The sequence below is a fragment of the Alteromonas sp. W364 genome, assembly GCF_031846205.1.
Lineage (GTDB): Bacteria > Pseudomonadota > Gammaproteobacteria > Enterobacterales > Alteromonadaceae > Glaciecola > Glaciecola blandensis.
Map to the genome: position 1 here is coordinate 230,686 of NZ_JAVRID010000002.1, position 115,343 is coordinate 346,028.

The following is a 115,343-nucleotide window of genomic DNA, read 5'->3' on the forward strand; positions in this document are numbered from 1 at the left end:
AGCGCCCTCTTTGGTGTAACAATATTGATTACCTGTTTTTATTCGCTCTATCCTATCCTTTTTGTACTCGTTCGCAGAAAGAACTATAGTCCAGTAAAAATAATTGCTATAGCCTTACTTTGCATTGCGGCCCCTATTATCGGAAGTGTTTTACTCTATTGTGTTTTTTCAAAATAATTGAGGTCTTAAGAGAGCGCTGCAGCGAACCATTGATTGTTTTAAGTACCTTATGCAAAGGTCATTTTTACGTTGTATGCTATTGGTAATAATTCTAGCATCAAAACATTATGATTGATTATTCTCTGCGAAAGTAAAGTGCTAATGACTTCAGACTAAAAAGGATGATTTAAACGGAGGAGTTTTCGTATGAGTGGTAAATTTGAGTGTTACAATTGCAAATTCTTATTTGACGGGGAAAATTATAGTTGGTATTTCTACTACGAAAAGGGAAAATATCATGTGTGCCCGAACTGCCAAGCGAAAGTAGTTCCAGATTATGATTTTGAGTATATGGGCTTAGTTGATAAAATCCAGTCAATATCGTTTATGATTGGAATTGGACTACTAGTGATAGTTAATTTGCTTGAGTTAGAGTCATATTGGTGGCACGTGATGTACGTTATTCCTATCTTTGTCTCTGGTATTTGTACTTTAATTTATAATAATTTAGCCTCAGAACTAAGTCAGAATACATATCGTACTCGTTCCTACAAGGACCGACAGTAAATAAAGAGGGCAAAGTAAATTTACCGCGGTGTTTGTTGCTTCAATAGGAAAGCAAAAAGCTAGCTGATGGACGGTCATTCTTCAAACATAAAAAAGCGCCCATAGTCAGGCGCTTTTCAAAAGTTTCGCTTCGAAAAAAACTTAAAGAACAAATAAACCCTTACTTATCCTCAGCAATCTGCTCATGCAACCAAGCAGCATGACGCGGTGCTTTTTTCGTCTTGCTCCACTCTTCTAGCATATCTGGCGCAACGCGATGAAGCTCGTCCATTTGTGCTTGAGTATGTGTGTTCGCGGCTAACTCTAAACGGTGGCCATTAGGGTCGAAAAAGTAAATCGACTTAAAGATACCGTGGTTGGTCGGCCCAATCACCTCAATATCATGGCTTTCAACTTTTGCTTTCGCGGCAAGCAATGCGTCCATGCTATCCACTTTCATAGCAATGTGTTGAACCCACTTAGGTGTGTTCTGGTCGCGATCCATATCTGGCTGTTCTGGCAATTCAAAGAATGCCAATACATTACCGTTACCCGCATCCATAAATATGTGCATGTAAGGGTCATAGGCGCCAGTAGATGGCACATGGTCTTCTGCTATTGCTAACTGGAAGTCCATGCCCAATACTTCTTGGTAGAAGGTCACTGTTTCTTTGGCATCCTTGCAGCGGTAAGCTACATGATGAAAACCATTTAATTGGATTGGGTGGCTCATGCGCCCTCCTTTTCCTCAGTTTTGTTAGTATTTAACACACCACGATTGATTTGGTCACGTTCGATAGATTCGAATAGGGCCTTGAAGTTACCTTCACCAAAACCGTCATCACCTTTACGCTGAATAAATTCAAAGAACACAGGACCAAGTTGAGTTTCAGAGAATATTTGTAGTAGTAGACGAGGACCACCTTCGGTTGTTCCATCCATCAAAATTCCACGAGTTTGTAACTCTTCTACTGGCTCTCCGTGATTCGGTAAACGACCTTCTAGCAATTCATAGTAGGTTGCTGGTGGTGCTGTCATGAATGGCATGCCCATGTCTTTCAGGCGATCCCAACACGCCACTAAATCATCACAGCTAAAGGCGATGTGTTGAATGCCTTCGCCGTTGAACGCACGTAAAAACTCTTCGATTTGGCCTTTGCCGCCTTCACCTTCCTCGTTTAGAGGAATTCTAATTTTACCATCTGGTGCAGTGAGGGCTTTTGACGTTAAGCCAGTATATTCACCTTTGATATCAAAGAAGCGAATTTCTTGGAAGTTAAACAGTTTTTCGTAGAAGTCAGCCCAATATGCCATGCGACCGCCATAAACGTTGTGAGTCAAATGGTCGATAACTTTAAAGCCCGCGCCTACTGGATTACGGTCTACGCCGTCGATATATTCAAAGTCGATATCGTAGATAGATAGCTCATCGCCGTAACGATCGATTAAATAAATAATCGCGTTGCCGATCCCACGAATTGCTGGTAAGCGAAGCTCCATTGGGCCAGTTTCGACGTGTACAGGTTCAGCGCCTTGAGCCAACAAGTGCTCGTATGCTTTTACCGCATTTCTTACTCTAAAGCCCATACCGCATGCTGACGGGCCATGTTCGCGCGCAAAATACCACGCTGCTGATTTTGGCTCGTAATTGGCAATAAGATTGATGCCACCTTGACGCCATAATTGTGCGTCTTTGGTACGATGGTTGGCGATATGAGTGAAGCCCATCGCAGTGAATACCGTTTCCAATTGTCCTTTTTCAGGTGCTGAAAATTCTATGAATTCAAAGCCATCTAATCCCGCTGGGTTATCAAATAAATCTGCCATGTTTTACTCTCTTTTAGTTTCATCGACACGACGCATTGTCGCATCTATTCGCTGATGCTGAATAACGTACAATCAGGGTACGTTTTTAATTGGCGCTAGTTTAGGGCAAAGCGCGATAAAATGCCCGATTAGGACAGGTTCGCTAGGTGAGTGGATAGATGAAAAGTGAGGTTTTGTAAAAATATATTTACGGAAATTCGCTGTGAGCCAATTAAATGCTGATTTATGAATGAATTCTCATTAGTTTGTTGAGGCAGGAAGGTCTGAGATCACTTGGTTTCGTCCGGCGTCTTTAGCTCTATATAAGTTCTCATCAGCGTAGCCCAACATACTTTCTACTTTCTTCTTAAATTTGCTCGTTACACCAATACTCACAGTGCAGTTTACAGAGACACCCTTACGAGTGAATTTCTTCTCACTGACCGCTAATCGAAAATCCTCAAATAGGGGCAGAGCCTGCGCTTCGTCCATATCTACGATAAACACGCAAAACTCTTCACCACCGAAGCGAGAAATGCAAAATTTGCCAAAGTGTTTTTCAAGTAACTTTGAAAACTCTTTTAACACCACATCACCATGGTCATGGCCATAGGTGTCATTAATTGTTTTAAATAGATCCAAGTCCATCAATGCAAGTGTGTGATTGGTATGGCTTCGTCGCAGTTGTTCATGCACCTGATTGAAAAAGTGGCGGCGATTCGGCAACCCTGTAAGGTAGTCAGCATTTGCTGTTTTACGGATCAATGCGATTTGTTCGAGGTACTCTACATTCTGCATAACGCGAACAAAAAACTCTTCATGACAATAAGGTTTCGCCAGATAATCATCGGCACCACTTTTTAAAAAGTTAGCCAGCACAGTAGGAGATTGTTGTTCAGAAGACCCTATAATACTGAGCGTATCTTTGTGAAAATGCTTTCTCACATCGGCGACCACATCAATGCCTACAATGTCGCCTAATTGATTGTCGATGATCATCAATCGAATATTGGAATAGGTGCTTAAGTAATCCAATATTTGTTCAGGCTTTGCTAACTCATGTGTATCGAAATTGTGTCGTTGTAGCAAGGAAATCATTGCTGCTCTGCGTCTCCTGGACGTATCGACTACTAACACACCTACGCCTTTATTCTTCTGCAAGCGCTGAAGTAAACGACTTAAATAATCATAAATTTGGGCATTTTGCTTAGGAATGTAATCGATAACTGCTTTACTGAGAATATGCTCTCGAACATCCTCTTGAGTGCTGCTGGTGATCACGATAACGGGTACAAAAGAGTCTAGCGCAAAGTCAATCGCTTCACCATTTGGCGCGTCAGGCAAACTATAGTCTACTACGGCGCAAAGGTATGCTTCAGGCGGTGTTGTACTAAATATCGCTTTGGCTTGTGTGAGTGTAGTCGCACTGACAACATCAAGATTTGATTTACCAATAACGCGCTTCAACACGCGAAGGCTTGAAGCATCGTGCTCTATTAACAGTACTTTATATTTCATTGGTGTATCTTGCTCACGTCAACCACCCTTAAGCCATACTAGAGCAAAGTAAGCATTTCGACAAATGGTAAACCCTGTAAGGCTTGCGCCTAAGAAATTAACACATTCCAAAATAAAATGTTGACCACTTATATAAGTGCTTATATATTATTCGGAGGAATTCATAAAAACAGCAAGATACTGTTCACCGTAAACAAGAAGATAAACCATGCAAAACGACTTTCTCAATGAATTAGCAGAGCTTGCTTTGGGCAGCAGATTAAAGCGCATTAGTGAAAAAGTGATGGCGAGTGCTGCTGAGGTCTATGCAACTTTTGACATGGCAATCCAGCCAAAATGGTTCACTTTATTGGCATTACTCGATGCGAAAGGACAAGTGACTATTGTGGAGGCATCACAAGCGCTTGGTCTCTCCCAGCCGGCACTTAGCCAATTTTGTAAACAACTGCTGGCTGAAGAACTGATTGAAGTGACAGTAGGAAGCAAAGACTCCAGACAGCGTCAGCTTCAATTAAGTAAGAAAGGTGTGCATTCGATAGAAAAGATGAAACCCATTTGGCTAGCCGTTGAAAAAGCGGCAAAGGATCTTTGTGAAGAATCCAATAACGATTTTTATCGTGCACTACTGACCTTTGAAAAATCTTTCGAAAAACAAAATTTACTACAACGCACAAAACACTATATGGATAAGGCCGCTATGAATAACAATATCGAGTTCTTAAGTTTTACAGATGAACTTGCTCCTTATTTTGAAGAAATCAACGCTCAGTGGATCAATGCGATGTTCGTCCTAGAAACGATTGATAAAGAAGTATTACAACAGCCGCGCATGCATATTATCGATAAAGGCGGGAAAATTTGGTTCGCAAAACATCCTGAACTAGGCATTGTTGGTGCTTGTGCATTACTGAATAAAGGGAACGGTAATTTTGAGCTAACCAAAATGGGTGTACTGGATTCTGCACGTGGTTTAAAAGTGGGCGAAGTGCTCCTTCAATATGTGATAGAACAAGCGCTTGCTATGCCGGTGTCTACTCTGTTTCTGCTAACGAATGCAAAATGTGAGGCTGCTATTCACTTGTACGAAAAAAATGGCTTTGTGCACGACAAAGATATTATGGAAAAGTATGGTGCAAGTTATGAACGTTGCAACGTGGCCATGCGCTATGTGAAAAAAACGCCGCAAGCAAATTGAGAAAGAAACCAAACAAACTCTGCTGCGGCAATAGGGAATAAATTCATAATAGACTACTTGTAGGCACGTTTTGATTGTTATAATCTGTATTTTCGTTCATATCGTCCAAGTTGAAGTCTATGGATCGTTTGTCAGATATTTTAAATCGCTTCTCGATGGATGCAGGTGTGTTCTTTACCGGCAACCTTTGTGGCATGTCTTCTTTTGAATTAGATAAAGAAGAGCCAGTACATGGACATTTGCATCTCTTGCGTGCGGGTAAACTTAAAATTGTTCGTCCAGGCTTGGCACCGATTATTTTAGATGAACCGAGTGTGATGTACTTTCCTCGTGGCAATACTCATCGCTTCGAGACGGATCCAGAATTAGGGGCTGATTTGGTTTGCGCCACTATTCACTATCAAACGGTCGCCAGTAACCCTATCGTGAGTGCTTTACCTGAGTTAGTCCACTATCCTTTGTCTGAACATCCCAGTTTGGGCCGCTCTGCTGCGTGGTTATTTGAAGAAGCCTTTGCAAGCAAGTGTGGTCGACAACCTATGATCAACCGTTTGTGTGACATTTTCATTATTCAAATTTTACGCGAAGTGCTGGCGCAAGATAGCGTATCACAAGGCTTATTATCGGGCTTGTCTCACCCCCAATTAAGTCGGGTATTAACCAAAATCCATGAAGCGCCAGAAGCCAATTGGACATTAGATAATATGGCATCAGATGCGGGCATGTCGCGTTCAAAATTTGCTGCTATATTTAAAGAATTACTGGGGCAAACACCCGGTGACTATGTCGCAGATTGGCGCATGAGCATTGCACAAACGCTGTTGAAGAAAGAGCAATCGGTTGGTATCGTGGCTCACACTTTAGGTTATGAAAATGGCTCTGCATTTGCTCGTGTTTTCCGCAAACGCGTTGGGATGTCTCCAAAGGAATGGCTAAAATCCTTGGTCCAATAGGCCACTATGTAGCATCAGCCGATTCACATCAAAGCAAGGAAACGACAATGACTGACAAGCCATTTAACGGCAAACAACGACTTGAGTTTATTAACCGTTTGCTCGAACACCATCAGTCGATAACACCGGCAGCGTATCAGCAAATTATCGATGCTTTGGAAACTCAAAAAGAGAACTTTGGCTATAATAACAAAGGAAAGCTAAAGGTTGCCTGTTTTGACACCCATTCCTACGATAAAGCCGCTTTTGAAGACTTAGGTGATACACCTGTCGACCTCATTTATATAAATACCTCATTGAATCTAGTGTCAGCAGCACAAGCGAAGGGCTGCCTGGCCATTTGTGTTTTTGTGAATGATGATTGTAGTGAAGCTGTCATTGAGCGACTCGCTGGCTTCGGCGTTAAAATAATTGCTTTGCGCTGTGCAGGATATAATAACGTTGATTTAGCCGCCTGTGAAAAACATCAGATCGACGTGGTGCGCGTGCCTGAATATAGTCCCTACGCTGTCGCCGAGCACAGCGTGGCATTGATGTTAATGCTAAACCGCAAGCTTCATCGGGCTTACATGCGTAATCGAAACGGACAGTTTGTACTCGATGGTTTAGTCGGTTTTGACATGCATGGTAGAACAGTCGGTATTGTCGGGGCTGGCAAAATTGGCAAAGTACTCATTGATATTCTGAGCGGATTTGGTTGCCAAATATTAGTTTATGATTTGAACATGGATGCTGAGTTGCAAGCGAAGAAAAATGTGAGTTATGTGGATTTGGAAACGCTATTGTCAAACAGCGATATCATAAGTTTGCATGCCCCGTTAAATAAAGATACCTACCATATGATTGATATGGCTGCGATTGAGCTTATGAAATCAGGCGTCATGTTGATCAACACCGGTAGAGGCGCATTGATCGATACCAAAGCGCTAATCAAAGGGCTTAAATCTGAGAAAATTGGGGCCGCGGGTATTGATGTGTATGAAGAAGAAGCCGACATTTTCTTCAAAGATAGCAGTGGGGAAGTGCTCACAGATGACGTCTTTGCGCGTTTAACCACGTTTAGTAATGTCGTGATTACGTCACATCAGGGCTTTCTTACTCGCGAGGCACTGCACAATATTGCGCAAACGACTCTCGACAATTTAAATGAATTTCGGGCTGGCAAAAAAGGAGCGCAGTTAAGCAATTATGTAAGCTAGATCAATGTATAGGTGAACATAGTTGTCTATATTATGGTGAGGCTTTCAGTATTTTCCGTTTTCAACAACACCTCTTGGAGCGCGCATGCAATCGGTGGTTTCCCAGTTTAATAATAAAATAACGTGGCATGACTTACTACAATCCGGCAACCGGATTTTCTTGGGGTCGAATGCCGGTATTCCAAACGCATTAGTTGATAGCCTTATCCAAGATGGCAAAGGCATTAAGGATATTGAAGTCACCCATATTGGCACTTTATCGGATGAGCGCTGGGCGCTGCCAGAACATCAAGGCCAGTTTAAAGTAAATACTTTCTTTATTCATGGAAAGGTTATTCGGCAAGCTGTGGACGAAGGTCGCGCCGACTATACGCCAGTTTTTTTATCAGAAATTTCGAGTTTGTTTTCGGATGATATTCTCCCTTTAGATGCAGCCTTAATTATGGTTAGTCCTCCTGATGAGCTGGGTTATTGTTCACTCGGCGTCTCGGTTGATGTGGTGATGTCAGCTGCTCGTTCTGCCAAAAAAATAATCGCCCAGATCAATCCAAAAATGCCACGAACAGCGGGCCATTCTTTTCTGCATATTTCTGAGTTTGCTGCTTGTTTAACCCATGAGCAAGCTTTGCCTGAAGTGCATCAAGCTCCGAAAACTGATATCTATGAACGTATTGGTCAGTATGTAGCGATGTTGGTTAGCGATGGGGCAACCTTACAACTCGGTATCGGTAAAATTCCCGATGCTACTTTGCGATATTTGAGTAAACACAAGGATCTTGGGATCCATAGCGAAATGATCAGTGATGGGGTGATCGATTTAATCAAATCAGGGGTGATTAATAATCGTAAAAAAACCTTTCACCCGGGTAAGTCCGTGGTTAGCTTTTGCATGGGAACAGAGCGCTTATATGAGTTTGTGCATAACAACCCTCATATTGAATTCTACCCGTCAAGTTATGTCAACAAACCCACGAACATTGCCAAGAACGATAACCTGGTGTCAATCAACAGTGCGCTCGAGGTAGACTTAACAGGGCAAGTGGTTGCAGATTCGATTGGCCATGACTTCTATAGTGGCATTGGTGGGCAAGTCGATTTCGTGACTGGCGCAACAATCAGCAGAGGTGGAAAGCCTATTATCGCGCTACCTTCAACGGCGAAGAACGGCAGCGTATCGCGTATTGTTGCCAACATTACTGATGGCGCAGGTGTCGTTACTTCACGCGGTAATGTTCACTACGTGATTACCGAGTTTGGTGTGGCTAGCTTAAAAGGCAAAAGTATTCGTGAACGTGCGTTAGAGCTGATACGTGTCGCTCACCCTAAGTTTCGAGAAGAATTGCTCGCATCAGTACGTCAGCACTATTGGGTTCCTGATTATCAAACTAAATTCCCAACCGATGTGCCAGAATTGGGCGAGCTTCAACTGAAAGAGATTTCAATTCAAGGTGACACTTTTTACCTGCGACCTTTAAACCCAGCAGATGAACGCCAGCTACAAGAGTTCTTTTATTCACACACCAAAGAAACGCTTCGCCTGCGCTATAATTACATCCCTCAGGGCATGAGTAGACAAAATTCTTGTGATCTTGTGAGCGTTGATCAGACCAAAGATCTGGCATTAACCATTGTGAATCAGCAAGGATCTAAAATAGCCATTGAGGCAGTGGGTCGATATTACCTCAATCCAGACAATACCTGTGAAGTTGCTTTCGTAACACGCGAAAATCAACAAGGGAAGGGCATGGCATCACGCTTAATGAAGCAAATGATCGATATCGCTAAACAGCGACATATTTCTAAAATGGTCGCGTTTGTTCGCAGTGAGAATAAACCTATGATTTCTGTGTTCGAGCAGTTTGAATTTAAACGAGTGTTTAACCCAGATCCGGCAGAAGTCGAGCTAGTTCTGTTTTTGGAGGAGAAGTAAATGTCACTTACTTTTATCAGTAGTCCGAAATGTTTGTTACACGACATGGATCCAGAGCACCCTGAGCAGCCAGCTCGCTTGCATAGTATTAACGACCAATTAATCGCCTCTGGCGTTGAATTAGCACTTCAATTCATAGATGCGCAACCAGCGTCGCTCGCGCAAATATGCCGCGCTCATGATCGAAAATTTGTGGATGATGTGATTCGAAAAGCGCCAGAAGAGGGTCATCGTTGGCTAGATGATGACACCTTAATGATGCCACACTCATTGGATGCTGCATTATATGCTGCTGGCGCAGGAATTAATGCTGTAGATTTGGTGATGGGCGACGAAGCCGATGCTGTGTTTTGTGCAGTTAGGCCACCGGGCCATCATGCTGAATATGCAAAGTCGGGTGGCTTTTGTGTTTTTAACAATGTGGCTGTCGCTGCTCGACATGCAATGGCTGAACATGGTTTGCAACGGGTCGCAATTATTGATTTTGATGTGCATCACGGGAATGGCACGGAAGATATCTTTAAAGACGATGAGCGAGTCATGTTTTGTTCGTCATTCCAGCACCCGTTCTATCCGTTTAGCGGTGACAAACCGACTAAAGCTCATATCGTCAATACACCTATTCCGGCAGGGACTAAGGGAGATGAATATCGTGAGTTAGTGCAACATTGGTTCGACAAGCTAGATAAATTTAAACCGGAATTAGTCCTTATTTCTGCTGGGTTTGACGCGCATGCAGAAGATGGACTGGGTCATTTACGGTTGGTCGAAGCAGATTACGAGTGGATTACTTTGCAAATAAAAGACATTGCTGATAAACACTGCAAGGGTCGCATTGTGTCGATGTTAGAAGGTGGATACGCCTTAAGTGCATTATCGCGCAGTGTGGTTATGCATTTAAAAGCATTATTGAATTAAGCGATTTTGGCATCATCTATATCCCTGTTACTATCGTATCCATCACATCGTCAGTGACAGATTGTCGAAGCGCTTAGAACTCAAAGCTTCAGCACATATAGAATAAAAAGGAAATGCTTAGCAATGAAATACTCACCATTAGGAAACTCGGGTTTGTCGGTTTCTCGCGTATGCTTGGGTAGCATGACGTGGGGCGTGCAAAATACTCAAGCCGATGCCGATCAACAAATTGGCTATGCACTAGACAAAGGCGTTAACTTCATTGATACCGCTGAAATGTATCCGGTACCACCTTCAGAAGCAACACATGGTGACACAGAGCGAGTCATTGGCAATTGGTTGTCGCGTAATGAAAGCCAGCGAGAAAAACTGGTCATTGCGTCCAAGATTGCAGGTCCCGGTTTTCCCTATGTAAGAGATAACAGCATGATCAGTGGTGACTCAATCCAAGTCGCTCTTGATGATTCTCTCGCTCGACTACAAAGCGATTATATCGATGTGTACCAACTTCATTGGCCAAATAGAACCTCCCCTCACTTTGGTAAACACTGGCTTAATCAAGTGAAAGCAAGCACGCAAGACGTAGCGGCAGAGAAAGATAGAATGCGCGATATCGTGCTCGGTTTAGGCAAAGCCTTGTCGAGCGGCAAAATAAAACACTGGGGCTTATCTGATGATACGCCTTGGGGGATTCACACATACTTGCAATTATGTGATGAGCTGAATGTTGCTCGCCCAGTGTCGATCCAAAACGAATTTAATTTGTTGCATGTGAAAGATTGGCCCTACCTGATCGAATCTTGTGTATTTGAAGATATTGCCTACCTTCCTTGGTCACCGTTATCTGGCGGAATGTTGTCAGGTAAATATCTTGGAGGTGCACGTCCCGCAGGCAGTCGTTGGACAATGGAGCAACGACAAGGCTTATTTAGAAATACCGAGAACGCCGAGAAGGCTGTTGCCGCTTACTGCGATGTTGCGAAAAGGCACGGTATTACACCAAGCCAATTAGCGCTCGCTTGGTGCGATCAAGTTGACGGCGTGAGTTCAACTATTATTGGTGCAACAACCATGGCACAGCTTGAAGAGAATATTGCTGCGTTTGAGCTCGAGTTACCTGAGCAGTGCTTACATGAAATTGATGAGATCTTAAGGGATTATCCAATTCCGTTTTAGTCAATTAGGCAGACAATCGCGAGAATAAAAAGCCTGCTTTGTGCAGGCTTCTTTGTGCTGATTATACGTATCGCGCAGGCTGATTCTAACTATTGAGTGCTAGTCTATCCACGATGCTGGCTACGTCTTGTCTAAACTTAGCTTTTCGCAATGTACTGTTAATGCGTCCGAGACCATAGTGTTGGACTAAGGCTTCAGAGTGGAAGAATGATTCACAGCCAGTTTCAGCATAGCTAATTTCATCAATATTCACATTATCCATGGCACGTTCGAATACGATCATGTCGGTAATACGACAAATAATATAACTGAAAGCAACTACGCCTTGCTGTTCGAGACTGAGTTCAGAATCTTTTAATTTATCAACCAATGGCAGGGTATTGGCACCTAGGCTTTCAACAATCTCTTCAGGAAGTTGGGCATTTTTAGCGAATGCTTTCCCCATAATAGAAGCGTTGGTACCGAGTATGTTTTGAATATTCAGTACACGTTCAAAGAAGCTAGTGTTATTTAAATAAAATGTTGCAATTTCTGGCTTTGCTGTTAGCAAAGAAATATCGCCTAAGTAATCCAGCAAGCAACGAGTCGATAATTCTGCCGAGTTATCCATCTTCAAATCTTTGGCGATTAGTAATCCAATTGAGCTGGCCAAAAAGCTTGCTTTCCAAATGCGATGATAGGCTCTTTTTTGTTCTTGGCTAATAAATTCTGCACTGTGCTCAAGTGCAAACTGCATAGCGATATTCTTTGCCTGCAATACTCCTAAGTAAACGATAGCATGATTAATGGTGGTAATAGATTTACGTAAGGCGAACAGTGATGAGTTCGCAACCTTAATCACTTTCACAACTAACTCGGGGTCATTTTTAATAATGTCCATGAGTTCTTTGGGGTCATTTATATCGCGTGTTAATGACATTAACAAAGGATGTGGTTTTTTGAGGCTAGATGCGTTGTCTATAATTTTGCGTTGTTTATCATTTATCACGTCATCGAGCAGTTCAAAGCTTTTAAACTCATCGGACGGCTCAGGCACATCTTTTGGGTTACGCAGTTTGAGGCTCGGCTCTGAGTCTTCTTGAATACCACCAAACGTCGCAGTGTTGATCGTGCGTTTCTTTTTTGGGTCTTTTGTCGCAATAGTCGACTTCTTGCTGATGCGATATAAATACAGCACTAGCAAGAGGCCAGCAATTGCGATTGAATTAATGACAATGTCTAAGGGAATATCGTTTATCGACACGTAGTTACTCTGAAAATGATTGCGCTGAGCAAATAGTACACTAGCTAATAGTATATTTAATGCATAATATTTGATCTAAAGGTATGAATTACCGAACCCAATTTATTGTCTCTATTGTTGCAATACCATTTTAAAACGTCACTTTTTTACGTTGTTTACCATCGAGATAAACGACGAAAATTTCACTTTATTGTCATAGTTCTGTCATTAAGTCGCTTTATCGTTTCTGTTCAAGAATTAGATAAGAAAGTGTATGCAAGAGAAAGTTGTCGTTACCGCTGTTTTACCTCCCGCAGGATTAGTGAAACTACCTAAAGCAATTAGGTGGACCCTATTGTTAGGCTTTGTTTACTGCATGCTTTTGGCTGTTGGTTTGATTGGGAATGGCTTTAAGCTAGCGACTGAAGCGCACGCAAGAGAGCTATTTGAGTATGCGGCGAATCCTGTAATGGGTTTAATCATAGGTATGGTTTGTACCGCCTTGATTCAATCATCCAGTACCGTTTCGTCAATCATTGTGGCCATGGTTGCAGGTGGTTTACCGATTAGTATTGCTATCCCTATGATGATGGGGGCGAATATCGGTACCAGTATCACTAATACGATCGTCAGCCTGGGTCATATAGGCAATAAAATAGAATTTCAACGCGCTTTCAATGCTGCAACAATCCATGATTTCTTCAATATCTTCGCTGTATTCATTTTCCTTCCCTTAGAGATAATGTTTGGCTTGTTCGAGCACATCAGTTCGGCCATGGTGAATATAGTGGCGTTAGGTGCGACGAGTGAAATGAGCTCGTTTAATCCAATAAAAGCAGTAACAAGCCCTATTGTGGACCTTGTGAAAGATGGTTTGAGTGGCATGCAGCCGACCTATAGTGGGATCATCAAAGTGCTGCTTGGTCTTGGTTTGATTATCTTTTCGATCACATGGATGGGAAAAATAATGAAGTCATTGATGATTGGAAGAGCACAAGAAGTATTGAAAAAGGCTTTGGGCAGAGGTCCTATCACCGGGATCACGTCGGGCACAGTGATGACCTTACTGGTTCAATCATCCTCGACGACAACCTCATTGATGGTGCCTCTTGTGGGTAACGGTATTGTAAGTGCTCGGTCTATCTATCCATTTACGCTAGGTGCAAACATTGGAACGTGTATTACTGCGCTTATTGCGGCACTTGCAATTGTCGGCCCTAATGCGGCTTTGGCCTTGCAGATTGCCTTTGTGCATCTTAGTTACAATGTCTTGGCTGTCATTGTGATTTATGGCTTATGGTTTATTAGAGAGTGGCCACCAAGTTTATCTTATCGTCTGTCGTTAAAAGTAGCCGACCAAAAATTGTACGGCGTAGCCTACATTGCTGGCGTGTTCTTCCTCCTACCATTGGGTGCTGTGCTGCTGGTCTCCTAAATTAGTCCCAAATTGGACACACCTATTTAAATCGATAAATGGACACACCTGTTTTGAAGCGGCAAGAATGATTAGAGCGATACAGTCATATCGCCGCGCACCTGAGGGCTAATTGTCAGAAATAGGTGTGTCCAATTTAGAGAAAAGGTGTGTCCAATTAAACAAAAAGGAGAGCCGAGGCTCTCCTTTTTTAGTTTGGTGCTTAAGCGGTTTAGAAAGCGTATTTCAGTGAGAACTGGAAGCGTGTCATGTCGCCATCTGCGCCTGATTCTACTTCACGAGTTGCTTGCTTAATTTCACCACCAACCGTGATTTTGCTAGTAGGTGAGTAAAGAAGGTTAGCTGTGATACTGTTCGTGCTTTCTGTTGCACCTAAGCCAGTTAGGGCAGAGTCGTTATCAACAGTCAGTTGTGAATACACAAAGCTCGAACGCATTTTACTGTTCCACACGTGGCGATAAGAGACGGCAAATGCCGTTGAATCGATGGTCTCTAAGTTACCATCAGCATCTAATACCGCGCCGTTAACGGCATTCAATGCAACATAGCGACCTAGGCCAGAGCCTGTTGTGAATGACAAACGTAAATCATCTGCATCACCCATCTTAATTTTCGAGTTAATGCTCACACCAGTTGCTGACACCGAGTCGTCAAGCGTATCGCCGATTTCAACACTTAGCTGACGAACAATACCTGCTACTGAAATGTGGCCCCAATCAGCGTTATGAGTATATCGCACTACCGCGTCAGGTATGGCGCCATCATCTGACACGATTCTACCACCGCCACCAAATGGTGTAATAGTCGATTCAGAGTTTTCTAATGCAAACTCCCATGAGCCGCTTTGGTACTTAACTAATGCTTGGCGGTTAAACGCAACACCGTCAGTTGCACCAACGAAATCTAATGTTTCTGGTAAGGTTTTCACATCTTGGAAGGTGGTCCAAGTTTGACCCACTGTCCAGCCTTTATATTTCACGAAAGCATGACGCATGCGTGGAACATAGGAATTACTCACTCTTTCGTTTCCGCCTGGTGTTACGAGAAAATCGAATTCTAATACCCCAGTGATACTATCGCCATCATCTGTTGCCGTGTTAGTTGTAAAGCGAAAGCGACTTTGTTTTACGTGAGCATCAAATTGTGTGCTTTCTTCAGTGCCACCAACCGGAGTTAAGCTTGGGATATAAAAGTCACGACCCAAGTTCTGAGCAGCAAGTGTGCCGTCAGAGTATGAGCTAAACATAGCATCTGCTTTTATATAGCCGGTAAATTTAACTTCGGTTCCTGCAAGCAGATCCGCGTGAGCATTGAGTGACAATGTCGATGCGCTAAGCGCAATAGATACCGCCAATGCAGATTTCAAGATTGAGTTTTTCATGTTCGCATCCATCTTAGTAACGTTAATTGTGTGTAAAGTTATGGTTAAGCTATGTTAATTTTACGTAAATTTGCTTGAAGTCAAATTAGCGCATGGTCTATCAGACTAAGGTCGTATATTATTTGCTGAGTCGAAAATTCGGGGGAAAGGAAGGCCAAATCGAAATGATACCAAAGTCTCATTTTTGTTTGCGCAGATAGGTCTATTGTAGATACACAGAAAGTATTTTTTCAGAATGTCAGTTACGGAGACAAGATTATGTCGGCCAAAAAATTATATCCAGTTCCAGAAGCCTTAAAACAAAATACCAATTTAACGCCTGAGCAATATAACGAGATGTACGAGCAGTCAGTGAATGACCCAGATGCGTTTTGGTCAGAGCAAATGACACAACTTGATTGGTACAAGACGCCGACGATTATCAAGAACACCACGTTTGACTCTAAAAACTTGTCAATCAAGTGGTTTGAAGATGGTGAGCTGAATGCTAGCTATAACTGTATCGACCGTCATTTAGCAACCAGAGCAAAGAAAACGGCTTTGTTGTGGGAAGGTGACTCACCTGAAGATAGCCAAGCTGTTTCTTATCAAGAGCTTCATTATGAAGTATGTAAGCTTGCAAACGGTTTGAAAAAATTAGGCGTTAAAAAGGGCGATCGTGTTGCGCTGTATATGCCAATGGTACCTCATGCCGCTTATGCAATGTTAGCGTGTGCCCGCATCGGTGCTGTCCACTCTGTTATTTTTGGCGGCTTTTCACCGAATGCGATCGCTGATCGTATTAATGATAGTCAAGCAAAGGTCGTGATCACTTGTGATGAAGGTCGCCGCGCTGGCCGTTCGGTTCCGCTGAAAGCGAATGTAGACCAAGCTCTATCAAATGGCGCTTGCCCATCTATTGAAGCCGTGATTGTGCATAAATTGACGGGGGGTGATGTACCAATGAACCCTGTCGACAAATGGTGGCATGAATTAACCGAAGATTGCTCTGGTCAATGTGAACCAGAAGTCATGAATGCAGAAGACCCACTATTTATTCTCTATACCTCTGGTTCTACTGGGCAACCTAAAGGTGTTGTACATACTACTGGCGGGTATTTGTTATGGACGACCATGACTTTCAAATATGCCTTCGACTATCGTGACGAAGATGTATTTTGGTGTTCTGCCGATGTTGGTTGGATTACTGGCCACAGTTACATTGCATATGGCCCGTTATCGAATGGCGCGACGCAAGTATTCTTCGAAGGTGTGCCGACTTACCCTGACGTTCGTCGTATTGCTCAAATAGTAGAAAAGTACAAAGTGACTTCTTTATATACCGCTCCAACGGCCATTCGTGCCTTGATGGCGCATGGTGACAAACCTGTAGAAGGCTGTGATTTATCTTCACTTCGCATCCTAGGTTCGGTAGGGGAGCCTATCAATCCAGAAGCATGGGATTGGTACTATCGCACTATCGGCCAGAGTCGCTGCCCAATTATTGATACTTGGTGGCAAACAGAAACGGGTGGCATGATGATTACCCCAATGCCGACCGTTCATGCGTTGAAACCAGGCTCAGCTACACGTCCTATGTTTGGTGTTCAGCCAGCGTTGTTTGATGCCGAAGGCAATGAACTAGAGGGTGCAGCTGAAGGTAACTTGGTGATCAAAGACAGCTGGCCGGCGCAAGCAAGAACGGTTTATGGCGATCATAAGCGTTTTATCGAAACCTATTTTAGCGCCTATGAAGGGGTGTACTTTACAGGTGACGGGTGTCGACGTGACGAAGATGATTACTTCTGGATCACAGGACGTGTGGATGATGTCCTTAATGTATCGGGCCACCGTTTAGGTACCGCTGAAATAGAAAGCGCCTTGGTTGCACATGCTCATGTAGCGGAAGCCGCAGTGGTAGGTTATCCTCACGATATCAAAGGCCAAGGCATCTATGTTTATGTCACACCGAATGAGGGTGTTGAGGCAAATGATGAGTTAACCGCAGAAATTCGTAAGTGGGTAAGAACAGAGCTAAGCCCAATCGCAACGCCTGATATGATCCAATGGACGAAGGGTTTACCGAAAACACGTTCGGGTAAAATCATGCGTCGAATTTTACGAAAAATAGCAGCGAATGAGCACGAGCATCTAGGTGATACTTCAACATTGGCAGATCCGTCAGTTGTTGATACACTCATCGAGGAGCGATTGAACAAATAAAAGGAATTGGTATGGTAAACCTGCTAATTGCAGACGACCATCCTCTATACCGCGACGCCCTGAAAGGGGCGTTAGGTATGGCGTTTAGTGATCTGAATATACTTGAGTCTGGTGATTTAAATGCCACCGTAAAGACACTAGAAGAAAATGATGTAGACCTACTACTTCTCGACCTTCATATGCCAGGCAGCAGTGACTTGTTTGGTCTTTTACATATTCAAAAAACCTTTTCTGATTTACCCATTGCGGTTGTGTCAGGTACCGAAGATACCTCGTTAATTTCCAAAGTTGTTGGTGTTGGTGCTATGGGCTTTATTCCAAAAACCGCCAGCGCACAAGAAATCAGTGATGCCGTTAATGCCATGTTAGAGGGCGATGTTTGGGTTCCAGAGGCGCTTCGTCAGCAAATTGAACAGGTAGATGAAAACTTCTCGGTACTCGCTGAAAACGTTGCTAGCCTTACGCCTTCACAATACAAAGTCTTGTGTTACATGCGTGACGGTCTATTAAATAAACAAATTGGTTACAACCTTGAGATTGCAGAGGCGACAGTGAAAGCGCACGTGACAGCAATCTTTCGTAAGCTGGGCATTAATAATCGTACTCAAGCGGTATTGATTGCCAGCGAGCTTCAATTGGAGCCGCCCTCTAATTAATGCGGCTTAAATTTCATCGATTCATACGAAAAGCCCATAAGTGGCTTGGGCTTGTACTTGGCATTCAAATTTTGTTTTGGATTGCTGGTGGTGTTGTAATGAGCGCAACTCCATTGGAAAAAGTGCACGGAAAACACCTTGCTACCAAAATTTTACCATCCCATTTTAGCAATAGTGACTATACTTTTAGCGTTGAATCTTTGATTGCTCGAGTGCAAACTGAAAGCAGTAGCGCTGGCTCAATTAAACACTTGGCTTATACACAATTTGCTGGACAGCCAGCTTATTTAATCGAGACGAGTGTCAAACGACATATGTTTCATGCCAAGACAGGTGAACGTTTTGAACCCCTTACAGAAAACCAAGTAGTTGAGCTTGCCTACCAACACTACCTCGGTGATGCAGAGTTGGAAAAAGTAATACTATTAGAAAAGTCGCCAGCCGAAGCGAGCAGGGCGACAGGAAGTGTGTGGCAAGTGCGTTTTTATGATACTTGGTCCACGACCTTATATTTCTCACCAACAAGTGCTGAGTTAGTTTCTATTCGCAGTGATATCTGGCGTTTGTTTGATTTTGTTTGGATGCTTCATATTATGGATTATGATGAACGGGAGGACTTCAATAACCCCTTACTGATCTCATTTTCAATCAGCGCATTGTTGTTCACTATGACTGGCTTTTTGCTTTTATTTCGCAGCTTCGTGCGCAGAAAAAGACCCGCTGTGTAGCAGGTCTTAATTACACATTACTGCGTTTTAGCTGAACGTATAAACTTAGTCATACTTTGAATCAAGGTTCTTAGCTTCGCGGGTTTTAGTGGCTTGTTGAGGTAATTAACCCCTTGTTCTTTACACATTTTTATCAAGTCTTCCCCTCGTTTTGCAGTGACTAAGCAAGCGGGCAAGACAATATTCAACTCCATTCTGATTGACTCGATAATGGCCAAGCCATCCGGACCTTTACCTAATTGGTAGTCGACTAGTAAGATCTGTGGTTCAAACGCAATTGCTTTTTCTAAGGCTTGCTCAGCATTTAACGCGGTTTCAGTATTGACTCCCCATTTCGCCAATAGCGTTTCCATGGCATCAAGGTTTTCTTGTTGGTCGTCAACGCACAAAATTCTCAAGTCGGTAAATACAGATGTGGTTGCGGAAACAATTTTACCTACAGGCTCTGGTGGTGCCATGGCATCAAACATCACTGAGAAGCAACTTCCTTTGTTTTCAACAGAGTCAACTTTTACGGTGCAGTTGAGTTGCTGAGTGAGACGTTTTACCACACCCAAACCCAATCCAATGCCCTGTTCGTTAGAGTTTTCTACCCGATAAAAATCACTAAAAATGGCCGCTTGTTGCAGTGTAGGTATGCCGATACCTGTGTCTCGCACTTCAATAAGCATACGATTACCGCGTTTGCGAGCACTCAGCAACACCTTACCTGTTTGGGTATATTTCACAGCATTGGAAACTAAGTTTTGAATAATCCGATAAACATATGTGCGGTCTGCACTTATCCAGCCATCTTGTAGTTTGTAACGGAAGTCCAAGCCCTTTTCTTTGGCTTTCATGCCCATTTCGTTAATGATTGGCGTTAAGGTTTCGACAACATTAATGGTCTCAATAAAGGGTTTGAGCTCACCTTGATCCAAACGTGAAATGTCTAGGATTGTGCCTATTAAGGCCTCGCTAGAGACGACTGAGTCATTTAATTTACTGATGATTTTCGTAGTATCGCTATCTAGCTTCGTTTCTTGCAGCGCTGATAAATAAAGTTTCGCAGCGTTAAGGGGTTGAAGAACATCATGACTAGCTAGTGCTAAGAATCGAGATTTGCTTGCGTTCGCCTCTTCTGCTTCTTTTCTAGCTCGGATAAGCTCTTTTTCAGCTTCACCCCTTCGTTCTATTTCTAGGCGCAGTTCAGCATTAATAGAGTGCACTTCTTCGGTTCTTTTGCGCACACGCTGCTCAAGATTAATATTTGTTTCTTCTAAAGCTTGTTGAATTTCTACGTGATTAGTGATGTCTTGAAAGCTGGTAACAAAGCCGCCTGCTGGCATTGGATTGCCAATTACTTCAATCACTCTGCCATCATCTCGTTGACGAGTTAATTTATGTGGTTCACCGGACTTCAAGCGATCCATACGTTTTTGTACTCTGACTTCTAATTCCCCCGGAGGGCAATTGCTATGAGCAATATTGAAGCGAATCAGATCTTCAATGGGCATCCCGACTTGCACGAGACTATCGGGGAAATGAAATAGGTCTATATATCGTTTGTTCCACGCGACCAAATTAAAGTTTTTATCTACTACGCTGATGCCCTGATCTAGGTTTTCTATAGAGGTCATCAGTGCGCTGACATTGAAATCGACGGCTTGCGCAGACTCTTCGAAGAAATTCACAACTTCAGTAATGTCGAGCTTTTTGCCTCGAACTAAACTATCAATTAAGGCCTTTGCACTGGAAGAACCTACGACACCGCCCAAGGCTCTCTCACAAAAAGAGAGAAACTCATTGTCTACCGCATCTTGCATATTCAACTCAGTGCCATTGCGCGCCGCAAAATCATCAAATAACTGTTGGCTTCTCTCAGGGCCAGTAAACTTTGTAATGAGGGTATTTAAGTCATCTACTGTCACTGTGTGTGGTTGTACAGTGAGAATCGGTGAATTGGCATCTGCAGGTGACACAAAAGCCTCTGCTTGTATACGGTCGATAAGACGAGATTTGGTGATCAGTGAAAACGTAATATAAGCAATCACGTTGGCCAGCAGGCTAACCATCGCACCTTGACTAAGCGTTTCTGATTGGTCGACGCCAGGCGAGCCACCTCCAAGCACCGGTAGCATAAGCCACATGGTCCAAACAACAATGCCCGCGAGTAATCCTGCATACACGCCGTGCGCATGCCCTTGCTTCCAATAAAGACCGCCAACAATAGAGGGAAGCAAATGAATAACGAGAGAAAAGGCAAGTAAACCAATTGAAGCCAAGCTTGATTGATTTGTCATTTGTTGCTGATATAAAAACGCGAGCACCAAAATAAGAAATATAATCGCTCGGCGTAAAAGCTTTATTCTGCGAATTTTATTGGCTGGTACATAGGCTGTGAATTCGAGTAGTTTAGGCAGTACCACATCGTTTGTTATCATCGTGCTCAGAGTAAGTGTCGCAACAATGATCATAGCGGTAGCAGCAGATAGCCCACCGATGAAAACAATTATTTCTAAGACTAAAGAATCCGACATCATAGCTAAACCGAGGACATAGTTGTCTGCCTTGATTTCAGAGTCAGAAAAAATAGCGTCACCCGCTGCAGCAATAATCGGGATAGTAATCGCAATGATCAATAAATAGAGTGGGAAGACCCAGCGTGCTTGCTTGAGATGCTCTAGATTTAAGTTATCAACGACGGCCACATGAAACTGACGTGGTAAGCAAATGACAGCGGCTGCTGCCATCACAGTTTGCGCCCAAAAAGTAAAGGAATAGAACGTGTCTATTGCTGCATCACTTGCAAAACTCTGCAAGTGAGTTGCTGTGGGCGATGAGGAATAATATTGATAACCGACAATGGCAACCAATACCAAAGCTAACAATTTGATGCACGATTCAAATGATATAGCCAACATCAAGCCCCGTCGATACTCTGTTACATCTGTATTTTTTGTTCCAAAGTACATCGCGAAAACAGCGATAAATAAGGTCGCTATCATGATCACGATTTGAGAGTGCTGCTCTTCTGAAATAAGTATAAAGATGGAACCAATCGCTTTGAGTTGCAGGGCGATATAAGGGATTGTTGCTAATAGTGCAATAATAGTCACTAGCAAGGCGACAATTTGTCGCTTGCCATAGCGAGCACTAATGAAATCGGCAATCGTGCTTATATGTTGCTTTTTACTCACTAGCACGAGCTTACGAATGAAGCGATGAAATATCAGATAGACAATGACAGGACCTAAGAGGATCGGTAAATACAACCAATTGTCTCGACTCGCTTGGCCAACAGCGCCAAAAAAGGTCCAGGCGGTACAATAAATACCTAAAGCCAAAGAGTAGACTAAAGGATTAGACGTCAGCCAACGTGAGGTTGGTGTGTTTCTATCCCCCCATTTTGCTATCCAAAAAAGTAAGCAAAGATACGATAGAGCCAGTGCTAGCCATCCAAATGACATAAAAATTCCTAACAAGCTTTTAACATTTATTACTGTATCACAATCCACAAGTGCTCAACGAACACTAAGACCATGGTCTCATTTTACCTTTTTTTAACACCATATAGAGTATGCACAACACTGCTAATGTAACCTTTTGCAGAGATTTAGCTCCAACTTCTATAAGAATAAACGGCTCAAATCCACCGCAAGTTAGGCACTAAGTTAGCAAATTGTTAAACACCTACATCTTATTAACTTGCTGAGGAATGCAAAGATGGCTTTTAAAAATGAAGGGGATCAGAAGGCGTATTGGAAGGATAATTTATCCCTCCTATTCAAACTTCTCATTGTATGGTTCGTCGTCTCTTTTGGCGCCGGTATTATTTTCGTTGATGCACTGAACCAAGTCCAGTTTTTTGGATTTAAATTAGGTTTCTGGTTTGCACAACAGGGATCAATTTACGTATTTGTTGTGCTCATTTTCTACTACATGAAGAAAATGAATCAACTTGATAAGAAATACGGCGTGGACGAGGAGTAAGCCATGAGTGTACAACTATTAACGTTTTTAATTGTAGGTGCATCGTTCCTACTCTACATCGGTATCGCGATTTGGGCGCGCGCTGGAACTACGAATGACTTCTATGTTGCTGGTGGTGGTGTTCATCCTGTACTAAATGGTATGGCAACCGCAGCGGATTGGATGTCTGCAGCTTCTTTCATTTCGATGGCCGGTCTGATTTCTTTCATGGGATATGATGGTGCTGTGTACTTAATGGGTTGGACCGGTGGTTATGTGCTACTTGCTTTATGTTTAGCGCCATATCTACGGAAGTTCGGTAAGTTCACGGTTCCAGACTTTATCGGTGACCGCTATTATTCTCAAACTGCACGTACCGTTGCTGTTATTTGTGCAATCTTCGTATGTTTTACTTACGTAATTGGTCAAATGCGTGGTGTTGGTGTCGTATTCAGTCGCTTCTTAGAAGTTGAATTATGGTTAGGTGTTGTGATTGGTATGGGTGTGGTTTTCTTCTACACTGTATTGGGCGGCATGAAAGGTATCACTTATACTCAGGTAGCTCAGTACTGTGTGTTGATTTTTGCTTACCTTGTTCCAGCGGTATTTATCTCGATTCTAATGACAGGTCACGTGTTACCACAAACTGGTTTTGGTGCTACCTTAGCCGATGGCTCGGTATTCTTGCTTGATAAGCTTGACACACTATCTACTGATTTAGGATTCGCTGAATACACGACAAACAAAAAATCTCTACTAGATATCTTCTGTATCACATTCGCATTGATGGTGGGTACTGCGGGTTTGCCACATGTAATTGTACGTTTCTTCACCGTACCAAAAGTACGTGATGCTCGTAAGAGTGCGGGTTGGGCATTAGCATTCATCGCTATCCTGTATACTACTGCTCCTTCTTTAGCTGCTTTTGCTCGTGTGAACATGATTGAAACAATCAATGGTCCTCAAGCAACCGGTACATCATATGCCGAAGCACCTAGCTGGATTAAAAATTGGGAAAAAACCAACCTTATCAAGCATGACGATAAGAACGGTGACGGCAAAATGTTCTACTCGGGTGATGAACGCAACGAGATGACAATTGACCGTGACATTATGGTATTGGCTAACCCTGAAATTGCTAACCTGCCAGCATGGGTAATTGCTCTTGTTGCTGCTGGTGGTGTTGCAGCGGCCTTGTCAACGTCGGCTGGTTTACTCTTGGTTATTTCGTCCTCTGTCTCGCATGACTTGTTGAAGAAGAACTTAATGCCGGATATTTCCGACAAGCAAGAGTTACTCTCGGCGCGTGTTGCAGCAGCGGTGGCTATTCTGATAGCCGGTTACTTTGGAGTTCATCCGCCAGATTTTGTTGCCGCTATCGTTGCCTTTGCGTTCGGTTTAGCTGCATCAAGTTTCTTCCCAGTAATCATTATGGGTATCTTCAGCAAACGTATGAATGATAAAGGTGCAATTGCAGGGATGGTGACTGGTATTACTTTCACTGCGGCATATATTATTTACTTCAAGTTTGTTAGCCCTGAAATGAATAAAACTGAGAATTGGTTGTTCGGTATTTCACCAGAAGGTATTGGTACAGTGGGTATGGTGATTAACTTCGCCGTAGCATACGGTGTATTCAAAATGACTGATGAAGCCCCACAAGAAATTCAAGACCTTGTAGAAAGCATCCGCTTCCCGAAAGGGGCAGGTGAAGCATCAGGTCACTAAGTTTCACTAGAAGCTAAAACACAAAAGCCCAGCTATGCTGGGCTTTTTAATTTTACTCGTTGAAAATACTAAACAAGAAAGAAAATAAACACAGCTTAGCCGCAAGGCATCAGAGCTTAATGGATGCTTATTGATATTTATCAATAAGCTGTGAAGTATGTAGGGCATAATCAAATTAGCTATTTTTCTAGCATATAGGAGTTACCATGACGGCTGTACCGCAACAGGTCACTGACTTTTTGAAGGAATCAGGTCCATTTGATTTACTTGATGAAGAGCGCTTGAATCAAATCGCAAAGCAAAGTTCGATCATTTATCTAGCGGCTGAAAATCAAGATGAAATGTTGTCTACGCATAGTGACTCACTCTATCTTATACAAAGTGGTCAGTTTTCGGTAAAGGACAGCGATGGTGCCTTGAAGCACTTAAGTGACGGTGACTATTTTGGCTATGCAGCCTTGCTCGATGAAGTCAGTTACAAGCTCGATTTAACTGTTGATAGTCCGGGTTTGGTTCTCTGTATACCTAAAGCAGCTTTCGATATTGCGATGTCACATCCTAAGATCAGCCAATTTTTCAATGCGGCAAAAGATGATGTATTGCAGCATGATGCCGTGAGTGATTCCAACTCTATGTGGTTGCATAAACCGCTGTATGAGGTGGCTGAAACCTTGCCAATTACGGTCAGTCAAACAGATTCGATTCAGAGTGCTGCGGCCCTGATGAGTCAAATGCGGATTTCGTCAGTGCTGATCATTGAAGAAAACGATTTAATTGGTATCGTCACTGATAGAGATCTACGAAATCGTGTTGTTGCGGTTGGTATGAATATGCAACTTCCGGTTAAACAAATTATGACGGAAAAACCCGCTTATTTAACCAAAAATAAAACGCTATTCGACGCTGTTGCCTTGATGAATGAGAAGTCCATCAATCACTTACCTGTGCTAGATGAGGTCACCAATGCACCGGTTGGGATGATTACCGCAACAGATATTTTCAAGCAACAACGTAATAACGTACTTTTCGTTATTAGTGATATTTCGAAAGCGAACAACTTGTACGAGTTAACGCGCTGCTCATGGCAATTGCCACATTACTTTGCGTCGAGCGCAAAACGTCCCGGCGACTTTGATATTGTTGGTAAGGTGCTTTCCCAAGCCACTGATGTCATGACACGTAAACTCATTACTTTTTTTCAGCAGCAGCATGGGCAAGCACCAATGCCTTACTGTTGGTTAGTTTATGGTTCTCAAGCCCGTGAAGACCAAACCATGGGCTCGGACCAGGACAATGCTTTATTGTTAGCTCGAGAGCCCAATTCAGAAGAAGCTGAATACTTTGAGAAAATGGCTGAATATGTCTGTCTTGGCTTAGGCAAATGCGGCATTAAGCTATGCGATGGTAATATCATGGCGTCGAATCCTGAGTTACGCCAGTCTCTTGATGCTGCTATTGAGCAGTCTAAGATATGGGTGCGTCAACCGACGCCAGAAGCAATGTTAGCATTTAATATCTTCCTAGATGCAAGGGCTGCAGCAGGGGATAGTAGTCTATTTAAGCGCTTGCAGAGTGAGCGTAAGTCTCTGTTTAAACAGTCTATGTTTTTAGCTGCATTAGCCAGGCAAGCGAATGAAAGCTCGGTACCTTTGTCGATGTTTCAAAAGTTTGTTTACACTAAGAATAGGAAAGAGAAAGACAGTATTGACCTTAAGCATACAGCGATTGCGATTATAAATAACTTGGTCAGGATCCACGCCTTAGCAAATGAAATTACGCTGCCAGGGACGATCGCAAGACTAGAAAGTTTACCCAGTGATTGCGGTATTGCTAGCACTGATATTAAAAATCTAAAAGACATTTGGTTATTCTTGAATCGTTTACGATGGCGTCATCAATTGAACAATAAAGTACAAGATAACTTTATTCGTATTAGCGACCTGTCATCAATTGAGAAGCATCAACTAAAGGCCGCATTTCAGGCGATTCATCGCGCGCAGCAAGCGGCTGTATTAAAATATAGCGGGGGGATTGGTTAATGCCTTCTGCATTCGGTAAACTGTTTGGACGTCATTCTTTTGCATCTAAGATCTTGAAAAGCAAGCAAGCGGTACCTGAAGAATGGAAAAGCTGCGCTCTGGCAGACACTCCGTTTTTATCGATAGATCTAGAATTAACGAGTCTCGATACTCAGGTTGCCAAAATCACTTCGATTGGTTGGTTGCAAGGAAAGTCTCAGCAAGTTGATTTATCCACTGCTTTTTACAAGGTGATTCGAGCATCTGGTGACTTGGCACAGAGTCCGGTCATCCATGGCCTTACAGCGAAAGACTTAGCGCAAGGCGAGCATATTGCCTCTGCTGTCGAGCAACTGAAAACATTGGCTGAGTCGCACATTTGGGTCTTGCACAACGCGAGTTTAGATATGCAAGTTATCGCGCGAGTTGCAGATGCACTCAACTTACCGAAAACCCAAATAACGACCTTGGATACCATGTTGCTTGAAATGTATTTTTTAAATAAATCTCAGGATATGGTAAAGCAAAATGCCTTGACCTTAGAGCAATGTAGACTTCGCCATCAATTACCTTCAGCCCCAAACCATAATGCCTTGGATGATGCTTTAGCAACACTTACTCTAGCATTTTCTCAATTATATCAACTCGATAAAGTTAACTCGGTGACTATTCGTGATTTACTTCAAACTAAAGCGTTCAACGTTTTTACAATAGGGCATGCTGCCGTTTCCACCTAACAAAGCCCAGGTTTTCCGCTTTCTACTGCTTTTGCTTCTTTTTTAAGCTATTCTTAAAGGTGTTCATTGTGAACGACAATGGAAGAGAGGTGAAAGATGTTGATTATCTGCAAGCTCAAAAATTGTGTTAAGCACTTGCTTTGCCTTATGATGATTTCCATATTAAGCGCTTGTGCCACAACCCCAAGTAATTCATCCGCTGAGTTAATGCCGGCGACGTCATTATTGTCAGATGATTTATTCCCGTCATTTCAAGCGTATCCTATAGAAACCCGCGAACAAATTTTCTATCTTGATGAGGCTGCGATTGCGTTTATTGATAGGCAAGGACGTGGGCTAAGAACTGAAGAGGCGAAAATACGCCGTTTTATCAAAGCGGTATTTGAACGTACGGACCTGAGCATGAACTATGCGTCTGACGCGAATACGACCGCCAGTGTGACCTTCCAACGCGCGAAAGCGAATTGTTTGTCCTTATCCATTATGACCTATGCAATGGCCAAACATGCAGGCTTAGATAGCTATTTCCAAGTCGTTGATATACCAGAGTACTGGACCAGGCGCAGTGGCTATTCAATGCTTAATGGACATATCAATTTGCGCATAAAACCAAGTACCAAAGTGGGTATACAAACGCTTTTTAATAATACCTTTGTCGTGGACTTTGACTCTGAAATCAGCGCGAAAAAGTTTCCTGCTGAACCTGTAGATGAATCTGTTGTTTTATCGATGTTCTACAACAATAAGGGGGCAGACGCCCTATTAGAGAACGATCTCGATAAAGCTTATGCTTATTTTAGAGCCTCGGTAGTGAATAACCCTACTCATGCTGGCACTTGGGTTAACTTAGGCTATTTGTATCGGCTCGCAAATGATTATGACAAAGCTGAAATGGCATACAGGCAAGCAATCAATATTAATGATGACCAGCTGACTGCTTGGGAAAACTTATCTATTTTGTACAAATTGCAGGGTAAAACGAAACGGGCATCTGATATTCGGCATGAGATAGAACGGAAAAGAAAAGAAAACCCGTTTTATCACCAAATGCTTGCTGAAATTGATCGTGATTATGGTGATTTTGAAAGTAGCATTTCACATTACCTTAATGCGATCAGCTTAGACCGCAATCAGCATCAATTTTATTTTGGTATTGCGTCGGCTTATTTCGAAAAAGGTGATTTAGATAATTCGGCTAGGTATCTGAAGGTGGCAAAAAGGAAAGCGGGACGCAGCGAATTGGCTGAAGTTTATGAGAATAAATTGTCGGCACTATCGAGCTTTATGCGTTAATGCTTGGTGAACAAATGACTTGTTGGCAAAGTAACAACTTCCTTGCCAACAAGTATTATCAATCACGCTACTAACTAGATGACACCAAGTTCGGTGAGTCGTTCATGCAAGTAAGTGCCTGCAGTGTGGCGCTCTGATAGTTTCACATCGGGACGTGGGTGCAAGAATAAAGGAAGCGATATTCTTGCCTTACTCGCATCGGTGCCTTCTGGATTGATCACGCGATGGGTCGTTGACGGAAAGTGATGACCCGATGCTTCCTGAAGCATGTCACCAATGTTCACAATTAAATTACCAAAATCACAGGGGACATCTAACCAAGAGCCATCCATTGCTTTTACTTGAAGCCCCGGTTCATTGGCAGCTGGTAAGATAGTAATTAAATTAATGTCTTCATGAGCAGCCGCTCGAATGGCATCTAACTCTTCATCACCCGCTAGCGGCGGATAATGCAGGACGCGAAGCAAGGTCTGGTCGCTACCATTGATCATTTCTGACAAAGGCATGCTGTAGTGTTTACTCACCTCTTCTGGTGACTCTTGTTCAATCCAGTTGAGTAATTCGGCAGCCAAATCAGATGTATTCTTATAATAGCTATCTAATTCTTCCTTCAACGCACTTGGACACTGACCCCAAGGGTAGAAGTGATAGTATTCTTTGATATCTTTCTTTTTAAAGCCTTTGGCTACTTCCGACACACTTTGCGGAAAGAAACCATCTTGAGTGCCTTTATTGTAGAGGTAGTCTTGTTTCTCGTCTGAGTTGAAAAACGCTTCCCAATGTTTGTAGATATCAGCAACGCTCTGTTGCTTGATCGGATGGTTTTTCAACACACCAAAACCCGTTTGTCTTAAAGACTCAACAAACTTTTGCGGTGCGTCTGGTGCAGTAAAATCAACAGCTTCTAATTTCATTTACGTAGTAACCTATTTCTGTCGTGTATGATCGTTAGCGCTTTACAAGCTCAGCGAGATAAATATACCAGCTAAGCTCGCGCTCATTAAGTTGGCTAAGGTTGCAGCTAGCACTGCTTTTAAGCCCAATTGCGCAATTTCTTTGCGTCTCGTTGGGGCTAAGGCGCCAATTCCACCCATAAGAATAGCGATTGAAGACAAGTTTGCAAAACCACACAAAGCAAAGGTAATGATACCTTGCGATACAGGTGACAGTTGGTCAACGGCCCCCATAAAGTCGAGGTAAGCAACAAACTCGTTCACTACAATTTTTTGGCCAATGAAACTGCCCGCTAAATTTGCTTCGCTCCAAGGCACGCCAATTAACCATGCAACTGGCTGGAAGATATATCCCAGTATCAATTGGATAGTTAAATCTTCTTGATTAAACACCGCACCGATACCACCCAACATGCCGTTTAATAAAGCTATAAGTGCGATGAATGCGAGTAGCATAGCACCCACGTTAACGGCGAGTTTTAGGCCGGAAGCGGCGCCGCTAGCAGCAGCGTCGAACACATTAGCATATTCTTCGTTATCGGATTTGACGTCAGTCAAGGTTTCGTTGGTTTTGTCTGTTTCCGGCTCTAGTAACTTGGCCATCAACAATCCCCCAGGCGCAGCCATAAAGCTAGCTGCCAACAAGTATTTTAATTCTACACCTAAGCCGGCATAACCTGCCATGATTGAGCCTGCTATAGAGGCAAGTCCGCCTACCATAACTGCAAATAATTCTGAACGCGTCATTGTCGGCAGGAAGGGTTTTATAATAAGCGGAGCTTCAGTTTGGCCTACAAATATATTGGCTGCAGCCGACATTGATTCAGGGCGACTCGTACCCAGCACCTTCTGCAATGTGCCACCGATGATCCTGATGATGTAAGACATAATGCCGAGGTGATATAAAACCGCTATCAGTGATGAGAAGAATATGATGACTGGCAACACGTTTATTGCAAAGATAAACCCGAGCGAATCGTTTTCTGTTAGTCCACCGAATAAAAAACGAATGCCGTCCGCACTGTATGAAATGATATTGGCAACATATTGAGTGAGGTTGTTTAAGAACCTAATTCCCCAAGAAGAATATAATATGAAGGCACCCAAGGCAGCTTGTATGGCAAATGCACCACCCACCGTTCGCCAATTAATACTCTTTCTAGAAGAGGAGAAAAGTATTGCAATGCCTATTAAAAATGCAATGCCGAGTAATCCTGTCATAATATTTTCACTTATTTTTATTCTTATTATTACTTAACAACAGCGTTTTTTTTGTGCCATTGCTGCGAGATTCCATGCTCATTTAAATTGGGCTTTTGCCTTCAAGCAAATATGTGCTGAGTACATCAACAGCAAGGTGATTTTCACCTCCATGCGGCACAATGAGATCGGCAAAGGTTTTACTTGGCTCAATAAATTTATGATACATCGGTTTTACCGTATCTTCATATTGTTTTGCCACTGAATTGATAGTACGGCCCCGCTCCTGGGTGTCACGCAGCATTCGGCGCATAAGACATACATCTAAAGGAGTGTCGACAAAGACTTTAATGTCAAATTGATCAAACAGTTGAATTTGGGTCAACAGCATGATGCCTTCAATAATAATAATGGGTGACGGGCTAACTACGTCAAAATCGGGTAAACGGGTATGGGTCACATAACAATAGCTGGGATATTCGATGCTATTGCCTGCATTTAGCTCTTGGAGGTGTTGATTGAGCAAATCGTGTTCAAACGCATCAGGGTGATCGTAATTTGTTTTGGCTCTATCTTCGATAGGAATATGGTCTTGGGCTTTGTAGTAATGATCTTCTTGCAACACCAACACGTCGCGTTCGTGTTGACTGAGTTTTAGCGCAAGGTTTTGTGTAAACAAAGATTTACCAGAGCCAGAAGCTCCGGAGATTGCAAGGATAATAGGCTTTTGCATGAATCGAATTCGGACCGAAGATATAATTCTGCATAGAATACCTCTTCAAGCCCTCTCAATCAATTTCTATGAGGTTGAAAGCCGCTGTTTTCAACAACTTGTTGAGATAATGCATCTAACTGTCATAAAACTGGCGATATTTTATATAAATAGTTTATAATAAATCAGCAATTATTGCTTTTTTGCTTTGAAACGTGAAATTTTAGTAAAAATACGTCAAAGAAACGTACAGTGTCATAAAACTGAAACACAAGACTAAGACAATCACACCGCAAAAAATACTCAACTAAACCAACATAGGGATTAAAATATGTTTGCTAAGATGAAATTGAATCGCATTGCACTAGCAGTTGCGGTATCAGTTGGCTTATCAACCGCTGCTATGGCTCAAGAAACTTCATCAGCGTTACGTGGAACCGTAACGACTCAAACTGGTGAAATTTTGTCAGGCGCGACTGTAACACTGATCGACACACGTACTGGTGTTGCAAGAACACTTGAAACAACAGCTAACGGTACATTCAATGCTCGCGGTTTGAGCATCGGTGGTCCGTACACTTTGATTGTTGCTGAGAGCGAAGGTTCAAGAACAATTGAAGATATTTACCTAAACCTAGGTGAATCATCAGAAGTAACTATCAGCTTGGTACCAGCCTCTGATGTAGAAAGAATTGTTGTAACAGGCTCTGCGAGCGGTTTGATTACCGAGACAGTAGGTCCATCTTCAAACTATGGTTTTGACGATTTGCAATTCCAACCTTCTGTTGACCGTGACATCAAGGATGTTCTTCAGAACGATCCACGTATCACAATCGATTCAACGAACTCTAACGCTATCCAGTGTGCCGGTGGTAACAACCGCGGTAATACAATCACTGTAGACGGTGTTCAACAAAATGATAACTTTGGTTTGAATGGTAACGGTTACCCAACTGAGCGTTTACCTTTCCCATTCGACGCAATCAACCAGGTTGAAGTTCAACTTGCTCCGTTTGACGTAACTTATGGTGGCTTTACAGGTTGTGCAATCAATGCGGCAATCCTTGAAGGTGCAAACGACGTTTTCGGTTCAGTATTCGTTGATTACACTAATGAAGACTTACAAGGTAACACGATCGAAGGTGATTCTTTTGAAGTAGCACCATTTGATGAAATGCGTTATGGCTTCACTGTTGGTGCACCAATCATTAAAGATAAACTATTTATCTTCGGTGCTTTCGAAAAGCATGAACCAACTCAATTATTCAACAACGGTCCAGAAGGTGCTGGTTTTGCATCACCAATCCAAGGCCTAACTGTTGCTAACCTTGAAGAAGTTCGTCAAATTGCTCAAGACGTGTACGGTTACCAGGTTGGTGACATCCTTACGTCTGCAGACGAAAGTGAAGAAAAAGTACTTGTTAAGTTGTCTTGGTACATCAACGATGACCACCGTGCTACTTTGACTTACCAAAATACTGACGGTAACACTATTAGTTCTACAGGTGCTGGCAGATCTAGCTATGCATTTAACGACCGTTACTACCAAAGAGCAAACGAACTTACTACAATGGTAGCTTCTGTTTATAGTAACTGGACAAACGATTTCTCAACTGAAGTTCGTTTAGCAAGTTCAGAAGTGAAAAATGGTCAAAAGCCTTTCACTTCAGATGCTAGCTTTGGTGATGTTCAAATCGAAGACGCGTACAATGGTAACGACATCTTCTTAGGTGCTGACCGTTTCCGTCAAGCAAACATTTTGAACTACGATACGACTAATGCGAAAATTGCTGCTAAATACATCATGGGCGACCATGAATTTACAGCTGGTTTTGAATACCAAGCAACAGAAGTATTCAACTTATTCGTTCCTGGTAGCCAAGGTGTCTTCGTTTTTGATGGTATCGACAACTTCAGAAATCAATTAGCTAGCGAAATTGATTACGCTATCCCAGCGTCACTTGACGCAAATGATGGTGCAGCTGCATTTACATTCAAAAACACCACTGTTTATGCGCAAGACAAATGGTTTGTGACTGATGACCTAACGCTAACTTACGGCCTACGTTTAGACAGCTGGAGCTCTGGTGATACACCAATTGCTAACCCACGTTTTGAAGACCGTTACGGTTTCACTAACGCAGAAGCGCCTGATATGACTTTGCTACAGCCTCGTATCGGTTTCAACTACATCGTAAGCTCTGACACCTTCGTATATGGTGGCGGTGGTTTATTCGCTGGTGGTAATCCAAATGTATGGTTGTCTAACAACTATTCAAACAATGGTGTAAGCATCTTAGCATCATCTATTGAGCGTGAAAGTGGTAACACTGCTGCTGAATTAGCTGCATTAGACGGTTCTAACACTGCAAACTTCTTGTTTGAGCTACCTGCACTAAGTGTTGCTGGTCTAACAGGTGGTGACGGTGCGGTAAACGCATTGGATGCTGATTTTGACGTACCAGCAATCTGGAAATTTAACTTAGGTACTCAACATTCATTTGAAAATGACGTGTTAGTTGGCTTAGACGTGATTTACTCACGTTATAAAGACAGCGCTAAGACCATTCCATTGAACGTTGTACCAAATGGTCGTGCACCAGATGGTCGTCCAATCTACAGAGATTTCGATGCGTTTGATGCAGATTGTCAAACTGGCGGTGACATCAGTCGTTGTGGACGTTCTGGTACTGATTACTACCTAACAAATGCTGACGATAACGGCGATGCTTTGGTTGTTTCAACCTTCGCAACTAAGCGTTTCGACAATGGCTTCAAAGGTACTGTTGGTTATGCTTTCCAAAACATTAACGACGGTAGCCCAATGAACAGCTCAACAGCAAGTTCCAACTTCGGTAACTTGTCTGTTTCTGATTTGCTAGAGCCAGGTATTGCGACTTCAAACTATGAAACTGAGCACAGATTCACTTTGAATCTTAGCTACGTTACTCAGTTCATTGACGGTTTAGACACTCGTTTCACATTATTCGGTTCACGTCAGTCTGGTAGAGCATACAGCTATACCTTCGACAATGACCCTGGTTTTGGTGATGAAAGATCATTTGAAGACCGTAACTTGTTGTATATACCAACTGAAGATGATCAGTTCGTAAACTACGGCCCTGACTTCGACCTAGCTGCTTTCAATACCTTTATTGAAGAAGCTGGTTTAGAGAGCAAGCGTGGTTCTATTTTACCTCGTAACTCTCAGAACAGTGATTGGTGGAGCCGCGTAGATTTACGTGTTTCTCAACAAATCCCTGGTTTCATGGAAGGTCACAAAGGTGAAGTTTATGTTGCAATCCGTAACTTCGGTAACTTGTTGAACAGCAACTGGGGCGTGCTACGTCAAGTTCCTTTTGAATTCAACTCGCCAGTAGTTGATGCGGTTATCAATGACGATGGTACTTACACATACACCAACTTTGATGGTGACCGTGGACAGTCTATCTTCAGCAGTTCATCTACTTACTCTATCCGAGTCGGTGTGAAATACACTTTCTAATTTGAAGTAATTCAATAGCGATGTGACCTAATGCATCGCTTTAGAAAGACACAAAAAAACCTAGGTTGTTATGACCTAGGTTTTTTTTATGCTTAATGAACGAGAAGTGCCCTAGCGAATGCGAAGGTCTTATTAGGAAAGTCTTGCTTTAAACTCTTCGTAAGTGAATTGTTTTATTAAATCGAAGTGACCATCTTTGCGTAAAATACCGATTGCTGGGTGTTCTACACCATTAAAGAAGGTTGTTTTTACCATGGTATAATGCAGCATGTCCTCAAAAACTAATTTATCACCCGCCTTAATAGCGTGATCAAAACTATACTCCTCAATGACGTCTCCAGCTAAACAAGAGTTCCCGCCGAGCTTGTAAGTGAAAGCCTTTTCGCCGGGTAAACCAGCGTCTGTAATAACAGGTCGATAAGGCATTTCCAATACATCTGGCATGTGCGCAGTTGCGCTGATATCCAAAATAAGGATCTGTTGTTCATTCTCAACGATATCAACTACTTCTGCCACTAAGGGCCCAGCTTGCCATGCGACGGCTGAACCTGGCTCCATTATGATGTGCAAATTTGGATACTTTTGTTTAAAGGCCTTCAAGGCACCGATTAAGTGCTCAACATCATAGCCTGCCTTGGTCATCAAATGACCGCCGCCGATGTTTAACCATTTTAAGTGGGGTAAGTACTGTCCAAACTTGATATCAATTGCGTTAAGAGTACGCTCAGTTGCAAAGGAATCGCATTCACATAAATTGTGTACATGAAACCCTTCAATACCGCTCAGGTCTTGTCCTTCAAGTTGGGAGGCTAAGATGCCTAAACGTGAGCCCGGAGCGCATGGGTCATACAAAGGGGTATCGGCCTCTTGATTCTCTGGATTGACTCGCAAACCACCAGAAACAGGTGACGCCAATACCTGATCCTTGAACTGACGCCATTGGTTTAGGCTATTAAATGACAAGTGATTGACCAAGCCTAGCAATTCATCCATATCTCTTTGCTTGTAAGCAGGAGAGAAGCAATGTACTTCACCACCCATCTCATATTTGGCTAATTTAGCCTCCCATACAGCGCTAGCCGTAGCGCCTTTAAGAAACTGCTTCACCAAAGGAAACGTTGACCACATGGAGAAGCCTTTGAGGGCCAAGATAATATCGACACCTGCGCGTGCTTGAACGTCGGCCATTAGCTTCAAGTTTGCCTCTAGCTTTGCCTCATCGCACACATAACAGGGTGATGGGATGTCATCGCGAATATATTTACTTGTCATTCACTCACCAATATACCTTTATTTGTTATGTTCCATTTATTGACTAAACGGGCTCTGCTCACACTCCATCACATGCCAAGGTAGGCCATGTTGATTCAGCATGTCCATGAACGGATCTGGATCAAATTGCTCCATGTTCCATACACCAGGCTTCTTCCATGTATTATTCAACATAAGTGCAGCACCAATCATTGCCGGTACACCGGTAGTATAAGATACAGCTTGCGCACCCACTTCTTCATAACAAGCTGCGTGGTCGCAATTGTTATAGATAAAAATCGTTCGCTCTTTTCCGTCTTTCATTCCGGTAATATAGGTTCCGATACACGTTTTTCCGGTATATCCTTCAGCTAGAGAACCTGGGTTTGGAAGTACGGCTTTTAAGAACTCTAATGGAACAATTTGCTGACCTTGGAATTCAACGGGTTCGATACTTGTCATACCGATCCCTTCAAGTACTTTTAGGTGATTTAAATAGGCATCACCGAAGGTCATCCAGAAGCGCGCGCGCTTCAAAGTTGGGAAGTGCTTAACCAAAGACTCCAACTCTTCATGGAACATCAAATAAGACGCGCGTACACCAATGTTCTGATAGTCGAGATCTTCTCTTACGCTAAGTGGTTCTGTTTCTTTCCACTCACCATTTTCCCAGAAACGACCACGTTGAGTAATTTCACGGATGTTGATTTCTGGGTTGAAGTTCGTTGCAAACGCTTGGCCGTGATCACCGCCATTACAATCAACGATATCGAGATAATGTACTTCGTCGAAATAGTGTTTAGCAGCGTAAGCTGTGTATACATTGGTTACGCCTGGATCAAAGCCACTGCCTAAAAGTGCCATAATGCCAGCATCTTGGAATTTTTGTTGATACGCCCACTGCCAAGAATATTCAAACTTCGCTACGTCCTTAGGTTCGTAGTTGGCTGTATCCAAATAATCTGTTTTAGTCGCTAAGCAGGCATCCATAATCGGTAAATCTTGATAAGGAAGTGCAAGGTTTACAACGAGATCAGGTTTCACCTGGTTGATAAGCTCAGCAACTGCATCAGCATCATCAGCATCAACGGCGAAAACCGCTTTTAATCGGTCAGCACCAACTTCTGCTTGTAACGCTTCACATTTCGATAATGTGCGAGATGCGAGATAAATTTCATCGAACATTTCAGGTAAACGAGCGCACTTTTTCACAGTGACTGATGAAACGCCGCCAGCGCCGATAATGAGTACACGAGACATATAAATTCCTTACTGTGGTTGAGCGCTGCATCGTAACAGCAATTTTTTAATTGGCAAGTCTAAAAATGTTGCCATGGTGAATCTAAGCCTAGCATGGTCAACAAAGAAAAGGCAGGGGCTTGAACGCTCGGTTTTTGTCGCAGACATAATTGGAAATTTGGCGTTTATAAAAGAGGTAAACGTAGAATATAATTGGACTTACTTAGTCGGAAAAGTCACAGGTAAATGGCTTACCTAATTTGATACTGTTTATCTCAAACTCATAAGGATAAAGAGTGAGGATGTTTTCGCCATTAGAATCGCTTAAGCTAAACATAAGCCCATCGGTCTCTCTGGCATCAGGGGTTTTCAATGTTGCAGCGTAGACTAATAAACTAACAGCGGATTTAGCTTGGATTTTTTGTATGGCGATTTGTCTCTCTAGCTTTTCAATCATGCCAAAGTGAGCGCCATTAGGGTGTGTATTCTGACAGTCTTCATCTTCTAAAAAAGTACACTGTATATCTTTATCTATTGAGATAACGGCGAAAGGATACAGCGTTTCTGAACGAGACAGCATAATCCGACACAAGTGCAAGGCCTTGTCGATGACGTCTGCATATTGGACCTGGTCTTTTAAAATCATATTCTGTTTCATTGTTAACCACCAAATCTTATTGTTCACATTGGCTTACTAGTTCGTACCGGCTCAAGCTACAAACTGATACTCGCGTTACTGTTTTCGCTTTATCACCATTGTTAACGACATATCTTACTTAATAGTTCAGTCGATTATTTCGAAACGTTTATACGCTTGTATGCGCGATTACCTTGAAGCCCTCCGGTATGAAGCAATAACACACGGCTACCAGGTCGTATTTTTCCTGTTTTTATCATATCGTTGGCCGCCCAAAAGCATTTTCCTGAGTATACAGGTTCAATTTGCAATGAATTATTGGCGTTATAGTGCTCACAGAAAGCTAGCAAATCAGCACTGGTTTTCGCATATCCACCATGATGATACTCATGCTCAATATGCCATCGGGTATGCTGTTCTTGACCTAAAAATTGCCCAACCAGTTCTTCTAGGTAGCTTTTACCTTTTAGTACAGCAACGCCTACGAACGTATTAATACTAGTCGCTTGATGTTTATTCACCAGGCCTGCCAAGCTAGCGCCACTCGCGACAGGCAGAAGAGCAAGGTCGAACATGAGTTCAGGTTGTTGATAGCTTACTTCTTTATGTATTTCAGCGACGCCTTGCAAAGCAGCTGATTGCGAACCTCCCTCCGGAATGCAGAGATCCGCTTGAAGGTAATTTTTGAGCTCATCAATATACGCGGGGTCGGTGCGTCGCTGGTAATCTGTTTTGTTTACAAAGTGCAGTTGCCCCTGCCAGTGACAAATATCTTGGAGCGTAGGACTTAAGACTTGGTGTTGGAGGTACTTTCCTCGCACGACAGCTGTGAAGGCGATCCCAAGTTGAGCACAACAAAAGGCAAGCGCATGTAAATGGTTGGAGTATGGCCCACCAAAGCTAATGACATGCGATGGCGGACTGCTATACCAACTCACCAAGGTTTGTTGTAGCTTTCGCCACTTATTGCCTGAAATAATCGGGTGGATTAAATCGTCTCGCTTACACCAAACTTCGACACCCTTTGCTGCGCTGTCAGGCAGTGAGATCTGTTCCAGTGGAGAGGGTAAATTTATCGCCAAGTCAGTCAGTAACTCAGATTCAGTCTTTACTCGCATTTTAAAATGTCACTTGTCTTAAAACGAAATTTTCACACTCGCACTGTAGGTCAGAGGATTATAGTCGAGATCACCCACTAGACCCACTGCATTTTCTTCGCTGGTGAGTTCAATGCCACCGCTAATTGCCTTGAGCACCGAGATACCATCCTGTTTGTTTTGCCTGACTAGTAAAACTGATTGAGACTCCTAAAAAGATCAGCGCGGTTATATGGTGGATACGTGTTTTCATGTTGAGCCTTTTTCAATGTATGTGCGCCTTCAAGAGGAATGTTACTACTAGCGCAATGTGAGTATAAGTAAGGTGTAGCTTATCTTTACGCACAGAGCGAGCGAAAGTGCGTTATATTTGGATTAAATAAGTTTAATCGCGGGCAATGATCTATATGTACAACACAGATCGTTTAAGCTCAGTGTAACCAATAACATAAAGGCAATAGAGTGAAGAGATTAAACCAACAAGGCGCATTGAAGCCGCTTATGTTTGCTAGCCTTTTGAGCTTAAGCACATTTACAAGTGCTGACATCAATGATGCAACAGTCAATGATGGTAAAGCGGTAGCAACCGAGACATCAAGCATGTCGGCTAACAGCGCTAAAAATACAACACCACTGAATTTAAATCAGATAGCCGAGCGTTACATTCCAGAGGCTGAGGAAGTGGGTGAGGCAAGATTAAAAATCATGTTTTGGAAAATCTATGATGCCAAGCTAGTCGCGAGCAAAGGGCAGTGGCAAGCTAACTCCCCATTCGCGTTATCTTTAACTTATTTACGAGACTTTGACGGAGAAGATATTGCGAGTCGTTCGGTTGATGAAATGCGCGATATTGGCTACGAAGATGAAGTTGAATTGGCAAAATGGTACGAGCAGATGCGGTCGGTATTTCCGAATGTGAAGGAAGGGGAAAATATTACGGGTGTACTCGATACTAACAAACACACTCATTTTTACTATCAAGGAAAATTGATAGGGAGTATTGATGATATTAGTTTTGGCCAATCTTTCTTTGACATATGGCTGCATAAAAATACCTCTGAACCAGAAATGCGAAAGCAACTTCTGGGTATGACAAAAGACTGAATTAAAGGACGAGCAACATGACACAGAAGCTATTTAGAACCACTACTTATCTCATTTTTTCGTTGATATTCTTAAGCGCATGTTCGGTGTCCATTGACGGTGAACAATATAAAGCCGTCGAGCCAGACTTTAACATTGAATCGTTTTTTGATGGCAAGGTGAAAGCGTGGGGTATCGTGCAGAATCGCGACGGAGATGTTGTGCAGCGGTTCGTCGTGAATATCGACGGGTATATGAAAGAAGGTAATTTAATTCTTGATGAAACCTTCGAGTACGGTGTCGGTGAAGGCCCATTGACCCGAGTGTGGACTTTGAGTAAGAATGCTAACGGCACTTATACTGGTAATGCAGGTGATATAGCGGGTCCAGCAACAGGTACACCCTATGGAAATGCATTCAATTTCGTTTATGAAATGGACTTGGCGGTAGATGACAGTACATATCGGGTTAACTTTGATGACTGGTTCTGGGCTTTCGATGAAAATACCATGATGAATCGCTCATATATCAAAAAGTTTGGCTTAGTCATGGCTGAAGTCACGATTTTTATGCAAAAGCAATAATCAAGCCCTTTAAGGCCCTTCGTTACTTAGTTACTAAACGACAAAACAAACTAGCTATCTGTTTTGTCGTTTTTGTTAGGTAGTTTAAAACCTTCATGTTCGCGAATATAGTCACCCTCTAATCCTAAACCATCAATTTCTTTGCTTAGAATTTTACTCAACCAGCTTAGTGGTAAAAGCCGAGACGCAAACGCTGTCCGCTTTGCTTGATTGCCAAAAACGATTCTGGCTTTATTGCGCATCACTCCTTTCGCAATTTGCAAGGCCAAGGCGCGAGGCTCAGTCGTGAGGAATCGTTGTTTAAATTTTTGACTGTGCTCAAGCCGCGTAATGTTGGTGTTAATCCCACCAGGGTGCACCAAGTGGACTTGAACCTGAGGGTGCACCAGTTCTAGTTCGGCACGCAAAGATTCGGTATACCCTCGAATTGCAAACTTACTGGCGCTGTAATCTGCTGTGTTTGGAGGGGCAACTAAACCGAAAATACTCGACACATTGACCAAAGCCGCCCAAGGGCGCTGAACAAGGTAGGGTAGGCTCGTTTTGCTGCCAAATACCATGCCATAGAAATTGACATCCATTACTCTTTCGAGAGTGTCATCAGAGGAGGCCCAGATAGGTTGGCTAGAACCTTCTATTCCTGCATTGTTGATAACAAGGTCAATATGTTCGTGAGTATCAATGCACTTGGCCAAAAAAGCAGACCATGCCTCTTTGCTGGCCACATCAACCACCTGACTTACGATAGGACTGCTGACATCAGCATGGGAACGATTCTTTTGCAGAGTCGCTTGAATACTCTCAACCACTTGCGCTAAGGCTGAACCGTCAATGTCACAAATGGCAATTTTGCAACCAAACTCGGCAAAGAGATGGGCTAGGGCCGAACCAATACCTGAAGCGGCGCCACTAATGACCACTGTTTTGCCTTGATAAAAGCGCTGATACTCCTGCATTGCTGTCTCCACTGCTTGATTTCGCAAGTTTCTACAAAGCTAGCATATGTCCTTCTGAAGCAGAAAGCTAGTACGTCGACCGCAAGCAATATTGGCTTCTCCATGCCTCCTTATTCTGCTTGCTCACCTTGCAGTGTTCTTAATGGCAGCATTACTTCACAACCTAAGCCTGAGGCCTGAGATAATGGATTGTCGACAAATCGAAGTTGCCCTTCGTGTAAGTTAACAATGGCTTGGACTAGCGATAAGCCCAGACCATTGCCGGAGCGAGTTCTGCTTTTGTCTGCGCGATAGAAGCGTCTCGTTAGTTTATCAAAATCAGTTTTTGATGCACCCATGCCTGAATCGTAAACACGAAACGCTGCATGCTTTTGATCACCAAGCTTCGCAGCATCTAAGGTTATCAAAATACTGCCGCCAGCTTGGTTAAATTTAATTGCGTTATCGATGATATTGGCGAAGGTCTGAAATACTAAGTCTTTATCGCAGTATAAAGTAGCGTCCGTAATGCTAATCACGGTTTCTAAGTGTAGCTTGTGTTCTTCAATTATTGGTTCATACAGTTCGATGACATCGGCCAATACCAACGTTAGATCAACATTCGTAAACGCGCTGGTTTTCTGCTCTGTCTCCAAATCAGCAATACGCAGCAGAGAGTTAAATATGGATAATAAATTGTTGGATTCCTTTAGCAGTGACTCTTTTTCGCTACTATCTGACATACTTTCAATATGTGTTTGTAGGCGAGTGAGCGGTGTGCGAAGGTCATGCGCGATGTTATCAGATACCGATTTTATTCCTTGCACGGAAGTTTCAAATTGTTCCAGCATTTTGTTCAAGGCAATAGTCAGCTTGCTTAAATCGTCCCAATTACTATCTACCGGAAGACGTTCATGAAGCTTGCCGGTGGTGATAATGTTGTCCGCCTTGTCAGAAATCAAATTAATGCGATTCACTACGTAATATGCAACCCAAATACTCACAGCAGAAATTAAGCAAAGAATTAATATCATGACCCAGCCAAAGGTCTTACCAACCCATTGAACAATCTCAATGTCGTCTATGTTTCGACCAATCAATAGCTCTTGTCCGTTAGTGAACGTCATTATTTTCGCCATGACATCATATTGTTGGGCAGAGTCGTCTCCAATTTTGAGAGACAACATGCCGTTTTTCACAACTTTAGACCCTTTTTCGGGCCAGAACAGCATATTGCCGGCCACAAACTTGTCATTATTGTCCTTCAAGTGATAGAAAAAGTCGTTGCCATTTTCCGCAATCCTATCGTTTAGGGCTTTCTCGACCGCTCGGGCACCAGCAACACGGTATAGAGAATTAAAACCTCTAATATCAGCGTTAATCGCCGCTTCAGATTCTCGGATCAATAAATCATCGTTCGACAAGATTAAGAAATAGGTAATGAACACAACGCCCATCATAAGCAAGGAAGTGAAAACAATACTCAGTGTAAAGCTCGAACTTTTTTGAAAGGCAGCAATAGCTCGCATACAGACTCCTAGGGCCGTTTGGGCTCTGAGACGAGGTAACCCGCGCCACGTATGGTCTCGATGATGGGGTAACTAAAACCTTTATCTATTTTATTTCTTAAGCGACTAATATGCACATCGATGACATTGGTTTGAGGGTCAAAGTTATACTCCCATACTTTTTCCAGTAGCATGGTTCGCGTGACAATTTTTCCTGCGTTTTTCAGTAAATATTCGAGCAGCTTAAACTCTTTAGACTGTAAGTCGATGATTTGATTATCTCGGGTGACTCTGCGATTGATAAGGTCGAGGGTTAAGTCGCCAAGCTTGAGTTCTGTGATTGCAGGGCTTGCCGATTTATTTCGAGAAGCGGCAACTTCCGTTCTAGCTAACAGTTCTTCAAATGCAAAGGGCTTGGTCATATAGTCGTCAGCCCCTGAACGCAATCCTTTTACTTTGTCCTCGACTTTATTTTTAGCACTAAGAATCACTGCTGGCGTATTATCGTTGGCGGCTCTAATGGTGTTCAATAAAGTAATACCGTCAAGCTCTGGCAGCATTCTGTCGAGTATGATGACGTCATAGGAATTAGCAGTAGCGAGAGTAAGGCCTTTCTTACCATCTTGTGCAAGGTCAGCTACATGTCCCAACTCTGTGAAACCTTTGTAGATAAAGTTCGCAACGGTTGGGTCATCTTCAACGATAAGTATCTTCATAATTTATGTACTTTTTCTTTAAGTTCTCACGTACAAAGCGACGCTCGAGAGGTTTAGGGCGTGCAGCCTTTGTTTTATTGTGTTTAGATACGCAGAATAGGTAAATTTAGACCGATATTCTGAAATTAGGAGAGAAATTTTGACCATAGTCGTTATTTGTTTAGCCATTGTAGTGTTTATGCCAATGCTGGCGAAAGTGCCCTTGGCAATTGCAATGAGCAAATCTGGAAAATATGATAACAAGTCGCCTCGTGCACAGCAAAAAGCATTAGATGGTTTTGGTGCTCGTGCCCATGCTGCACATGAAAATTGTTTTGAAGCGACAACGTATTTCGGACCAAGTATTTTACTGGTCATTGCGCTCAATGCTGTCACTCTTACCACGGCATATTTATGTCTTGCGTTCGTCGTATGCCGTTTACTCTATTTAATCTGCTATTGGATGAATTGGGATATTTTACGCAGCACAGTTTGGGTGATTGGCATGGGAACCATCGCTGCTCACTATTATTACCTCCTAAATTAACCAGTATTATCTTCTGACTGAAACTGCGTTCAAGCGGGCCGAGGAAAGCAATAGTGTTCAGGGTAGGGTGTGAAGTTTGGAATAACACCGCTGCTGGTTAGGGCTTGAATACTCTGCCAATACTCGGCTGTCATAATGTCACCATGTAGCTCTTTAAGTATTTCTTTAAATTCTCTTTTGCCAACAATAAAGTGTTCGAACTGTTCTGGAAAAACATCACTTGGCCCCACTGATAGCGTGTCTATCGCATAAGGGTCATCGCTTTTCGGCAAGCTTCTAAAATGCCGCTCAGACATATAACAAATCTCATCATAATCATAGAAGATGACACGTCCGGTTTTCGTGACGCCGAAATTTTTGTGCAGCATATCACCCGGAAATACGTTAGCTAAGGCAATCTGTTTGATACACAAGCCAAGCTCATTCAGCACATTTCTTATCTTGATAGGATCTTGTTCCTGCTGAAGGTAAAGGTTCAATGGCGTCATTTTACGTTCAATGTATAAGTGCGAAATGACTATTTCAGTTTCTGTTATTGAAATACTGCTCTGGCAAGTTTCAAGTAAGTAATCGAGCAGCTCTTTGGACACTCTATGCTTGGGGAAACGAAAGTTCATATACTCGTGTGTGTCGGCCATACGACCAACGCGGTCAGTGGTTTTAACCAATCGATAGCGATCCTTTACATAGTCGCGAGTAATTTTTTTACTTTCAGCAAATTCATCTTTAATCACTTTAAACACGACCCCATAGCTGGGCAAATGGAAAACTGCCATTACCAAGCCTTTGATGCCAGGTGCCAACGCAAACTCATCATCGCTAGTATCTAAGTGCTGCAGATAGTTGCGATAAAAGACAGTTTTACCATGCTTATAAAAACCCAAAGACATATACAGTTCGAAATGCTTCTTATGAGGCAGAAGCTCCTGCAGAAAGGCCACTACCTCTGCAGGATATTGCGTCTCTGCCATAAAGTAAGAACGAGCAAAACTAAAAATGACGCTTAAGTGATGACGTTCAGTGAGCAAAGCATCTACGACGAGCTTATGGTCTAGGGTCATTTTTAAGGCAATCACGAAGGGAAGCGTTTCATCAGGCATACAAATTCGACCGACCAGATATGCTGCTTTTCCACGATAAAAAACGGGCTTGAGTAATTCGACAGTGTGAACACTTGCTAACTGTTCACGGTCGAGCCGTGCTCGTAAGGCTTTATCCATACTTTGCAAATCGTGCTCAAGATTATCAAATGGGACTGCAAAGCGAAATGTATCGAAGATTGCTTCGTGCATCGCTCTGACTGTGCCTGAGGTGTCAAAGCGGTAAATGACTTTTTCGCGGTCAGGCCCCGAAAGATAACAACGACTTGGCAACACAAACATCATTGTTTCATCAATTTTCGCATGTTTGAAAATACGTCCAATCACAGAATTGTAAAAAGTTTCTGCAAGTTCAAACTGAGGGTGATTATTCAGTAGCTTGGTATACTGCGCTTTTGCCTCTTGCCAAAATTCACTTTCCTGTTGACGAGGGTGTACTTGTTCATACAAGTCAATAACAATCTCACTCAAGCTTTGTTCATACACGGCAATACGATCTTTGATCGCTAATTGAGATTCACTCCATAAGGATTGCTCAAATCGCTCTTTTGCGCCAGCTGTGATGCGACTGTGACGTCGGTATGAACGGTCGAAACCGCTAATCACTTGGTAAGCGAAGTGGCGAGCAACTTTGCTAGTATCTACCTCTGATGCTTGATTCTCGTTCATAAGGCGTATCTTTTTCTGCGCAGGTGTTTATTTGATAAAGTAAGAATATACTGTGTATGAAAAGAGATGTCGCATAATTGAAACCTATATTGGCTATCTGTTGACTAAGGTATAGGTTCTTAGCGCAAAAATGGAAGGAGCTTCCTTGATCTATAGCACTATCGACAAATTATTCTTTGGCCTAACCTTACTGTTTGCTTTGCAGGTACCACAGCTTGCTGATCAGTATCATCAATTCATTGCAGGCGTTTATGATGCAAACCAATGGCAAATTGACGGTTACCAGACGACGGCTGACAAATACGGTTACCCTTCAATCGACGATATGATCGAACACCATTTGAAAAATGATGTAGAAAGTGTGCGCGATGATGCAATCCAAAAACAAAGCACACTACAGAGGCAGAATGACCTTGGAAAAGGTCTTCAAGTGTTTGCAGAGGGGAATCTGATAGAAAAGATTGGCTTTATGCTGTCGCCATCGGGTTGGCTATACCTTGATAAAACCCTGAAGCAATTCACTTTTGGCCTACCGATTAGCACAGAGGGCATTTTGTTCGGTGTGATCTTAGGGCTCTTGTTGAATCTTGTTATTAGCGCTCCGACTCAACTAGTTGTGCGAAAAAGAAGGGCGCGCAAAAAAGCAGCAAAAGAAGAGAATATTCCAAAAAAGCAGCCTCTTTGATGATGAAAATTCATTTAACATGATTTAATTGAGTGAATATCGCGTTTATGTCCAAAACGTGGTTGACATATAGACGTCTATACGGCAAATTGACCCTATGAAAAGAACAATAAAAACTAACGACATTAACCTTATATTAGGGGTGGTTGCATCAGCCAAGTTGACGCTAACTATTTCTATGACGATTATGGGTATGATTACCATCCTTACCAGGGGCGGTCGTTAGCTTGCGCAAGATTTAAAGTTAACGAAAGCCCGCAAATAGCGGGCTTTTTTGTATGCGGCTAGTAGAAGAATGTAAACAGATAAAATGAGAGTACAGGAGTAATACATGAAGGTTTTAAAGTTTGGTGGGTCGAGTTTAGCTGATGCAACACGTTACATGCGCGTGTTGGAAATTAGCACCGATACACATCAAACAGAAGGCGCGGCAGTTGTATTGTCAGCACCTAAAGGCGTAACAAACGCCCTCTCATTGTTATGTGAACAAGCTGAGTCTGGCGCGGATTATGGCGAATTGTTTGCCAAATTGAATATGACCTTACATGGTATCGCAGACGATTTAAATGCCACCCTCGACAACTTTTCTTATCAGCCGCTTAGCGATTTTATTAAGCTAAAGCTGAGTGAGTTAGAACAGCAATTAAAAGGCATCGCCTTACTGAAAACCTGCCCTGAACAAGTTACTGCTTCAATATTGAGTTTGGGTGAGTATCTAAGCGTTCGCATCTTTAGTGAAATTTTGAATGCCAAAGGTGTTGCCAATGAGATTATCGATCCCGTCGAACATGTTGTCGCAAATGGCAGCTACCTTGATAGTATCGCTGACTTAAGTGCGAGCAAAGCGCGTTTTAGTGAGGTCAATACAGATGGCTCAAAACTACTGATTATGCCCGGTTTTGTTGCGGTTAATGATCTGGGTGAAAAAGTCACTTTAGGGCGCAATGGCTCGGATTACTCTGCAGCAATACTCGCCGCGTGCATTGATGCTAGTTGTTGCGAAATTTGGACAGATGTAGATGGTGTTTATAACGCCGATCCTAACCAGGTTGATGGCGCTGTTTTACTAGATAAGTTAACTTATCAAGAAGCGATGGAATTGTCTTACTTCGGCGCAAAAGTGCTTCATCCTAAAACAATTGGTCCAATTGCCCAGTACAGCATCCCTTGCCTTATTCGCAATACCTTAAACCCGGCCGCTCCTGGCACATTGATTTCTCATGAAGCGAGTGAAAAATGGACCAGTGTGAAAGGTATATCACACCTCGAAGACGTAGTGATGTTCAATATTGCAGGCCCTGGAATGAAAGGCATGGTGGGTATGGCAAGTCGCATTTTTGATGTAATCTCAACGGGCAATATTTCAATTAGCTTAATCACACAAAGTTCATCTGAATACAGCATCAGCTTTTGTATTCAGCAAAAAGATGCAGACCGGGCACTTGATTTATTAGATGAAAGCTTTGCATTAGAACTTAGCAATCAATTGTTAGAACCCATTGAAGTTCGTCGAGAACTCGCCATTGTCACATTAGTAGGTGATGGTATGCGTCAATCTAAAGGCATGGCCGCGAAGTTTTTCAGTGCTTTAGCGCAGGCTAGGGTGAACAATGTTGCTATTGCTCAAGGCTCATCCGAGCGCTCAATTAGTACCGTGATTGAAAACGCGAAAGCGAAAAAAGCAGTAAAAGTCATCCATCAGAATTTCTTTACTAAGAAACATACTATCGATGCCTTTTTAATTGGTTGCGGCACCGTCGGTGCTGAGTTGTTGAGGCAAATCGCACAACAGCAAGCATCTCTGTTGGGCAGAGACATCCGTCTCGAGGTCTTTGGTATCGCAAATAGTCGCAAATTGCTTTTGAATAATAACGGTATTGATTTAAATGGCGACTGGAAGGGAGCATTAGACAATGCCGAGGAAGGTTTCTCAGTTGCTCGTATTCATAAATTTGTAAATGACAATAGTTTGGTAAATCCGGTCATTATTGATTGTACTAGCAATGAAACAATTGCTGATTTGTATTTAGAAATGATGAACAGTGGTTGTCACGTTGTTACGCCAAACAAGAAAGCAAATACGTCAACCATGGCGCAGTATAAAGCCTTGCAACGCACTGCGCAATCAACCAATCGTCAGTATTTATACGAAACAACGGTTGGGGCTGGCCTGCCGGTTATCGACAATTTACAAAAATTAGTTGCTGCGGGTGATGAGCTAGAGAGTTTTGAAGGTATATTGTCAGGTTCACTATCTTATGTATTTGGTAAGTTAGACGAGGGAATGAGCCTATCTGAAGCAACATTAGTGGCAAAATCGAATGGATTCACTGAGCCTGATCCAAGAGATGATTTATCTGGCATGGACGTGGCTAGAAAACTGTTGATCATGGCAAGAGAGTCAGGTTTAGAGTTAGAGCTATCAGATATTCAAATTGAATCGGTGTTGCCTGCTAGTTTCGACTCCTCGGGGTCCATTGAGCAGTTTCTCGAAAACTTGCCAAGCCTCGATGCAGAAATAAAAGAGCGCGCGCAAAAAGCAAATGAAGACGGCAAAGTACTTCGCTACGTCGGTTCAATTAAGCAGAACAAATGCAAAGTATCTATACAAGAAGTGGCGCTATCACATCCTTTAGCGGCAGTTAAAGACGGTGAAAATGCCTTAGCCATTCACAGTAAGTATTATCAGCCAATTCCTTTCGTTATTCGAGGATACGGAGCGGGCGCTACAGTAACTGCTGCGGGTGTATTCGCAGACGTATTACGCACCATGCCTTGGACACAGGATTTTGCTTAATGAGTGATAATAAAGAAACAACTAGCGCTAAAGTAACAAAGGCCTTCGCACCCGCTTCAATAGGTAATGTCAGTTTAGGCTTTGATCTTCTCGGAGCCGCTCTCCAGCCTATTGACGGAAAGCGTTTAGGTGATTGGGTTGAAGTCAAAGATGCAGAGGCATTTTCTCTTACGGTAGATGGTACATTTGCCGATAGATTACCTGCGGGTAGTGACAATAATATCGTTACAAAGTGCTTCGAGTTCTTTCAAACGGCGTTAGCTGATGCAAATAAAGCACCGTTGAACGTGGCCATGCACCTACATAAAGCACTACCAATTGGCAGTGGTCTTGGCTCTAGCGCAAGCTCTATCGTTGCGGCGTTTTACGCCTTGAACGAACATGCGAATAAGCCGTTTGATGAAGATCAGTTATTGACAATGATGGGCGAGCTTGAGGGGCAAATTAGCGGTAGTATACATTACGACAATGTTGCTCCGAGCTATTTAGGTGGCTTGGTTTTAATGACGGGCGAAGAGTCACCCGTGGCGGTGAAGTTGCCGTGTTTTGACAATTGGTACTGGGTTGTATGTTACTCTGGAATTTCGGTGTCAACTGCCGAGGCCAGAAGGTTGCTTCCTCAAGAGTACAGCTTATCGTCAACATTAGATTTTGGCCGACAACTCAGTGTCTTTGTGCATAGCTTATATGCGAAAGACGAAGCGTTGGCCGCTAAGATGATGACCGACGTTATAGCAGAAGAGCATCGGAAGGTATTATTACCTCGTTTTGATGATGCAAGAGAAGCCGCTAACGCAAACAACGCGCTTGCGTTTGGTATTTCTGGTTCCGGCCCGACCGTGTTTGCGGTGGCACGAGAGCTTGATGATGCTAATGCTATAAAAGCATGGCTAGAAAAAGAATATATACAAAACGAAGATGGCTTTAGCCATGTTTGTCAGTTAAGCACACAAGGCACCCAGGTGTTACCTAGTGCATAAAACAAAGGTTTAAGAAGTGAAACTAGTAAATTTAAAAGATGCCAGTGATGCCGTTAGCTTTTCTGAAGCGGTAAAGAAAGGCCTAGGGAAGCACCAAGGGTTATATTTTCCAACAGATATCATCCCTTTCGATAATATTGATGATGTTTTGGCTATGCCTTTCGTGGAACGAAGCATTCATGTTTTAAAACACTTGATTGGTGATGAATTACCCGAAGCGTTGCTAAGTTCTATTGTGACAACAGCCTTTCAGTTTGGCGCACCTTTGGCAAAAGTGAGTGGTCAAATTCATTGCCTTGAGTTATTTCATGGTCCAACTTTGGCATTCAAAGATTTTGGTGGTCGGTTTATGGCTCAATGCCTTGCGAATATCAGCAAAGGCGAACCAATCACTATTTTAACGGCTACCTCTGGTGATACCGGTGCGGCCGTCGCCCATGCATTCCATGGCATAGACAACATCCAAGTCGTGATTTTGTATCCGAAAGGTAAAATCAGTAAGTTACAAGAAAAACTATTCACCACGCTAGGCGATAATATACATACGGTAGCGATTGAGAGTGACTTTGACGATTGCCAACAGCTAGTGAAAGCCGCTTTTGACGACACTGACGTGCGTGATGGCTTGCATTTGAATTCTGCAAATTCAATTAACATTAGCCGTTTACTCGCTCAGGTTTGTTATTATTTTGAAGCGGTAGCGCAATTACCAATAGAGGACAGAGCGAAAGTGGTATTTTCTGTGCCTAGTGGTAACTTTGGGAATCTGACCGCGGGCATTATTGCAAAAGCGCTAGGTGTGCCAATCAAGCGCTTTATCGCAGCAACAAACTCTAATGACACTGTGCCTCGTTATTTAAAGACCGGTGAATGGGCTCCTAAGCCAACCGTTGCCACAATTTCTAATGCAATGGATGTGAGCCAGCCAAATAACTGGCCTCGCATTGAGGCTCTTGTTGAGCAGGGTTATATATCGAAAGATATTTTAATGGGTGAGGGCGTCGACGAGGAGTATACGCAAGTTGCCATGCGTCAGCTAGCAAGCTTAGGTTACGTTTCTGAGCCGCATGCCGCCATTGGTTATCGATCTTTGGCTCGCTCACTGACTGAAGACGAAGTGGGTATTTTCTTAGGTACTGCGCACCCTGCAAAATTTAGAGAAACCGTAGAGAATGTCTTGGGTCAGCCCATTAGCTTGCCACAAGCGTTGGCAGATAGTGTCGGTAAACCAGACTTTTCAGTTGACGTTGAAAATAGCTATGAGGCATTGAAAAAGCACCTTTTCGCTACTTTGCGTTAAATTTTAAATCGGAAAAAACAATGAAAGCATGGGAAGGCATTTTAGGTGACCAAAAACAACAAGCCTACTTCCAAGAAGCACTTGCTTATGTCGAAGCAAGGCGCGTTGAAGGCGTTACCGTTTACCCTGAAGCACAAGATGTTTTCAATGCTTTCAAATTAACGAGTCCGAATAATCTAAAAGTCGTGGTACTTGGACAGGATCCCTATCACGGCCCTAATCAAGCGCACGGCTTGAGTTTTTCTGTATTGAAAGGTAACAAAATACCGCCATCGCTTCGTAATATTTATAAAGAGTTAAGCTCAGATATTGAAGGCTTTGTTGCGCCAGTGCACGGTGACTTAAGTGAGTGGGCAAAGCAAGGGGTACTACTATTAAATACGGTACTCACTGTGGAACAGGGCGAAGCCCATTCGCACAAGAAGATAGGCTGGGAGCGATTTACGGACGAGGTCATTAAGAAAATAAATGAACACTTTGATAATATCGTGTTTTTGCTGTGGGGCGCACCAGCTCAAAAAAAGATGCAGTTAATCAGCGAAGAGCGTCAAAAAGTGCTCACAAGTGCACACCCGTCACCGTTGTCTGCACATCGCGGATTCCTAGGGTGTAAGCACTTCAGCCAAACTAATGCGTTTCTAAAAGAGATAGGTAAACCCCCCATTGACTGGCAAGTTTAAGTAATACCTTATACATAACCCAGTAGACTCGTCATCCAAAGCAGCCTCGTCACCCACGCGAACCTGTCATCCCCGCGTAGGCGGGGACCTAGATTCCTACATACTATCGTCATCCCCGCATAGGCGGGGACCTAGATTCCTACATACTATCGTCATCCCCGCGTAGGCGGGGACCTAGATTCCTGCCTACTATCGTCATCCCCGCGTAGGCGGGGACCTAGATTCCTGCCTACGCAGGAATGACAGACTATAGAAGGAATGACAGACTATAGCAGAAACAAAAATGCCACTAAGAAAGTGGCATTTAAATTCATTTCGCTAGCGCATCATTTGGTCAAGTTCATACTCTAAACTCATATCCATTTCGGTGAGTTCGCGCTGTAATTTATACTTGTCATGGATTGCTTCAATTTCTCGCCACTTTCGTTTTTTGCTTTTGGTTTTTACTGGGCGGGACTCGGTATCTACAATTGATAAAATATCGCTTCGTTCCACGGGCATCTCCTTATCGAAACCGCTTGCTACACAAACAGTCGGACTGCGGAGGTGCTGTCGACTGCTTACACTCAATATGTACCATAAGAATGAAAGAAATAAAACACATTTGTTAACCTTATATTAACAATGTGTTTCATTTCTATGACAGAAGACGTGGTCTTACACTTTATTTTTGCGCGTTTTTGAATTTTTCGACAAGTGAGGCGGTCGAGCTATCAACAGAATCGAGAGGTTTGAGATCGTTGATCACATCAAGAACGTCGTTACCTAATGCTTTACCTAATTCAACACCCCATTGGTCGAAGGAGTTTAGGTCCCATATAGCACCTTGAATTAACACTTTGTGTTCGTACATTGCAATCAATGCTCCCAAGGTTTTTGGGTCGAGTTGCTCGAACAAAAGAGTATTACTTGGCTTGTTTCCAGGCATCGTTTTGTGAGCAGCTAAACTAACACGTTCTTCGTCAGATAAGCCTTTTCCGTCAAGATCAGCGTAGCACTCTTCAAAGGTTTTACCTTGCATCAAAGCTTGAGTTTGCCCAAAGCAATTAGACGCTAACATTGCATGGTGCGTATCATCTTGATTAGGCACATTTAAGGGAAGCATGAAATCTGCCGGGATAGGCAAGGTGCTTTGATGTATCAATTGATGGAACGAGTGTTGACCGTTGGTCCCTTCACTACCCCAAATGATTGGGCCAGTACCACAATCCACAGCTTGACCGCCAAGTGTCGTCGATTTACCGTTGCTTTCCATATCCAACTGTTGCACGTATGCAGGAAGGCCACGTAAATAATGGTAATAGGGGAGAAGTACATGAGACTGAGCGCCCATAAAATTACGATACCACACACCAAGCATTGCCAGAATGGCAGGTAAGTTTTCCGCGAGAGGCGCAGTTTGAACGTGCTCATCCATGGCATATGCGCCATCAAGAATGGCTCTGAAATTGTCATAACCTAAAGCAAGTGAAATGGGTAAACCAATTGCAGACCATAAAGAATAGCGACCACCTACCCAATCAGCCATAGGGAAAACATTTTCGGCGGCCATGCCGAATTCAGTAGCGGCTTTTACATTTGATGAAACTGCAACAAAATGTTTGGCAATATCAGCTTCTGACACGCTATGCGTAGACGACTTTTGAGCTAAAAACCACGCTTTTGCCGTGAGTGTGTTTTGCAAAGTCTCTTGAGTGCCAAATGATTTCGAAGACATCACAAACAAGGTTTCTTCAAAGTCACAGTCTGCTAGTACGTCTTGAATATGACAGCCATCTACGTTCGCGACAAACGTTACATCTACTCGACCATCACGATAAGGCTTTAGCGCTTCGCTGACAATTTTGGGGCCCAAAAATGAACCGCCAATACCGATGCTAACCACCCGTTTGACAGGTTTACCTGTACAGCCGAGATGTTCACCCGATAAAACCTTGTTGGTAAAAGCTTCCACTTTATCGAGAGTAGCCATTACCTCTGGCATAACATCTTCACCGTCAACCATAACAGGCTTACCTGAGAAATTGCGTAATGCCGTATGTAAAACAGCTCGTTTCTCAGTGGTGTTGATGATGTCGCCTTTGAACATTGCGGTAATTTTGTCGTTAACGCCTCGTTGCTCAGCTAACGCGATGAGTTGCGAAAGCACATCATCAGTAATTAAGTTTTTGCTGTAATCAAGAGAGATACCGCAGGCAGCCAAAAAGTATTTTTCAGCCCGCGAAGGGTCAGTCTCGAACCAGTCTCTCATATGCTGACGTTTCACATTTGCGGCAAGTGATTCTAATTTGCCCCAGGCTTCAGTATTACGAATGCGTTCCACAGTATCTCTCCGATGTAATTGTTACAGCATGTCTCTTAATAAGGTTTCTAGTTTGACTTGGTCGGCGGCGAAATTTCTTATGCCTTCTGACAATTTTTCGGTTGCCATGGCATTCTCATTCATCTGCCAACGGAAGTCCGCTTCATTAATCAGTTCGCCTGGGTTTTTCACTTTGCCGTTATCAACTAAGTAAGGCTTGATTTCACCTTCTGTATTCGAAAGTTCTTCTAATAACTGAGGACTAATTGTTAGGCGATCACATCCAGCAAGGCATAAAATTTCATCGATATTTCGGAAACTTGCACCCATCACGACTGTTTTGTAACCGTGTGATTTGTAATAGTTGTAAATCTCAGTTACCGAAATAACACCTGGATCTTCTGTTCCCGGAAACGCAGCTTTTCCTGTGCTAGCTTTGTACCAGTCGAGGATACGACCAACAAATGGAGAAATCAGAAACACGCCAGCCTCGGCGCAAGCGCGAGCTTGGGCAAAACCGAAGAGTAAAGTAAGGTTACAGTTGATACCTTCTTTCTCAAGTTGTTCGGCTGCTTTGATTCCTTCCCAAGTCGATGCGATCTTAATGAGAATTCTCGATTTATCGATGCCAGCATCGGCGTATAGTTTTATTAACTTATGGGCCTTTTTCACTGTCGCAGCTGTGTCAAAACTCAATCGTGCATCAACTTCAGTTGAAATACGGCCAGGGATCACATCAACAATTTCTTTACCAATAGCGACTGCCAGTTTGTCTCCCGCATCAATCACTTGCTGTTCAGTGTCAGAGGATTGTTCGCTCGCCCATTTCACGGCATCTGCGATTAACTGCTTATATTGAGGCAAAGAAGCTGCTTTCAGAAGTAGCGACGGGTTGGTTGTCGCATCTACAGGTTGGTATTTTTTGATTGCGTCGATATCGCCAGTGTCGGCAACAACGGTAGTTAACGTGCGTAATGATTCTAGTTGTGTTGTCATTATTTTCCCATTATTTGTGTCTAATTGGTGTTCGTGTTGATAATCTTTTGTCGGTAATATGAAACTATCTTATTCAAAATCACAAGTGGCTTAAATTTTTGAGTAAAATAGCGTCGGTAAAAGGTGTTTAGTCAGGAACTATAGCCTCCTATAGAGTACAGATTGTATGACATTCTGGCTAGTTGTGAATGATGATTTTTATATTATGAAAATATAGATTATGACCAAAAGAAAACGCTGCTTTGTTTAGACGAGTCAGTTTGCTACGTGTTTTGCTGAAAATGGTCAGTGATAGTTTTACTTGAGGGCGTTTATCTTGCTTTTGGCCTTGTAATTTGGAGGGTTCGTACCAACATCATTACTATCGTATGCAAACATTTCCGTCAACAAAATTAGTTGTGGAATGAGCAATTATTGATATCACTGCGTAGAAAAGAACAAGACAGGGCGAACATCAGGGCGTGCTTTATTGTAAGCAAGGTATTAGGTAGTGCGGTATTAGATAGTACGGTATTTGAAAATAAGCTATTGCTCAGTAAGCACAGACTGTCGAATTGTAAAAACACAGATTAATTAAATCAGTAAGGAAAGAAAAAGCACTATGTTAATGCTTGTATCACCCGCAAAAAACCTCGATTTTGATTCCCCTTTGCCAACAACAAAGTTCACTGAACCAAGTATGTTGAAAGATGCTGAAGAACTGGTAGAAACATGCCAGAAGCTAGCGCCCAGTGATTTGGCGAGCTTGATGCATATCAGCGATAAACTGTCCATTTTAAATGCCGAGCGCTTTGCTAGTTTTACCACCCCGTTTACGCCTGATAATGCGCGCCAAGCAGTGTTTGCGTTTAATGGTGATGTATATGGGGGCTTAGATGCAGCTTCACTATCGGAAGCGGATATTGATTTCGCTCAAAAGCATCTGCGGATTCTCTCAGGGCTCTACGGTTTATTAAAACCACTGGACTTGATGCAGGCTTATCGTCTTGAAATGGGTACTAAACTTCAAAATAATCGTGGTAAATCACTCTATGAGTTTTGGGGTGAGAGTATCACTCATGCGTTGAATGAAGAACTTGCCGATGGCGACCAACAAGTATTAGTAAACTTAGCAAGTAATGAGTACTTCTCGTCTGTTAAAAAGAAGTTGCTGAATGCAAATATCGTTACGCCACAGTTCAAAGATGAGAAAAATGGCAAGTACAAAATAATCAGTTTCTATGCCAAAAAGGCTCGTGGTTTGATGGCGCGATACATTATTCAAAATCGCATCACCGATGTTGAAGGCTTAAAAGGGTTTGATTTGGCTGGATATCACTACAGTGAAGCAGACAGCTCGCCGAATGAACTCGTATTCAAGCGAGCTGAACTAAAATAGACAATACTGAGAAATGGTACTTAGTTAACGTAAAGTTCCTCTTGGAATTTGAGCACTTCTTGTTTATTGCCTTGCTGAACAGTCACGTCAAACCGAAACGTTTCTCTGTGATCATGTGACAGAACAGCAAGGTAATAGATAGCTTTACCGTCGACAACCTTCTTAAAGTTTAGGTCTGTTTTGCTTCCTAATAAATTTCTAGCTGAGCCTGTGACTGATAGGTTTTGCGCTTCTTGGGTGTCTTTATCTAAGACAGAAATATTTACCAAAGCATTGTATTTGCTTCGCACGATTTGATTTGCTTTTGCAATTTCAGGCGTCAGGAAGGTAGTGTCTAATACAATGTAGTGAACATCCCATTGACCCAGCGTCTTTTTCTGCTCAGCTTGACTTACACTGGGGAGCAGTAAACCTAAACATACTGCCACCAGAAACGACCAACTCAATACTCGCATACTCTTCTCCTTTGTTGTCTATTTGACTGTCATCGCCGCAAAGGCCTCTGTCATCCCCGCTAATGTCTCTGTCATCCCCGCGAAGGCGGGGACCTAGATTCCTGCCTACGCAGGAATGACCAACCCTCTTTGTCATCCCCGCGAAGGCGGGGACCTAGATTCCTGCCTGCGCAGGAATGACGACCCCTCGCTGTCATCCCCGCGAAGGCGGGGACCTAGATTCCTGCATACGCAGGAATGACCAACCCTCTTTGTCATCCCCGCGAAGGCGGGGACCTAGATTCCTGCCTGCGCAGGAATGACGACCCCTCGCTGTCATCCCTACTCATTCAATCCTACTAGTTATATACGCACATACTCGCCAATGAGATTGATTATGAACTGAGTCCCTAAAATGAGTACCAAGGGGGAGAAATCAAGGCCACCAATGACAGGAATAAAGCGACGGATAGGTGCTAGCATTGGCTCAGTGAGTTGGTGCAACACGTATTCCATCGGGTTATTTCCTTGGCTAACGAAGCTCAGAATCATTCTAATAATAAGAACAATGAAAAGCAGATTGAAGGCAACCTTTAGCAGCAAAAATAGGCTCGCAATAATGGCTGGAATAATAGGCGGCATGCCAGTGCCAAATATCAATTGCATAACGATAACTTTGAGTACAATCACTAAGTAAGCGAATAGCAGTGTCGCGCTGTCTATCCGGCCGATGGCAGGAATGAATCTGCGCATTGGACCAACTACAGGTTGCGTGACTTTCACTACAAATTGGCTCAGAGGATTGTAAAAATCCGCCCTGGCAAATTGTAACCACACTCTTGCAAGCACAATCATTGCGTAGGTGTTAAATAAAAAGTCCAATAAAGTATAGGTTGCTTGCATAGTTGCTTCTCTTTTCAGTTATCTATAATTGGCGTTTAAAAATCGTTCGCCATTTCGCCTGCGCGTCTTACGGCAGCTTGCATCGCTTTGCTCACAATGGATTCAAGTTGGTTGTCTTGAAAGGTACAGATCGCTTCATGGGTTGTACCACCCTTAGATGTAACTTGGGCCCGAAGTTCACTTAATTCAAGTTCTGGATTGTGACAAATCATTTCTGCGCTGCCTAACAGGGCCTGTTGGACTAACAAACGAGCGTCATCTTTGCTCATGCCCATTGCCATGGCTTCATCTTGCATGGCTTGCGCGAATAGGAACAGGTAAGCAGGGCTGCTGCCGGCGGCGGCAATAACCGTATTTATCTGTTCGTCAGTATCGACCCAAAGGGTTTTGCCAACGTGATTTAACACAAAAGCAATGAAATCTCGGTCTTCTAGGTCAACTGACTCTGGAGCGTATAAACCAGTCATGCCTAAGCTTAGAGACGAGGGAGTATTCGGCATGGTACGAACTACTTTGGCGTAATCACCCAGCATTTCCATTAAGCGACCGGTGGTGATACCAGCAGCAATGGACACCATTAGCTTGCCTTGAATGTCGCAATGTTCTATTAAGTCTTTGCAGGTGTCGGCCATGATTTGTGGTTTCACCGATAGGATAACAACGTCGCCCTTGTCGCATGCTTCATGATTCGATTGTGTTGTCACAATACCAAAGTCTTTTTCTAATGCGTCGAGTTTAGGTCGTGAGGGGTTGGAGGCAGTAATCAACTTGGGATCGTAGCCACCTTTTACCAAACCACTAATAATACTTCTGGGCATATTTCCCGCGCCAATAAAACTCAGTCTACGTGCTTGCATGGATCTCCTTTATTTCACTAAATAGCATGTTGAAACTAGTCGCGAGCGCCAAATATAGCAGTACCAATCCGGACCATTGTTGATCCGTTTTCGATTGCTGCACACAAATCGGCGCTCATACCAATCGATAGGGTATCAAATTGCGGGTACTTTTGCTGACAAGTCGCGAATAAGTCATGCATTTTTTGGAAACTGGCAAGTTGTTCTGATTTCACTTTGCTCGACTTTGGAATAGCCATCAGCCCCCGGACTTTAAGCTTAGACAAGGGCGCTAGCTGCTCTAGCAAAGGCATCAGTTCGCTTGGTAGTACACCTGCTTTACTTTCTTCTTCATCGATGTTTATTTGTACACAAATATTCAATGGCTCGGCGAAGGCTGGTCGTTGCTCATTCAAACGACTGGCAATTTTTAAACGGTCGAGTGAATGCATCCAATCGAAATTTTCTGCAACTAAACGACTCTTGTTTGACTGCAACGGGCCGATAAAATGCCATGAGATATCAGATAAATGCTTCAGTTCTGCAATTTTGTCGACACCTTCTTGCACATAATTTTCGCCAAATGAACGGTGTCCGGCTTCATACGCAAGAACAATATCCGATACCGGTTTGGTTTTACTTACGGCCAACAATTCAATATTGTTCGCAGCACGACCAGCCAGTCGCGCGCAATGCTGAATTTCGGCATGAATGGCCTCGAGGTTTTCGGCGATTTGATTTGTCATCGTTTGGTTCTCATAAGGTTTATGAAATTTTCAGTAATACAACACGCGCTCGAAGACGCAACTATTTTTGGAGTCACCCACAGTGGATATTAACGAACTATTAGCCTTCAGTGTAAGCAATAAAGCTTCAGACTTACATTTGACCGCAGGATTACCACCTATCATCCGTGTTGACGGAGAAATGCGGAGACTCAACGTCGACCCACTCGATCATAAACAAGTTCATACGCTTATATTCAGTATTATGAATGACATGCAGCGTAAAGAGTACGAAGAAAACCTAGAATGCGATTTCTCTTTTGAAATTAAAGATTTATCTCGCTTCCGGGTTAATGCTTTTGTACAAAACCGCGGTGCAGCAGCAGTACTACGTACGATCCCAAGTGAAATTTTAACACTTGATCAACTGGGTGCCCCAGAAATCTTCAAACAAATTATTGATCAGCCAACCGGCATTGTATTGGTAACAGGTGCGACAGGTTCGGGTAAAAGTACCACATTAGCGGCAATGGTAGACCATATTAATCAACACAAGCGTGAGCATATACTTACGATTGAAGATCCTATCGAATTCGTGCATCAAAACAAATTGTGCGTGATGAATCAACGTGAAGTCCATCGCGATACGAAAAGTTTTAATAACGCGCTGCGTTCTGCATTGCGGGAAGACCCAGACGTTATTCTAGTGGGTGAGCTACGTGACTTAGAAACTATCCGCTTAGCGATATCTGCCGCAGAAACCGGTCACTTAGTATTCGGTACGCTGCATACCAACTCGGCACCAAAAACCATAGATAGAATCATTGATGTATTCCCTGCAGAAGAAAAGCAAATGATACGTTCAATGCTGTCAGAGTCCTTACGAGCTGTTGTTTCTCAAACGCTACTTAAAAAAGTGGGCGGTGGGCGAGTTGCTGCTCATGAAATTATGGTTGGTATTCCTGCCATCAGAAACCTTATCCGTGAAGATAAAGTACCGCAAATGTATTCAGTAATCCAAACCGGGCAGCAACATGGTATGCAAACAATGGATCAGTGTTTACAGCGTTTGGTGGCAATGGGTGTAATCACGGCGAATGATGCTGCGTCTAAGTCTACGGACAAAGCGCCTTCTATTGGCATGTAGTTCGTTTAGGAGTATAGAGTTATGATGGGTTTACATCAGTGTTTGCAAGACATGGTAGCGAATGAAGCGTCAGATTTGTTCATCACCGTTGGTATGCCAGTCAGTGCTAAAATTAACGGTCGAATGACGCCGTTGACGGCAATGAATCTGACCGAAAGTGAAGCACTAGAACTGGTTCATGACGCGATGACGGACAAACAAAAAGCCGCATTTGCCGAAGAGAAAGAATGTAACTTTGCTATAGCTGTTGATGGTATTGGCCGTTTTCGTTGCAGCGCATTCTGGCAGCGAGACCAAGCTGGTATGGTAATACGCCGAATCGTCACTCAGATCCCACAAGCTGATGAGCTTGGCTTACCAACTGTATTGAAAGATATCATCATGGCTAAAAAAGGCCTGGTGTTGTTCGTTGGAGGCACAGGTACTGGTAAATCGACCTCATTAGCAGCACTTATTGGACATCGAAATCAGAATTCACATGGCCATATCTTAACAATAGAAGATCCGATTGAATTTGTTCATGATCACAATAATTGTGTCGTCACCCAGCGAGAAGTGGGTATTGATACACACACATTTGACGATGCATTGAAAAGCTCCCTGAGACAAGCGCCTGATGTTATTTTAATTGGTGAGATCCGTTCCATGGAAACCATGGAATATGCGATGTCTTTTGCCGATACTGGCCATTTGTGTGTAGCTACCTTGCACGCAAACAACGCAAACCAAGCAATAGAACGTATCATGCACTTGGCGCCACAAGAACTTCACCAAAAACTACGCTTTGACTTAAGCCAAAACATTCGTGCCATTGTTGCTCAACAATTGGTGCCCACGATTGATGGTAAGGGGCGTGTAGCCGCTATTGAAGTCTTGTTGAATTCGCCTTTGGTCGCTGACCTCATTCAACGCAATGAAATTGGCAGCTTAAAAGAAGCGATGATGAAAGGTAAAGAGCAAGGCATGCAAACTTTTGATATGGCACTGTTCGAACTCGTCAAACAGAATCGAATCAGTGAAGACCAAGCAATGCACAGTGCTGATTCGCCGAATGATCTACGCTTGATGTTTAAACTATCAAGTGATGAGGGTACAGGCTTAGGCAGCCTAAGTAACGTCTCAATAGATATGGGTTAAATAAAAAAAGGGCAGTGCAGAGAAATCTGACTGCTCTTTTGTATTATTGCGTAGGCTGTTTCAGTTTCACTTGGTCTACACTGCAACAGTGCTGATCTCCATAATAGTTATCTTTGTAATTGCAAACTTGGATTTTTTTGTTTTGTTTGATCAGTAATAGTCGTTTGTTAATTTCTAATATTATCTTTGTCATACTTGGCTCCTTTATTTGCCTTATCGTTTCAAGATGTCGTTAAGACAAAGATAGTGAAAATAATTGATTAAATAAAACGATTTTAATAGATTATAGTAATCGTTTTTTTAGATGGGTTATGCTTGTATCCAAATTAGCGCTGCAATGTCATATCACACATGATTGAGTAGGGATTAAAGCAATAAAAAAACAATGCATTCAAAACCAAAAGGAGTTGTTATGAAAAGCAACTTGGTTGTTACTATAGGTGCAAGCGCACTGGTCATCATTGGCGTTGGCGCCTTTCTATATCCGTTTAATACTCCCGATTCTTCAGAATCAATTACACCATCGGCAGAAATAACTGCAAAGACAGTTGTTATCGAGCAGGTAAGTGACCAAGCGGCAGCCACTACTACAAAGCAAGCCTCAATCATTACTAAAATAGACTTTAGTGCAAGCGAGCTAAGCTCGATGTACGAAGCGAGTAGATTGCATAATACCTGTCAGCAAGAACTTTTGAATATCGATTACAGGCAAAAAGTAGTGCGCCAGCGTTTTGATACGGCATTGACCAAAATTAATGATGAGAAACAATGGGCGTTGGCAGTCATGCATATGCATGAGTTAGGCATAGTAGATGCGCAAGAAGCCTTATCGCAAATTAATCTTTATCAGTTACGACGCTTGCGTAAAAATTATGAACATCATAATTCGAGCTCAGCTCCAAACCAATTCCAAAAAGACATGATGAAAAATCTACAAGAGATTTCTCTCGCGTTGAATAATGGTGACTTGAGTCTTTTATCTGAGTCAATGAAGGACTTCCGAGAGTTATCGGAAAAGAAAGGTTTGCTAACACGAGTTAGACAAAAAGAGACGCTACTTTCCCCTGAGACGATGGTAGGGCACGCCATAGCAACGAAGTCGAATATAAACATTGAAGCTATTCTTAATGTCGTGCCAGCCACACATGCGATGCTAAATCAGGCGATTCGCTCGGGCGCAGATACCGCTTCTGTCAGTCGCTTACTTGCATCTATGGACTTTTCCAATAAGCCTGCTTATACCAAGTACAGAAAGCTTCAAACGGCACTTCAAGTTGCAATTGAAACTAACAGTATCGATGTGCTGCAACTGTTATTGGAACAAGATAGTTTGACCAATGTGCAATTTACGTTTTCTCCGGTGAATACTATTTTGATGCAAGCAATGATTGCCACAGAGCGCGCCGTTTTGAGCGATGAACAATTGGAAATGATATTGCTTTTGCGTAACTTCGAGCATGCTGCACATCTGTGGCCGAATGAACAATTGAAAAAAATGCAGCTGATGGGATATCCAGGGTCTATCATCAATGACGACCTGCGTGATCAAATGAAGGCTTTGGATATAAAGGCTCAAGTTTATCGAAAGCTAGTTAGCGCGCAGCCCAGTAATTTAAATACTGAAACTCGCACTTACTTTGATGATACGGCAGAAAAACTAAACCAGAGTCGACGCGAATATGCAGATAAAAAAAGCACTTGTGCGCCTTTAAAACAAGCGTGGAAAAACCAACTTCCTGGCTTGAACATGATCTCTGATATTACGCCATTCCTAAAGCCGAACCTATCTTTTGAGGCGCAGGTTGATCATTTAGCCCTGACCTCACCAACCTTAGTCGATGTCTATTACAAACAAAGTTTGAGCAACACCTCGAATACTGGCGATATCGAGGATGCAGTGGATAGCATTGATGATATTCGAGCTGACTTTTCTCAGCTCTCTCAAGCACTTTCCAAACTTGAAATGGATTTATTCCAACGCCAATTTTTAGTTGAAAAATTGTGTGAAGAATTTGACCTAGAGGGCGTTTATGCAAGCTTTCCTTTAGCCCAGTTTATCGACTATAACAATACAACGACGGGTAGTTGCTTGTTTGAAATTGCTGACTATTACGGCAAGGTGAAACAAGAGTTTTTCGCTCACCCAGATACTTTTCCGAGCGCTATCGTACACGAACTAAATAACTATTCGGTTGATGAAGCTATTCGTTTGTTGAACGAATTGGAGAGGCCCGAAGCGAAATATACAGCTGGTTTTCCGAAAGGCAGAGATGCGCTTATGCTAGCCCTCGATATGGCAAATAGCGCTGGTTTCGAGTATGATTATGGGTCACTTATTTTGGGCTTGCTTGCTCGGACAGAGTTGACCACTGCGCATTATCGTAGGCTTCATCGCTTAAAAGTAGTCGATATCTTATTATTCGAAAATTTAGCCAGTCAATTTCCAGCAATAGAACAAGCAACCTCACAACCTTTTAATATTTTCTAATAGGATTTTATTGTAGTGCTTATTCCTCGCTTTCATGCTTTCAGCGCACTTTTGCTTGCTGCGTTCTGTTTTTCTTCTTTTTCAAGCGTTACTTTTGCACAGTCAAAGGAGGAACATGAGCATCATGACGCAGATGAGCATCACGATTCTCATAGCGATGAGCATGAACATGAGGTTGAAATAATACAAGTAAACTCAACGCGTTCTGGCAGAACAGTTGATAGTGAACCGATTCGAGTTGAAGTAATCAATCAAGAAGAACTGACCGAAAAAGCTATCATGCGCCCCGGCAATATTTCAATGCTGGTGGCTGAAACAGGCGGCGTCAGAGTGCAAACAACGTCACCTGCTTTGGGTAGCGCAAATATACGGCTACAGGGCCTATATGGGCGCTATACGCAACTGTTGAATGACGGTCTACCCTTATATGGCGGTCAGGCAGCTTCCATTGGTTTGTTGCAGATACCCCCGACAGACTTAGCAAGAGTAGAAATAATCAAGGGTTCGGCCTCTTCACTCTATGGCGGTTCAGCCATGGGCGGCGTGATAAACTTGATTTCGCGAGAGCCGGGCGATGAATTCGAAGCTGAATTATTGTTGAATAGCACAAGTCGTGATGGGCAAGACTTGACCACGTACCTAGCCAGCCCGCTGAATAATTCAAGCGGTGTTTCAATTACTGCAGGTGCTCACCATCAAGCTGAGCAAGACTTCGATAACGATGGCTGGATAGATATGGCGGGTTACGAACGCTATACCCTGCGCCCACGCTTGTTCTGGGAAAGTGACAATGGCGCACGTGTATACGCGACGGTTGGCGCGATGACTGAGAATCGCGATGGCGGGACTCGCACAAACTTGCTGTTATCAGACGGTTTTGATTTTCAGCAAAACCAAGACAGCGAACGCTTCGATCTGGGCTTAACTGCCACCGGTCCACTTGCAGATACGTTAACATGGAATGTGCGTAGTTCTGCCATGACACAACGACATGCTAAACAATTTGGTATAAGAACTGAAGATGATCGCCATGAATCCTATTTGTTGGAAAGCTCAATCTCTGGCTATACTGTGGATATGCAATGGGTTGTAGGGGCTGCCTTACAATCGGAGCGCTTTGAGTCAGAAGACTTTCCAATGTTTGATTTTGATTACACCGCGCCTGGTATTTTCGGTCAAGTTGATTATGATTTTAGCGATAACTTATCAAGTTCGGTGAGTGCCAGACTTGACGATCACAGTGAATTTGGTCAACAACTCAGTCCACGAGTGTCGTTCCTTTACCGCCCTGCATTGTGGACCATCAGAGCATCATATGGTCAGGGTTACTTTGCGCCAACACCGTTTGTTGAGGAAATTGAAGCTGCCGGCTTAAGTCGCCTATCACCATTAAGCAATATTCAAGAGGAACGAGCCGAAACAGCATCGCTAGATATAGGTTATCAAATCGATAAACTTGAAACTAAACTCACCTTATTCTCTTCAAAGGTTGATGGCGTTACTGAGTTAGTTGCTTTTTCTGCAGAAAATAACGGCGAGCTAGACCGTGTCCGGTTGGTAAATGCTGAGGAAGAATCACGTATTTATGGCTCAGAGGTTTTACTGCGGTATAAGTGGAATGACTTCAAACTCACTGCCAGCTATCTGTTTTTAGATGCAACAGAATACGATCAAAATACCCAGCGTAGACAAAAGCTTGCTCTTACACCCAAGCACTCAGCAAGTTTAGTCGCTATGTGGGAAAGGCATGGCGAATTTCGTGTGGGATTTGAAGCGTACTATACTGGTACACAACGCTTAGACGATAACCCTTACCGAAATCACAGTGACACCTACTGGCACTTAGGCTTAATGGGCGAAAAAACGATTGGAAATATTAGTTGGTTTATTAACTTTGAAAATCTTTTAGATATTCGCCAAACCAAAGAAGATCCGCTCGTGCTGCCGTCTCGCTCAGCCGCTGGACAGTGGACCACAGACATCTGGTCACGCAACGATGGCTTTATTGTGAATGCTGGCTTGAGAATACGTTTCGGCGGACATTAATCCAGCGTAGCTTCAATTGTGCAATTGTAGAAAAGCATCATCGAGCACTTTGGGGGAAGTACTGTCGCCCCCACCAAACTCCCAGAGTCCGCCTTCTTTTGATATTTTTCGGTAGTGACCTTCACCTGCAATATCCCAAGTGCTAATGTAAATGCTCGTGTTTGACCAATCGCTTATCCCCATGGCTTTTCCTGAATAAGTAAATGTCACAGTGTTTTCGTCATGGTTGACGTGTATAGCCGGGGCGCTGCCTAGGTTTTGTCCGCGACGTTCAGAATTCGCCGTTGACGCATCAAATAAGTAGTTTCCCCAACCGAAGGCAACATGTCCAATGTGCCAAGTGTTTGTGTTGAAGCCTTCAGGCACCGAAGCATTCATCATTGGCAAAACTGAGGTTGCGCTAGCGTTTTTGTTTGCTAACTCAGGTACATGTAAAAAGAGGCTAAAACTGACGTTATCAAAACCAAAAGCAGGTGCCCATACCTCACTGACTTCTTGCATTTTAACGGTGATTTGTAAGTTTGTGCCACCGGTCCTAGCTTGTAATTCAAGGATATCTCTTTGCTTGCCCGATTGCGTATGTTGCAAGTTCTGGTAAGTGCCTGTTGGGCCAACATCGTCATTTTGTGGATCGCTTACCCGAACTTCTTGTGTAGCACGGTTTTGCACTGCGGTAAAAGTAGCCGTTTCACTGAGCGCTTGACTTGCGGTGTCATAAATCATCAGCGTCTTAGTCATTCTACCCAAATCTTTTATCTGCAAAGTGTAGTCCCAGTTCCCATTTTCGTCAGTGTTCACAGTGATACGTTCATCCCACATACCGTCGAGTATGAAAGCAAGTTGGGCATTGGGTCGATTACTGCTTCCTTGAATGCCGGTATCGTCGGTAAACGTGAGACCGGCGATGTTTTCGAGGCCATTGACTGAAAATGGCGCTAGCGTTTGTTTTGATGGTTCTCCATGACTTGTGGTACTAAAGGTTTGGCCACTCTCTAGTATCATGATCGCCCGCGCGGCCAGCACAAGTTGTAGGTCACCGTTGTTATTTGTGACAATAGACTGTGTTGGCTCGACCTTGTGTGCGAACAGAGTGTTTAATTGATTGTTTGCCCCAAAGGAAGTACTCATGTTACCGGTGACAACGGTGTGCTCTGCTGTATTCATAAGGACAAGCGCACTTTCACTCTTATCGCTATGCTCGTGCACTGACGTGAGCTGATAGGCAAGCACTCCCGGACCAAATGATTGGCTTTTTAAAATACGCAATTTACCCTCTGTAAAGGCACTTTGTTGCTCTCGAATTGCGGCTAACTTTTGGATATGCATATAAAAAGAAGAGTGGGTATTGAAATGTGACTGTTGAGATGCAAAACCGCCGGCAAACATACTTTGGCGAGTTTCTAGGAGGGCTTGCTCTGTACCTTGATACACCACTGGAATACCTGGGGTGGTATAAAGCAAGGCTAAACTCTGCAACATCGCGTCCTGACTACCTCCTGCAAGAAAGCGGGGAGTATCATGATTGTCGATAAAAGTAGGCGTAAATCTGGGGTGAGGAAACACCTCCATATGCTGCTGCAAACGGTAGGCAAGTTCTTCAGTGGCGATACCTTGGGCGAATACGCGAGAAATGTCCTTATACAATGGAAAGTTTATCACTGCGTTCAATTCGGGTTTCTCACCGGTACCTAGGTATTCTGCGATGGCTTTTTCACCGTCATTCTGCAGAGGCTCTGAAAACTGAAACACTTCGCCGAACGTTAGAAAGTGCTTCTTACCGAGAGACTCAGCAAAAGGATAAATACCATCTTCGTCATGCAAGAAGCGATGCCAAAAATCGTGTTCCACATACTTCACAGTGTCGATTCGAAAGGCGTCTACTCCCACTTCTTCTATCCAATATTTGTAACTCTCTTTCAATGCCGCAAGTACTGCTTCGTTGCTGGTATTGAGATCTGCTAAGCCTCCGAGTTGATAGGTATATTGCTGCTCAACACTATCGAAGTTTTCAAGCTCTGGCGTCCAGTGATAGATAGCGGCTTTTTCATGGCTAGGGTTTAGCAAATTAATTTGGTCGAAAGGGGACTGAGTTGGTGCGTCATATGTGTCTTCTTTTGGTGCACTAAGGTAGAAGTTAGTGAGGGGGGAGTTTGGATTAAATTCGTTTCCCTTGTAGCTAAAGAAAATTCCAGTATGGTTTACAACAATATCTTGAATTAAATACATTCCTCTTGAATGCAGCGCTTTAGCCAGTGCTTTATAGTCATCCAGATTTCCAAAATGGGGATCTATCTGTTTGAAGTTCTTAGCCCAGTAGCCATGATAGCCGCCATATTCAGCCTTTGGACTCCACCACTGATTCAACACCGGCGGGCTGACCCAAACGGCGGTAAAACCCATCCCTTGAATATAATCAAGCTTGTCGATTAAACCTTGTATATCGCCGCCGTTGAAATGGCTTTCTTGGGTTGGTGAGTATTCACCTTGCCCAAAATCATTATTCGAAGACTCGCCATCATTGAACCTGTCTAGCAACACAAAATACACCTTTTGCTCTCCCCAATCAGGTGAAGCAAGTTGCGACGTAGAGGCTTTATCAGATTGGCAAGCTGATAGGGCGCTGACGGATAATAAGCATACCAAAAATCGGCAAAATACAACGATGTGATGGAAAGGAGAATAAGTTGCTAATCTTGCTGTCATAAGCGCAGATCACTTTGATTAAAAACGAATCAGGTACGCCAGAGTGTGATTGATGTCCTTCAATGTTTCAATAAACTATGCAGAAAGAGGCCTATGAATACGATTGTAAACAGTTTGTTAGCGGAATAGCGTTGTGTCTTAGATACCGAAGATCTTAGCCATTGAAGACAATGGTATTGTGCTTGCCGCTAAGTTTCGTTTTTTGCAGTGCGTCTTTTGCGTCATCATACAGGGCAATAAAATCATTTGGACTTTCCGGAGTTAATGACGAAGCACCTATGGTGATTGTGAGCAGGTCATTACCGGCAATATCGAAGCTAACGGCTTCTTGGCTTAGGGTTTGTTTAATCCTGTTTGCTACTAGCACGGATCCTTGCAGGTCTGCTTCAGGTAATATAACAGCAAACTCATTCTCGCCAACGCGAACACACTGGTCGTATGGCCTTGCTGCGGCGCGGCTAACGGTATTCGTCATTTCTATTAAGACGGTTGTCATTTCTTCCGCTTCGTAATCGGCTAATTTATACTCAAAATCATCAACCTTGAAAACTAGCAAACCCAACGAACCCTTTGCTCGACGGGCTCTAGCGCATTCAAAGCGCAGTTGTTGATGAAATTTTTGATTGTTTTGGTTAAGTGTACTGGCATCGAATTGTACTTGATTTCGATAGTTCGCTAATTTGGTATGCGTTTGACAATGTGCTCTGATACGCGCTTTGAGTATTTCACCGATAAATGGCTTGGTAATATAATCTACAGCCCCTGCAGCGAATCCTTTTTCTTGAAAATCAGCCAGTGCAAATGCAGATAAGAAAATAACGGGAATGTCTTTAGTCTTTGGGTTTTGTTTAATTTCGTTACAAACAGAAAAGCCATCCATGCCAGGCATTTTCACATCCATTAAGATTAGGTCTGGCGCAAAGCTCTCTATTGCTTCTATCCCTTCTGGCGGCAAATGTGATGTTTTGACAGTGTACTCAGACTTCAATATCTGACTAACAATTTCTAGATTGGTTAAGTCATCATCGATGATAAGCACTTTACTTTTATTATTCACTATACACCTTTGTGAAACATCAATGTGACTCTTAGTTAAAATCTAGCGCTAGGAGCCTATAACGAAGCTTTATGCTTCAGACTGCACAGTATGAGTATGAAAGCGCTTAACTGTAAGGGAAAACTTATACGGTTAAGATAGTAATGTTTGCAATAAATAATGTAAAATTCAAACAAGAATTGAGTGTTTTTTAGACTCTAGTCGATGCTAGAAGGTGTTTTCTAACCAACTTTCATAGATAAGGCAGGCGGAAACACTGTCAACCTTGTCTTTACTCAGTTTTTTAAAGCCACCTAGGTCGAACAGCCTTGCTTTCGCATCAACGGTGCTCAAGCGCTCGTCATGTGTGACGACATTTAGGCCATAGCGACCATGTAATCGATTCGCAAACTTTTTGGCGCGTTGCGTAATTTCTTGCTCAGTACCATCCATATTTAACGGCAAACCAACTAATAAGCCATTAGGCTGCCATTGCTCAATGAGCTTTTCAATGGCCTCCCAGTTAGGAATGCCGTCGTTTGCTTTCAACGCTGATAAAGGAGCGGCAGTACCAGTAATACTCTGACCAATGGCAACACCGATACTTTTAGTACCAAAGTCAAATGCCAAGATCGTTTGATTTTGCATTTATGCGTGACCGACATCTTGAGTAAGTTGCCACACATCTACTCCTAGCTTATTTACTGCAGCTTGCCACTTCGCATGAATTGGCATGTTGAAAAGGATATCTTCATCAGCCTCAACCACTAACCATGAATTGTCTTGAATTTCTTGTTCTAACTGCTTCGCTTCCCAACCTGCGTAGCCCAAAGCCACGATTGATTTGTCAGGTCCTTTGTCATTGCCGAGTACCGCTAAAATATCTTTCGATGTTGTGACCATTAAATCGTGACTAACGGCAATGCTTGAGCCCCAGCCTGGCTGAGTTTGATGCAGAATGAATCCGCGATCCTGATTGACGGGGCCACCACAAACCACAATCTGTTCGCTCTTTGAGTCTTCAACCACGGCATCTTTATCCGCTTGGTGAATTAGCTCTCGAAATGTCATGGTCGATGGCTGATTAATCACAATGCCCATTGCCCCTTCTTCAGAATGCTCACACATATAAATCACCGAACGTTCAAAATATCGGTCAGTCATCGATGGCATTGCGATAAGCAATTGATTTTGTAAACTACTTAAACTTTTCATTAACCTTGGTCTTGTCCTATATCACTCTTTTTTCAATGGCATCGAATAACATGCCACAAATATTAATATCGTAAGCCGCTTCTATCTCTTTGACGCAAGTTGGGCTGGTGATATTGATTTCCGTTACCTTATCGCCAATTACATCTAGGCCAACAAATAACAGACCTTTCTCACTCATATTGGCTGCAATCTTTTCCGCAATCTGCCAATCAGAGTCACTCAACTTCTGAGGTCTTCCAGTACCGCCAGCGGCTAAATTACCACGTGTTTCATTTTTGGCGGGTAACCTTGCTAACGCATAAGGAACAACTTGTCCGTCAACGATCAAAATGCGTTTATCACCCTCAGAAATTTGTGGCATGTAGGCTTGGAACATGGCATAACGCGTACCTAACTCTGTGAGTGTTTCGATAATAACACCAAGGTTGTTGCCGTCTTCTTTCACTCGAAATATCGAGGTTCCACCCATGCCATCTAAAGGTTTGCAAATAATATCTTTATGTTTTGCATGAAACTCTCGAATGAGCGCTTTGTTACTGGTGACGAGCGTGTCAGGGATCAGTTCAGGGAACCACGAAGTGAAAAGCTTTTCATTAAAATCCCGCAAGGCTTGTGCTTTATTAACGACTAAACATCCGCGATGCTCGGCAAGTTCAAAAATTTGAGTCGCGAACAAAAACTCACTATCAAAGGGAGGATCTTTGCGCATGAGTAAAGTGTCTAACTCGCCCAAACAGATATCTTTTTCAGCAAGAAACGTGAACCAATTATCACTGTCGTCTTTCACACTCAGTGTTTTTGTCTTGGCTCTCGGCTCACCATTGTTAATGTACAAATCACCCATTTCCATGTAATAAATTTCATAACCACGCGACTGTGCTTCAGTCAGCATGGCAAAACTCGTGTCCTTTTTGATATTAATGGCGTCGATAGGATCCATTACTATTCCGAGTTTGATTTGTTTTTTCTCAGCACTCATCGCTTTTCCACTCTATTCATGTCTAATTATTAAATGGTCATTAATGCCCATATTTCAAGTTACAGATCGCCAAAAGTCGCTTGTAAAATTGTGATACTAGCAAGCGCTGCGGTTTCTGTACGCAGTACTCGAGGGCCAATATTAGCGCTCAAAAAGCCGGTTTGTTCACAGGTATATACTTCTTGTTCAGAAAGCCCACCTTCAGGACCGATTAGTAGCCTAAAACCTTTCACCGAGCGAGGAAGTTGAGAAAGGTAAGTACTTGCCCCTGGGGATAAAATGACTTTACTTTGTTCGGTGCTTTGTCCTAGCCAACGTGAGAGGGCAATTGGCGGATGCAAGGTTGGCAAAACATTTCGACCAGACTGCTCGCATGCCGAGATAATAATTTTTTGCCACTGCTCATGCTTTTTCGCCCAACGTTCCTCATTGAGCTTCACCACGCAGCGTTCTGTAATCACTGGTGTAATTTCAGTGACGCCAAGCTCTACTGATTTCTGAAGAGCAAAATCCATTCGGTCGCCTTTTGACACGCCTTGGGCTAAGTGAATACTTAAGGGTGACTCGCTGCGTATACTCAATTGAGTATTCACTAATGCAACGAGCTGCTTTTTAGAAATGCTAAGTATTTCAGCACTATATTCATTGCCATCACCGTTAAACAGAACGATAGGATCGCCTTGCTTCAAACGTAACACAGTATTGATATAATGGCAGAGCTCTTGCGATAGGGGAATTTCATTGTCTACTGACAGTGAGCAATCAACGTAAAAGCGAGATATTCGCATGCGACTTTTCTTCTTTCCAATTAACTACAAAGTTAAACGTATATTATCACGTCCAGTAGATTGGGTCTCTGAATCTTCTAACGAATGTGCGGTGATTATTTGAAGGTTTGTTGCCGAGCAAGGCCGCGCAGCTTACTGCTCTGCGCGACTAAATATTTTGCCTTGACGTATTTTCTTGCCTCGAGCATGAGGACTATTGCGTCCTTTTGACTCACTCAAACAAAATAAAAACAAAGACACTACGGTTACTATAACGAGCGCAAAAATATATATAGCCATTGCCAAATCCTATGACGTAGAGCACTAAACAGTGCGGTTAAATGAATCCCATCCTTGGAGAGCTTACATACTTTAGCCATTATACGATTTATTCTGGGTAAAACGTGAATAAATTCTCTTGATGAAAGTGTCTGCTATTAGCGACAGTCATCGGGGTATGAAATCTGACCAGTTACAAAGTGTTTCTAAGTCTAGCCAAAATGAATTAAATTTCAACTGCTTTTTAGTACAAAAGTTGTGCAAATCTGTGCTGGATGTGTCATTTGGATCAGAAACTCACTCTTGTCGGTAGCGCTTTCATTGTGTCTTACTGCTTGTTTTATTTATCATTAATGATACTTTATATACAGTTTGTTCGGTAGTTAGGCAAACACACAAAAAATAATAAATTACATAGGATATGTACCATGTTTGATTTCACCCAAGACGATATGTCGAAATACTTAGACGATTATATCATTCCTTTTGCAATAGACCTGGCAATGGCAATCGTCATTTATGTCGTGGGTAAGTTTGTTGTGAAACTGTTAGTTGCCGCTTTTGGTAAGTTATTAGCCAAGTCAAAATACGACGAAATGCTAATCAATTTCCTCAAGTCAATCGTTAACGCGGTGTTGATGCTGTTTGTTATTATTGCGGCCTTGAATGAACTGGGTGTTGATACTACTTCCCTCGCTGCCATTATTGCTGCGGCCGGTTTAGCAATTGGTCTGTCTTTGCAAGGTTCTCTGCAAAACTTTGCAGCGGGTGTCATGCTACTTGTCTTCCGTCCTTTCAAGAAAGGTGACTTTGTTGATGCGGGTGGTGTAGCTGGTTCTGTAGTCAGTATCGGTGTTTTCTCTACCATCATGAATACACCAGATAACAAAGAAATTATTGTTCCTAACGGCAATATCTACGGCGGAAACATTATCAACTTCTCCGCTAAAGATACTCGTCGTGTAGACATGAAATTTGGTATCGGCTATGGCGACGACCTGCTTAAAGCGAAAAAAGTGTTGGAAGAAATGGTAGGTGCAGATGATCGTATCTTAGCTGATCCAGCGCCAACTGTTGCAGTTGCCGAGCTTGGTGATAGTAGTGTGAACTTTGTTGTTCGTCCTTGGGTCAAATCCGGTGATTATTGGGGCGTCATGTTTGATTTCACGGAAGCCGTCAAATTGCGTTTCGACAAAGAAGATATCTCTATTCCATTCCCACAAATGGATGTGCACGTCCAGAAGCAAGACTAAACTGGATTTGTATAACTAGAGCTGCTTTTTGATAAGCGAGTGTTAGCCGCTCTTATAGATTAAAAACCACCGTTCCTAGTTCATTTAGGACGGTGGTTTTTTTATGCTGAGAGAGCCTCTCTCATTCTATCTTGCACAACTTCGACGAGTAGGTCTGGTTGGAATTTAGATATAAAGCGATTACAGCCTACTTTTTTCACCATCGCTTCATTGAAGCTGCCACTGAGAGATGTGTTTAAAGCAATAAACAAGTTACTCATTCTGGGATCTTCTCGCACTTCCGCGGTGAGGCGATATCCGTCCATTTCTGGCATTTCAGCATCGGTAAACATCATCAGTATTTCGTCCGTTACTTTGATCCCGTCATCGGCCCATTGTTGTAATCTGCGCAGTGCTCGTAAGCCATTTTTTTCTTCGATAATTTCTAAACCTAGCTGTGTGAGCGTTTGTCTGATTTGCCACCTGGCGGTAGCAGAATCATCGACCACTAAAATCTTTTTGCCAACGAGGTGCTTGGCAATATCTTCATCTAAGAGTTCTTCGTTAATAGTAGTGTCGTAGTCGACAATTTCGGAAAGCACTTTTTCAACGTCAATAATCTCGACTAGCTCTGATTGCCCATCCTGCTCGTAGTGAGTGATTGCTGTAAGGTAATTGTTTTTACCTGCAGTGCTTGGTGGTGGTTGAATATCGCTCCAACTGGTGTTCACAATATTCATGATTTGGCCAATCAAAAAGCCTTGAACGCTTCTGTTGTATTCAGTAATGATGACGTTTTCAGGTTTATATGCGGTATTGTTGTTTGTCATCTGAATCGATGAGCGTAAATCAATAATAGGAATAGATTTACCACGGTAATTGGTCACGCCAACGATATGATAGTGTGAGCCTGGCATTTTATTCATTGCAGGTACGGTAATAACCTCCCTGACCTTGAATACATTTAATGCGAAGGTATGCCTAGACCCAAGTTTAAACATAAGTAGCTCAAGGCGATTTTCACCTACTAGCTTTGTTCTTTGGTCTATTGACGACATTAAGTTGGACATATTTTTACTCTATTTATCGCACCACGCTTAAACGTCAGCGAGGCGCGTATTTTAACACTGTATGCGTATGCAAAACCGAGTTGTGATTAATGCTAATTACGATACAAGTATTGTCGGCCTATAGAGTTAACGGCCAAGTTCCTTTTGTCTTTACACTAAGGCCCACATTTCGGACGGTTTACTGCACTTTTATAAGTGATCAACGCTGCGTCCATTTTACTTTGTAAATCTTCGATACGTGTTGTAGGGCTTGGGTGAGTCGAGAAAAACTCTGCTTGGGATTCTCCACCACTCGCTTTGCTCATATTTTTCCATAACTCGACTGACTGTTTGGGATCAAAGCCCGCTTTGGCCATCAAGTCTAAACCAATTTCATCAGCTTCGCTTTCATGGGTGCGACTAAATGGCAAGGCGACAGCATATTGAGTAGTTAAACCCAGGCCCGACATAATCAAACCGCTATTGGACACTTCTTTTGCTTGCAGTACTTGGTTTACAATTTGTTGGCCCGTGCCAATCACGGCGTTTTGAGACACTCTTTCGTTACCGTGATGAGCGATTACATGACCTACCTCATGTCCGATAACAGCAGCAACTTGATGTTGGTTTACTGCTACATCTAATAAGCCTGTGTATACGCCTATTTTGCCGCCAGGTAAGGCGAAGGCATTTACCTGAGCATCATCAAAAACGACGACTTCCCATTCGCCATCAAACACGTCTTTAGACACGTGCTGAGTGATACTTTTAGCAATACATTGTACATATTCATTTTGCACCGCTTTATTAGATATTTTGATATCCGACTTCATCCCAGCGAATGCTTGTACGCCCATTTCGCTCAGCTGTGACTCTGGAAACAACAATAACTGAGAACGGCCTGTTGGCGACGTTGTGCAAGCGACTAGCGCTACACTCAGTAATGCAGCGGAACTGACCATGATAAATCTGCGAAGCATATTAATTCCTTATAAAAAAACGCCCCCATACAGGAGGCATTATTTGAATCTCAATGTACCGATTGGCACTCTGAACCTAAGCCTTGTGAACTATTATAGCCCAGCAGCTGCTCTCAGGTCATTGGCTTTGTCGGTTTTTTCCCATGGAAATTCATCTCTACCAAAGTGCCCATACGCTGCAGTTGCTTTATAGATAGGGCGCTCTAAGTCGAGCATAGTAATTAAACCATAGGGACGCAAATCAAAATGTTCACGCACTAAATTCGTTAACACATTATCACTGACTTTGCCTGTTCCGAAGGTTTCGACAGAAATAGAAGTCGGTTCAGCCACACCAATCGCATAGGAAACTTGAATTTCACAACGATCAGCAAGACCAGCGGCAACGATATTTTTAGCCACATAACGACCAGCATATGCCGCCGAGCGATCAACTTTTGACGGATCTTTACCTGAAAATGCACCGCCGCCATGACGTGCCATGCCACCGTAGGTATCGACGATGATTTTACGACCCGTCAAACCACAATCACCCATTGGACCACCTATAACAAAACGACCGGTCGGGTTAATGTGAAATTGCGTTTGTTTAGTAAGCCACTGAGCGGGAAGCACTGGCTTAATGATTTCTTCCATGACTGCTTCACGTAACACTTCATTACTGACTGAGTCACAGTGCTGGGTTGATAGAACCACTGCGTCGATGCCTACAGGTTTGTTATCTTCGTAAACAAAGGTGACTTGACTCTTAGCATCTGGACGCAACCAATTAAGCTTGCCGCTTTTTCTCATTTCCGCTTGCTTATGCACAAGACGGTGGGCGAAAGTGACTGGCGCTGGCATTAAGACGTCGGTTTCATTACTCGCGTAACCAAACATTAAACCTTGGTCACCCGCGCCTTGTTCCTCTGGTGAAGAGCGATCAACACCTTGATTAATATCGTTCGATTGTTTACCAATAGCATTCAATACCGCGCAAGAATCAGCATCAAAGCCCATATCAGAATGGGTATAACCGATTTCTTTTACCGTTTTTCTTGTTAACTCTTCTATATCGACCCAGGCTTTGGTGTTAATTTCACCGCCAACCAAAACCATCCCCGTTTTGACGAAGGTTTCACAAGCGACGCGCGCTTTTGGATCTATTTCTAAGATGGCATCTAAAACGGCATCTGAAATTTGGTCTGCAATTTTGTCAGGATGTCCTTCAGACACTGACTCTGATGTAAATAAATGGCTAGCCATGAATTATCCTATAGTTACAAACCAAGGGACGCGTTCTCAATAATGAACACGAATTGGCCCTTGGATTTTCGTTGCTTCAGTTCAATATCGACATTGTAGTCGAAAAAATGAATTTTACCAATCTTTACTTCTAGACGTCTAAAAGTCTAGTCGGGTTTAGGGCTGATACGGCTTGTCGAGAATTTTGGATGTTTAAAAATGCGATTAAAGCAAAAAAATCAACACAGAAACGCCGAATAATGATTGAACAAAGTCGCTCGGTGTATGAGAATACGCCCTCAGTTTGAGGAACCGCGGTCAAGCCCTCGGATTCTTACAGCATTATGTAATCGAAGTATCAAGGAGAGCTCATGCCATCACGTCGTCATTTAGCCAACGCCATTAGAGCGTTAAGTATGGACGCTGTTCAACAAGCCAAGTCAGGACACCCTGGCGCCCCGATGGGAATGGCCGATATTGCGCAAGTTTTGTGGACAGACTTTATGTCGCACAACCCGAACAATCCTAACTGGGCAAACCGTGATCGTTTTGTGCTTTCCAATGGGCATGGCTCGATGCTCTTATATTCTCTATTGCACCTCACAGGCTACGAACTGCCAATTGAGGAATTAAAGCAATTTCGTCAATTACACTCTAAAACCCCAGGTCACCCGGAATATGGTTATGCGCCAGGCGTCGAAACTACGACAGGTCCTTTAGGGCAGGGCATAACGAATGCGGTTGGTATGGCGATCGCAGAAAAAGTGCTTGCTGCGCAGTTTAATAGAGACTCATTCAATGTTGTTGATCACCAAACCTATGCTTTCTTAGGCGACGGCTGTTTAATGGAAGGCATTTCCCATGAGGCATGCTCTCTTGCTGGTACCTTAGGTTTAGGTAAATTGATCGCATTTTGGGATGACAATGGTATTTCTATCGATGGTGAAGTTGAAGGATGGTTTAGCGACGACACACCGAAACGGTTTGAGTCCTATGGCTGGCAAGTGATTGCAGGTGTTGATGGTCACGATCCTGAGCAAATCGCCGCTGCAATTGAAAAAGCGAAGGCAGAAACCTCTCGTCCAAGTTTGATTTGCTGTAAAACAGTGATCGGTTTTGGTTCGCCAAATAAGCAAGGTAAAGAAGATTGTCACGGTGCACCACTAGGTGACGATGAAATTGCATTGGTCAGAAAAGAATTGGATTGGCCGCATGCTGCGTTTGACGTACCTGCCGACGTTTATGCAGGGTGGGACGGCAAAGCCAAAGGTACTGAAGCCGAAGCGGCTTGGGATGCTATGTTTGCTGAATACCAACAAGCTCATCCTGAATTGGCACAAGAATTTATTCGTCGTAAAACCCATGGCTTGCCAGAAAACTGGGGGCATGACGCAAACAAATACATCAGAGGTTTGCAAGCAAACCCTGAAAACATCGCTACGCGCAAAGCGTCTCAAAATGCATTGAATGCTTTTGGTCCATTGCTACCTGAGCTCCTAGGTGGCTCAGCTGATTTGGCGGGTTCAAATCTGACTATTTGGTCTGGTAGCAAAGGTGTAAGTGCCGATGATGCTTCAGGTAACTATTTGTATTACGGTGTTCGTGAATTCGGCATGTCTGCCATGATGAATGGTATTGCACTTTACGGCGGGTTTAAGCCTTATGGTGCAACATTCCTGATGTTCATGGAGTATGCTCGAAATGCTGTGCGTATGGCAGCATTGATGAAGCAACCAGTCATATTTGTTTACACCCATGACTCGATTGGTCTAGGTGAAGATGGCCCAACACACCAACCAGTTGAGCAAGTTGTGGCTTTGCGTGCAACACCTAACTTAGACAACTGGCGCCCTTGTGACCAAGTTGAATCAGCCATTTCGTGGAAAGCTGCAATTGAACGCACCGACGGCCCAACGAGTTTGATTTTCACTCGCCAAGGTTTGCCTCAGCAGGCGCGTGATGCACAGCAGTTAGCCGATGTTGAACGTGGTGGATACATATTGGTTGATAGTGAGGGCACGCCTGACACTATTCTTATTGCGACCGGTTCAGAAGTTCAACTTGCTGTTGAAGCCGCTGCGAAGCTAAATGCAGAGGGCATTGCAACGCGTGTTGTCTCAATGCCATGTACAGATGTTTTTGATCGTCAATCTGCAGAGTACAAAGAGACAGTCCTTCCATCGTCTATTTCTAAGCGAGTTGCAGTAGAAGCGTTGGCGAAAGATACTTGGTATAAATACGTTGGTCTTAATGGCGCTGTTATTGGTATGGACACTTTCGGTGAGTCTGCACCAGCAGGCCAGTTATTCGAACACTTTGGTATTACTGCAGAAGCGGTTTATGCTGCGGCAAAAGGATTAAACTAAGGTTTGAATATCAGCACTAGCTGCTTGCTCATTGTTTTTAACGATGGGCAGCAGCCTGTCTTCTCTCGAGGTACATGCTAATGTTGCGTGTTGCCATCAACGGTTTTGGCCGCATTGGCCGCAATGTTCTGCGCGCTCTATATGAGTCGGGTAGACAATCCCACATCAAAGTCGTTGCTATTAACGAAGTCGCCTCTGCCGAGGGGGTAGCACACTTATTAAAGTATGACACTGCACATGGCCGTTTCAAAGGCACAGTAGATTACACTGATCAATGTCTAATCGTGAACGGTGACAAAATTCCACTTTATCAACAAAGCGATATCCAACAATTAAATTGGGCAGAACAAGCTGTTGATATTGTGTTGGAATGCACAGGGATTTACAGCGCCAGAGAAGATGCACAACAACATATAAAGAACGGTGCCAAGAAGGTCTTGTTTTCACAGCCTTGTGGGCAAGATATGGATGCTACTATTGTTTACGGCATTAACCATCAGAGTCTTCAGCCGAGCGATAAGATCGTATCCAATGGCTCCTGCACTACCAATTGTATCGTCCCCATTATTCAAGTATTGGACGAAGCGTATGGTGTCGAGAGTGGTACAATTACAACAATCCATTCCTCAATGCATGACCAACAAGTTATCGATGCTTATCACCCTGATCTGCGCCGTACTAGGGCTGCTAGCCAGTCTATCATTCCGGTGGATACGCGTTTGGCTGCTGGCATTGAACGCATATTACCGCGCTTTGCAGGCAAGTTCGAAGCGATTGCAGTTAGGGTGCCCACCATTAACGTAACCGCTATGGATTTGAGTGTCACTTTACGAGAAAAAGTCAGCGTAAATGATGTAAACACTGTCTTGAAGCATGCGGCTCGTGGCGCATTGAAACAGATAATTGATTATACTGAAGAGCCACTAGTATCTGTGGACTTTAACCATGATCCACATTCTTCGATTGTGGATGGTACGCAAACAAGAGTGAGTCATAAGCAATTAGTGAAAACACTTGTTTGGTGTGACAATGAGTGGGGATTTGCAAACAGAATGCTCGATACTGCATTGTATATGCACCAGTTGGAAGAGCAGGTGTAGTTCGCAAACAGCAGGTACAACTTTTAAAAATGAACAACTAAGTGATCGTCTGAAGGAGAAAATGATGCCTATTCGCGAAATGAAAGAGTTAGATTTACACGGGAAGCGAGTCCTGATCAGACAAGACTTAAATGTGCCTATTAAAGAGGGGGTTGTTAGCTCTGACGCACGCATTCGTGCATCGCTACCCACGATTAAACTTGCTCTTGAAAAAGGGGCAACAGTATTGATTATGTCTCACCTAGGCCGACCCACTGAAGGTCAAGCCGAAGCTGAATTCTCACTTCAACCCGTAGTGAATTACTTAAACGACGCTTTAGATGGTGGTGTTGAGTTAGCCAGCGATTATTTAAATGGCCTTGCATCAACAGGTGCAAAAGTCACGGTATTAGAAAACGTTCGCTTTAATGTTGGTGAGAAGAAAGATGATGATGCATTAGCGAAGAAGTATGCTGCTTTGTGTGATGTGTTTGTTATGGATGCATTCGGCACCGCACATAGAGCGCAAGCCTCTACTCACGGTGTTGCTAAATACGCAGATCAAGTCTGCGCCGGACCTTTACTCGCAGCTGAACTTGATGCTCTTGGAAAAGCGCTAGATAATCCGAAGCGTCCATTAGTTGCGATAGTGGGTGGTTCGAAAGTGTCGACTAAACTCACTGTACTAGAGTCCTTGGCGAGTAAGGTTGACCAACTTATTGTTGGTGGCGGCATTGCCAATACCTTTATTGCGGCTCAAGGACACCAGGTTGGAAAGTCCTTAGTTGAAGAAAGTTTAATTCCAGAGGCAAAACGCTTAATGCAAGCGGCGAAAGACAATAATGGTGAAATTCCAGTGCCTACCGATGTTGTCACGGGTACTGAGTTTTCAGAGACCACCCCAGCGAGTATCAAGCCAGTTGATCAGGTTTCTGATGAAGACATGATCTTCGATATCGGTCCTGAAACTGCTCAGAAACTTGCGGGTATACTGAAGGATGCAGGCACAATAGTCTGGAACGGACCTGTTGGCGTATTCGAATTTGATCAGTTTGGTGAGGGAACGAAAGCCCTAGCAATGGCTATTGCGGATAGCGATGCCTTCTCAATTGCGGGTGGTGGTGATACTTTAGCCGCAGTAGATAAATATAATATCGAGAATAAGGTATCCTATATATCAACGGGTGGCGGCGCGTTCTTAGAATTCTTAGAAGGTAAGACCTTACCTGCTGTTGCAATACTCGATAGACCATAATGTTTGGTTTTCGATACCAAAAATAATACAAAACGACGTGTGGGATGCACAACTCACCCAAACGGCGGGATATAAAGTTGGACACAAAACATAGCTTATATGAGCAGAAACTCTGCTCTTTAATACGAAAAAAGGAGCGTTGAATGACAACTCAAGCACAGCAAGACATGTTGGCGAAAGTCAAAAATGATGTAGGCTTTATTGCCGCATTGGATCAAAGTGGTGGTAGTACACCTAAGGCACTGAAGCTATATGGTGTTGATGAGTCCGCTTATACCAATGATGAAGAAATGTTTACTTGTGTTCATCAAATGCGTACACGAATTATGACGAGCCCAGCCTTCAACGGCGAACGTGTGTTAGGCGCTATTTTGTTTGAAAATACGCTTGATCGTGACGTTAATGGCCTTTCTAGTGCGGCTTATTTGTGGCAAGAGAAAAATGTCGTTCCTTTCCTAAAAGTTGACAAAGGTTTAGCTGATGAGGTGAATGGCGCACAGTTGATGAAGCCTATGCCAGGCTTGGATGAGTTGTTAGCAAAAGCGAACGCACAAAACGTTTTTGGCACTAAAATGCGCTCTGTTGTTAAGCTAGCGAACAAAGAAGGCATTGATGCGGTTGTTGCGCAACAATTTGAAGTGGGTAAGCAAATCATTGCTGCGGGTTTAGTTCCCATTATCGAGCCAGAAGTGGATATCCATAGCCCAGAAAAAGCGGAAGCAGAAGCATTATTAAGGGCTGCGATGATGGCAGAACTCAATGCCTTGTCTGCTGACCAATTCGTGATGCTGAAATTAACACTTCCTGAAGAAGCTAATTTCTACTTAGATTGCATTAATCACCCTCAAGTTTTAAAAGTTGTGGCTTTGTCGGGCGGTTACAATCGTGATACTGCGAATCAACGCTTAAGCGAGAATAATGGCATGATAGCGAGCTTTTCACGTGCATTAACGGAAGGTGTCAGTGCGCAACAGTCAGATGACGAGTTTAATGCAACACTCGATAGCGCTATTGAAGGCATTTATCAAGCATCCGCAAGCTAAAGCTAAGCGTATTTGATACCCCAAAAAAAAAGCGCCTTTAGGCGCTTTTTTAACGTATTTTTATGCTGTAAGGTGTACTTTCTAGGTACGCATTTTCCTGTTCCAAGTCAGCCAATAACAGAGGCGATAAATCAAACCAATTGTCCGGAAAATTTAACACAATTTTATCACTCGACAAACTGACGCTAAATTCAGGCAGTTGTGTCTCTTGACGGTTAATATTCAACAAAATACCCAAGCGTAAAATAACCAATAGTTTCATCACGGTGGCTTCGTCATAATTCACGAAATTGGGCAGTTCAGCCTGTTTGATCTTTTTACGGTGATAACGGACTAGCGTCGATAAGAGTTTTTGTTGTTCTTGGTTGAACCCGGGCAAATCAGTTTGTTCAATAATATAGCTAGAATGGCGCTGCACGCCTCGCGAGTTTATTTGTAAACCCACTTCATGCAATAGCGCAGACCAAGCCAGTAGATGGCGTAAATCCCAAGTGTTGATGCCCCAGTTTTCAGCGGTGCTTTCAAAAATTTGAATGCATGTTGCCCACACTTTTTTGGCATAGTGCGTATCGACATCATAGCGAGTGGCTAAACTCTGCGCTGTACGTTCACGAATACTCTTGTTATTTTGTAAATCTTGGATTTCATATAGCACACCCTCACGCAGGGCAGCGCTGCTTGTTTCCAGTTGAGGAATATTAAGACTTCTAAATATGGCGATTAAAATACTTAGGCCCGCTGCAAACACAGGTCTGCGATCTTCACTCAAGCCGGGCAGGTTAATTAAATCAGTGTGACCAGCATCAACACAATGTTGCATCAATTCATTCAAACCTGCTTTGGTGATTGGCACATCGTTTTCACTTTCGGCAACGGCACTTAATACTGCGCATATAGCCCGAATAGTGCCCGAAGCACCTATACTTGTGTCCCATGAAAAGCGCTTTAAGTTTCCAACAACCAACTCAATTTCTTGACGCGCGGCGGTAATGGCTCGTTGAAATGCTCGCTTACTGAGTTTGCCTTCGGGGAAATAGCGTTGCTGATAACTGACACACCCCATTTGTACGCTTTTGCATATACTAGGTTGTAAGTCCTCACCAACAGCAAACTCTGTAGAGCCACCGCCAATATCAATAATTAAACGATGACCTTGGGTTTCGGTAGTATGAGCAATGCCAGCATAGATTAAACGCGCTTCTTCTGGGCCAGAAATCACTTCAATAGGAAACGGAAATACCATTCTGGCCTTGGCCAAAAAGGCCCGAGCATTTCTAGCTCTGCGCAATGTATGAGTTGCCACGACACGAACATGCGAAGGGCTTAAGCCTTGCATACTCTCAGCCATGCTCTCAAGTGTGTTCAAGCCACGTTCCATGGCTTCGTCAGACAACATGTTTTTGTTATTGAGGCCGTCGGCAAGACGCACTTTATGTTTAATTTTTTGCACTGTCTGTAAGGAGCCAGCAACAACTCTTGCAATGACTAGGTGAAAGCTATTGGAACCTATGTCCAAAGCCGCGTAAGAGTTAACGTCGCGACTTTCGACATCTTCGAAAACATGTTCTAAGGTTTGCAAGCTACAATGCTTCCTTTTTAGTGAGGTAATTGTAAGTTTCAATTTGTGAACGCAGCTTCTTTCTATTGCCACGCTTTACGTAATTGTTTACTTGGTGTTCGTCGATGATACGCGCCTTTAAGGTATCTTTAAACTGCAGGTCGAGTAAATCCTCAATCATCTTGATTGCATCGGGATCATAGACCGGGCAACCTACCTCTACGCGGTGGTCCATATTCCGTGTCATCCAATCTGCTGAAGACAAAAATACTCGCTTATCACCACCGTTTTCAAACATCATAATACGTGGATGTTCTAAAAAGCGGTCGACAATACTGATGACTTCGATGTTTTCACTGAGCCCTTTTACGCCAGGGATCAGCGAGCACATACCACGAATAATGGCTTTGATTTGTACACCGGATTGACTCGCATGGTAGAGGTTATCGATAAGCTCTTTGTCGACTAGATTGTTTATTTTCAGTGTGATCAAGCCTTTGTGACCTTCTGTCACGCGCTGGATTTCTTGGCGGATCAAAGACTGGATCTTACTACGCGCATTAATCGGCGAAAGCTGTAAGTGCTGGAACTTAAGCTTTCTAAAAGGATTCTGGATCATGTCGAAAACTTGAATACATTCAAGCGCAAGCTCTTGATTACACGTAAATAAACTTAAATCAGTGTAAATTTTCGCGGTCTTTTCATTGAAGTTACCGGTACCGAAGTGAGCATAATGCTTGGTCACACCTCGTTCATCACGAGACACGACACAAAGTTTACTGTGGATTTTCACATTAGGGTTACCCAGCACCACTTTGATCCCTGCGTCAGTCATACGTTTGGACCATGCAATATTGGCTTCTTCGTCAAAGCGAGCGCGCAGTTCAACCACCACGGTCACCGACTTACCATTATCAACGGCATCGATAAGTGAATTGATGATGCGTGACTGTGACGCAACGCGATAAATATTCAGCCTGATGTGTTTCACTTGTGGGTCAAACGCAGCTTGACGCACAAACTCGGTAAAATGCAAAAACTCATGGTAGGGGTAATACAACAAGATATCTTTTGCTGCAATTGCCTGAAAAACGGTATCATGAGTGGCAAAATCTTTGTTGGTAATCTCTTGCAGTGCCTCGTTTTCAAGATAGTTTCTACCCACATTTGGAAAGCCAATAAAGTCTTTAAAGTTACGGTAATGACCGGCTGATTGAATCGTATCTTCAGACGAAATTCTCAAGCGTTTACGTAAATCTTGGATCATGTCGCTAGGCATGCCGTCATCGTGAATGATACGCACAGGCTCCGCAATAAGTCGTTGCTTCATACCTTCAGACATTTTTTCTACGTAACTTTCATCGATTTCATCGTTAATCGAATATTCCGCATCCCGAGTGATTTTGAAAGAGTATGCATCGGCTGAATCGAACTTTACGAAGCCCTTGAAAATGTCACCAAGACATAACTTTATTAAATCATCTATCAGGATGATTTGCTTTTTCTTTTTGGTCTTTTCAGGGGGCAGCACAATGAAGCGGCTAATGGAACTCGTCGGTATTTCTACCACTGCATATTTTGTATTTCGACCTTCGCGTCTTAAGGCGACATCTAAATAGACAGAGCTATCATTCAAACGCTGTATCAGTTGGACTTTACTATCCAACAGTATCGGTGCAACGTGCAACAGGACTTTACTATTAAAATAACGGCGTGCCCAAACAAGCTGCGATTCGCTGAGTTCATTGTGCTGTAAAATATGAATGTTGTAGCGGCGCAGCGTTTTAGTCACGTTTTTGTGAATTCGGTCAAAATGCTGTGATAAGTCGTGTACTTTTTCTTGAATACGTTTTAGTAATTCTTCAAAGACAATAGCTTGCGCTTCATTGCCATCATTATGAGAAATAGTAATTTGACGTTTTACATCAGCAAAGCGAACACGATAAAACTCATCTAGGTTATTAGAGTATATCCCGAGGAAACGAATTCTCTCGATAATTGGGTTATTTTCATCGGCGGCTTCTTGCAGCACTCGCTCATTGAATGAGAGCCAACTCAACTCTTTTGGGTAGTACAATTCAGTTTCATTTATCATGACAATATATTTTCAATTTTCTCAGTATTAACAAACAGTGACGAAAGGCGTCTTTATGCGACCTTAAATCATTGCATTCATCCATGACAATCGTATGACTATCTTATTGCGATGGTAAGACGGCAATTTCAACCATCACATCATCAGTAATTTCCTCTATGGCGTCCTGAACTTTGTCTAGGTCCAATTCGGGTGCTGCAGCAATGGTGACTCTCGCTGTGAATAACAAATTCCCCCAATTCGGTGCGCTTTCACACGTCGTGGCCATCTCTGTAATATTGATATCAAAGGTTTTTAAGGTTGAGGTAATATCGCTGACAATCCCGCGTCGATCGTTCCCAGTCACTGTAATAATGGCTGATTTCTGCGCAGATTTGTCGGCTTGGCTATGCAAATCAGCTGAGGGAACAAGCGTGATTTTTAGATTAGCCAGCTTGTGGCAAGACGCGACAAGCTCATTGTGCATTTCCTGTGGTAGCATCACTTCTATAAAGCCCGCAAACTGTCCAGATAGCTGACAAAAACTGCTACGCAGCCAATTACCCTGGGCATCAGTAATGCACTTTGCAATTGCGTCCACCAAACCCGGTTGGTCATCACCCACAATTGTTAATACCATTGCTTGCATAATAGATTCTTCCTTAGCTATTGATTTGTTTTGAGTATAGTGCTTTAGTAGCGCCAAGTCATTCGGTGTTTTCATCCCAAATTTATAAGCTAAATGAATAATCAACAAAGAGAATTTAATCAAGAGCGATTTCGTAAAGATTGGATTGCTCGACAAGTCGTTACCGTTTTTGGCTGGCTTGTCTTGGCTACCTTTTTGTTAATTATTTGGCATATTTTTAGTAACGCCTTCCCTTTATTCAAAACCCCACAAGCCGCGCTCAGTGAAACTTATATCTCGGATACCCAAGCGACCAGCTCTCGTTCTGCGCCCCAAGAAACGACACTGAGCTTTCATAGCATGTTGGAGTTATCCAATGGCTACCATACTTTGGCGGTAGATAGTTGCGACTTAGTTGTTTATGCCAATGCACGGCAAGCGACACCGACTTTTCTGTCTGCTGCCCGTATCGCTGAAGCGACTGCATATCGCAGCTTGCAGGAAGTGAAGCGAGTTCCCTTCTCCTGCCAGCATCAATTTGTCTTCCCAAGCAGTGGTAATTTCGATTATACCGGAGTGATTACGCCCAGTGGTCTATTTGAATTATATAAGTTGAGATATACCGGTTCTGCCTATGAGTTTACCCTGGAAAGCTCTATCGCTTTGCGTAAAGAACATGCTTTTGGCAAAGTGTTTTCACTTTCCATCTCGAACAACTACGTGATGCTAGGGTCACTTGATAAGACTCAATTGCATACCTATTGGTTTGATAAGCTGCACCCTGAACGCTTTGAGTATCGGGCATTTGACAATGTTCAGCACTTTCAATTGATATCGCGTTCTAGGCAGTTGGTGACCATAAATGAGAACGTTTGGACCTTATATGACAAAGACAAGCAACAGCTTGATCTTCAAATATTACGCGCTCCTATTCAGCAATTAATCATGGCGCCAAGTCAACGGGCAATGTTTACCTTGAATTCAAAAGGCGAATTCACTAAGTGGCTGATGCAAAACCAAGGTGGCAAGTTTGTCTTTACTGAGAATGTGAGTGATGTAGCAGAGTTGGATAAACGGATCGCAAGTATTGCATTTGATAGTAACTCAAATGCCGCATTGGTCTTTTTTGAAGACCGATCGCATGCCTTTTTGAATCGAGTCACCAATCAATTATTCGGTGAACAAAACTTGGGCGTTAATGCGGATACAAGCTATTGGTTCAATGAGTCGGTCTATGTTGTCGTTTCAGATCGCGTGTACGAGCTAGCTATCCGCGATCTGCAAGGAATTACCACAGCCAAAAGCTTATTCGCAGAAGTGTGGTATGAAGGTCATGCATCGCCAGAATTTGTTTGGCAAACCAGTAGCGCGACGGCGCATTACGAGACCAAAATGAGTATTGTGCCACTCATCATTGGTAGCTTAAAAGCATCGTTTTTAGCATTGTTCGTGGCTATCCCCTTGGCTCTGGGGGCTGCTGTTTATACGTCCTTTTTTGCTGACCCAAAAATAAGACACTATATTAAACCTGCCATTGAAATGTTAGAAGCCGTGCCGTCAGTCGTCATTGGTTTTATTGCTGCCGTTTGGTTGGTGCCGATAGCTGAAGAGTTTCTTTTGTCCGTTATCTTGTTCCTTATTTTACTTCCAATTGCATTAGTATCTAGTGCAATGTTACACACTAAAATAAGCAATCTGATAAAAGACAGAGTAGGGCAGCAATGGGAGCTAGCCTTTATAGCTTCGGGCGTTATTCTACTTGGATTGTTTTGCTTCTCTTTAAGTGATGTTTGGCGTTTGCTGCTGTTTGGCACAGAGGCCTTAGCTGAATCGGGCTCAAACTCGGCGCAAGTACTGAATATTTCGAAAACAACTATAGTGGTTGCGATTGCACTTGGCGTTGCAATATCACCCAGTATTTATTCTTTGGCCGAAGATGCTTTGTTTGAAGTCCCGGATAGCATTAAACAAGCATCATATGCGCTTGGGGCTACCAAATTGCAGACCTTGCGAAATGTTATTATTGCTGTGGCGTTTCCCAGCATACTATCGGCAATTATGCTCGGCTTTGGTCGTGCCTTTGGCGAGACGATGATCGTGCTTATGGTCACTGGCAATACAGCTATTAGTGATTGGAACATATTAGAAGGCTTGCGCTCGATGACAGCGAATTTAGCCATCGAGCTGTCGGAAGCCAGTAGTGATAGTAGTCACTTTAATATTCTATTCTTGACCGCAGGTATCTTGTTTATTTTTACCTTTATCGTCAATACAGCGGCTGAAATTCTCCGCAATCGACTCAGGCTGTTGTACAACTATGCTTAAGTTTACACCCCAACAGAAGCAAAATATTACCAGCTTTGGCACTGGTTTAAGTGCTGCTGTATTGCTCATTGTTTTGTTCAGTTTAGTATTTTTTATTGTACTTAAGGGAAGTGCCTACTTCTGGCCTTCTCAAGTGTTTAAAGTGACCACTTACGAAAGTGACGCTGAACTAGGAAAGCCTGTTGATACTGGTCGTTTTGTGCGAAGTGCTAGTGATATTGACGTCTTTAGCCAAAGCATTGTTGATAAACTAGATGTTCAGTTCGCCAATGCCACATTAGCCATGCCTCAGGTCGTAGTGGAGAAGGTGGAAGATGTGTATCAAATTAATATGTATTCTGGCGCCGCTATGCATGGATTTTTTGAGTACATATCGACCAATGAAAATACCTATTTTTCTTTAGATGCGCTGAATGATGTGCAGACTGATGTGGAACTCTTACAGGAGGAGCTGAGCGGTATTCAAAATAATCATTTAATTCAATTGCATCGCAATATTGCAAGCTTAAACCAAAATCAGGTCTCTCAAGATGCACCAGCACGCATAAAAGAACAGGCGGACTTCGACTATTGGCAGAGTCGAGCTGATATTTTGAATGAAAAAATTAATGCTTATCGACTTGTGTTTACCGATGCTATGGGGCAGCGTTTTTCGCTCTATCTGAAAGACATTGAGCGCTTGTTTAAACCCAATCAACTGACTTGGGTGGATAAATTTTCCTACGCTGCGGAAAAAATGGTGGCATTTGTTAGCGAGTCACCCAAACAAGCATCCACCAGTGGCGGTGTATTTCCTGCGCTATTTGGCACTGTACTGATGGTCATATTGATGGCGATCATCGTCGCGCCTTTTGGCGCGATGGCTGCCATTTACTTGCATGAATATGCACCAAATAACAAGACAACATCGGTCATCCGTATTTGTGTTAGCAATATGGCCGGTGTCCCATCCGTAGTATATGGCGTGTTTGGTCTAGGCTTCTTTGTGTATACTTTGGGCGGTTCAATTGACGAATTATTTTATAGTAGTGCCTTGCCTTCCCCCACCTTTGGTACACCTGGCTTGTTTTGGGCTGCACTTACCATGGCGTTGTTAACCTTGCCCGTGGTAATCGTGTCCACTGAAGAGGGCTTACGCAGAGTGCCAAAAGGTCTGCGCTCTGGCAGTTATGCACTTGGAGCAACAAAAATTGAGACAATCTGGAAAACCGTATTGCCCATTGCTAGCCCAGGTATTATGACCGGTGTCATTCTCGCCGTTGCAAGAGCGGCCGGTGAAGTTGCCCCCTTGATTTTGGTTGGCGCGGTGAAATTTGCGCCAAGCTTACCGATAGATGGAGAATTTCCTTTTATCCATTTTGAAAGACAATTTATGCATTTAGGTGTCTTTGTTTATGACGGCGCATTTCACAATCAAACGAATACACAGGGTTCTTCTATGATGTTTGCTAGTTGTATGCTCTTACTATTGATTGTTTTTGTGTTAAATTTATCGGCGATAATTGTGCGTAACAAACTACGTGATCGCTACCTTAGAATATAGTGGAAAGGCACCCATTGACTATCAGAATTAAGATGTACGCATGTTGAAATTATTTGAAAAAGAAACGCTCTCATTAGATAAGTTGAGCGATGAGCAAACAGCTCTAGATGTCAGGGACCTATCGGTTTGGCTGAATAATAGTCGCGTTCTGAACAACATCAATATGCGCATTCCTAAAAATAAAATCACAGCGATGATTGGTCAGAGTGGCTGTGGCAAGTCGACTTTACTGAGTAGTTTCAACCGCATGAACGAGCTGAATCAGAACTATGCCTACTCGGGTGAAGTACACATGGATGGGCGCAACATATATAATAAAAAAGAGAACGTTGCTAAGTTACGAACGCAAGTGGGGATGGTTTTCCAACGTCCAAACCCCTTTCCAATGAGCATATATGAGAACGTTTGTTTTGGCTTACGCATTCAGGGTAAAACCGAACGTCGCTCGTTAGATGATATCGTCGAACGATCGCTACGAAATGCAGCGCTTTGGGATGAGGTAAAGGATCGTTTATTTGATTCGGCCCTATTACTCTCAGGTGGGCAACAGCAGCGCCTTGTTATTGCCCGAGCCTTGGCCTTACAACCAGATGTGTTGTTACTAGATGAACCAACATCGGCATTAGATCCGTTGACCACTTTGCATATAGAAGAGCTTATTAATCAGCTCAAGCGCACGTGTACTGTCGTTATTGTTACTCATAACATGCAACAAGCTGCGCGAGTGTCGGACTATTCAGCATTTTTACATCAAGGTGAATTGATAGAGTATTCAGACAGTGACTCCTTGTTTACGATGCCTGAAAAGAAGCAAACAGAAGATTACATTACCGGTCGTTACGGATAATAAGCGCTCACTGAGAAGACTATGAAACGCAATATCGAATTAAATACACATATCTCCGGCAAGTTTAACCAAGAGTTAGAAAAGCTTACCAACTCAGTGTTAACGATGGGCGGTGAGGTAGAACAGCAGTTAATCAACACCATCACTGCTGTTAGAGAGAACAACCCAAGTTTGGCTGAACGGGTATTGTTGAACGATCTAAAAATTAACTCGATGGAAGTTCAGATTGACGATGAGTGTATGCGGATAATAGCTAAGCGTAATCCAACCGCCAGTGACTTGCGATTGATTATGACTGTGTCGCGAGCGACAACAGATATAGAGCGTATAGGCGATGAAATATGCAGAATTGCAAAACTAGTGACAAAAGATCGTCTTCCTCCTTCAGATATTGTGCTCAGTGGTATGTTAATGATCGCTGAAAAAGTCGTGTTTATGATGCGAGGTACCTTTGATGCCTTTGCGAGACAGGATGAGCGTTCAGCGGTGGCAGTCTATGAGCAAGACAATAGTATTGATAAAAAACACAAAGAGTTGCTCAAACAAACCGCAAAAGAAATGTCAGAGCAAAAGCACGATATGCAGGCTTGGTTCGACGTACTGTGGGCTATTCGCTCGCTTGAAAGGATAGGTGATCGCTGTAAAAACCTGTGTGAATACGTACTATTTTTAACCTATGGTAAAGATGTTCGCCATAGTTCGATGAAAAAGACAGTAAAAAAGCTCATGAAATAAGCGGCCAATAAAAAAATCTGCTTTTCTGCTATTGCGATCATACTCTCATGTTGTACCATACTGTCGTCTCAATAATGAAGCTCGGCCATGATTATAAGTTTGAAAACCCAATTCTTCTGCAATCATCACTTTGCTCATTTCATAGGCACGGAGCGCATATTCCATGCTTTCAATGAACTAACCCGTTTTTCAGCTCTAGGCAAAATACAAATATGGATTTAATTCAAAGTTACGGCTTTTTACTTGTAGTAATGGCCGCTGTTGTAGGTTTTGTGATGGCCTGGGGTATTGGTGCAAATGACGTTGCGAACGCAATGGGCACCTCAGTAGGCTCCAAAGCAATCACCTTGAAGCAAGCCATCATCATTGCAATGATTTTCGAGTTCGCCGGTGCCTATCTTGCCGGTGGCGAAGTTACATCAACTATTCGTAAAGGCATCATTGATGTCTCCTATTTTACCAACATTCCTGAGTACTTAGTGCTTGGCATGATTGCGTCATTGCTAGCCGCGGGCATCTGGTTGGCGGTTGCTTCCTACTTTGGTTGGCCAGTGTCAACGACGCACTCTATTATTGGTGCGATTGTCGGTTTTACAGCAATTGGCGTAAGTCCTGACGCAGTAGAGTGGAGCAAAGTCGGCGGTATCGTAGGCAGTTGGGTCGTGACGCCTGCAATCTCAGGCATGATAGCGATACTCATATTCTTAAGTGCTAAAAAGCTCATTTTTGACCGCGCCACTCCACTAATTTACGCGGTAAAATACGTGCCAATTTATATGGGTATGGCCGGTTTTATTATGTCCCTCGTTACCATTAAAAAGGGTTTAAAGCATGTTGGACTTGGTCTTCCTACTGAGCAAGGTTATTTGCTAGCCATTGCTATTGGTGTCTTGGTTGGCATTATTGGTATGGTTTTGATTAGACGTTTACATGTTGAAACATCGTCAACACAAGAAGAGCAGTCTGCAAGCGTAGAGAAAATTTTTGCTATTTTAATGGTATTGACCGCTTGTTGTATGGCCTTCGCTCATGGTTCAAATGATGTTGCCAATGCTATCGGTCCGTTGGCTGCAGTTGTCAGTGTCGTCAGTAACGACGGTCTGATTTTAGACAACTCGCCGCTAGCGTGGTGGATTTTGCCACTGGGTGGTGTTGGTATTGTGGCGGGATTGGCATTGTTTGGCCATCGCGTAATGAAAACAATAGGCCAAGGTATCACTCACCTAACGCCGAGTAAGGGCTTTGCCGCTGAACTAGCTGCAGCGACGACCGTATTGATAGCGTCTGGCACAGGTTTACCTATTTCTACCACACAAACACTCGTGGGTGCCGTATTGGGTGTTGGTATTGTCCAAGGCGTTGCCGCATTGAACATGAAAATAATTCGTACAATAGTCGTGTCTTGGGTTGTTACCTTACCGGCAGGTGCGACACTCTCAATTATCTTCTTCTTCATCCTAAAATTTGCATTTGGGGTATAGTGGAATCGAAGGCGTAAATGAAATTACCTAATTTAAAACATTTACATTACCTCACGGTCTTGCATAAAGAGCAGCACTTTCATCGTGCTGCTGATAAGTGCAATGTCAGCCAATCTACCTTAAGTGCGGCAGTACAAAACCTCGAAGATAGCTTGGGCCAGCAACTCCTAGAGCGCGAACATAAAAACTTCGTGTTTACAGACTTTGGTGAAGCATTAGTCGAAAAAAGCAAAGCCTTACTGAGCCATACTCATGAGTGGATCGAGTTCGCCGAATCAGCTGGAGATTGGAAGTCGGGTACTTTACGAATTGGCGTTATTCCCACAATTGCGCCTTTTTTATTCGAAGGTTTAATAAGAACAATTAACCAGTCCTTACCCGACATCACATTGCAGTTACATGAAGATACTACGGATAACTTGCTAGCCAGACTAGAAGAGGGCGAGCTAAACCTCCTTATTTTAGCTTTACCAATGCAAACGCCTGGCTGTCGACAATTATTGTTAGGTCACGACCCCTTTCATTTGATTGCGCATAGAAATACTGCAATGGGCTTAGAGCTTGCGCCAGACGTTGATTCCTTACCCAAAGACAGTATTTTTTTGTTGCAGAAAGAGCACTGTCTCACTGAGCATGCTGTAAGTGCCTGCGGCTTGAAGCATAAGGAGCAAGTGAGTTCGCTGACTGCCAATAGTTTGCATACACTGGTTTCCTTAGTGAACAGTGAGATGGGTTATACCTTTTTGCCGGAAATGGCTTTGCAAAAAAATATACTGGCAGGTACCGATGTTGTGAGCTTACCCGCAGAGGATAATGCATTCAGGGATATTGGCTTAGTTTGGCGAAACGGCACGACCCGTATACAGTTATTTCGACATTTGGCAAAAGTGATTGCTCCCTTGATTCCCCAAGCTGCAGAAATACGGTAGTTAAAGGGGGTAGAGTACATATCTACTGCGATCAATGCATTTCATCGAGCCCAATTCTCACGATATAACACATATAGGGTTCATAACACGATCCCTACAGTTTGAGAAAGCAGGCAGAGGTAAGGGTTTGCTTTGACATTTTCTGGCCTGTTTAATGGTGAGTATTCTTCGATTACTATTTGAAGCAAAATGCTTCAAGCCAGACTTTCATAAATATGTCACAGTATTTTGTCACCATTTAGTGAGAATAAATCCAAAAATTCGATGAAAATCGGCTAATATGGTGTTAATTTAGGCACATCAGGTTGGCGACACGAATCGTTAACTCTAACAATCATAAATAATAAAAATTTGAGGGAACAAGTAATGTTACAGTCAAAGTTTAAAATCAGTCTTTTGGCAATCGCCTTGGGCTTCGTTTTAAGTGGTTGTGGTCTTGACGGCGACGACGGCGACACCGGCGAAACAGGTACTCAGGGGCCACAAGGCGATCCGGGCGATGACGGTAACGACGGTCAAGATGGCGCCGATGGTGAAGATGGCAGTGATGGTACTGATGCCTCCACTGGCGTATCGATGTCATTGGTTGCACGCGCAGCGTTGGGTGCACAAGGCTCGGCTGAAATTGTGCAATACCACAAAGCAAGTCAAACCATTTACGCGACCAATTCAGCAAATAATACAATCGCCATTATTGCGGCTGATAGCATTACGTCAACTGAACTCTCTAACCCAACCAGTTCAGTGAACTTAACTGTATCGAGTATCACATTACCCACCACTGCAAGTGGAGTGGATTTAGGTGGTTTGACCAGCATTGCTATTTCCAATGACTTACTCGCCGTAGCAATGCCTGCAGCTAATAAGACAGATAATGGTTTCATTCTTTTCTACACTGGCTTAGACAATAGCTCGCCTGCTTTCCTTGATAGTGTCGAAGTTGGTGCATTACCAGACTCAATCGCTTTCACTCCGGATGGAGGGAAATTAGTTGTTGCCAACGAAGGTGAACCAAATGATGATTACTCGGTTGACCCTGAAGGTACCATATCAGTGATTGATATCCTTGCCAGTGGCGAACCTGAAGAAACTGCTGAGACGGTCACATTTACGGATTTGAATGGCACCCAAGCTGCTTTAGAAGCGCAAGGCATGCACTTCCCGAATCCAGATGGTCGCACCATCAATGGCAACGCGATTACAACGACAGTGGCTCAAGACCTTGAGCCAGAGTATGTGACTACTAAAAATGGTACCGCTTATATCACTCTGCAAGAAAACAATGGCCTAGCTATTCTTGATCTTGAAGACCTTTCCATTCAGGTTGTTGGCCTTGGCAGCAAAAACTGGTCAGGACTCGATTTTGATGGTCAAGAAAACGCGGCCGTTAGCTTTGGTCAGTATGAAGGCCTACGTGGTGTGTACATGCCGGATACAATCGCTAATTATGATTGGAAAGGCGCTACATTCTTGGTGACCGCTAATGAAGGTGATGCGAGAGAGTATTTCTTTGACGTAGCTGACGAAGCGGCGTGTACTGCTGCTAATGGCCAGGCATATGACGCAGATGATGGTTGTTTAGCATATAGCGACGAAGTGAAAGTAGAAGACTTAACAGCAGAAGCGGGTTCTGCACTTGAAGCGCTCCAGGCTGATGGGCGTTTGAATGATTTGCGAGTGACCGATGTCTTAGGCGACAGCGACGGCAATGGCGAATATGAAACAGCCTACACCTATGGTGGCCGTTCATTTACCATTTGGGATCAAAATGGACTTGTCGTGTTTGATTCAGGCGATGACCTTGAGAGAATCACAGCATCTATCCATGGTGCGCAATTCAATAATGGCGATGATGAGAACGAAGGTGATTCTCGCTCAGAGAACAAAGGTCCGGAGCCAGAAGCGTTAACCGTGGGTCAAATTGGCGACCGTAACTATGCCTTTGTTGGGACGGAGCGAATGGGCGGCATTTTTGTTTATGATGTGACTAACCCATTTGACGCTTTCTTCGCTGATTACGTCATTAACCGTGATTTAACCGAAGGAAGCACCGTAATTGATGGGATTGGTGATTTAGCACCAGAAAGCCTGCTATTTGTCGATGCCGTCGATAGTGCTACAGGTCAAGCCTTAGTCATTGTTGGTAATGAAGTGAGTGGCACGGTGAGTGTGTACGAAGTGACACCAAATTAATCACACAAAAAATAATAGTAGGCTTTATTGAAATATTGTCACAATATTTTAGCTTGAGTATCTAATGAAGAAGCGCAATCATTGATTTGATTGCGCTTTTTATGTTTTTACCGCCCTGTTATTTTTTCTTCATCGTCGCTTTTCGTATAATGACAAAATTGTAATAAAGCGCTAAGCTTGGTTCAGCAAAGAGCAACACGCTCTAATAAAAAATAAGGCTACACACATGACACAAAACGTCGTTTTGAGCGGCACTGGCTTATTTACGCCGGAGCACAGCATTAGCAATCAAGAATTGATTGCTAGTTACAATGCATATGCAGATAAATTTAATCAAGAAAATGCGGCTGAGATTGAAGCCGGTACAATCATCGCAAAACCTCACTCTAGCGCAGAGTTTGTAGAAAAAGCATCCGGTATTAAAAGCCGTTATATATACGAAAAAAACGGTGTTTTAGATATCAACCGCATGCGTCCGATTATTGCAGAAAGAAGCGATGATCAAATCTCTAATCAAGCTGAAATGGCAGTTGCCGCAGCAAAGGAAGCCATGCTCGCTGCGAATAAAACAGCGCAAGATATAGATGCAGTCATCGTTTCTTGCGCTTATGTTCAGCGCTCTTATCCGGCGATTGCTATCGAAGTGCAAGCAGAGTTAGGTATCCAAGGTTTTGGCTTTGATATGTTGGTGGCTTGTTCAGCTGCTACCTTCGGTATGCATCGAGCATATGAGATGATAAAAGCTGAAACGGCTCGCTGTGTGCTAGTGATTAACCCTGAGCTCGTTTCTCCGCAAATTAATTATACTGACCGTGACAGTCATTTCATTTTTGGTGATGTGGCTACCGCTGTTGTGCTTGAAGCCGAAGAGACGGTCACAAGTGATAACGCCTATAATGTATTGAGTACAAAAGCATTCACTCAGTTTTCTAGTAATATTCGTTCAAATCACGGCTATCTAAACTACGCGAATGATACTGACCCATATGGACCCGATAAGCTTTTTCACCAAGAAGGTCGGAAGGTTTTCAAAGATGTCTGCCCACTAGCTGCCGAGCATATTCGTGAACATTTGAGTAAGCACGACCTAGGCCCAGATAATTTGCGTCGTTGGTGGTTACATCAAGCAAATATCAATATGAACACGCTGATCAGCAAACGCTTGCTAGGCAGAGAAGCAAGCCTTGAAGAAGCGCCTATTGTGCTCGATCGATATGCTAATACAGCGTCTGCGGGTTCTGTGATTGCGTTTCATCTTTACAATACTGACTTGGTTGGTGGGGATTTCGGTATTCTGTGCTCATTTGGCGCGGGTTACTCAATTGGTAGTTTATTAGTACAGAAAAGATAAATACGGATGTTTGGAAGTTTAGGATATGCCTTAGCTGCCTTAGGATATTTCGCGCTTATACTGCTCCTACTGACAGGGAGAAAGTCGGGGATAGCAAAATATTTACTTATTGCTGCGAGTTTAGTGACCTGTTTATGGGCGGCGAGCCATATTGGGGGGCTAGGTTGGCAAAAGAGTATTGCTCACTTTTTTGCGGCAGATGCTAGTCGGCAGTGGGTTTGGATGCTGTTCCTAGCAGCTTGCTTACGTTCTGACTTCCATTCATTCAAACAAATCGTGTTGCGGCCGATTACGCTGTCACTCTTGGTTTTACCTACCGCGGCATTGATTGCTGCTATTACGTCTTCTTTGCCTAGTTTATGGCAATTCTCATTACATACCATTGTCGCTCTGCAGATGCTAATTGTACTGGAGCTTGTTTACCGCCAGGCTGGCGAGCAGAAGTGGGCGTATAAGCCGCTAGTACTTTTCTTAGGTTCCATGAGTTTATTTGACTTTGTAACCTATGCTAACGCGACCATGATCAACCAAATTGGTGAAAACTATATTTATGCTCGAGGGTATATTTATTTCTGCTTGTTACCTTTCTTAGTGCTAGCAATTAGACGAATATCCTATTGGGGTGTTGCTATTTTTGTTAGCCGTGACGTGGTCTTGCACAGTACACTTTTATTGGTTGCTGGTGGCTATCTGTTCTTTATGGCTTTGATTGGCTATTTGGTGAAGTTTCTTGGTGGCTCTTGGAGTTACCCTCTTCAGTTGGTCTTAGTCGCGGTGTCTTTGGTCTTATTGATCAGCTTGTTTTTATCGCATAATTTCAGGACTCGTATAAAAGTCTTTATTACCAAACACTTTTATGCAAACCAGTTTGATTATCGTGTGCAATGGGTAAAGTTGACTGAAAGCATTAGTGGGCAAGACCAATCTTTACATGATGTCTATCAAGCCTCTTTGCGTGGTATCTTAGATGCAATGGAGTATGAGAAAGGCGTTCTACTGAAGCACAGCAAGTCTGGCTTAAGTGCGGTTGCCTCTGTTAACACTAGCGTTGAGAATGAGCTCGACTTTGGAAAGTTAGCTTATCTTACCCAGTACTTTCAGCATAAAGAGTGGATTGTCGATATTTCTGAGCTGCGTGTTAAGCCTCACCAATATGAGGAATTAGACGATAAAGACTACTTCATGAATCATTTCGGTTTTCAGCTCATCATTCCTTTGTTTCGTCAGGATGAGTTCTGGGGGATGGCAATTATTGATGCAGATAATGAACATGGTAAATCTCTCAATTGGGAGCTACGTGATTACATTAACGCGGTAAAAGCGCAAGTTGCGAACTATATTCTGCAATTTGAAGGTGCTTATGCCTTGGCCGAGAATGCACAATTTGCGGCCTTCAGTAGGATGTCGGCATTTGTATTACATGATTTGAAGAATGTCATGGCACAGATTGATTTGATACTTGCGAATGCTCAGCAGCATAAATCAAATCCAGAATTTATTGATGATACTTTCGAGACGCTAGAGCACACCAAGTCACGCATGGACAAAATGCTGAAACAGCTAACAGAGAAGAAAGTCGCTGAAACCCAACGAAGTCGGGAAATTGACCTTTGTGCTCTAAGTGAAGAAGTACTTCGCCAACGTTGTCAATCCATTCTGCCCTTGCCGATGTTGAAGGCCGAACACACACTGTTGCTAGAAATAGATGCCGATAAATTTAGCAATGTCATGTATCATTTAGTGAGTAATGCGCAACAAGCCACCTCGGAAAGTGGTAAAGTTGTGGTAGAAATTGAAAAAGAATTTGACGGGCAGAGTGATTGGGCCGTCATTAAAATTATTGACGATGGCCAAGGTATGAGCCAAGATTTTATCAATACTCGCTTGTTCAAGCCTTTTGATACCACTAAAGGCAATGCGGGAATGGGCATTGGCGCATACGATGCGAAGAATTTTATTGAAGAGCTCGGCGGTACTATCGACGTTGATAGTGCACCTGATGAAGGAACGGTATTTACTTTAAGAATACCCATGATGGAACAATACAAGGCAGAGTAATGGACAAAGTACTAGTAGTCGACGACGATCTCGGGATCCAAAAACAACTGAAGTGGGCATTATCGGAATTTGATACTGTCTTCGCAGACGATAGAGCTTCGGCTATTGTGCAGTTGCGTCGATTTGAACCGACAGTTGTCACTCTCGACCTTGGTTTGCCGCCTGACCCTGCTAATGCATCAGAAGGCTTAAAAACACTGCAAGAGATTATGGCCTTGCTGCCACGCACTAAAGTCATCGTGGTTACCGGAAACAACGAAAAAGAAAACGCATTGAAAGCAATCAGCATGGGTGCCTATGATTTCTACCAAAAGCCCATTGATTCAGAAACTATCAATATTCTGATTAAACGTGCTTTGAATTTAGCCGCCTTAGAGCATGAAAATCACCTATTGAGTTTATCGAACCCGTCAATGGGGCGAATTATTGGAAATAGTGAAGCGATTCAGTCGATCAGTCGCAAGGCTGAAAAAATTGCCTTAACTGATATATCGGCACTGCTGCTTGGTGAAAGTGGTACGGGTAAAGAAGTGTTTGCTCGCAGTATTCACGAACATAGTCACCGTAAAGCCAAACCCTTTGTTGCGATCAATTGTGCTTCTATTCCAGAAAACCTACTTGAGAGTGAGTTATTCGGTTATGAAAAAGGCGCGTTTACTGGGGCAAACAAAACCACCTTAGGTAAAATTGAAACAGCACAAGGCGGTACCTTGTTCCTTGACGAAATTGGCGATATGCCAGTTGGTTTGCAAGCCAAAATGCTTCGTTTCCTGCAAGAACGTGTTATCGAAAGGGTAGGCGGGCGCAGTGAAATCCCCGTTGATATTCGTGTTGTATGTGCAACGCACCGTAATCTTCAAGATATGGTGCAACAAGAAACGTTTAGAGAAGATCTATTCTACAGGGTGGGTGAAATTGTTATTAGTATTCCACCATTGCGAGATAGAGATGAAGATGTTGTGTTGCTCGCGCGGACTTTCTTAAATCAATATAAAGAAGAATATGGCAACAAGATAAAAGGCTTCAGTGAGGACGCAATAGAAGCCATGCTATCGCATCCATGGCCTGGCAATATACGCGAGCTACAGAATAAATTGAAATCGGCTGTGGTGCTCGCTGAGGGTAATGTAATCACCGCCGATGACCTAAGCTTGTTAGCCAAGAAAACTGAAGAAGAAACATTAGTACTGAATTTACGGGAAGTCAGAGAACAAGCTGAAAGTAAGGCGATAAGACGTGCTTACCATCAGTCGGAACAAAATATCTCGAAAACTGCAGAGCTCTTAGGGGTCACGAGACCAACTCTATACTCACTGATTGATAAATATCATTTAGAGGATCTTAAGAGCAATGCATAAGCCCAATTGTTACTGCTAACATTAAGGCCTATGCGAAACTGACCACGTTGTCCGTCATTCCGCTGTTTGGTTTATTGACAAGTGTCGAAAAAAGCGCGCGCAGTTCTTCCGCCGCTTTTCCTTTAGGCTCTTTCTCAATGACCGACAATCCGCCTTCCTCACTGTCGTCATAAATATGCCTTTCATGCAAAATTTGTTCAGCGACAGAGATGTCATATAAATCAGCCATTGTTTTTGCTTCATTGACTCTAGACTGTTGGTTTGGTTGTGAGGGGCATTGGGTAAACACAATATGTGCAGACAGTTGTTGGTTCACCATTTTACAACTGTGTACCATTTCATCGAGATGAGATAAGGTTTTTAAATCGCGTCTTTTTGGACGCATCGGCAGCAGCGCAACATCAGCGGTGGATAAGGTTGATCGCAAAGCAAGGGTATCTTGAGCGCCACAATCGACGATCACGTATTCATACTGGCTACTGTATCCCAAAAGTTGGTTTCGAATTTTGCCATTCAATTGAACGCAATCGATGGTTGTTGCATTTGGGTTATTGTTGCGAGATTGGATCCAGTCCACCGTGGTCCCTTGAACATCACAGTCCACAATTAAAACGCTCGCATTTTCTTCCACTGTCAACATTGCTGCTAAATTTTGTGCAATACAACTTTTGCCGCTTCCGCCTTTTTCACCGCCGACTAAAACTATCATTTACTCACCTTTATTATTAAATTTAGTATCTTCTGATATATGTAAGCGAAACCACTTTAAAGCGTATAATCTTCACTAACTTGCCCCAACCCAATTAAAATTACTCCTATTGCTAGTAATCTTGTGAATATCTATTAATATTTAAGCATACTTCTAAATACGTTAAATTAAGGAACAACATGGCACAACCAAGCGCTTTACCTAATCAAGAAGGCAAGAGAGTCCCCGAAGTTACTTGGCCAGTGAGAGTTGGCGAAGACTGGCAGCGTATGTCGTCTAAAGAACTCTTTGCAGGAAAGAAGGTGGTGTTATTTTCACTTCCTGGGGCATTCACTCCAACCTGTTCGTCTACACATTTGCCAAGATACAATCAGCTAGCAGGCGTGTTTAAGAAATTGGGTGTTGATGAAATCTGTTGTATGTCAGTAAATGATACCTTTGTAATGAATGCGTGGTTAGCAGACCAAGAAGCCGAAAATATCACCGTGATCCCAGATGGAAACGGTGAGTTTACAGCTGGCATGGAGATGCTCGTTGATAAAGATGATTTGGGCTTTGGCAAGCGTAGTTGGCGTTACTCGATGTTGGTGAATGATGGCGTTGTCGAAAAAATGTTTATCGAACCCAATGTACCAGGCGACCCTTTTGAAGTGTCCGATGCTGATACGATGCTAGCTTATTTAGCGCCAGGTACGAAAGCACCGCAAGAAGTGTCGTTATTTACCAAACCAGGCTGCCCTTTCTGCTCGAAAGCGAAAACATTGTTAAGCGATGCTGGCTATGAATATGAAGAGATTGTGTTAGGTACTCAAGCATCCTTGGCATCATTAAAAGCTATTTCTGGCCGCGATTCCGTACCTCAAGTTTTCATTGGCGGTAAACATATTGGTGGTAGTGACGATTTGGAAGCTTTCCTGCAATCGTAAACCAACAGGATACTCTGTAGAAAGCCCACTTCGGTGGGCTTTTTTTATACATATATTCTAAGCGATGATGATAGCAAGTGATAGAGATACTAATGTTTGCAGATTTCGTCACAATATTACGTTATTCTTTGGTTTTACAGATTGAGTTAGGCAAGTATGAACGTCATGGAACGCGACACCTTTGGGTATCACACTCGTACCGAAACAAAAAGTAAGGGCTGGCAGGCATTCCCTTACCTAATGGTTTTAACAGTCTGTTGTGCCTTTTCCCTTCCCGCTTTTTCTGCTATGCAAAAAGGGTCAGAAAACGCCCTAGGTATACCGATCAGTTTGTTCGAAGGGTTTTCCGATCTTTACCGTCAGGAATTAGGCAGCATCCAAGGTTGTGAGGGTAATGTTGCAGCTTTAGAACATAAGGTGTGTTCTGAGCACCTGCGCAACGAGGGAAATGCCCCCTACATTTTGTACGTTAGAGGCTCGTCTGAACCGGCGCCGATAGTCGTACTTTTCCATGGTCTCACTGATAGCCCTTTTTACCTGCGCGGCATCGCCGAACATTTGCAATCTAGAGGTTATACAGTTGTCGTCCCACTAACCCCCGGGCACGGCAAAAAGTTTGCTGATGCAGACATGGAAGATCCAAAATTAAAACAACGTTGGTATCAGCATGTGGATGATGTCATGGCACTAGTGAACCCTTATTCAACACAGCGCTTTATTGGCGGATTTTCAACAGGTGGCACATTGGCAACACGTTATATGCTGCTGCATTCTGAAGAGGTAGACGGATTACTTCTCTTTTCTGGGGCGCTAGCGCTATCTAATAGTGCTGAGAATCTCGCTAGAATATGGGGGATGAAGTCTTTGGCAAAACTGTTTGATGGCGATTTTGAAACAGGTGGGCCGTATCCTTATCGCTATCCCGATGTTGCGGGTTACGCCGGTCTTACCCTCGCAGATGTGATTTTTGAAATTCGCGATATATTAGACGAAGGTAACTACACAAAACCTATATTTGTTGCTCATTCTATGGCGGATATCATTACGCCATTTCGTGGCGTCGAAGATTTAATTCAGCGAATCAATGGGAATCATCAGGTCTTTACGATTGATAAAAGCTATGACACATGTCATCAAGACCTTGTCATGTCCTCATTTATGATGATTGATTTTAAAGTGGACAAGCGTCAACTCCGCTTGGATGAGCGTTGCGCAATACCGAAGCCAAACCCCTTATTTGGAAGCATGACATTAATGTTGGATTATTATATGAAGGGCTTGCAGAAAAAAGAGCGCGAGTAAACTCACGCTCTTTGATTGTTACGACTCTCTAGCTACTTTTTCAACTTCGCGCCAAACTCTTAATACGTTTTCATTAAGGATTTTCTTAATGTCACTCTCGCTATAGCCTCTATCTAGTAAACCTTCTACCAAATTAGGGAAGTCTGACACGTCTTTAAGGTTGACTGGCAATGAATCACCCACGCCATCGTAGTCAGAGCCTATGCCGACATAGTCGATGCCCACTAAGCTCACAACATGATCAATGTGGTCTAAAACGATTTCAAGCGTCGCGAAAGGGTACGGACTGTTGGTATTGTACTTCTCAATAAAATCAGCGAGTTCTTGACTGTCTTGACCAAAGGTTGCTGCTATCTTCTTAGCTTGTTCTGTGCGGTTGTCGCGCCAAGCTCTCGCAACGGGGCTGACAAAGCCTGATCCGAAGTTAATCATGATAACGCCCTGATTTTCAGCTAATGCCTTCACCATTTGATCATCCATGTTTCTTTCAAACCCTGGCGTAAACTGACGTAGCGATGAGTGAGAGGCAATTACTGGCGCATTGCTTAATTCAACCACTTGATAAAAGGCATCATCTGACACATGCGAAATATCGATGATAATACCAAGCTTATTCATCTCACCCACGAGCTCTTTGCCAAATGGACTCAAGCCTTTCCATTGGCGACGCAAATCATATGACGAATCACTAATATGATTGCTTTGGCTATGTGCTAGGGTGATGTAGCGAATGCCGCGCTCGTAAAAGGTGTTGAGGTTGTCTAGCGAGCCCTGAACCGGTGAGCCGTTTTCCATGCCCATCGGCAATGAAATTTTATTAGCGAGGAAGTTTTTTTCGACATCCTCAACGCTGTAAGCCAATGCAAACTTGTCTGGTGCGCGACCTACTATAGCTTCAACGTAGTCGATTAGTCGATGAGCTAAGGCGGTGGACTCAGGTGAGTCATCTAAGCTGGCAGGGACATAGATAGACATAAACGGGGCATTTAACCCGCCCTCAACTGCACGAGGATAGTCGAAATCGCCACCTGAAGTACTTTTTGTTACATCTACCCATTGATTTTGTATGCGATAGGGCACATCTATATGTCCATCGACAATAATATTTTGTTGTGTAATTCGTTTCGCAGCCTCAGCATGATTCTCTGTTGGTGTTTGTGTCGCGTTACAAGCACTAAGGCTGAACATCGAAAGTAACATGGCGATGGTAGTTGGTTTGAAATGCATCTTGAGTCCCTTATTGAATAAATGAGAATAGCCTTGGCGTATCGTTGTTTAATTTATCATCGTTGGCAAGTTTGAGCTACTCAATGATGAACAAATTTCGCCGGCTTACTCACGCGTAAATTATTGATTCACATAGCGTTGATTCTAATCATGCGATTGTGTTTTGTAAAACCAAGTTACACAGTGACATCGAGCGCCGTTTACGCAATAATGCTTGTTTTGCTGTTGCCGCTCACCGGCTTTTGTGAGTGTGTCGGTAAATACGAATTTTCATCGTTATGAATGCAGTCGTTCTGCTTTCATAACCCAAACGTGCAGCGCTACTTTATAAAATTGGCCGCATAAAAAACTTAAGTAAGAGAAATATAACAACATGGCTATTAACTACATTCCTTTAGATAAAGATAAACACCAAGATATAAAGATCCTTCCTCAGTTGGACCTTGGTTTTTCAAAAGAAACACATTTGGCAGCAGCGACAATTCGTGAATTTGCTCAACTAGCGTCAACGATGCCAGTGGTTTTCATTGAAGATCCTAGCAACAAAAACGTTCACACAGTTGCCATGCTGGGTCTTGACCAGAACAAAAATTTGTTTTGGGCAGAAGACAAGTGGCAGGGACCTCATGTTCCTTTGAATATTCAACGTTACCCATTTGACATTCGTCCTGACGGCGAACACTTAGGTGTTTTCTTTGATGAAAACAGCCACTTAGTTGCTGAGCAAGGTGAAGCTTTATTTACCGAAGCCGGTGAGCCGACTGATTTCTTGAAGAATCGTCAGCAGTTCTTAGCAGAACTAGCAAACAGCGAAATGCTGAACCAGCGCTTTATTAAGCGCGTTGTAGAGCTTGATTTGTTAGAACAGATCCAAATTGGTATTCAGTACCAAGACGGCACTGCTCGTAACGTAACTGGTATCATGAGCATTGATGAGAAGAAGTTAAATGGCTTAGATGATGCTGTTGTAGTAGAACTTCATAAAGCAGGCTTCCTTGGCGCAATGTACGCTTTGATGATGTCTCTTGCTCAATTGAATCGTTTAGTTGAACTATCGAACAAAAGTGACAAACCTATTCGTACTGTGCAAATTCGTCCAGTGCCGAAGGAAGGTGAAGAAGCTAAAGCAGATGCTTAAAATGTAAGCAACTAATAAGCATAGTAAAAACCACCTTAGGGTGGTTTTTTTGTGTCTGTATTCTGGCCTAGGCCTGTGTTTATGTACAGTTATGGCAAAAGGACTAATTGTCATTTTTACACGAAATTAGCTTGACAGGGGGGCATGGTGGTACATAAACTGTCAAAAGTGGGTCAAAGTGGCGAAAAATGGTTTTTTCAGTCAAGTGCAACCAGCTAATAAAAATAAAAATAATAAATATGAGCTAACAATAAAAATAAAAGGCTAGGGGAATGTTCCGCGGCGCTAACGCAATTAATCTGGACAGCAAAGGTCGGCTAACGATACCTACACGGTATCGTCAGTCGCTGTTGGATGATTGCCAGGGACAGCTGGTCTGTACGATTGATACTTCCCAAAACTGTTTGCTACTTTACCCACTTCCCGAATGGGAAGAAATTGAGCTTAAACTGAGTAAGCTTTCTAGTACTAATCCTCAAGAACGTCGTCTTCAACGCCTACTTTTAGGGTATGCGATGGAAGGTGAGATGGACAAAAGCGGTCGAATACTGATCGCACCAACTTTACGCCAGCACGCTGCGCTCGATAAACAAATCATGTTGGTAGGTCAATTGAATAAGTTCGAAATATGGGATGCCGACGTTTGGCAGAAACAAATCTCTGAAGACATTGAAACGGAAAAGCAAGGTCAATTCGAGCTTACGGAACGTCTTCAGGATTTCTCACTATGACCCAAGAGACTTTTGTCCACCGTTCGGTACTTTTACAAGAATCCATATCTGGCCTAAACATTCAGCCAGACGGCATTTATATCGATGCGACCTTCGGGCGTGGCGGTCACAGCGCCGAGATTTTAAAGCATTTATCTAGCAAAGGACGCCTAATTGCGCTTGACCGCGACGATACAGCGATAGAGTCTGCTTTGCGTTTTCGCGATGATCCCAGATTCAGTATTCACCATGTAGCATTTTCAAACATTATAGACGTGGTCAACGAACTTGAGTTGATGTGCAAGATAGATGGTGTGTTAATGGATATTGGGGTCTCGTCTCCACAACTAGATGATGCCTCTCGAGGCTTCAGCTTTCAAAAAGATGGTCCTCTCGATATGCGGATGGACCGTTCATGCGGTATCAGTGCCGCTGATTGGCTTAACACAGCTGATTTAGATGAAATCACGACGGTACTTAAAACTTACGGTGAAGAGAAGTTTGGTAAAAGAATTGCCCATGCAGTGCTTGAGCAACGAGTTATAAAGCCACTTGAAACCACCGCAGAGTTTGCCGCGTTAATTGATAAAGCAGTACCCGTTAAAGATAAGTTTAAACATCCTGCAACAAGAAGTTTCCAGGGTGTACGCATATTTATTAATGGTGAGCTAGATCAATTGAACCAAGGTTTAGAAGGTGCTGTCAAAGTGTTAAAGAGCGGTGGAAGGTTAGCCGTCATTAGCTTTCACTCTTTGGAAGATCGCGTCGTTAAGCGATTTATACGAGGCCTGAGCAAAGGCAAAGTCGTTCCGCATGGTTTACCTATTTCGCAAGCCGAAATCGACGCTGATAAAGTGGTGAAAGGCGTAGGCAAAGCAATGAAACCCTCCGCCGAGGAAATTGCACAAAATGTGCGATCTCGTAGCTCGGTATTAAGAGTGGCGGAAAAATTATGAAGATGCCTAGTACCAACTTCAATCTATTGCTATTGATGACCGCCGACTTAGGACGCAACCTGCTTAAGTTGGTGCTATTTATTGCTGTCATCGCATCTGCGATCGCAGTTGTTTTGAGTGCCCATCATAATCGCCAGCTTTCCATTGCTCACGAACAACTCATTCAAGAAAAAGACTTTTTAGATGTGGAATGGCGTCACTTAGTGATAGAGCAAAGTGCGCTAACTGAACACAACCGCATTGAGCAATTGGTCAGTGAAAAACTAAACATGCGCCGACCTGGCCCTGAAGATGAAGTTCTAGTACGAGGAAAACCGAATGGCAGCTAACGCGAATAGGCGTTCGACTGTGAAAAGAGGTTCCAGTAAAGATCGCCAAGCGAAACAAAATATCTCTCCTATGTTAATGCAATGGCGTTTTTTAACGGTATTGTTTAGCGTATTCTTGGTGTTTTTTGCACTTGCCACAAGAGCTGCATATATACAGGTGATTGAGCCTGATGTGCTTATTCAGCAAGGTGACAACCGTACTATTCGGGTTCGAGATAATCCAAGTTATCGAGGCTTAATTACCGATCGCCATGGTGAACAACTCGCGGTCAGCGTGCCTTCTAAAGCAATCTGGGCTGATCCTAAGGTTGTTAACGCCTATGACAGTGAGACTGATACAACAGAACCCTTAGACGAGAGACGTTTCCAAGCGTTAGCAAAAGTACTCGGAAGGGATGTAGAAAGCCTTTACAAAAAGGTCAGTAACCCGAAAAGACGCTTTGTATATATCCAGCGCCAGGTGACACCGGCTATGGCGAAGTATGTTGAAGAGCTTGCTATCCCAGGTGTCTATTTGCGTAACGAATCAAAACGTTATTACCCAACCGGTGAAGTGTCCGCTCATGTCATTGGCTTTACTAATGTTGATGACAAGGGCATTGAAGGCATAGAAAAACTATATAATGACTGGTTAACAGGCACACCGGATAAACGTAAGATCCGTCGCGACGCGAAAGGTCGGCAAGTTGAAATCATCGAGCAACAAGAAGGTGAAAAAGCGGGAGATTTAACGCTGACCATCGACCAGCGTATTCAAGCCCTTGCTTACCGTGAAATCAAAGAAGCGACCTTATACTACAAAGCTGCTTCGGCGTCAGTGGTGGTGGTTGATGTGCATACGGGTGAAATACTCGCCATTGCTAATACGCCATCGTACAACCCGAATAATCGCAAAACAGTGTCGAACCATCGTTTGCGTAATCGCGCGATTACTGATGCATTCGAGCCCGGCTCATCACTTAAGCCTCTCGCAGTGCTAGCCGCTCTTGAATATGGTACGGCGCAAACCGACACAATTATTGATACCTCACCAGGCTGGATGCGTTTAGGTGGCAGCAGAGTTGAAGATCCGCGTAACTATGGAAAGCTCAGTTTGCAAGAAATCATTAAAAAGTCGAGCAATATGGGTACGTCAAAACTTGCGTTGTCGGTTGATAAAAATTTCCTGATGGATATTTATTACAACATGGGCTTAATGAGCGACACCGGCACGAATATGGTTGGCGAATCGAACGGTATTTTTCACGAGCGTTCACGCTGGTCTGAGCATGAGTTATCCTCATTATCGTTCGGTTATAATATTTCCGTCACAACTATCCAACTAGCAAGAATGTACGCCACCATCGCTAATGGCGGCGTGAAAATGCCCTTATCGATTATAAAAAGTGATGAGCAGGCTCTGGAACTACCAGAACGAGTGATCAGCCCTGTGAATGCGCAAGCTATTATCGAGATGATGGAAAGCGTGACGCAAGAGGGCGGTTCAGGTATCAAAGCACGCGTACCTGGATATCGAGTGGCAGGTAAAACCGGCACAAGTCGAAAAGCTGTTGCGGGTGGCTATGGCGAAGAGTACGTGAATATTTTCGCAGGTATCGCGCCGGTCTCTGATCCCCAGATTGCAGTCGTTGTATTAATTAACGAGCCTGGTGGAGATTTATATCACTCTGGCGATACCGCAGCACCAACGTTTTCAGCGATTATGTCAGGTACTCTGCAAATGTTGAATGTGCCGCCTGACGATGACAGTACCATCGCGAATATGTTTGTTGGAGGTCCAGATGACGTTCAATAATCCATTAACGACCCGCCCAATCGCCGAAGTACTGGCGATTTTTGACATTGCGGCGGATGATCAGCACAACGACCTAAAACTCGCTGACCTGCATATCTCCAATATCGTGCTGGATAGTCGAGAAGTCAATGAGCATTCATTATTCATCGCTCAAGCTGGTACTCAAGAAGATGGTAGAAAGTATATTCGTGATGCCGTTGAGAGAGGCGCCAAGCTAGTTCTAGCGAATACCGATAAAACAGAAATGCACGGTGAGATTGATGCGATGGGCGAAGCCCTGATCATCCATTTCTTTGAGCTACCTAGACAATCTGGGTTTATTTGCAGCGCTTTCCATCGGCACGTCTCAAGTAAGTTACAAACGATTGCAGTAACCGGTACCAATGGCAAAACATCGGTAACCCATTTGTGCGCGCAGTTATCGGCAGCATGTGAAGAGGCGGCTGGCACTATCGGTACTATGGGCGTCAGTCTATATACAAAAGAGTCTCAACATACCGGCAGAAAACTGGCAGAAACAATAAATACGACTCCGGATGTTGCTTCTCTGCACCACTTTACACATCTCGTAAAACATCATGGTGGCCAACGAATTTGCATAGAAGCATCATCTCATGGTCTTGATCAAAATCGCTTAAGTGGATTTAAAGTCGATACTGCAGTGTTTACAAATTTGACCCAAGATCACTTGGATTATCATGAAACACTAGAAGCCTATGCCAAAGCTAAACGCAAACTATTAAAACAAGAAAGTTTGCGCTGTGTCGTTCTCAATGCAGATGACAACGAAAGTCAACAGTGGGCTGCTGAACTACCTGAGCATTTATCGGTATGTTTATGTTCTATCAAAGCAAGTGATAAAGCCTCTTTGTTTGCTGAGTTTTCATCACATCCTCACCATTATAAGTATTGCATCGCGAAAACTTTAAGATTTACACCCAACGGATGCGCTTTCGAAATTGAATCCAGTTGGGGAGAAGCATCAATCAGCTTGCCTCTGATTGGTATGTTCAATATTGCTAACTTGTTGTCAGCTTTAACAGCCCTGCTCATGCAAGGTTTGAATTTCGAACAGTTGGTTTCTGCCATTGCGCATTTGCGCGGTATTCCGGGCAGAATGGAAGTGTTTGAGTCACGTAAACATGCAAATATCATCGTCGACTATGCACATACCCCAGATGCATTACAGCAAGCTTTAATGGCTGCGCGACAGCATGCCTTAGGAAACCTGACTGTGATTTTTGGTTGTGGTGGTGACCGCGACAACTCTAAGCGAGAGCAGATGGGGCGCATTGCTGAAAAGTGGGCAGATGAAATAGTACTGACTCAAGACAATAGCCGCAGTGAATCACCAGAGAATATTGTTGCCGACATCATGCAAGGCATGCAGGGCAAATCAAATTTAAAAATAGAACTAGATAGAAAAACCGCAATAAGGGAAGCCTTTTTGAACAGCCAAAATGATGCCTTGGTTTTGGTAGCGGGTAAGGGCCATGAAGAATACCTCGAGTTAAACTCAGTGCGCGAGTATTACAACGAGAGGGAATACGTTAACCAATTAACCTTGGAGTTAAAAGGATGATTTCCGTTTCATTATCTTGGATTGCTGAAAAAGTAGAAGGCACGTTAAATACAAAAAGTGTCGAAGAGCTAGATATCAAAGGTGTGAGTACTGATACAAGAGAGCTCAAGCCCGGTGATTTATTCATCGCACTTGTTGGGCCTAATCATAATGCTCATGACCATTTATTCAAAGCCCTTGAAAAAGGGGCTGCGGCCGTCATTGTGAGTCAAGCTGTGGATTGTCCTTTACCCACCATTATGGTTGACGACACAAAGACCGCACTTGGAAAACTAGGCGCTGCAGTAAAAGAGATGGTTGCCCCGAAAACGGTGGGTATCACTGGTAGTAGTGGGAAGACAACAGTAAAAGAAATGGTTGCTTCCATTTTATCAGTAAAGGGCAAAGTATTAGCTACCAAGGGTAATTTTAACAATGATATCGGCGTTCCTCTCACTCTATTACGCTTAGAGAAACAACACGAATATGCTGTCATTGAAATGGGCGCAAACCATTTAGGGGAAATCGCTTATACCACCAACTTAGTCAAGCCCGACGTTGCTACGATTGTAAATGCTGCAGCTTCTCACCTCGAGGGTTTTGGCAGTTTATTTGGTGTCGCTAGAGCAAAAAGTGAAATTTTTAAAGGCTTAGGAACAAGCGGTACGGCACTGTTGAACAAAGATAGCCAATTCTATGCATTCTGGGAAGGCAAAACCTCTCACCTTAACTGTCAGACATTTTCTCCTGAATCAGATGAAGGCGACTATCGCGCTGAAGACATTGCTATGGGGATGGATGGTTGTGCTGAATTTGAACTGGTTTGTCCAACCGGCAGAGCAGCTATCCGTTTGAGCATTCCGGGTACACACAATGTGGGTAATGCACTACTTGCTGCTGCTCTAGCGATAAATGTAGGTGCAAACTTAGAAGATGTGCAGTTGGGTTTATTTAATATGCGTGAAGTTGGTGGTCGCTTAAATGTGAAACAACTGACCAATCAAATTCGCTTATTGGATGATACTTACAATGCCAATGTTGCGTCGGTGAATGCTGCAATTGATTTATTGGCAACGTTTCCAGGTAACAGAGTTTTAGTACTG

General features: G+C 43.2%; 92 protein-coding genes (1 of these 92 running past the window's edge). 53 read left to right on the forward strand and 39 right to left on the reverse strand.

Going from position 1 to position 115,343, the window contains the following annotated elements; genetic code table 11:
* Positions 1–886 precede the first annotated feature (886 nt).
* From RM556_RS03865 to RM556_RS03875, 3 genes are all read right to left on the reverse strand, one after another.
* Positions 887–1,438, reverse strand: a complete 552-nt coding sequence (locus tag RM556_RS03865) for a VOC family protein (RefSeq protein ID WP_311373888.1) — start codon at positions 1,436–1,438, stop codon at positions 887–889.
* On the reverse strand, positions 1,435–2,532 hold the full coding sequence (hppD, locus tag RM556_RS03870; protein ID WP_311373889.1) for a 4-hydroxyphenylpyruvate dioxygenase: 1,098 nt from the start codon (positions 2,530–2,532) through the stop codon (positions 1,435–1,437). The genes RM556_RS03865 and hppD overlap by 4 nt, the downstream gene beginning before the upstream one ends.
* A 240-nt stretch (positions 2,533–2,772) precedes the next feature.
* On the reverse strand, positions 2,773–4,029 hold the full coding sequence (locus tag RM556_RS03875; protein ID WP_311373890.1) for a diguanylate cyclase: 1,257 nt from the start codon (positions 4,027–4,029) through the stop codon (positions 2,773–2,775).
* A gap of 208 nt (positions 4,030–4,237) precedes the next feature.
* Here RM556_RS03875 and RM556_RS03880 point away from each other — a divergent pair, with 208 nt between their 5' ends.
* The 6 genes from RM556_RS03880 (at position 4,238) to RM556_RS03905 (ending at position 11,400) form a co-directional block, all read left to right on the forward strand.
* Positions 4,238–5,224, forward strand: coding sequence for a GNAT family N-acetyltransferase (locus tag RM556_RS03880; RefSeq protein WP_311373891.1), 987 nt, complete (start codon positions 4,238–4,240; stop codon positions 5,222–5,224).
* Between the two features lie 119 nt (positions 5,225–5,343).
* Positions 5,344–6,177, forward strand: coding sequence for an AraC family transcriptional regulator (locus tag RM556_RS03885; RefSeq protein ID WP_311361935.1), 834 nt, complete (start codon positions 5,344–5,346; stop codon positions 6,175–6,177).
* 47 nt (positions 6,178–6,224) lie between these two features.
* Entirely contained in the window at positions 6,225–7,376 is a 1,152-nt protein-coding gene (locus tag RM556_RS03890; protein ID WP_311373892.1) for a 2-hydroxyacid dehydrogenase, read from the forward strand.
* A gap of 85 nt (positions 7,377–7,461) precedes the next feature.
* Positions 7,462–9,306: a GNAT family N-acetyltransferase gene (locus RM556_RS03895; protein WP_311373893.1), complete on the forward strand. Its 1,845-nt coding sequence runs from the start codon at positions 7,462–7,464 to the stop codon at positions 9,304–9,306.
* Complete coding sequence (locus tag RM556_RS03900) at positions 9,307–10,224, forward strand: histone deacetylase family protein (protein ID WP_311373894.1); 918 nt, start codon at positions 9,307–9,309, stop codon at positions 10,222–10,224. It abuts the gene before it with no gap.
* A gap of 123 nt (positions 10,225–10,347) precedes the next feature.
* Complete coding sequence (locus tag RM556_RS03905; protein ID WP_311373895.1) at positions 10,348–11,400, forward strand: aldo/keto reductase; 1,053 nt, start codon at positions 10,348–10,350, stop codon at positions 11,398–11,400.
* Between the two features lie 85 nt (positions 11,401–11,485).
* On the opposite strand, the gene RM556_RS03910 is transcribed toward RM556_RS03905, so the two are convergent.
* Positions 11,486–12,643: an HDOD domain-containing protein gene (locus RM556_RS03910; RefSeq protein WP_311361940.1), complete on the reverse strand. Its 1,158-nt coding sequence runs from the start codon at positions 12,641–12,643 to the stop codon at positions 11,486–11,488.
* 253 nt (positions 12,644–12,896) lie between these two features.
* Between RM556_RS03910 and RM556_RS03915 the strand changes: the two genes are divergently transcribed.
* Complete coding sequence (locus RM556_RS03915) at positions 12,897–14,057, forward strand: Na/Pi symporter (RefSeq protein ID WP_311373896.1); 1,161 nt, start codon at positions 12,897–12,899, stop codon at positions 14,055–14,057.
* A gap of 211 nt (positions 14,058–14,268) precedes the next feature.
* On the opposite strand, the gene RM556_RS03920 is transcribed toward RM556_RS03915, so the two are convergent.
* The gene (locus RM556_RS03920) at positions 14,269–15,438 is read right to left on the reverse strand and encodes a DcaP family trimeric outer membrane transporter (RefSeq protein WP_311361942.1); all 1,170 of its coding nucleotides are present in this window, start codon (positions 15,436–15,438) and stop codon (positions 14,269–14,271) included.
* 258 nt (positions 15,439–15,696) lie between these two features.
* Here RM556_RS03920 and acs point away from each other — a divergent pair, with 258 nt between their 5' ends.
* The 3 genes from acs (at position 15,697) to RM556_RS03935 (ending at position 19,024) form a co-directional block, all read left to right on the forward strand.
* A complete protein-coding gene (acs, locus tag RM556_RS03925) occupies positions 15,697–17,640 on the forward strand; it encodes an acetate--CoA ligase (RefSeq protein WP_311373897.1) in 1,944 nt (647 codons plus the stop codon).
* Positions 17,641–17,651: 11 nt separating this feature from the next.
* The gene (locus tag RM556_RS03930) at positions 17,652–18,296 is read left to right on the forward strand and encodes a response regulator transcription factor (RefSeq protein ID WP_311361944.1); all 645 of its coding nucleotides are present in this window, start codon (positions 17,652–17,654) and stop codon (positions 18,294–18,296) included.
* Positions 18,297–18,394: 98 nt separating this feature from the next.
* Positions 18,395–19,024, forward strand: coding sequence for a hypothetical protein (locus RM556_RS03935; protein ID WP_311373898.1), 630 nt, complete (start codon positions 18,395–18,397; stop codon positions 19,022–19,024).
* 17 nt (positions 19,025–19,041) lie between these two features.
* Here RM556_RS03935 and RM556_RS03940 read toward each other — a convergent pair whose 3' ends face one another.
* The gene (locus RM556_RS03940) at positions 19,042–22,473 is read right to left on the reverse strand and encodes a PAS-domain containing protein (protein WP_311361946.1); all 3,432 of its coding nucleotides are present in this window, start codon (positions 22,471–22,473) and stop codon (positions 19,042–19,044) included.
* A gap of 256 nt (positions 22,474–22,729) precedes the next feature.
* On the opposite strand from RM556_RS03940, the gene RM556_RS03945 reads away from it, so the two are divergent.
* The 5 genes from RM556_RS03945 (at position 22,730) to RM556_RS03965 (ending at position 28,751) form a co-directional block, all read left to right on the forward strand.
* Positions 22,730–22,996, forward strand: a complete 267-nt coding sequence (locus tag RM556_RS03945) for a DUF4212 domain-containing protein (RefSeq protein WP_311361947.1) — start codon at positions 22,730–22,732, stop codon at positions 22,994–22,996.
* Between the two features lie 3 nt (positions 22,997–22,999).
* Positions 23,000–24,703: a sodium:solute symporter family protein gene (locus RM556_RS03950; protein ID WP_311361948.1), complete on the forward strand. Its 1,704-nt coding sequence runs from the start codon at positions 23,000–23,002 to the stop codon at positions 24,701–24,703.
* A 206-nt stretch (positions 24,704–24,909) separates the two neighbouring features.
* Complete coding sequence (locus tag RM556_RS03955; RefSeq protein ID WP_311373899.1) at positions 24,910–26,742, forward strand: DUF294 nucleotidyltransferase-like domain-containing protein; 1,833 nt, start codon at positions 24,910–24,912, stop codon at positions 26,740–26,742.
* Positions 26,742–27,458, forward strand: coding sequence for a 3'-5' exonuclease (locus RM556_RS03960; RefSeq protein WP_311361950.1), 717 nt, complete (start codon positions 26,742–26,744; stop codon positions 27,456–27,458). The genes RM556_RS03955 and RM556_RS03960 overlap by 1 nt, the downstream gene beginning before the upstream one ends.
* A gap of 147 nt (positions 27,459–27,605) precedes the next feature.
* Entirely contained in the window at positions 27,606–28,751 is a 1,146-nt protein-coding gene (locus RM556_RS03965) for a tetratricopeptide repeat protein (protein WP_311373900.1), read from the forward strand.
* A 74-nt stretch (positions 28,752–28,825) separates the two neighbouring features.
* Here RM556_RS03965 and RM556_RS03970 read toward each other — a convergent pair whose 3' ends face one another.
* From RM556_RS03970 to udk, 3 genes are all read right to left on the reverse strand, one after another.
* Complete coding sequence (locus RM556_RS03970) at positions 28,826–29,665, reverse strand: 2OG-Fe(II) oxygenase family protein (protein ID WP_311361952.1); 840 nt, start codon at positions 29,663–29,665, stop codon at positions 28,826–28,828.
* A gap of 42 nt (positions 29,666–29,707) precedes the next feature.
* The gene (locus tag RM556_RS03975; RefSeq protein ID WP_311361953.1) at positions 29,708–30,925 is read right to left on the reverse strand and encodes a NupC/NupG family nucleoside CNT transporter; all 1,218 of its coding nucleotides are present in this window, start codon (positions 30,923–30,925) and stop codon (positions 29,708–29,710) included.
* A gap of 82 nt (positions 30,926–31,007) precedes the next feature.
* Entirely contained in the window at positions 31,008–31,637 is a 630-nt protein-coding gene (udk, locus tag RM556_RS03980) for a uridine kinase (protein WP_311361954.1), read from the reverse strand.
* A 310-nt stretch (positions 31,638–31,947) separates the two neighbouring features.
* On the opposite strand from udk, the gene RM556_RS03985 reads away from it, so the two are divergent.
* A complete protein-coding gene (locus tag RM556_RS03985) occupies positions 31,948–35,121 on the forward strand; it encodes a TonB-dependent receptor (RefSeq protein WP_311361955.1) in 3,174 nt (1,057 codons plus the stop codon).
* A 132-nt stretch (positions 35,122–35,253) separates the two neighbouring features.
* On the opposite strand, the gene nspC is transcribed toward RM556_RS03985, so the two are convergent.
* The 4 genes from nspC to RM556_RS04005 all read right to left on the reverse strand — a co-directional run bounded on the left by nspC (position 35,254) and on the right by RM556_RS04005 (position 39,366).
* Positions 35,254–36,393: a carboxynorspermidine decarboxylase gene (gene nspC, locus RM556_RS03990; RefSeq protein WP_311361956.1), complete on the reverse strand. Its 1,140-nt coding sequence runs from the start codon at positions 36,391–36,393 to the stop codon at positions 35,254–35,256.
* A gap of 36 nt (positions 36,394–36,429) precedes the next feature.
* Entirely contained in the window at positions 36,430–37,632 is a 1,203-nt protein-coding gene (locus tag RM556_RS03995; protein WP_311373901.1) for a saccharopine dehydrogenase family protein, read from the reverse strand.
* A gap of 202 nt (positions 37,633–37,834) precedes the next feature.
* Entirely contained in the window at positions 37,835–38,269 is a 435-nt protein-coding gene (locus RM556_RS04000) for a hypothetical protein (RefSeq protein ID WP_311373902.1), read from the reverse strand.
* Positions 38,270–38,403: 134 nt separating this feature from the next.
* The gene (locus RM556_RS04005) at positions 38,404–39,366 is read right to left on the reverse strand and encodes a pyridoxal-phosphate dependent enzyme (RefSeq protein ID WP_311373903.1); all 963 of its coding nucleotides are present in this window, start codon (positions 39,364–39,366) and stop codon (positions 38,404–38,406) included.
* 441 nt (positions 39,367–39,807) lie between these two features.
* Here RM556_RS04005 and RM556_RS04010 point away from each other — a divergent pair, with 441 nt between their 5' ends.
* Together RM556_RS04010 and RM556_RS04015 are read left to right on the forward strand one after the other, a co-directional pair.
* Positions 39,808–40,449: a chalcone isomerase family protein gene (locus tag RM556_RS04010; protein WP_311373904.1), complete on the forward strand. Its 642-nt coding sequence runs from the start codon at positions 39,808–39,810 to the stop codon at positions 40,447–40,449.
* Positions 40,450–40,466: 17 nt separating this feature from the next.
* Entirely contained in the window at positions 40,467–41,012 is a 546-nt protein-coding gene (locus RM556_RS04015; RefSeq protein WP_311361961.1) for a DUF3833 domain-containing protein, read from the forward strand.
* A gap of 50 nt (positions 41,013–41,062) precedes the next feature.
* Here RM556_RS04015 and RM556_RS04020 read toward each other — a convergent pair whose 3' ends face one another.
* The 3 genes from RM556_RS04020 to RM556_RS04030 form a co-directional block, all read right to left on the reverse strand.
* Complete coding sequence (locus tag RM556_RS04020) at positions 41,063–41,968, reverse strand: SDR family oxidoreductase (protein ID WP_311373905.1); 906 nt, start codon at positions 41,966–41,968, stop codon at positions 41,063–41,065.
* A gap of 110 nt (positions 41,969–42,078) precedes the next feature.
* Complete coding sequence (locus tag RM556_RS04025) at positions 42,079–43,476, reverse strand: HAMP domain-containing sensor histidine kinase (RefSeq protein ID WP_311361963.1); 1,398 nt, start codon at positions 43,474–43,476, stop codon at positions 42,079–42,081.
* Positions 43,477–43,484: 8 nt separating this feature from the next.
* On the reverse strand, positions 43,485–44,171 hold the full coding sequence (locus RM556_RS04030; protein WP_311373906.1) for a response regulator transcription factor: 687 nt from the start codon (positions 44,169–44,171) through the stop codon (positions 43,485–43,487).
* A 178-nt stretch (positions 44,172–44,349) separates the two neighbouring features.
* Here RM556_RS04030 and RM556_RS04035 point away from each other — a divergent pair, with 178 nt between their 5' ends.
* Positions 44,350–44,697: an MAPEG family protein gene (locus tag RM556_RS04035; RefSeq protein ID WP_409220051.1), complete on the forward strand. Its 348-nt coding sequence runs from the start codon at positions 44,350–44,352 to the stop codon at positions 44,695–44,697.
* A gap of 29 nt (positions 44,698–44,726) precedes the next feature.
* Here RM556_RS04035 and aceK read toward each other — a convergent pair whose 3' ends face one another.
* Positions 44,727–46,466 carry a bifunctional isocitrate dehydrogenase kinase/phosphatase gene (gene aceK, locus RM556_RS04040; RefSeq protein WP_311373907.1) on the reverse strand — a complete coding sequence of 580 codons (1,740 nt, stop codon included), beginning with the start codon at positions 46,464–46,466 and terminating at the stop codon, positions 44,727–44,729.
* Positions 46,467–46,611: 145 nt separating this feature from the next.
* On the opposite strand from aceK, the gene RM556_RS04045 reads away from it, so the two are divergent.
* The 5 genes from RM556_RS04045 to ung all read left to right on the forward strand — a co-directional run bounded on the left by RM556_RS04045 (position 46,612) and on the right by ung (position 52,908).
* Positions 46,612–47,151 (forward strand): DUF2937 family protein, encoded by a 540-nt coding sequence (locus RM556_RS04045; RefSeq protein ID WP_311373908.1) that lies wholly within the window; start codon positions 46,612–46,614, stop codon positions 47,149–47,151.
* A 331-nt stretch (positions 47,152–47,482) separates the two neighbouring features.
* A complete protein-coding gene (gene thrA, locus RM556_RS04050) occupies positions 47,483–49,948 on the forward strand; it encodes a bifunctional aspartate kinase/homoserine dehydrogenase I (protein ID WP_311373909.1) in 2,466 nt (821 codons plus the stop codon).
* Positions 49,948–50,928, forward strand: coding sequence for a homoserine kinase (gene thrB, locus RM556_RS04055; protein ID WP_311373910.1), 981 nt, complete (start codon positions 49,948–49,950; stop codon positions 50,926–50,928). Before thrA ends, thrB begins: the two co-directional genes overlap by 1 nt.
* 16 nt (positions 50,929–50,944) lie before the next feature.
* On the forward strand, positions 50,945–52,228 hold the full coding sequence (gene thrC, locus RM556_RS04060; RefSeq protein ID WP_311373911.1) for a threonine synthase: 1,284 nt from the start codon (positions 50,945–50,947) through the stop codon (positions 52,226–52,228).
* A 20-nt stretch (positions 52,229–52,248) separates the two neighbouring features.
* Positions 52,249–52,908, forward strand: a complete 660-nt coding sequence (ung, locus tag RM556_RS04065; protein WP_311373912.1) for a uracil-DNA glycosylase — start codon at positions 52,249–52,251, stop codon at positions 52,906–52,908.
* A 318-nt stretch (positions 52,909–53,226) separates the two neighbouring features.
* On the opposite strand, the gene RM556_RS04070 is transcribed toward ung, so the two are convergent.
* The 3 genes from RM556_RS04070 to tal form a co-directional block, all read right to left on the reverse strand.
* A complete protein-coding gene (locus RM556_RS04070; protein ID WP_311373913.1) occupies positions 53,227–53,403 on the reverse strand; it encodes a DUF3545 family protein in 177 nt (58 codons plus the stop codon).
* 169 nt (positions 53,404–53,572) lie between these two features.
* Positions 53,573–55,231, reverse strand: coding sequence for a glucose-6-phosphate isomerase (pgi, locus tag RM556_RS04075; RefSeq protein ID WP_311373914.1), 1,659 nt, complete (start codon positions 55,229–55,231; stop codon positions 53,573–53,575).
* A 21-nt stretch (positions 55,232–55,252) separates the two neighbouring features.
* The gene (gene tal / locus RM556_RS04080; RefSeq protein ID WP_311361974.1) at positions 55,253–56,206 is read right to left on the reverse strand and encodes a transaldolase; all 954 of its coding nucleotides are present in this window, start codon (positions 56,204–56,206) and stop codon (positions 55,253–55,255) included.
* A 601-nt stretch (positions 56,207–56,807) separates the two neighbouring features.
* Here tal and yaaA point away from each other — a divergent pair.
* The gene (gene yaaA / locus RM556_RS04085) at positions 56,808–57,584 is read left to right on the forward strand and encodes a peroxide stress protein YaaA (RefSeq protein ID WP_311373915.1); all 777 of its coding nucleotides are present in this window, start codon (positions 56,808–56,810) and stop codon (positions 57,582–57,584) included.
* A gap of 20 nt (positions 57,585–57,604) precedes the next feature.
* On the opposite strand, the gene RM556_RS04090 is transcribed toward yaaA, so the two are convergent.
* The 4 genes from RM556_RS04090 to RM556_RS04105 form a co-directional block, all read right to left on the reverse strand.
* Positions 57,605–58,039, reverse strand: coding sequence for a DUF4426 domain-containing protein (locus tag RM556_RS04090; RefSeq protein ID WP_311373916.1), 435 nt, complete (start codon positions 58,037–58,039; stop codon positions 57,605–57,607).
* 342 nt (positions 58,040–58,381) lie between these two features.
* On the reverse strand, positions 58,382–58,921 hold the full coding sequence (locus RM556_RS04095) for a YggT family protein (RefSeq protein WP_311373917.1): 540 nt from the start codon (positions 58,919–58,921) through the stop codon (positions 58,382–58,384).
* 35 nt (positions 58,922–58,956) lie between these two features.
* Entirely contained in the window at positions 58,957–59,778 is an 822-nt protein-coding gene (gene proC, locus RM556_RS04100) for a pyrroline-5-carboxylate reductase (protein ID WP_311361978.1), read from the reverse strand.
* A gap of 35 nt (positions 59,779–59,813) precedes the next feature.
* Positions 59,814–60,503 (reverse strand): YggS family pyridoxal phosphate-dependent enzyme, encoded by a 690-nt coding sequence (locus RM556_RS04105; RefSeq protein WP_311361979.1) that lies wholly within the window; start codon positions 60,501–60,503, stop codon positions 59,814–59,816.
* 82 nt (positions 60,504–60,585) lie between these two features.
* On the opposite strand from RM556_RS04105, the gene RM556_RS04110 reads away from it, so the two are divergent.
* Together RM556_RS04110 and RM556_RS04115 are read left to right on the forward strand one after the other, a co-directional pair.
* Complete coding sequence (locus tag RM556_RS04110; protein WP_311373918.1) at positions 60,586–61,629, forward strand: type IV pilus twitching motility protein PilT; 1,044 nt, start codon at positions 60,586–60,588, stop codon at positions 61,627–61,629.
* Between the two features lie 24 nt (positions 61,630–61,653).
* Complete coding sequence (locus RM556_RS04115; protein ID WP_409220052.1) at positions 61,654–62,766, forward strand: PilT/PilU family type 4a pilus ATPase; 1,113 nt, start codon at positions 61,654–61,656, stop codon at positions 62,764–62,766.
* Positions 62,767–62,809: 43 nt separating this feature from the next.
* On the opposite strand, the gene RM556_RS04120 is transcribed toward RM556_RS04115, so the two are convergent.
* Entirely contained in the window at positions 62,810–62,959 is a 150-nt protein-coding gene (locus tag RM556_RS04120; protein WP_311373919.1) for a hypothetical protein, read from the reverse strand.
* A gap of 219 nt (positions 62,960–63,178) precedes the next feature.
* Between RM556_RS04120 and RM556_RS04125 the strand changes: the two genes are divergently transcribed.
* Both RM556_RS04125 and RM556_RS04130 read left to right on the forward strand, forming a co-directional pair.
* Positions 63,179–65,254 carry a hypothetical protein gene (locus RM556_RS04125; RefSeq protein ID WP_311373920.1) on the forward strand — a complete coding sequence of 692 codons (2,076 nt, stop codon included), beginning with the start codon at positions 63,179–63,181 and terminating at the stop codon, positions 65,252–65,254.
* Positions 65,255–65,269: 15 nt separating this feature from the next.
* On the forward strand, positions 65,270–67,300 hold the full coding sequence (locus tag RM556_RS04130) for a TonB-dependent receptor domain-containing protein (protein WP_311373921.1): 2,031 nt from the start codon (positions 65,270–65,272) through the stop codon (positions 67,298–67,300).
* 12 nt (positions 67,301–67,312) lie between these two features.
* Here the strand turns inward: RM556_RS04130 and RM556_RS04135 are convergent, their stop codons facing one another.
* The 6 genes from RM556_RS04135 to RM556_RS04160 all read right to left on the reverse strand — a co-directional run bounded on the left by RM556_RS04135 (position 67,313) and on the right by RM556_RS04160 (position 74,021).
* A complete protein-coding gene (locus tag RM556_RS04135) occupies positions 67,313–70,003 on the reverse strand; it encodes an alpha-amylase family glycosyl hydrolase (RefSeq protein ID WP_311373922.1) in 2,691 nt (896 codons plus the stop codon).
* A gap of 154 nt (positions 70,004–70,157) precedes the next feature.
* A complete protein-coding gene (locus RM556_RS04140) occupies positions 70,158–71,060 on the reverse strand; it encodes a response regulator (RefSeq protein WP_311361986.1) in 903 nt (300 codons plus the stop codon).
* Between the two features lie 207 nt (positions 71,061–71,267).
* On the reverse strand, positions 71,268–71,687 hold the full coding sequence (gene ruvX, locus RM556_RS04145; RefSeq protein WP_311361987.1) for a Holliday junction resolvase RuvX: 420 nt from the start codon (positions 71,685–71,687) through the stop codon (positions 71,268–71,270).
* Positions 71,688–72,254 (reverse strand): YqgE/AlgH family protein, encoded by a 567-nt coding sequence (locus tag RM556_RS04150; protein WP_311373923.1) that lies wholly within the window; start codon positions 72,252–72,254, stop codon positions 71,688–71,690.
* Between the two features lie 16 nt (positions 72,255–72,270).
* Entirely contained in the window at positions 72,271–73,233 is a 963-nt protein-coding gene (gene gshB / locus RM556_RS04155; protein ID WP_311361989.1) for a glutathione synthase, read from the reverse strand.
* A gap of 59 nt (positions 73,234–73,292) precedes the next feature.
* Positions 73,293–74,021, reverse strand: a complete 729-nt coding sequence (locus tag RM556_RS04160; RefSeq protein WP_311361990.1) for a 16S rRNA (uracil(1498)-N(3))-methyltransferase — start codon at positions 74,019–74,021, stop codon at positions 73,293–73,295.
* 686 nt (positions 74,022–74,707) lie between these two features.
* Between RM556_RS04160 and RM556_RS04165 the strand changes: the two genes are divergently transcribed.
* Positions 74,708–75,532 carry a mechanosensitive ion channel domain-containing protein gene (locus RM556_RS04165; RefSeq protein ID WP_311361991.1) on the forward strand — a complete coding sequence of 275 codons (825 nt, stop codon included), beginning with the start codon at positions 74,708–74,710 and terminating at the stop codon, positions 75,530–75,532.
* A 101-nt stretch (positions 75,533–75,633) separates the two neighbouring features.
* On the opposite strand, the gene RM556_RS04170 is transcribed toward RM556_RS04165, so the two are convergent.
* The 3 genes from RM556_RS04170 to metK all read right to left on the reverse strand — a co-directional run bounded on the left by RM556_RS04170 (position 75,634) and on the right by metK (position 78,785).
* On the reverse strand, positions 75,634–76,581 hold the full coding sequence (locus tag RM556_RS04170; protein ID WP_311361992.1) for a chemotaxis protein CheV: 948 nt from the start codon (positions 76,579–76,581) through the stop codon (positions 75,634–75,636).
* Positions 76,582–76,736: 155 nt separating this feature from the next.
* Positions 76,737–77,540 (reverse strand): M48 family metallopeptidase, encoded by an 804-nt coding sequence (locus tag RM556_RS04175; RefSeq protein ID WP_311373924.1) that lies wholly within the window; start codon positions 77,538–77,540, stop codon positions 76,737–76,739.
* Between the two features lie 93 nt (positions 77,541–77,633).
* Positions 77,634–78,785, reverse strand: a complete 1,152-nt coding sequence (gene metK, locus RM556_RS04180) for a methionine adenosyltransferase (RefSeq protein ID WP_311361994.1) — start codon at positions 78,783–78,785, stop codon at positions 77,634–77,636.
* Positions 78,786–79,135: 350 nt separating this feature from the next.
* On the opposite strand from metK, the gene tkt reads away from it, so the two are divergent.
* The 4 genes from tkt (at position 79,136) to RM556_RS04200 (ending at position 84,507) form a co-directional block, all read left to right on the forward strand.
* Complete coding sequence (gene tkt, locus RM556_RS04185; RefSeq protein ID WP_311361995.1) at positions 79,136–81,130, forward strand: transketolase; 1,995 nt, start codon at positions 79,136–79,138, stop codon at positions 81,128–81,130.
* Between the two features lie 80 nt (positions 81,131–81,210).
* The gene (epd, locus tag RM556_RS04190) at positions 81,211–82,230 is read left to right on the forward strand and encodes an erythrose-4-phosphate dehydrogenase (protein ID WP_311373925.1); all 1,020 of its coding nucleotides are present in this window, start codon (positions 81,211–81,213) and stop codon (positions 82,228–82,230) included.
* Between the two features lie 64 nt (positions 82,231–82,294).
* Entirely contained in the window at positions 82,295–83,464 is a 1,170-nt protein-coding gene (locus RM556_RS04195) for a phosphoglycerate kinase (protein WP_311374077.1), read from the forward strand.
* 143 nt (positions 83,465–83,607) lie between these two features.
* Positions 83,608–84,507, forward strand: a complete 900-nt coding sequence (locus RM556_RS04200) for a fructose bisphosphate aldolase (RefSeq protein ID WP_311373926.1) — start codon at positions 83,608–83,610, stop codon at positions 84,505–84,507.
* A gap of 49 nt (positions 84,508–84,556) precedes the next feature.
* Here RM556_RS04200 and ppx read toward each other — a convergent pair whose 3' ends face one another.
* The 3 genes from ppx to RM556_RS04215 form a co-directional block, all read right to left on the reverse strand.
* Positions 84,557–86,086 carry an exopolyphosphatase gene (ppx, locus tag RM556_RS04205; RefSeq protein ID WP_311373927.1) on the reverse strand — a complete coding sequence of 510 codons (1,530 nt, stop codon included), beginning with the start codon at positions 86,084–86,086 and terminating at the stop codon, positions 84,557–84,559.
* A 1-nt stretch (position 86,087) separates the two neighbouring features.
* Positions 86,088–88,157, reverse strand: coding sequence for a polyphosphate kinase 1 (ppk1, locus tag RM556_RS04210; RefSeq protein ID WP_311374078.1), 2,070 nt, complete (start codon positions 88,155–88,157; stop codon positions 86,088–86,090).
* Positions 88,158–88,263: 106 nt separating this feature from the next.
* On the reverse strand, positions 88,264–88,788 hold the full coding sequence (locus tag RM556_RS04215) for an ACT domain-containing protein (protein ID WP_311361999.1): 525 nt from the start codon (positions 88,786–88,788) through the stop codon (positions 88,264–88,266).
* Positions 88,789–88,881: 93 nt separating this feature from the next.
* Here RM556_RS04215 and RM556_RS04220 point away from each other — a divergent pair, with 93 nt between their 5' ends.
* From RM556_RS04220 to prsR, 10 genes are all read left to right on the forward strand, one after another.
* Positions 88,882–91,092: an ABC transporter permease subunit gene (locus RM556_RS04220; protein ID WP_311373928.1), complete on the forward strand. Its 2,211-nt coding sequence runs from the start codon at positions 88,882–88,884 to the stop codon at positions 91,090–91,092.
* Complete coding sequence (gene pstA / locus RM556_RS04225) at positions 91,085–92,635, forward strand: phosphate ABC transporter permease PstA (protein WP_311362001.1); 1,551 nt, start codon at positions 91,085–91,087, stop codon at positions 92,633–92,635. The genes RM556_RS04220 and pstA overlap by 8 nt, the downstream gene beginning before the upstream one ends.
* Before the next feature lie 40 nt (positions 92,636–92,675).
* Entirely contained in the window at positions 92,676–93,482 is an 807-nt protein-coding gene (pstB, locus tag RM556_RS04230; protein WP_311362002.1) for a phosphate ABC transporter ATP-binding protein PstB, read from the forward strand.
* A gap of 21 nt (positions 93,483–93,503) precedes the next feature.
* Positions 93,504–94,217: a phosphate signaling complex protein PhoU gene (gene phoU, locus RM556_RS04235; protein WP_311362003.1), complete on the forward strand. Its 714-nt coding sequence runs from the start codon at positions 93,504–93,506 to the stop codon at positions 94,215–94,217.
* Between the two features lie 212 nt (positions 94,218–94,429).
* On the forward strand, positions 94,430–95,698 hold the full coding sequence (locus RM556_RS04240; RefSeq protein WP_311362004.1) for an inorganic phosphate transporter: 1,269 nt from the start codon (positions 94,430–94,432) through the stop codon (positions 95,696–95,698).
* A gap of 17 nt (positions 95,699–95,715) precedes the next feature.
* Complete coding sequence (locus RM556_RS04245) at positions 95,716–96,627, forward strand: LysR substrate-binding domain-containing protein (protein WP_311373929.1); 912 nt, start codon at positions 95,716–95,718, stop codon at positions 96,625–96,627.
* A gap of 366 nt (positions 96,628–96,993) precedes the next feature.
* On the forward strand, positions 96,994–98,820 hold the full coding sequence (locus RM556_RS04250; RefSeq protein WP_311373930.1) for a choice-of-anchor I family protein: 1,827 nt from the start codon (positions 96,994–96,996) through the stop codon (positions 98,818–98,820).
* A gap of 226 nt (positions 98,821–99,046) precedes the next feature.
* Entirely contained in the window at positions 99,047–100,171 is a 1,125-nt protein-coding gene (locus RM556_RS04255; protein WP_311373931.1) for a beta-ketoacyl-ACP synthase III, read from the forward strand.
* A gap of 6 nt (positions 100,172–100,177) precedes the next feature.
* On the forward strand, positions 100,178–102,229 hold the full coding sequence (gene prsK, locus RM556_RS04260; RefSeq protein ID WP_311373932.1) for an XrtA/PEP-CTERM system histidine kinase PrsK: 2,052 nt from the start codon (positions 100,178–100,180) through the stop codon (positions 102,227–102,229).
* Positions 102,229–103,587: a PEP-CTERM-box response regulator transcription factor gene (prsR, locus tag RM556_RS04265; protein WP_311362009.1), complete on the forward strand. Its 1,359-nt coding sequence runs from the start codon at positions 102,229–102,231 to the stop codon at positions 103,585–103,587. The genes prsK and prsR overlap by 1 nt, the downstream gene beginning before the upstream one ends.
* Positions 103,588–103,615: 28 nt before the next feature.
* On the opposite strand, the gene RM556_RS04270 is transcribed toward prsR, so the two are convergent.
* Entirely contained in the window at positions 103,616–104,296 is a 681-nt protein-coding gene (locus RM556_RS04270; RefSeq protein WP_311373933.1) for an AAA family ATPase, read from the reverse strand.
* 179 nt (positions 104,297–104,475) lie between these two features.
* Between RM556_RS04270 and RM556_RS04275 the strand changes: the two genes are divergently transcribed.
* On the forward strand, positions 104,476–105,222 hold the full coding sequence (locus RM556_RS04275) for a glutathione peroxidase (RefSeq protein ID WP_311362011.1): 747 nt from the start codon (positions 104,476–104,478) through the stop codon (positions 105,220–105,222).
* 165 nt (positions 105,223–105,387) lie between these two features.
* The gene (locus RM556_RS04280) at positions 105,388–106,524 is read left to right on the forward strand and encodes an alpha/beta fold hydrolase (protein WP_311373934.1); all 1,137 of its coding nucleotides are present in this window, start codon (positions 105,388–105,390) and stop codon (positions 106,522–106,524) included.
* Between the two features lie 18 nt (positions 106,525–106,542).
* Here RM556_RS04280 and RM556_RS04285 read toward each other — a convergent pair whose 3' ends face one another.
* Positions 106,543–107,751, reverse strand: coding sequence for a dipeptidase (locus tag RM556_RS04285; protein WP_409220046.1), 1,209 nt, complete (start codon positions 107,749–107,751; stop codon positions 106,543–106,545).
* A 373-nt stretch (positions 107,752–108,124) separates the two neighbouring features.
* Between RM556_RS04285 and RM556_RS04290 the strand changes: the two genes are divergently transcribed.
* From RM556_RS04290 to murF, 7 genes are all read left to right on the forward strand, one after another.
* Positions 108,125–108,889: a SapC family protein gene (locus tag RM556_RS04290; RefSeq protein WP_311362013.1), complete on the forward strand. Its 765-nt coding sequence runs from the start codon at positions 108,125–108,127 to the stop codon at positions 108,887–108,889.
* A 272-nt stretch (positions 108,890–109,161) separates the two neighbouring features.
* Entirely contained in the window at positions 109,162–109,620 is a 459-nt protein-coding gene (gene mraZ / locus RM556_RS04295; RefSeq protein WP_311362014.1) for a division/cell wall cluster transcriptional repressor MraZ, read from the forward strand.
* The gene (gene rsmH / locus RM556_RS04300; protein ID WP_311362015.1) at positions 109,617–110,555 is read left to right on the forward strand and encodes a 16S rRNA (cytosine(1402)-N(4))-methyltransferase RsmH; all 939 of its coding nucleotides are present in this window, start codon (positions 109,617–109,619) and stop codon (positions 110,553–110,555) included. Before mraZ ends, rsmH begins: the two co-directional genes overlap by 4 nt.
* Entirely contained in the window at positions 110,552–110,884 is a 333-nt protein-coding gene (gene ftsL, locus RM556_RS04305) for a cell division protein FtsL (RefSeq protein ID WP_311362016.1), read from the forward strand. The genes rsmH and ftsL overlap by 4 nt, the downstream gene beginning before the upstream one ends.
* Complete coding sequence (locus RM556_RS04310) at positions 110,874–112,679, forward strand: penicillin-binding transpeptidase domain-containing protein (RefSeq protein ID WP_311362017.1); 1,806 nt, start codon at positions 110,874–110,876, stop codon at positions 112,677–112,679. Before ftsL ends, RM556_RS04310 begins: the two co-directional genes overlap by 11 nt.
* A complete protein-coding gene (locus tag RM556_RS04315; RefSeq protein ID WP_311362018.1) occupies positions 112,666–114,261 on the forward strand; it encodes a UDP-N-acetylmuramoyl-L-alanyl-D-glutamate--2,6-diaminopimelate ligase in 1,596 nt (531 codons plus the stop codon). The genes RM556_RS04310 and RM556_RS04315 overlap by 14 nt, the downstream gene beginning before the upstream one ends.
* Positions 114,258–115,343 carry the 5' portion of a UDP-N-acetylmuramoyl-tripeptide--D-alanyl-D-alanine ligase gene (gene murF / locus RM556_RS04320; protein ID WP_311362019.1) on the forward strand. Its footprint extends 324 nt past the window's final position, so 1,086 of the gene's 1,410 nt are visible here — the first part of the coding sequence; the start codon lies at positions 114,258–114,260; the stop codon falls past the right edge of the window. The genes RM556_RS04315 and murF overlap by 4 nt, the downstream gene beginning before the upstream one ends.

Excerpts from the sequence above, each read along its gene's own strand:
- rsmH (WP_311362015.1), top strand. The coding sequence starts at position 109,617 with ATGACCCAAGAGACTTTTGTCCACCGTTCGGTACTTTTACAAGAATCC.
- RM556_RS04175 (WP_311373924.1), bottom strand. The coding sequence starts at position 77,540 with ATGCTTCGCAGATTTATCATGGTCAGTTCCGCTGCATTACTGAGTGTA.
- RM556_RS03920 (WP_311361942.1), bottom strand. The coding sequence starts at position 15,438 with ATGAAAAACTCAATCTTGAAATCTGCATTGGCGGTATCTATTGCGCTT.
- RM556_RS04270 (WP_311373933.1), bottom strand. The coding sequence starts at position 104,296 with ATGATAGTTTTAGTCGGCGGTGAAAAAGGCGGAAGCGGCAAAAGTTGT.
- RM556_RS04290 (WP_311362013.1), top strand. The coding sequence starts at position 108,125 with ATGGCTATTAACTACATTCCTTTAGATAAAGATAAACACCAAGATATA.
- mraZ (WP_311362014.1), top strand. The coding sequence starts at position 109,162 with ATGTTCCGCGGCGCTAACGCAATTAATCTGGACAGCAAAGGTCGGCTA.
- RM556_RS03865 (WP_311373888.1), bottom strand. The coding sequence starts at position 1,438 with ATGAGCCACCCAATCCAATTAAATGGTTTTCATCATGTAGCTTACCGC.
- RM556_RS03955 (WP_311373899.1), top strand. The coding sequence starts at position 24,910 with ATGACGGCTGTACCGCAACAGGTCACTGACTTTTTGAAGGAATCAGGT.
- RM556_RS04255 (WP_311373931.1), top strand. The coding sequence starts at position 99,047 with ATGACACAAAACGTCGTTTTGAGCGGCACTGGCTTATTTACGCCGGAG.
- RM556_RS03890 (WP_311373892.1), top strand. The coding sequence starts at position 6,225 with ATGACTGACAAGCCATTTAACGGCAAACAACGACTTGAGTTTATTAAC.
- RM556_RS04200 (WP_311373926.1), top strand. The coding sequence starts at position 83,608 with ATGACAACTCAAGCACAGCAAGACATGTTGGCGAAAGTCAAAAATGAT.
- RM556_RS04280 (WP_311373934.1), top strand. The coding sequence starts at position 105,388 with ATGGAACGCGACACCTTTGGGTATCACACTCGTACCGAAACAAAAAGT.
- RM556_RS04170 (WP_311361992.1), bottom strand. The coding sequence starts at position 76,581 with ATGTCCAACTTAATGTCGTCAATAGACCAAAGAACAAAGCTAGTAGGT.
- RM556_RS03965 (WP_311373900.1), top strand. The coding sequence starts at position 27,606 with ATGATGATTTCCATATTAAGCGCTTGTGCCACAACCCCAAGTAATTCA.
- RM556_RS04090 (WP_311373916.1), bottom strand. The coding sequence starts at position 58,039 with ATGCGAGTATTGAGTTGGTCGTTTCTGGTGGCAGTATGTTTAGGTTTA.
- RM556_RS04215 (WP_311361999.1), bottom strand. The coding sequence starts at position 88,788 with ATGCAAGCAATGGTATTAACAATTGTGGGTGATGACCAACCGGGTTTG.
- RM556_RS03945 (WP_311361947.1), top strand. The coding sequence starts at position 22,730 with ATGGCTTTTAAAAATGAAGGGGATCAGAAGGCGTATTGGAAGGATAAT.
- RM556_RS03950 (WP_311361948.1), top strand. The coding sequence starts at position 23,000 with ATGAGTGTACAACTATTAACGTTTTTAATTGTAGGTGCATCGTTCCTA.
- RM556_RS04250 (WP_311373930.1), top strand. The coding sequence starts at position 96,994 with ATGTTACAGTCAAAGTTTAAAATCAGTCTTTTGGCAATCGCCTTGGGC.
- RM556_RS03995 (WP_311373901.1), bottom strand. The coding sequence starts at position 37,632 with ATGTCTCGTGTACTCATTATCGGCGCTGGCGGCGTTTCATCAGTCACT.
- metK (WP_311361994.1), bottom strand. The coding sequence starts at position 78,785 with ATGGCTAGCCATTTATTTACATCAGAGTCAGTGTCTGAAGGACATCCT.
- RM556_RS03880 (WP_311373891.1), top strand. The coding sequence starts at position 4,238 with ATGCAAAACGACTTTCTCAATGAATTAGCAGAGCTTGCTTTGGGCAGC.
- RM556_RS03905 (WP_311373895.1), top strand. The coding sequence starts at position 10,348 with ATGAAATACTCACCATTAGGAAACTCGGGTTTGTCGGTTTCTCGCGTA.
- RM556_RS04015 (WP_311361961.1), top strand. The coding sequence starts at position 40,467 with ATGACACAGAAGCTATTTAGAACCACTACTTATCTCATTTTTTCGTTG.
- RM556_RS03960 (WP_311361950.1), top strand. The coding sequence starts at position 26,742 with ATGCCTTCTGCATTCGGTAAACTGTTTGGACGTCATTCTTTTGCATCT.
- RM556_RS04285 (WP_409220046.1), bottom strand. The coding sequence starts at position 107,751 with ATGCATTTCAAACCAACTACCATCGCCATGTTACTTTCGATGTTCAGC.
- RM556_RS04030 (WP_311373906.1), bottom strand. The coding sequence starts at position 44,171 with ATGAAGATACTTATCGTTGAAGATGACCCAACCGTTGCGAACTTTATC.
- RM556_RS04000 (WP_311373902.1), bottom strand. The coding sequence starts at position 38,269 with ATGAAACAGAATATGATTTTAAAAGACCAGGTCCAATATGCAGACGTC.
- hppD (WP_311373889.1), bottom strand. The coding sequence starts at position 2,532 with ATGGCAGATTTATTTGATAACCCAGCGGGATTAGATGGCTTTGAATTC.
- RM556_RS03940 (WP_311361946.1), bottom strand. The coding sequence starts at position 22,473 with ATGTCATTTGGATGGCTAGCACTGGCTCTATCGTATCTTTGCTTACTT.
- RM556_RS04125 (WP_311373920.1), top strand. The coding sequence starts at position 63,179 with ATGAAAAGCAACTTGGTTGTTACTATAGGTGCAAGCGCACTGGTCATC.
- tkt (WP_311361995.1), top strand. The coding sequence starts at position 79,136 with ATGCCATCACGTCGTCATTTAGCCAACGCCATTAGAGCGTTAAGTATG.
- RM556_RS04275 (WP_311362011.1), top strand. The coding sequence starts at position 104,476 with ATGGCACAACCAAGCGCTTTACCTAATCAAGAAGGCAAGAGAGTCCCC.
- RM556_RS04095 (WP_311373917.1), bottom strand. The coding sequence starts at position 58,921 with ATGCAAGCAACCTATACTTTATTGGACTTTTTATTTAACACCTACGCA.
- proC (WP_311361978.1), bottom strand. The coding sequence starts at position 59,778 with ATGCAAGCACGTAGACTGAGTTTTATTGGCGCGGGAAATATGCCCAGA.
- RM556_RS04025 (WP_311361963.1), bottom strand. The coding sequence starts at position 43,476 with ATGCGAGCTATTGCTGCCTTTCAAAAAAGTTCGAGCTTTACACTGAGT.
- RM556_RS03915 (WP_311373896.1), top strand. The coding sequence starts at position 12,897 with ATGCAAGAGAAAGTTGTCGTTACCGCTGTTTTACCTCCCGCAGGATTA.
- ftsL (WP_311362016.1), top strand. The coding sequence starts at position 110,552 with ATGAAGATGCCTAGTACCAACTTCAATCTATTGCTATTGATGACCGCC.
- RM556_RS04165 (WP_311361991.1), top strand. The coding sequence starts at position 74,708 with ATGTTTGATTTCACCCAAGACGATATGTCGAAATACTTAGACGATTAT.
- RM556_RS04105 (WP_311361979.1), bottom strand. The coding sequence starts at position 60,503 with ATGACAAATCAAATCGCCGAAAACCTCGAGGCCATTCATGCCGAAATT.
- pstB (WP_311362002.1), top strand. The coding sequence starts at position 92,676 with ATGTTGAAATTATTTGAAAAAGAAACGCTCTCATTAGATAAGTTGAGC.
- thrB (WP_311373910.1), top strand. The coding sequence starts at position 49,948 with ATGAGTGATAATAAAGAAACAACTAGCGCTAAAGTAACAAAGGCCTTC.
- RM556_RS04220 (WP_311373928.1), top strand. The coding sequence starts at position 88,882 with ATGAATAATCAACAAAGAGAATTTAATCAAGAGCGATTTCGTAAAGAT.
- RM556_RS04120 (WP_311373919.1), bottom strand. The coding sequence starts at position 62,959 with ATGACAAAGATAATATTAGAAATTAACAAACGACTATTACTGATCAAA.
- RM556_RS04245 (WP_311373929.1), top strand. The coding sequence starts at position 95,716 with ATGAAATTACCTAATTTAAAACATTTACATTACCTCACGGTCTTGCAT.
- RM556_RS03895 (WP_311373893.1), top strand. The coding sequence starts at position 7,462 with ATGCAATCGGTGGTTTCCCAGTTTAATAATAAAATAACGTGGCATGAC.
- RM556_RS04005 (WP_311373903.1), bottom strand. The coding sequence starts at position 39,366 with ATGCGAGTAAAGACTGAATCTGAGTTACTGACTGACTTGGCGATAAAT.
- RM556_RS03900 (WP_311373894.1), top strand. The coding sequence starts at position 9,307 with ATGTCACTTACTTTTATCAGTAGTCCGAAATGTTTGTTACACGACATG.
- ung (WP_311373912.1), top strand. The coding sequence starts at position 52,249 with ATGAAAGCATGGGAAGGCATTTTAGGTGACCAAAAACAACAAGCCTAC.
- ruvX (WP_311361987.1), bottom strand. The coding sequence starts at position 71,687 with ATGCAAAATCAAACGATCTTGGCATTTGACTTTGGTACTAAAAGTATC.
- RM556_RS04240 (WP_311362004.1), top strand. The coding sequence starts at position 94,430 with ATGGATTTAATTCAAAGTTACGGCTTTTTACTTGTAGTAATGGCCGCT.
- yaaA (WP_311373915.1), top strand. The coding sequence starts at position 56,808 with ATGTTAATGCTTGTATCACCCGCAAAAAACCTCGATTTTGATTCCCCT.
- RM556_RS04115 (WP_409220052.1), top strand. The coding sequence starts at position 61,654 with ATGGGTTTACATCAGTGTTTGCAAGACATGGTAGCGAATGAAGCGTCA.
- phoU (WP_311362003.1), top strand. The coding sequence starts at position 93,504 with ATGAAACGCAATATCGAATTAAATACACATATCTCCGGCAAGTTTAAC.
- RM556_RS04310 (WP_311362017.1), top strand. The coding sequence starts at position 110,874 with ATGGCAGCTAACGCGAATAGGCGTTCGACTGTGAAAAGAGGTTCCAGT.
- nspC (WP_311361956.1), bottom strand. The coding sequence starts at position 36,393 with ATGACAAGTAAATATATTCGCGATGACATCCCATCACCCTGTTATGTG.
- gshB (WP_311361989.1), bottom strand. The coding sequence starts at position 73,233 with ATGAGTGCTGAGAAAAAACAAATCAAACTCGGAATAGTAATGGATCCT.
- RM556_RS04020 (WP_311373905.1), bottom strand. The coding sequence starts at position 41,968 with ATGCAGGAGTATCAGCGCTTTTATCAAGGCAAAACAGTGGTCATTAGT.
- acs (WP_311373897.1), top strand. The coding sequence starts at position 15,697 with ATGTCGGCCAAAAAATTATATCCAGTTCCAGAAGCCTTAAAACAAAAT.
- RM556_RS04315 (WP_311362018.1), top strand. The coding sequence starts at position 112,666 with ATGACGTTCAATAATCCATTAACGACCCGCCCAATCGCCGAAGTACTG.
- RM556_RS03935 (WP_311373898.1), top strand. The coding sequence starts at position 18,395 with ATGAGCGCAACTCCATTGGAAAAAGTGCACGGAAAACACCTTGCTACC.
- RM556_RS03985 (WP_311361955.1), top strand. The coding sequence starts at position 31,948 with ATGTTTGCTAAGATGAAATTGAATCGCATTGCACTAGCAGTTGCGGTA.
- tal (WP_311361974.1), bottom strand. The coding sequence starts at position 56,206 with ATGACAACACAACTAGAATCATTACGCACGTTAACTACCGTTGTTGCC.
- epd (WP_311373925.1), top strand. The coding sequence starts at position 81,211 with ATGTTGCGTGTTGCCATCAACGGTTTTGGCCGCATTGGCCGCAATGTT.
- udk (WP_311361954.1), bottom strand. The coding sequence starts at position 31,637 with ATGCAAAAGCCTATTATCCTTGCAATCTCCGGAGCTTCTGGCTCTGGT.
- prsR (WP_311362009.1), top strand. The coding sequence starts at position 102,229 with ATGGACAAAGTACTAGTAGTCGACGACGATCTCGGGATCCAAAAACAA.
- thrA (WP_311373909.1), top strand. The coding sequence starts at position 47,483 with ATGAAGGTTTTAAAGTTTGGTGGGTCGAGTTTAGCTGATGCAACACGT.
- aceK (WP_311373907.1), bottom strand. The coding sequence starts at position 46,466 with ATGAACGAGAATCAAGCATCAGAGGTAGATACTAGCAAAGTTGCTCGC.
- prsK (WP_311373932.1), top strand. The coding sequence starts at position 100,178 with ATGTTTGGAAGTTTAGGATATGCCTTAGCTGCCTTAGGATATTTCGCG.
- RM556_RS03975 (WP_311361953.1), bottom strand. The coding sequence starts at position 30,925 with ATGACAGGATTACTCGGCATTGCATTTTTAATAGGCATTGCAATACTT.
- RM556_RS03875 (WP_311373890.1), bottom strand. The coding sequence starts at position 4,029 with ATGAAATATAAAGTACTGTTAATAGAGCACGATGCTTCAAGCCTTCGC.
- RM556_RS03930 (WP_311361944.1), top strand. The coding sequence starts at position 17,652 with ATGGTAAACCTGCTAATTGCAGACGACCATCCTCTATACCGCGACGCC.
- RM556_RS03970 (WP_311361952.1), bottom strand. The coding sequence starts at position 29,665 with ATGAAATTAGAAGCTGTTGATTTTACTGCACCAGACGCACCGCAAAAG.
- RM556_RS04160 (WP_311361990.1), bottom strand. The coding sequence starts at position 74,021 with ATGCGAATATCTCGCTTTTACGTTGATTGCTCACTGTCAGTAGACAAT.
- RM556_RS03885 (WP_311361935.1), top strand. The coding sequence starts at position 5,344 with ATGGATCGTTTGTCAGATATTTTAAATCGCTTCTCGATGGATGCAGGT.
- RM556_RS04150 (WP_311373923.1), bottom strand. The coding sequence starts at position 72,254 with ATGAAAAGTTTAAGTAGTTTACAAAATCAATTGCTTATCGCAATGCCA.
- pstA (WP_311362001.1), top strand. The coding sequence starts at position 91,085 with ATGCTTAAGTTTACACCCCAACAGAAGCAAAATATTACCAGCTTTGGC.
- RM556_RS04135 (WP_311373922.1), bottom strand. The coding sequence starts at position 70,003 with ATGACAGCAAGATTAGCAACTTATTCTCCTTTCCATCACATCGTTGTA.
- RM556_RS04035 (WP_409220051.1), top strand. The coding sequence starts at position 44,350 with ATGCCAATGCTGGCGAAAGTGCCCTTGGCAATTGCAATGAGCAAATCT.
- RM556_RS04195 (WP_311374077.1), top strand. The coding sequence starts at position 82,295 with ATGCCTATTCGCGAAATGAAAGAGTTAGATTTACACGGGAAGCGAGTC.